101 protein-coding genes and 1 riboswitch (1 of these 102 running past the window's edge) are annotated in these 115,343 nt (G+C 55.5%); of the genes, 27 read left to right on the top strand and 74 right to left on the bottom strand.

Annotated elements, in window-relative coordinates; translation table 11 throughout:
* The 6 genes from pyk to AC0YNU_RS22725 form a co-directional block, all read right to left on the bottom strand.
* Positions 1 to 791: the 5' end (the start) of a pyruvate kinase gene (pyk, locus tag AC0YNU_RS22750; RefSeq protein WP_475760919.1), read on the bottom strand. 964 nt of this gene lie to the left of the window's left edge; 791 of the gene's 1,755 nt are visible here — the first part of the coding sequence; its start codon is at positions 789 to 791; its stop codon lies off the left edge, out of view.
* Between the two features lie 44 nt (positions 792 to 835).
* The gene (locus tag AC0YNU_RS22745; RefSeq protein WP_475760916.1) at positions 836 to 1,843 is read right to left on the bottom strand and encodes an acetyl-CoA carboxylase carboxyltransferase subunit alpha; all 1,008 of its coding nucleotides are present in this window, start codon (positions 1,841 to 1,843) and stop codon (positions 836 to 838) included.
* Positions 1,833 to 2,705, bottom strand: coding sequence for an acetyl-CoA carboxylase, carboxyltransferase subunit beta (accD, locus tag AC0YNU_RS22740; RefSeq protein ID WP_475760914.1), 873 nt, complete (start codon positions 2,703 to 2,705; stop codon positions 1,833 to 1,835). The genes AC0YNU_RS22745 and accD overlap by 11 nt, the downstream gene beginning before the upstream one ends.
* Before the next feature lie 147 nt (positions 2,706 to 2,852).
* Positions 2,853 to 3,047, bottom strand: a complete 195-nt coding sequence (locus tag AC0YNU_RS22735) for a glutamate decarboxylase (RefSeq protein ID WP_161697733.1) — start codon at positions 3,045 to 3,047, stop codon at positions 2,853 to 2,855.
* Between the two features lie 178 nt (positions 3,048 to 3,225).
* The gene (locus tag AC0YNU_RS22730; protein WP_475760911.1) at positions 3,226 to 3,723 is read right to left on the bottom strand and encodes a phosphatidylglycerophosphatase A family protein; all 498 of its coding nucleotides are present in this window, start codon (positions 3,721 to 3,723) and stop codon (positions 3,226 to 3,228) included.
* Between the two features lie 204 nt (positions 3,724 to 3,927).
* A complete protein-coding gene (locus AC0YNU_RS22725) occupies positions 3,928 to 7,854 on the bottom strand; it encodes a DNA polymerase III subunit alpha (protein WP_475760910.1) in 3,927 nt (1,308 codons plus the stop codon).
* A gap of 222 nt (positions 7,855 to 8,076) precedes the next feature.
* Here AC0YNU_RS22725 and AC0YNU_RS22720 point away from each other — a divergent pair, with 222 nt between their 5' ends.
* The 3 genes from AC0YNU_RS22720 to AC0YNU_RS22710 all read left to right on the top strand — a co-directional run bounded on the left by AC0YNU_RS22720 (position 8,077) and on the right by AC0YNU_RS22710 (position 9,339).
* On the top strand, positions 8,077 to 8,403 hold the full coding sequence (locus AC0YNU_RS22720) for a YtrH family sporulation protein (protein WP_475760908.1): 327 nt from the start codon (positions 8,077 to 8,079) through the stop codon (positions 8,401 to 8,403).
* Between the two features lie 3 nt (positions 8,404 to 8,406).
* Entirely contained in the window at positions 8,407 to 8,934 is a 528-nt protein-coding gene (locus AC0YNU_RS22715; RefSeq protein ID WP_475760906.1) for a sporulation membrane protein YtrI, read from the top strand.
* Positions 8,935 to 9,042: 108 nt separating this feature from the next.
* Positions 9,043 to 9,339, top strand: a complete 297-nt coding sequence (locus tag AC0YNU_RS22710) for a YtpI family protein (protein WP_475760904.1) — start codon at positions 9,043 to 9,045, stop codon at positions 9,337 to 9,339.
* A gap of 220 nt (positions 9,340 to 9,559) precedes the next feature.
* Here the strand turns inward: AC0YNU_RS22710 and AC0YNU_RS22705 are convergent, their stop codons facing one another.
* Entirely contained in the window at positions 9,560 to 10,855 is a 1,296-nt protein-coding gene (locus AC0YNU_RS22705) for a DRTGG domain-containing protein (protein WP_475761038.1), read from the bottom strand.
* A 284-nt stretch (positions 10,856 to 11,139) separates the two neighbouring features.
* Here AC0YNU_RS22705 and AC0YNU_RS22700 point away from each other — a divergent pair, with 284 nt between their 5' ends.
* The 6 genes from AC0YNU_RS22700 to AC0YNU_RS22675 all read left to right on the top strand — a co-directional run bounded on the left by AC0YNU_RS22700 (position 11,140) and on the right by AC0YNU_RS22675 (position 18,238).
* Positions 11,140 to 12,507: a YheC/YheD family endospore coat-associated protein gene (locus AC0YNU_RS22700; protein WP_475760902.1), complete on the top strand. Its 1,368-nt coding sequence runs from the start codon at positions 11,140 to 11,142 to the stop codon at positions 12,505 to 12,507.
* Positions 12,508 to 12,527: 20 nt separating this feature from the next.
* Complete coding sequence (locus tag AC0YNU_RS22695; protein WP_475760900.1) at positions 12,528 to 13,724, top strand: YheC/YheD family endospore coat-associated protein; 1,197 nt, start codon at positions 12,528 to 12,530, stop codon at positions 13,722 to 13,724.
* Complete coding sequence (locus AC0YNU_RS22690) at positions 13,721 to 15,097, top strand: YheC/YheD family endospore coat-associated protein (protein WP_475760898.1); 1,377 nt, start codon at positions 13,721 to 13,723, stop codon at positions 15,095 to 15,097. Before AC0YNU_RS22695 ends, AC0YNU_RS22690 begins: the two co-directional genes overlap by 4 nt.
* Positions 15,097 to 16,248 carry a YheC/YheD family endospore coat-associated protein gene (locus tag AC0YNU_RS22685; protein WP_475760896.1) on the top strand — a complete coding sequence of 384 codons (1,152 nt, stop codon included), beginning with the start codon at positions 15,097 to 15,099 and terminating at the stop codon, positions 16,246 to 16,248. The genes AC0YNU_RS22690 and AC0YNU_RS22685 overlap by 1 nt, the downstream gene beginning before the upstream one ends.
* 11 nt (positions 16,249 to 16,259) lie before the next feature.
* Positions 16,260 to 16,715, top strand: coding sequence for a GNAT family N-acetyltransferase (locus AC0YNU_RS22680; RefSeq protein WP_475760894.1), 456 nt, complete (start codon positions 16,260 to 16,262; stop codon positions 16,713 to 16,715).
* 299 nt (positions 16,716 to 17,014) lie between these two features.
* Positions 17,015 to 18,238, top strand: a complete 1,224-nt coding sequence (locus AC0YNU_RS22675; RefSeq protein WP_475760892.1) for a YheC/YheD family endospore coat-associated protein — start codon at positions 17,015 to 17,017, stop codon at positions 18,236 to 18,238.
* A gap of 71 nt (positions 18,239 to 18,309) precedes the next feature.
* Here the strand turns inward: AC0YNU_RS22675 and AC0YNU_RS22670 are convergent, their stop codons facing one another.
* From AC0YNU_RS22670 to moaA, 12 genes are all read right to left on the bottom strand, one after another.
* Positions 18,310 to 18,996, bottom strand: a complete 687-nt coding sequence (locus tag AC0YNU_RS22670; protein WP_475760890.1) for an HAD family hydrolase — start codon at positions 18,994 to 18,996, stop codon at positions 18,310 to 18,312.
* 146 nt (positions 18,997 to 19,142) lie between these two features.
* Entirely contained in the window at positions 19,143 to 20,261 is a 1,119-nt protein-coding gene (locus tag AC0YNU_RS22665) for a phosphodiester glycosidase family protein (protein ID WP_475761037.1), read from the bottom strand.
* Between the two features lie 273 nt (positions 20,262 to 20,534).
* Positions 20,535 to 21,104, bottom strand: coding sequence for a manganese catalase family protein (locus AC0YNU_RS22660; RefSeq protein WP_475760888.1), 570 nt, complete (start codon positions 21,102 to 21,104; stop codon positions 20,535 to 20,537).
* Positions 21,105 to 21,131: 27 nt separating this feature from the next.
* Positions 21,132 to 21,431 (bottom strand): spore coat protein CotJB, encoded by a 300-nt coding sequence (locus tag AC0YNU_RS22655; RefSeq protein ID WP_475760886.1) that lies wholly within the window; start codon positions 21,429 to 21,431, stop codon positions 21,132 to 21,134.
* Positions 21,388 to 21,624 carry a spore coat associated protein CotJA gene (locus AC0YNU_RS22650; protein WP_475760884.1) on the bottom strand — a complete coding sequence of 79 codons (237 nt, stop codon included), beginning with the start codon at positions 21,622 to 21,624 and terminating at the stop codon, positions 21,388 to 21,390. The genes AC0YNU_RS22655 and AC0YNU_RS22650 overlap by 44 nt, the downstream gene beginning before the upstream one ends.
* Before the next feature lie 225 nt (positions 21,625 to 21,849).
* On the bottom strand, positions 21,850 to 23,196 hold the full coding sequence (locus AC0YNU_RS22645; protein ID WP_475760882.1) for a hemolysin family protein: 1,347 nt from the start codon (positions 23,194 to 23,196) through the stop codon (positions 21,850 to 21,852).
* Between the two features lie 62 nt (positions 23,197 to 23,258).
* On the bottom strand, positions 23,259 to 24,374 hold the full coding sequence (gene yfkAB, locus AC0YNU_RS22640; RefSeq protein ID WP_475760880.1) for a radical SAM/CxCxxxxC motif protein YfkAB: 1,116 nt from the start codon (positions 24,372 to 24,374) through the stop codon (positions 23,259 to 23,261).
* A 211-nt stretch (positions 24,375 to 24,585) separates the two neighbouring features.
* A complete protein-coding gene (locus AC0YNU_RS22635; protein ID WP_475760878.1) occupies positions 24,586 to 25,701 on the bottom strand; it encodes an HD-GYP domain-containing protein in 1,116 nt (371 codons plus the stop codon).
* A gap of 127 nt (positions 25,702 to 25,828) precedes the next feature.
* On the bottom strand, positions 25,829 to 26,677 hold the full coding sequence (locus AC0YNU_RS22630; protein WP_475760876.1) for an undecaprenyl-diphosphate phosphatase: 849 nt from the start codon (positions 26,675 to 26,677) through the stop codon (positions 25,829 to 25,831).
* Positions 26,678 to 26,767: 90 nt separating this feature from the next.
* The gene (locus AC0YNU_RS22625) at positions 26,768 to 28,213 is read right to left on the bottom strand and encodes a bifunctional metallophosphatase/5'-nucleotidase (RefSeq protein WP_475760874.1); all 1,446 of its coding nucleotides are present in this window, start codon (positions 28,211 to 28,213) and stop codon (positions 26,768 to 26,770) included.
* 23 nt (positions 28,214 to 28,236) lie between these two features.
* Positions 28,237 to 28,707: a hypothetical protein gene (locus AC0YNU_RS22620; protein ID WP_475760872.1), complete on the bottom strand. Its 471-nt coding sequence runs from the start codon at positions 28,705 to 28,707 to the stop codon at positions 28,237 to 28,239.
* Positions 28,708 to 28,736: 29 nt separating this feature from the next.
* Positions 28,737 to 29,738: a GTP 3',8-cyclase MoaA gene (gene moaA / locus AC0YNU_RS22615; protein ID WP_475760870.1), complete on the bottom strand. Its 1,002-nt coding sequence runs from the start codon at positions 29,736 to 29,738 to the stop codon at positions 28,737 to 28,739.
* Positions 29,739 to 29,849: 111 nt separating this feature from the next.
* On the opposite strand from moaA, the gene AC0YNU_RS22610 reads away from it, so the two are divergent.
* Both AC0YNU_RS22610 and AC0YNU_RS22605 read left to right on the top strand, forming a co-directional pair.
* A complete protein-coding gene (locus AC0YNU_RS22610) occupies positions 29,850 to 30,587 on the top strand; it encodes a molybdenum cofactor biosynthesis protein (RefSeq protein WP_475760868.1) in 738 nt (245 codons plus the stop codon).
* A gap of 154 nt (positions 30,588 to 30,741) precedes the next feature.
* Positions 30,742 to 31,800, top strand: a complete 1,059-nt coding sequence (locus AC0YNU_RS22605) for an HD-GYP domain-containing protein (RefSeq protein WP_475760866.1) — start codon at positions 30,742 to 30,744, stop codon at positions 31,798 to 31,800.
* Between the two features lie 115 nt (positions 31,801 to 31,915).
* On the opposite strand, the gene sufB is transcribed toward AC0YNU_RS22605, so the two are convergent.
* The 6 genes from sufB to AC0YNU_RS22575 form a co-directional block, all read right to left on the bottom strand.
* A complete protein-coding gene (gene sufB / locus AC0YNU_RS22600; RefSeq protein WP_475760864.1) occupies positions 31,916 to 33,313 on the bottom strand; it encodes a Fe-S cluster assembly protein SufB in 1,398 nt (465 codons plus the stop codon).
* A 137-nt stretch (positions 33,314 to 33,450) separates the two neighbouring features.
* Positions 33,451 to 33,876, bottom strand: a complete 426-nt coding sequence (sufU, locus tag AC0YNU_RS22595; protein ID WP_475760862.1) for a Fe-S cluster assembly sulfur transfer protein SufU — start codon at positions 33,874 to 33,876, stop codon at positions 33,451 to 33,453.
* On the bottom strand, positions 33,863 to 35,089 hold the full coding sequence (locus AC0YNU_RS22590; protein WP_475760860.1) for a cysteine desulfurase: 1,227 nt from the start codon (positions 35,087 to 35,089) through the stop codon (positions 33,863 to 33,865). Before AC0YNU_RS22590 ends, sufU begins: the two co-directional genes overlap by 14 nt.
* Entirely contained in the window at positions 35,086 to 36,393 is a 1,308-nt protein-coding gene (sufD, locus tag AC0YNU_RS22585) for a Fe-S cluster assembly protein SufD (protein WP_475760858.1), read from the bottom strand. The genes AC0YNU_RS22590 and sufD overlap by 4 nt, the downstream gene beginning before the upstream one ends.
* A 20-nt stretch (positions 36,394 to 36,413) precedes the next feature.
* Positions 36,414 to 37,193 (bottom strand): Fe-S cluster assembly ATPase SufC, encoded by a 780-nt coding sequence (sufC, locus tag AC0YNU_RS22580; RefSeq protein ID WP_475760857.1) that lies wholly within the window; start codon positions 37,191 to 37,193, stop codon positions 36,414 to 36,416.
* A 168-nt stretch (positions 37,194 to 37,361) separates the two neighbouring features.
* Positions 37,362 to 37,949: a DUF1802 family protein gene (locus AC0YNU_RS22575; protein ID WP_475760855.1), complete on the bottom strand. Its 588-nt coding sequence runs from the start codon at positions 37,947 to 37,949 to the stop codon at positions 37,362 to 37,364.
* Between the two features lie 157 nt (positions 37,950 to 38,106).
* On the opposite strand from AC0YNU_RS22575, the gene mtnK reads away from it, so the two are divergent.
* Both mtnK and mtnA read left to right on the top strand, forming a co-directional pair.
* A complete protein-coding gene (gene mtnK / locus AC0YNU_RS22570) occupies positions 38,107 to 39,327 on the top strand; it encodes an S-methyl-5-thioribose kinase (protein ID WP_475760853.1) in 1,221 nt (406 codons plus the stop codon).
* Positions 39,328 to 39,346: 19 nt separating this feature from the next.
* Entirely contained in the window at positions 39,347 to 40,423 is a 1,077-nt protein-coding gene (mtnA, locus tag AC0YNU_RS22565) for an S-methyl-5-thioribose-1-phosphate isomerase (protein ID WP_475760851.1), read from the top strand.
* A 79-nt stretch (positions 40,424 to 40,502) separates the two neighbouring features.
* Here mtnA and AC0YNU_RS22560 read toward each other — a convergent pair whose 3' ends face one another.
* Positions 40,503 to 40,808, bottom strand: a complete 306-nt coding sequence (locus AC0YNU_RS22560; RefSeq protein ID WP_475760849.1) for a YunC family protein — start codon at positions 40,806 to 40,808, stop codon at positions 40,503 to 40,505.
* Between the two features lie 194 nt (positions 40,809 to 41,002).
* Between AC0YNU_RS22560 and AC0YNU_RS22555 the strand changes: the two genes are divergently transcribed.
* Positions 41,003 to 41,464: a hypothetical protein gene (locus AC0YNU_RS22555; RefSeq protein ID WP_475760847.1), complete on the top strand. Its 462-nt coding sequence runs from the start codon at positions 41,003 to 41,005 to the stop codon at positions 41,462 to 41,464.
* 116 nt (positions 41,465 to 41,580) lie between these two features.
* Here the strand turns inward: AC0YNU_RS22555 and AC0YNU_RS22550 are convergent, their stop codons facing one another.
* Positions 41,581 to 41,976 carry a DUF423 domain-containing protein gene (locus AC0YNU_RS22550; protein ID WP_475760845.1) on the bottom strand — a complete coding sequence of 132 codons (396 nt, stop codon included), beginning with the start codon at positions 41,974 to 41,976 and terminating at the stop codon, positions 41,581 to 41,583.
* Between the two features lie 80 nt (positions 41,977 to 42,056).
* Here AC0YNU_RS22550 and AC0YNU_RS22545 point away from each other — a divergent pair, with 80 nt between their 5' ends.
* A complete protein-coding gene (locus tag AC0YNU_RS22545) occupies positions 42,057 to 42,515 on the top strand; it encodes a hypothetical protein (RefSeq protein ID WP_475760843.1) in 459 nt (152 codons plus the stop codon).
* Positions 42,516 to 42,740: 225 nt separating this feature from the next.
* On the opposite strand, the gene AC0YNU_RS22540 is transcribed toward AC0YNU_RS22545, so the two are convergent.
* Together AC0YNU_RS22540 and AC0YNU_RS22535 are read right to left on the bottom strand one after the other, a co-directional pair.
* Positions 42,741 to 45,479, bottom strand: a complete 2,739-nt coding sequence (locus tag AC0YNU_RS22540) for a glycoside hydrolase family 38 N-terminal domain-containing protein (protein WP_475760841.1) — start codon at positions 45,477 to 45,479, stop codon at positions 42,741 to 42,743.
* 186 nt (positions 45,480 to 45,665) lie between these two features.
* A complete protein-coding gene (locus AC0YNU_RS22535; RefSeq protein WP_475760839.1) occupies positions 45,666 to 46,817 on the bottom strand; it encodes a LacI family DNA-binding transcriptional regulator in 1,152 nt (383 codons plus the stop codon).
* 212 nt (positions 46,818 to 47,029) lie between these two features.
* On the opposite strand from AC0YNU_RS22535, the gene yhbH reads away from it, so the two are divergent.
* Positions 47,030 to 48,190 carry a sporulation protein YhbH gene (yhbH, locus tag AC0YNU_RS22530; RefSeq protein WP_475760838.1) on the top strand — a complete coding sequence of 387 codons (1,161 nt, stop codon included), beginning with the start codon at positions 47,030 to 47,032 and terminating at the stop codon, positions 48,188 to 48,190.
* A gap of 189 nt (positions 48,191 to 48,379) precedes the next feature.
* Here the strand turns inward: yhbH and AC0YNU_RS22525 are convergent, their stop codons facing one another.
* Positions 48,380 to 49,615, bottom strand: coding sequence for an MFS transporter (locus AC0YNU_RS22525; RefSeq protein WP_475760836.1), 1,236 nt, complete (start codon positions 49,613 to 49,615; stop codon positions 48,380 to 48,382).
* Between the two features lie 173 nt (positions 49,616 to 49,788).
* On the opposite strand from AC0YNU_RS22525, the gene AC0YNU_RS22520 reads away from it, so the two are divergent.
* A complete protein-coding gene (locus AC0YNU_RS22520; RefSeq protein WP_475760834.1) occupies positions 49,789 to 51,645 on the top strand; it encodes an LTA synthase family protein in 1,857 nt (618 codons plus the stop codon).
* Positions 51,646 to 51,718: 73 nt separating this feature from the next.
* On the opposite strand, the gene AC0YNU_RS22515 is transcribed toward AC0YNU_RS22520, so the two are convergent.
* Positions 51,719 to 52,978: an ATP-binding protein gene (locus tag AC0YNU_RS22515; protein WP_475760831.1), complete on the bottom strand. Its 1,260-nt coding sequence runs from the start codon at positions 52,976 to 52,978 to the stop codon at positions 51,719 to 51,721.
* 220 nt (positions 52,979 to 53,198) lie between these two features.
* Here AC0YNU_RS22515 and AC0YNU_RS22510 point away from each other — a divergent pair, with 220 nt between their 5' ends.
* On the top strand, positions 53,199 to 54,647 hold the full coding sequence (locus tag AC0YNU_RS22510; protein WP_475760829.1) for a SpoVR family protein: 1,449 nt from the start codon (positions 53,199 to 53,201) through the stop codon (positions 54,645 to 54,647).
* A 169-nt stretch (positions 54,648 to 54,816) separates the two neighbouring features.
* Here AC0YNU_RS22510 and AC0YNU_RS22505 read toward each other — a convergent pair whose 3' ends face one another.
* The 13 genes from AC0YNU_RS22505 to AC0YNU_RS22445 form a co-directional block, all read right to left on the bottom strand.
* Positions 54,817 to 55,698: a transglutaminase family protein gene (locus tag AC0YNU_RS22505; RefSeq protein WP_475760827.1), complete on the bottom strand. Its 882-nt coding sequence runs from the start codon at positions 55,696 to 55,698 to the stop codon at positions 54,817 to 54,819.
* Positions 55,695 to 56,696 (bottom strand): alpha-E domain-containing protein, encoded by a 1,002-nt coding sequence (locus AC0YNU_RS22500; protein ID WP_475760825.1) that lies wholly within the window; start codon positions 56,694 to 56,696, stop codon positions 55,695 to 55,697. Before AC0YNU_RS22500 ends, AC0YNU_RS22505 begins: the two co-directional genes overlap by 4 nt.
* Before the next feature lie 24 nt (positions 56,697 to 56,720).
* Positions 56,721 to 58,181, bottom strand: a complete 1,461-nt coding sequence (locus AC0YNU_RS22495) for a circularly permuted type 2 ATP-grasp protein (protein WP_475760823.1) — start codon at positions 58,179 to 58,181, stop codon at positions 56,721 to 56,723.
* Between the two features lie 251 nt (positions 58,182 to 58,432).
* Positions 58,433 to 58,810, bottom strand: coding sequence for a LytTR family transcriptional regulator DNA-binding domain-containing protein (locus tag AC0YNU_RS22490; protein WP_475760821.1), 378 nt, complete (start codon positions 58,808 to 58,810; stop codon positions 58,433 to 58,435).
* Positions 58,811 to 58,939: 129 nt separating this feature from the next.
* Positions 58,940 to 61,690 carry a fibronectin type III domain-containing protein gene (locus AC0YNU_RS22485; protein WP_475760819.1) on the bottom strand — a complete coding sequence of 917 codons (2,751 nt, stop codon included), beginning with the start codon at positions 61,688 to 61,690 and terminating at the stop codon, positions 58,940 to 58,942.
* 129 nt (positions 61,691 to 61,819) lie between these two features.
* Positions 61,820 to 63,598, bottom strand: a complete 1,779-nt coding sequence (locus AC0YNU_RS22480; protein WP_475760817.1) for a glycoside hydrolase family 2 protein — start codon at positions 63,596 to 63,598, stop codon at positions 61,820 to 61,822.
* A gap of 34 nt (positions 63,599 to 63,632) precedes the next feature.
* The gene (locus tag AC0YNU_RS22475; RefSeq protein ID WP_475760814.1) at positions 63,633 to 65,330 is read right to left on the bottom strand and encodes a beta-galactosidase; all 1,698 of its coding nucleotides are present in this window, start codon (positions 65,328 to 65,330) and stop codon (positions 63,633 to 63,635) included.
* A 37-nt stretch (positions 65,331 to 65,367) separates the two neighbouring features.
* Positions 65,368 to 66,252: a carbohydrate ABC transporter permease gene (locus AC0YNU_RS22470; RefSeq protein WP_475760812.1), complete on the bottom strand. Its 885-nt coding sequence runs from the start codon at positions 66,250 to 66,252 to the stop codon at positions 65,368 to 65,370.
* A gap of 20 nt (positions 66,253 to 66,272) precedes the next feature.
* On the bottom strand, positions 66,273 to 67,169 hold the full coding sequence (locus AC0YNU_RS22465) for an ABC transporter permease (protein ID WP_475760810.1): 897 nt from the start codon (positions 67,167 to 67,169) through the stop codon (positions 66,273 to 66,275).
* Positions 67,170 to 67,232: 63 nt separating this feature from the next.
* Entirely contained in the window at positions 67,233 to 68,978 is a 1,746-nt protein-coding gene (locus tag AC0YNU_RS22460; RefSeq protein ID WP_475760808.1) for an extracellular solute-binding protein, read from the bottom strand.
* Positions 68,979 to 69,107: 129 nt separating this feature from the next.
* Positions 69,108 to 70,874 (bottom strand): sensor histidine kinase, encoded by a 1,767-nt coding sequence (locus tag AC0YNU_RS22455; RefSeq protein ID WP_475760806.1) that lies wholly within the window; start codon positions 70,872 to 70,874, stop codon positions 69,108 to 69,110.
* A gap of 2 nt (positions 70,875 to 70,876) precedes the next feature.
* Positions 70,877 to 72,517 carry a response regulator transcription factor gene (locus tag AC0YNU_RS22450; RefSeq protein ID WP_475760804.1) on the bottom strand — a complete coding sequence of 547 codons (1,641 nt, stop codon included), beginning with the start codon at positions 72,515 to 72,517 and terminating at the stop codon, positions 70,877 to 70,879.
* 296 nt (positions 72,518 to 72,813) lie between these two features.
* Positions 72,814 to 74,712 carry a PrkA family serine protein kinase gene (locus AC0YNU_RS22445; RefSeq protein WP_475760802.1) on the bottom strand — a complete coding sequence of 633 codons (1,899 nt, stop codon included), beginning with the start codon at positions 74,710 to 74,712 and terminating at the stop codon, positions 72,814 to 72,816.
* Between the two features lie 452 nt (positions 74,713 to 75,164).
* Between AC0YNU_RS22445 and AC0YNU_RS22440 the strand changes: the two genes are divergently transcribed.
* Positions 75,165 to 75,929, top strand: coding sequence for a DUF2161 family putative PD-(D/E)XK-type phosphodiesterase (locus AC0YNU_RS22440; RefSeq protein ID WP_475760800.1), 765 nt, complete (start codon positions 75,165 to 75,167; stop codon positions 75,927 to 75,929).
* Positions 75,930 to 75,932: 3 nt separating this feature from the next.
* Positions 75,933 to 76,253 (top strand): Rieske (2Fe-2S) protein, encoded by a 321-nt coding sequence (locus AC0YNU_RS22435; RefSeq protein WP_475760798.1) that lies wholly within the window; start codon positions 75,933 to 75,935, stop codon positions 76,251 to 76,253.
* A 106-nt stretch (positions 76,254 to 76,359) separates the two neighbouring features.
* On the opposite strand, the gene AC0YNU_RS22430 is transcribed toward AC0YNU_RS22435, so the two are convergent.
* The 3 genes from AC0YNU_RS22430 to trmL form a co-directional block, all read right to left on the bottom strand.
* Positions 76,360 to 77,604 (bottom strand): aminotransferase-like domain-containing protein, encoded by a 1,245-nt coding sequence (locus tag AC0YNU_RS22430; RefSeq protein ID WP_475760796.1) that lies wholly within the window; start codon positions 77,602 to 77,604, stop codon positions 76,360 to 76,362.
* A gap of 430 nt (positions 77,605 to 78,034) precedes the next feature.
* The gene (locus AC0YNU_RS22425; RefSeq protein ID WP_475760794.1) at positions 78,035 to 78,283 is read right to left on the bottom strand and encodes an AbrB/MazE/SpoVT family DNA-binding domain-containing protein; all 249 of its coding nucleotides are present in this window, start codon (positions 78,281 to 78,283) and stop codon (positions 78,035 to 78,037) included.
* A 146-nt stretch (positions 78,284 to 78,429) separates the two neighbouring features.
* Positions 78,430 to 78,894, bottom strand: coding sequence for a tRNA (uridine(34)/cytosine(34)/5-carboxymethylaminomethyluridine(34)-2'-O)-methyltransferase TrmL (gene trmL / locus AC0YNU_RS22420; protein WP_475760792.1), 465 nt, complete (start codon positions 78,892 to 78,894; stop codon positions 78,430 to 78,432).
* Between the two features lie 113 nt (positions 78,895 to 79,007).
* On the opposite strand from trmL, the gene AC0YNU_RS22415 reads away from it, so the two are divergent.
* Complete coding sequence (locus tag AC0YNU_RS22415) at positions 79,008 to 79,730, top strand: response regulator transcription factor (RefSeq protein WP_475760790.1); 723 nt, start codon at positions 79,008 to 79,010, stop codon at positions 79,728 to 79,730.
* A 426-nt stretch (positions 79,731 to 80,156) separates the two neighbouring features.
* Here the strand turns inward: AC0YNU_RS22415 and serC are convergent, their stop codons facing one another.
* From serC to liaF, 12 genes are all read right to left on the bottom strand, one after another.
* Entirely contained in the window at positions 80,157 to 81,245 is a 1,089-nt protein-coding gene (serC, locus tag AC0YNU_RS22410; RefSeq protein ID WP_475761036.1) for a 3-phosphoserine/phosphohydroxythreonine transaminase, read from the bottom strand.
* A gap of 207 nt (positions 81,246 to 81,452) precedes the next feature.
* Entirely contained in the window at positions 81,453 to 82,877 is a 1,425-nt protein-coding gene (gene glnA / locus AC0YNU_RS22405; RefSeq protein WP_475760788.1) for a type I glutamate--ammonia ligase, read from the bottom strand.
* A gap of 271 nt (positions 82,878 to 83,148) precedes the next feature.
* Positions 83,149 to 84,210, bottom strand: a complete 1,062-nt coding sequence (gene aroF, locus AC0YNU_RS22400) for a 3-deoxy-7-phosphoheptulonate synthase (RefSeq protein ID WP_475760786.1) — start codon at positions 84,208 to 84,210, stop codon at positions 83,149 to 83,151.
* Positions 84,211 to 84,360: 150 nt separating this feature from the next.
* Complete coding sequence (locus AC0YNU_RS22395) at positions 84,361 to 84,867, bottom strand: DUF2062 domain-containing protein (RefSeq protein ID WP_475760784.1); 507 nt, start codon at positions 84,865 to 84,867, stop codon at positions 84,361 to 84,363.
* A 19-nt stretch (positions 84,868 to 84,886) separates the two neighbouring features.
* Positions 84,887 to 85,837, bottom strand: a complete 951-nt coding sequence (locus AC0YNU_RS22390) for a 4-hydroxy-3-methylbut-2-enyl diphosphate reductase (protein ID WP_475760782.1) — start codon at positions 85,835 to 85,837, stop codon at positions 84,887 to 84,889.
* 68 nt (positions 85,838 to 85,905) lie between these two features.
* Complete coding sequence (locus AC0YNU_RS22385) at positions 85,906 to 87,396, bottom strand: sensor histidine kinase (RefSeq protein ID WP_475760780.1); 1,491 nt, start codon at positions 87,394 to 87,396, stop codon at positions 85,906 to 85,908.
* 4 nt (positions 87,397 to 87,400) lie between these two features.
* Positions 87,401 to 88,093 carry a response regulator transcription factor gene (locus tag AC0YNU_RS22380; protein WP_161697869.1) on the bottom strand — a complete coding sequence of 231 codons (693 nt, stop codon included), beginning with the start codon at positions 88,091 to 88,093 and terminating at the stop codon, positions 87,401 to 87,403.
* Positions 88,094 to 88,269: 176 nt separating this feature from the next.
* Positions 88,270 to 89,898 (bottom strand): S1C family serine protease, encoded by a 1,629-nt coding sequence (locus AC0YNU_RS22375; protein ID WP_475760778.1) that lies wholly within the window; start codon positions 89,896 to 89,898, stop codon positions 88,270 to 88,272.
* Positions 89,899 to 90,079: 181 nt separating this feature from the next.
* Positions 90,080 to 90,493, bottom strand: a complete 414-nt coding sequence (locus AC0YNU_RS22370) for a YugN family protein (protein WP_475760776.1) — start codon at positions 90,491 to 90,493, stop codon at positions 90,080 to 90,082.
* Positions 90,494 to 90,551: 58 nt separating this feature from the next.
* Positions 90,552 to 91,217 (bottom strand): response regulator, encoded by a 666-nt coding sequence (locus tag AC0YNU_RS22365; protein ID WP_475760774.1) that lies wholly within the window; start codon positions 91,215 to 91,217, stop codon positions 90,552 to 90,554.
* Positions 91,204 to 92,250, bottom strand: a complete 1,047-nt coding sequence (locus AC0YNU_RS22360) for a sensor histidine kinase (RefSeq protein ID WP_475760772.1) — start codon at positions 92,248 to 92,250, stop codon at positions 91,204 to 91,206. The genes AC0YNU_RS22365 and AC0YNU_RS22360 overlap by 14 nt, the downstream gene beginning before the upstream one ends.
* A gap of 7 nt (positions 92,251 to 92,257) precedes the next feature.
* The gene (liaF, locus tag AC0YNU_RS22355; protein ID WP_475761035.1) at positions 92,258 to 93,400 is read right to left on the bottom strand and encodes a cell wall-active antibiotics response protein LiaF; all 1,143 of its coding nucleotides are present in this window, start codon (positions 93,398 to 93,400) and stop codon (positions 92,258 to 92,260) included.
* Positions 93,401 to 93,758: 358 nt separating this feature from the next.
* Between liaF and AC0YNU_RS22350 the strand changes: the two genes are divergently transcribed.
* Positions 93,759 to 95,054: an ammonium transporter gene (locus AC0YNU_RS22350; RefSeq protein ID WP_475760770.1), complete on the top strand. Its 1,296-nt coding sequence runs from the start codon at positions 93,759 to 93,761 to the stop codon at positions 95,052 to 95,054.
* 162 nt (positions 95,055 to 95,216) lie between these two features.
* Here AC0YNU_RS22350 and AC0YNU_RS22345 read toward each other — a convergent pair whose 3' ends face one another.
* The 10 genes from AC0YNU_RS22345 to metA all read right to left on the bottom strand — a co-directional run bounded on the left by AC0YNU_RS22345 (position 95,217) and on the right by metA (position 105,691).
* A complete protein-coding gene (locus tag AC0YNU_RS22345) occupies positions 95,217 to 95,594 on the bottom strand; it encodes a hypothetical protein (protein WP_475760768.1) in 378 nt (125 codons plus the stop codon).
* Between the two features lie 289 nt (positions 95,595 to 95,883).
* Positions 95,884 to 96,012, bottom strand: a complete 129-nt coding sequence (locus tag AC0YNU_RS22340) for a hypothetical protein (protein WP_475760766.1) — start codon at positions 96,010 to 96,012, stop codon at positions 95,884 to 95,886.
* Positions 96,013 to 96,097: 85 nt separating this feature from the next.
* Positions 96,098 to 96,625 carry an RNA polymerase sigma factor gene (locus AC0YNU_RS22335; protein ID WP_475760763.1) on the bottom strand — a complete coding sequence of 176 codons (528 nt, stop codon included), beginning with the start codon at positions 96,623 to 96,625 and terminating at the stop codon, positions 96,098 to 96,100.
* A gap of 113 nt (positions 96,626 to 96,738) precedes the next feature.
* Positions 96,739 to 97,329 carry a 3D domain-containing protein gene (locus tag AC0YNU_RS22330; RefSeq protein ID WP_475760761.1) on the bottom strand — a complete coding sequence of 197 codons (591 nt, stop codon included), beginning with the start codon at positions 97,327 to 97,329 and terminating at the stop codon, positions 96,739 to 96,741.
* 88 nt (positions 97,330 to 97,417) lie between these two features.
* Positions 97,418 to 99,355, bottom strand: coding sequence for a threonine--tRNA ligase (thrS, locus tag AC0YNU_RS22325; RefSeq protein WP_475760760.1), 1,938 nt, complete (start codon positions 99,353 to 99,355; stop codon positions 97,418 to 97,420).
* 399 nt (positions 99,356 to 99,754) lie between these two features.
* Positions 99,755 to 100,741, bottom strand: coding sequence for a putative sporulation protein YtxC (locus tag AC0YNU_RS22320; RefSeq protein WP_475760759.1), 987 nt, complete (start codon positions 100,739 to 100,741; stop codon positions 99,755 to 99,757).
* A gap of 335 nt (positions 100,742 to 101,076) precedes the next feature.
* Positions 101,077 to 102,210 (bottom strand): cyclic dehypoxanthinyl futalosine synthase, encoded by a 1,134-nt coding sequence (gene mqnC / locus AC0YNU_RS22315; protein WP_475760757.1) that lies wholly within the window; start codon positions 102,208 to 102,210, stop codon positions 101,077 to 101,079.
* A 170-nt stretch (positions 102,211 to 102,380) separates the two neighbouring features.
* A complete protein-coding gene (locus AC0YNU_RS22310) occupies positions 102,381 to 103,553 on the bottom strand; it encodes an aminotransferase class I/II-fold pyridoxal phosphate-dependent enzyme (RefSeq protein ID WP_475760755.1) in 1,173 nt (390 codons plus the stop codon).
* Between the two features lie 5 nt (positions 103,554 to 103,558).
* The gene (locus tag AC0YNU_RS22305; protein WP_475760753.1) at positions 103,559 to 104,719 is read right to left on the bottom strand and encodes a PLP-dependent transferase; all 1,161 of its coding nucleotides are present in this window, start codon (positions 104,717 to 104,719) and stop codon (positions 103,559 to 103,561) included.
* 54 nt (positions 104,720 to 104,773) lie between these two features.
* The gene (gene metA / locus AC0YNU_RS22300) at positions 104,774 to 105,691 is read right to left on the bottom strand and encodes a homoserine O-acetyltransferase MetA (protein ID WP_475760751.1); all 918 of its coding nucleotides are present in this window, start codon (positions 105,689 to 105,691) and stop codon (positions 104,774 to 104,776) included.
* Positions 105,692 to 105,884: 193 nt separating this feature from the next.
* Positions 105,885 to 105,992, bottom strand: a riboswitch (SAM riboswitch).
* Positions 105,993 to 106,493: 501 nt separating this feature from the next.
* On the opposite strand from metA, the gene corA reads away from it, so the two are divergent.
* Positions 106,494 to 107,429, top strand: coding sequence for a magnesium/cobalt transporter CorA (corA, locus tag AC0YNU_RS22295; protein WP_475760749.1), 936 nt, complete (start codon positions 106,494 to 106,496; stop codon positions 107,427 to 107,429).
* Between the two features lie 110 nt (positions 107,430 to 107,539).
* On the opposite strand, the gene AC0YNU_RS22290 is transcribed toward corA, so the two are convergent.
* Both AC0YNU_RS22290 and AC0YNU_RS22285 read right to left on the bottom strand, forming a co-directional pair.
* On the bottom strand, positions 107,540 to 108,193 hold the full coding sequence (locus AC0YNU_RS22290) for a metal-dependent hydrolase (RefSeq protein WP_475760747.1): 654 nt from the start codon (positions 108,191 to 108,193) through the stop codon (positions 107,540 to 107,542).
* A 73-nt stretch (positions 108,194 to 108,266) separates the two neighbouring features.
* Positions 108,267 to 109,532: an MFS transporter gene (locus AC0YNU_RS22285; RefSeq protein WP_475760745.1), complete on the bottom strand. Its 1,266-nt coding sequence runs from the start codon at positions 109,530 to 109,532 to the stop codon at positions 108,267 to 108,269.
* A gap of 191 nt (positions 109,533 to 109,723) precedes the next feature.
* Between AC0YNU_RS22285 and AC0YNU_RS22280 the strand changes: the two genes are divergently transcribed.
* The 3 genes from AC0YNU_RS22280 (at position 109,724) to AC0YNU_RS22270 (ending at position 112,589) form a co-directional block, all read left to right on the top strand.
* Positions 109,724 to 110,626, top strand: a complete 903-nt coding sequence (locus AC0YNU_RS22280; protein WP_475760743.1) for a LysR family transcriptional regulator — start codon at positions 109,724 to 109,726, stop codon at positions 110,624 to 110,626.
* A 14-nt stretch (positions 110,627 to 110,640) separates the two neighbouring features.
* Positions 110,641 to 111,450 (top strand): histidinol-phosphatase, encoded by an 810-nt coding sequence (locus AC0YNU_RS22275; RefSeq protein WP_475760741.1) that lies wholly within the window; start codon positions 110,641 to 110,643, stop codon positions 111,448 to 111,450.
* Positions 111,451 to 111,677: 227 nt separating this feature from the next.
* Positions 111,678 to 112,589 (top strand): EamA family transporter, encoded by a 912-nt coding sequence (locus tag AC0YNU_RS22270; protein WP_475760739.1) that lies wholly within the window; start codon positions 111,678 to 111,680, stop codon positions 112,587 to 112,589.
* Here AC0YNU_RS22270 and AC0YNU_RS22265 read toward each other — a convergent pair.
* Complete coding sequence (locus tag AC0YNU_RS22265) at positions 112,554 to 113,420, bottom strand: DUF695 domain-containing protein (RefSeq protein ID WP_475760737.1); 867 nt, start codon at positions 113,418 to 113,420, stop codon at positions 112,554 to 112,556. The genes AC0YNU_RS22270 and AC0YNU_RS22265 overlap by 36 nt on opposite strands.
* Positions 113,421 to 113,664: 244 nt before the next feature.
* Between AC0YNU_RS22265 and AC0YNU_RS22260 the strand changes: the two genes are divergently transcribed.
* The gene (locus tag AC0YNU_RS22260; RefSeq protein ID WP_475760735.1) at positions 113,665 to 113,973 is read left to right on the top strand and encodes a winged helix-turn-helix transcriptional regulator; all 309 of its coding nucleotides are present in this window, start codon (positions 113,665 to 113,667) and stop codon (positions 113,971 to 113,973) included.
* A gap of 107 nt (positions 113,974 to 114,080) precedes the next feature.
* On the opposite strand, the gene AC0YNU_RS22255 is transcribed toward AC0YNU_RS22260, so the two are convergent.
* Together AC0YNU_RS22255 and AC0YNU_RS22250 are read right to left on the bottom strand one after the other, a co-directional pair.
* The gene (locus tag AC0YNU_RS22255; RefSeq protein ID WP_475760733.1) at positions 114,081 to 114,968 is read right to left on the bottom strand and encodes an NAD-dependent epimerase/dehydratase family protein; all 888 of its coding nucleotides are present in this window, start codon (positions 114,966 to 114,968) and stop codon (positions 114,081 to 114,083) included.
* 175 nt (positions 114,969 to 115,143) lie between these two features.
* The coding region (locus tag AC0YNU_RS22250; RefSeq protein WP_475760731.1) for a hypothetical protein at positions 115,144 to 115,343 on the bottom strand (200 nt) is incomplete at its 5' end.

Below are 115,343 nucleotides of genomic sequence, written 5' to 3'. Positions count from 1 at the left end.
TTCTGAATCATTTGTTTCTGAACGAGCGGAACCTCTTCGGCCGGAATTTCAACGCCGAGATCGCCCCGGGCTACCATCAGGCCGTCGGACACTTCAAGGATTTCGTCGAGGTTATCCACGCCTTGTTGGTTCTCGATTTTGGAAATGATTTGAATATGGCTGGCATTATGCTTCTCCAGCAATTCGCGGATTTCAAGGACGTCCGTCGCTTTGCGCACGAAGGAAGCCGCGATGAAATCAACGCCCTGCTCGATGCCGAACACGATATCGCCGGCGTCTTTCTCAGTGATTCCCGGCAGCGAAATATGTACGCCCGGAACGTTAACGCCTTTCTTGCTCTTGATCGGTCCGCTGTTCACGATGCGGCATTTGATCTCCGTGCCGTGGACTTCCTCGACCGTCAACCCGATCAGGCCGTCATCGATCAAAATCGTCGAACCGATCTCGACATCGGCCGGCAAATTGGAATACGTTACCGGAATACGATCGCGGTCTCCCAAAATTTCTTCCGTCGTGAGCGTGATCGTCTCGCCTTGGTTCAGCTCGATCGGCTCTTCCTTCAGCTTGCCGAGACGAATCTCGGGTCCTTTGGTATCGAGCAGAATCGCGACGTTCTTGCCGAGCTCTCTGTTTGCTTGGCGGATGTTCTTGATCCGGTTGCCGTGCTCTTCGAAATCGCCGTGCGAGAAGTTCAGACGGGCAACGTTCATTCCCGCGTTAATGAGCTTCTTCGTGTTTTCCAGCGATTCGCTGGAAGGGCCGATCGTACATACAATCTTAGTTTTGCGCATGAGTAATATCCATCCTCCGTTAATGCGTTGCGTATAGTTTTGGGTTAAACTTGTGCGGACTCGGCTTCGATGACCGGTACTGCCGGCGATGCCGGCTCCGGCGAACGATAGGCGCCGACTTTGCGGAATTTATTGTAGCGATCCGTGATGAGCTCTTCCGGCGACATGCGGGACAATTCGACCAAATGGCGCCATACCGCTTCTTTGATCGTTTCGGCCTGAGCCGCAAGATCGCGGTGGGCGCCGCCTTGCGGCTCCGCGACGATCTCTTCGATGATTCCGAACCCGAGCAAATCGCCGGCCGTGATCTTCATGACTGAAGCCGCCTCGTCGGCGCGGCCAGCGTCCTTCCATAGGATGGACGCCGCGCCGTTAGGCGAAATCGCGGAATAGATGGCGTTCTCCAGCATCAGCACGCGGTTGCCTACGCCGAGCGCAAGCGCGCCGCCGCTGCCTCCTTCGCCAATGACCACGCAGATGATCGGCACGCCAAAAGTAGCCATCTCGCGCAGATTGCGGGCGATCGCCTCGGATTGCCCGCGCTCTTCCGCGGTATTGCCGGGATAGGCGCCCTTCGTGTCGATGAACGTCACGATCGGACGGCCGAATTTATTCGCCTGCTGCATGAGTCTCAGTGCTTTGCGGAAGCCTTCCGGATGCGGACTGCCGAAGAAGCGGGCAATGTTGTCCTTCGTATCCTTGCCGCGCTGATGGCCGATAACCGTAACCGGTACGCCGTTCAGCTTCGCTAAGCCCCCGACAATCGCCAGATCATCCGCGAACAGGCGATCTCCGTGCAGCTCGATGAAATCGGTGAATATCGTTCCAATGAAATCCAAAGACGTCGGCCGGCCATGATGGCGCGCCGTGTGCATCTTTTGGGCAGGCGTCAGTTCGTTGTAAAGCTCTTCCTGCAGCGTTTTGCAGCGTTCCTCGAGGCGGGAAATTTCGTCGCTGAAGTCGATGCCGGATTCTTGGCCGAATTTTTTCAGTTCTTCAATCTTCTTTTGCAGCTCGTTCAGCGGCTTCTCAAACGGAAGTTCATCCGCCATTGATCATTTCCCCCTTCGCGGAATGCATATCAAGCAATTTGGTCAGCAGCGGCTTCATTTCTTTGCGGTGCACGACTTTATCCAGTTGTCCATGCTGCAGATTGAATTCCGCCGTTTGGAAATTGTCCGGCAGCTTCTGGCGGATCGTCTGCTCGATGACGACGCGGCCGGCGAAGCCGACAAGCGCGCCGGGCTCGGCCAAATTGAAGTCGCCAAGCATCGCGAAGCTCGCGGAAACGCCGCCCGTGGTCGGATCGGTAATGACGGAAATATAAAGCCCGCCGTCACCTTGGAATTTCCCAAGCGCGGCGCTTGTCTTGGCCATCTGCATCAGGCTGAGAATGCTCTCCTGCATGCGGGCGCCGCTCGACGTGGAGAAAATGATCATCGGCAGGCGTTTCGCATGGGCTTGTTCGATCGCGCGCGTAATTTTCTCGCCGACGACGGAGCCCATGCTTCCGGCGAAGAAATCGAAGCTCATGAAAGCGGCGACGACCGGCATTCCGCCGATCGTCCCTTCACCGGTCACGACCGCATCGGTCAGGCCGGAGCTCTTCTTCTGGGCTTCCACCTTGCTAGCGTACCCCGGAAATCCGAGCGGATCCTCGGAAGACAGATCGGCATCGAATTCCGTCAGACGACCTTCGTCAAGCGTGATCGCGATCCGTTCCCAGGCGCTGAGACGGAAATGATGGCCGCAGCTTGGGCAGACCTTCAAATTTTTCTCGATTTCCTTGGAGAACTGAATGTTGCCGCACTTCGGGCACTTGGACATCAAGCCTTCCGGTATTTCCGGCTTCGTACGAGGCTGACCCGAAGGAATCGTGGCGTATTTTTTTTTATGGAATAAGTCCTTGAACACGAGTGACACCTCTTTGGGGGCGCAATAGTTTTTGGAAATACAGGTTGCGCTGTTGGAACGCAATCGTTTTTTGGAAATGCACGTTGCGCTGTTTGAAACGCAATCGTTTTGAGAATTACAGGCTGCGCTTGGAAACGCAGCTCTGAGCTAACGCTGCGAGTTTAAAATGCCGTTCAACACTTCCTGCACTTCATCCAGTTCGCCAGAAGGGACCAATATTTCGTATTGCTGCTTCGAAACATTAATCGGTCGAATCTTGACAAGAAACCCCTCCTGGGTCAGCCGGTTTTTAATGCTCTCCGCAATTTTTGCCGTAGGCGCGATATAGATAACCGTCCACATGAAGGAACCTCCTGAGCATTGGTAAAAGGATCATCTGAATGCACATGGGGATCCATGGCCGCCATATAAACTCTCGTTATCTAGGCATATGATGTCATCATGATACCATAGGTTCGGATTCCATCGCAACGCCGCACGGCTGGAAGCTATGCCTTGTTGTGGGCGGACCGCTCGATTTTCACAGCGATTGGTCGGCGATGTCATACCGATTGGCCTTGGGATCCTGATGCGCGATGCGCGCGGATGCTGCTGCCGCCAACCCCGCCACGAGGTCGTCCAAAAACACATGGACATGCTTGCCTTTCTCGTTCAGCTTGCGAATAATGCCCGGCTTGACCTTGTCGAGATAACCGAAGCTCGTAAGGCCGATCATCCCGTACACGTTCGTAATGCCAAGCGCCAGCGTCTCGTCGACGCCGTAAAGCGATTCGTCCGCTTCCATTATGGCTTGCAGCGGCTCAGGGAGCAGCTTGCGTTCGGCAAGTTCATCCAGCGCGATGCCGGTGAACAACACGTACTGCACCTCGCGTTTGCCGAGTACTTGATACACGCTCTCTTCGCATTCTTGGTAAGTCAGGTCCGGATTATAAGGGCGCTGCAGCGAAAAAACGATATCCGCGACATCGCTCACCTCGACACCGCGTCTGTTCAGCCATTTTTCCATATTGGACGACATTGCTTATCCCCCCGCATCGGCTTGTACGAAGCGGACCGCGGCAGACGGGTTAACGTCCCGTTCCAGCCGGCAGTCTTGAGCTCCGCAAGCTTCGAATATGCGAAGCCGTCAGTCATGTTTAGCTCCGTGTCTCCTAAATGTATGCGGAGATCGGAAAACATGTGCATGTCGGCCCAGGAATGTCGCCCAATGCGAAATGAGTTGTTATTTGACGATCGCCGAGCCTTTGCCGAAGATCGTCTCGATGTCCTGCAGCAGACGCTGCGAAGGCTTGACTCGGAACGCTTCGCTGAGCACGACCGTCCTGCCTTCCCCCTCGTAGAACAACACGGTCTCGAGCGCGCCTGCGCTGCCCGTCAACAGCGCCTTCAGCTTCTCCATCGCCGCGGAATCCTCGCGGCCGGCGACGATCTTGACGTAGAGCCGCTGGATGCGCTTAGCAGCGGCGGCTGGCGACCGCACCGGGCCGCTGCTGCCAGCGGTTGGCGCGGCTGCAGGTGCAGCCGAAGCGCCGGCGCCAGGCTGCAGCGCGGCGGCCAAAGGCTGTTGGCGGCCAGCGCGGCCGTCGCTTGGCGCGGCGGGCCGGCTAGGCGCTGCTGCCGGCTTATCGGAATACCGGCCGGCATTCGAGCTGCTGGACGGGGCCGAGCTTCCGGGCACCGCCGAGCTGCTGGATGCGGCAGTGGCCGGTGTCGTCCGGTTTGCTGACTCGCCGCCGATGGACTCCGTCCTGCCGCCGGCAGCCGTTGCGCTTGCTCCCGCGTTTGTTCCTGCGCTTGCAGGGGCAGCGCTTCCGCTTGTAGCCGCAGCCGCAGCGTTAGTCCCTTGCGCGGCCCCTTGAAGAGATGCACGGTCCCGCGCGGCCCGGCTTTGACCGAACCGCAGCAGGCGCTGCACCTGCACTGCCAGATCCTTCGGAGCGACGCCTTCGGCCGTACCCCGGCCCAGCGGCACGACATCCTCCAGAAGCAGCTTATAATCCTCGTCCTGCTGCTGCAGCTTCGCCAGCGCGAGCACGATATTGCCCGGCTCCAGCGCTTCCTCGTGACGCTTCCATATCGTAGGGAACGCCACCGCTTCGACGCGCATGATGCGGTCCTCGATTTCCAGGAAGGCCATCGCCTGCCCTTTGCGCGTCATCAGCGGCTTCCGCGATACGACCATCGCGGCCGTGAGCACATAGGCCCCGTCCTGTCCTTCCGTCAAATCGACGAGGCGGTCGACCGGCAAGCCGTCCAGCGCCTCGTCGTAATCGTCAAGCGGATGGCCGGACAAGTACATGCCAAGCAGCTCCCGCTCCAGTCCCAGCAGCTGCCCGATCGTAAAGGGCTGAACCTCGGGCAGCTCCACGTCCCAGTTCTGCACCTCATCGAATCCGAACAGCTCGATTTGCAGCTCCTCGCGCTCCTTGCGCCATTTCAGCGCGGCCTCGACCGTCTCGTCCAGCACGGCGATCAGCTGCGCCCGATGCGCGCCGAGCGAATCGCATGCGCCGGCCTGGATCAGCGATTCAAGCACGCGCTTGTTGGCGACGCGAAGATCCACGCGGCGGCACAGGTCGAGCAGACTGTCGAACGGACGCTCGGCCCGCTCTTTCAACAAGGAATCGATTGCCTGCGTACCGACGTTCTTGATCGATGCGAGGCCGAAACGGATGGCTCCGCCGACCGGCGTGAAAGTCACGCTGCTCTCGTTCACATCCGGCGCGAGCACCTCGATGCCCATGCGACGGCACTCGTCGACGTATTCGGCCGTCTTGCGCTGGTTGCCGGTCACGGAGGCAAGCATGGACGCCATGAACGGAACGGGATGGTTCGCTTTCAGCCATGCCGTCTGGAACGCCAGCACGCCGTACGCCGCCGCATGCGCGCGCGGGAATCCGTAGTCGGCGAAACGGACGATCATATCGTATACGGCATTGGCATCTTGCTCGCTGTAGCCCTCCGATAGGCTGCCGCTGACGAAATGCGCGCGCTGCTCATCCAACACTTCGCGCTTCTTCTTCGACACGGCGCGGCGAAGCAAATCCGCCTCGCCGAGCGAAAAGCCCGCCATCGCGGACGCAATCTGCATGATTTGCTCCTGGTATACAATAATCCCGTAGGTATCCGCAAGAATCGGCTCAAGCGACGGATGCGGATATTCGACCTTTACATGACCGTGCTTGCCGGCGATATATTTGGGAATAAACTCCATCGGACCCGGTCGATAAAGCGCCAAAACCGAGACGATATCCTCGAATTTCGTCGGCTTCAGCTCGCGGAGTACCCGCCGGCAGCCGGACGACTCCAGCTGGAAGATGCCCGTAGTCTCGCCGCGCGTCAGCATGGCGTACGTCTCGGGATCATCGTCGGGAATGAAACGAAAATCGACCGTGATCCCCTGCTGCTGCTTCACCCAGCCAAGCGCACGCTCCAGGATCGACAGCGTGCGCAGACCGAGAAAGTCCATTTTGAGCAGACCGACGGCTTCCAGGTTCTCCATCGAATATTGCGTCAAGGCGGTCTTATCCGTGCCTGCCTGAAGCGGCACGTAATTCGTCAGCGGCTCGCCGGAGATGACGACGCCTGCGGCATGCGTCGAGGCATGGCGGGGCATCCCCTCCACTTTCAACGCCATGCGCAGCAGATCTGCCGTCTTCGGCTGCCGCTCCGATGCTTCGCGAAGCTCGGAGCTGACGCGAAGCGCCTCCTCGAGCGAGATGCCGAGCTGGTTCGGGATCAGCTTGGCCGCGCGGTCCACCTCTCCGAAAGGCACCGCCATTGCCCGGCCGACGTCGCGAACGGCTGCTTTGGCCGCCATCGTACCGAACGTGATGATCTGGGCCACATGCTCCTCGCCATATTTGGCCGACACGTAAGCGATGACTTCATCGCGCCGCTCGTCGTTGAAGTCGATATCGATATCGGGCATCGATATCCGTTCGGGATTCAGAAAGCGTTCGAACAACAGCTTGTATTTAAGCGGGTCCACGTCCGTAATGCGCAGCGTGTAAGCGACCAGGCTGCCTGCCGAGGAGCCCCGGCCCGGCCCGGTACGGATACCCTGCTCGTGGGCGAATCGGATAAAATCCCACACGATCAGAAAATAATCGCTGAAGCCCATGTTATCGATGACCTTCAGCTCATACAGCAGCCGGTCCATCGCAATTTGCTTCACGGAAGCATCGGTCGTCCAAGCCGGATCGCCTGCATAACGGGCCTCCAGGCCGTCCCTGCACAGCGCCTCCAGGTAAGCGGACGAGGTCGTGCCAGCCGGAATCGGATGGAACGCGGGCAGCAGCGCCCGCCCGAACGTCAGCTCGAGCGAGCATTTGTCGGCGATCTCGACGCTCCGCTCCACCGCATCCGCCGCTTGGCGAAACTGAAGGAACATCTCGTCGGCGGTTTTCAAGTACATTTGATCCGTCAGCATTTGCATCCGGTCGTCGTCTTCAACAGTCGTGCCCGTCCCGATGCAAATCAATACATCCTGCACGGCCGCGTCGGAAGGCTGCAAATAATGCACATCGTTCGTCGCCACCGTCTGGATGCCGGTCTGCTCCGCGAGCGCAAGCGTCGCCTGCAGCACCTTCTTCTGCTCCAGCATGCCATGGTCTTGCAGCTCCAGGTAGAAATCCTCGCCGAAGATCGACCGGTAACGTTCGGCCGATCGGAGCGCTTCATCTGTCTTGTCATGAAGCAGATGCTGCGCGATTTCGCTGCCGAGACAGGAGCTGAGACAGATCAGCCCCTCGGCATGCGCCCGCATCACCTCGAAATCGATCCGCGGTTTATAGTGGAACCCCTCCAAATGCCCGATGGAGCTTAATTTCATCAAATTGCGGTAACCCGTCTCGTTCTTCGCGAGCAGGATGAGATGGTAGATGGGATTGTCTTTGCGCGTGCCCTTGTCGAAGCGGGAGCCCGTCGTCAAATAAACTTCGCAGCCGATGATCGGCTTAATTCCCTTCGCCCGGCACGCCTTATAAAACGGAACGGCGCCATACATGACGCCGTGGTCCGTCAGCGCCAGCGCCTTCATCCCTTGCGCGGCTGCGGCTTCGACCAAATCCTTGATCCGGGCAGCCCCGTCCAAGAGGCTGAATTCGCTATGAACGTGTAAATGTACAAATTCGCGTCCGCCGTTCATCGCCATTCCTTCTTTCTATCGTAAACGAGCATCATTTTCTATCATTTTATCATATTGATGCCCTGCCCGCCCATACAATGGACTAGGGCTGGTCGTCCCGCTAACGCGGCACTGCTCGCCCATGCATCCCGGGCTGGTCGTCCCGCTAACGCGGTACTGCTCGCCCATGCATCCCGGGAGGACGAGCTTCGTCCCCACTCAGATTGAAGGGAGCTCAGCATAATGGACTCTTTCTTCTCGAAAGCCACGGTCGATTTCTTCATCGCCTTCGGCGTCGTCTTCGGAGGTTCGATGCTTGCGGGCATAGGCTCCGTCCTCGCCATGACAGCACCCGCGGACGCCATGATGGACACCGCGTCCCGCTTGAAAATATGGGCGCTCGTCGCGGCGGTAGGCGGCACGATCGATCCCATGCGGGTCATCGAAAGCAACATGATCGAGGGCCATCTATCGCCCGTCGCGCTGCAGATCGGTTATATTCTTTGCGCGTTTCTCGGGGCGCACATGGGAACGGAACTGATCCGCTGGCTGTGCAGAGGGGCGGTCTAGCGAATGCGGGTGCCGCCCTTCGAGCGATTTACGAGATTGATGCAGGCCGCCGCTTTCGTCGTGCTCGGAACCATCATCGGCGCGATGGCGTACCATGCCGTCTTTTTCATGAATTTCAACGCCTTGCGCGATTCGAATACGGAGTTGGAAGGCAAGCTGAGCGAATACGAGGACCGGATCGAGAAGCTGAACCAGTTCAAGAACCAGCACACGGTCGTGAAGAGCATATCGACCATTCTGATGGACGGGAAGGAAGACGAATCCGACGTGGAGCTGGACGAGAAGTCGAAGCTTGCGCTCAAAGACGCGCTACGGGATGACCTATCCGTCTTTTTGGGGACGAGCATCTACAAGATCAATACGAACGCGGAGCTGGCCAGACTGCTCCTCAAAAATAAAAACTATCTCGTCGGGGGCAATAAAGAGGTTACCGTCCAAATTCGAACGGTGCTAGTCGTGGATAATGTGCTGCAGGTATGGTTCGTCGCCAGGAAATACGAGCGGCCGATCGGTTTAGGAATAACCAAATAAGAAATGCCGGAGCATTCGGCGAGGACTTATTTTCGCTCGCCGCCCCTTTCGTGGTACAATAAGGCAGTTATTTAAAGCCTGTCACCATAAAGGAGCTGCACGCACGTCATGGAAAACGCCTTACACTGGGCCATCGTCATCCTCATCTGCGTCACGTCGCTGATGTCGGTCAATTACAGCTTCAAAGCCCGCCGCACCTCGGATGTGCGTCAGCGCGGCATGCTGAGCGCACGCCTTAACATGAGCATGGGCGTCATGCTTGTCTTCATCGCGCTGTTCATGATGCTCGCCTTCAGCGGTTCGACGGTCAAGGTCGTCATCAGCTGCTTGATCATCGTCATCGGCTTGTTCAATTTGTTTGCGGGGATTCGCAACAATAGCGTTTATCGGTCTATGAAGGGTTAATTGGCTTTCGTGTTCGCATAGCGAAAGCTCATATTTGCTAAAAAATTCAAAGTCTTGGCGAAAAGTGGCCGAAGAGGCAGTGTGGAGTCGGAAAAGCGTCAGCGGTCGCCTTTGTAGTCTGATTTCCACCTCTACTCACTTATATAATCAAAGAAATCCGAACTACAACAGCGATTGGAGACCCACACTGACCGCAGGCAACTCTTTTTCCGCCACGCTTTTAATAAGGGTCAATGAGCTGCGCTGTAAGGAGCGCCTTAGCCGCCACGCCGCCTGGATCCTTGAGCTCGATCTCGAGCTTGGCGCTCTTGCGGCTCATTTCCAGCAACGTCGGCTGAATGACGACTTCGCTCTCCAGCTGGATCGGCCTGACGAAATACGTGGTCATGCTCTCGATGACGTAATCCCGCTTCCCCAGCTCCCGTATGAATCCCCTCGCCGCCTGCGTCATCAGCGTAACGAGAACCCCCTCCGAAATCGTGCCGAACGTCCCGGACATTTGCGGCGTGATGCGTCCCGCGTATTGAAAGCTCTCGCCGCTCTCCAATGCCTTCTTCTCAAAGCCCGCGCTGATCAATTCGTCGAACGTTTCGCCGGATTCCTTTTGCTTGCCCGCGTACCGCATCGCTTCGAGCGCCTCGCTCCGGCTGATGGCCGCCAGCAGCTTGCGGTTCTTGTCCACGATCGGCAGCAGGTCGATCCCTTCGGCCGCCATCGTATGCGCCGCGGAAGCGATCGGAATATTGGGCGCGGCCGTAATGGGACTGCGCGTCATCAGCTTCTCGACCGGTTGATGCTCGTCCGCGCCTTCCGCATCCTTCGCCGTCATCATCCCGACGACGCGGCCGCGCTCGTCCAATACGGGAAACCGCGTGCCGCCCACGCGGCTGGCCAAGTGCACGTAATCGCCCTTCGTTTCGCCGAGACGCATCGTTTCCACCGGACGGCTGTACGTCACGATATCCTCGACGAGCATGATTTTCTGCCGGATGAGCCGATCGAACATGGCCCGGTTGATCATTGACGCGACCGTGAACGTATCATGCTTGGAGGAAATGATCGGAAGCCCCAGCTCGTCTGCCAGCCGCTTGATGTCGTCGTTCGTGCCGAAGCCCCCGGTAATCAGGACGCCTGCGCCCTGCTCCAGCGCGCAGCGGTGCGCCCCTTGCCGGTTACCGACGATGAGGAGGCTCCCCGCGTCGATATAGCGGACCATGGCCTCCAGCTCCATCGCGCCGATGACGAACTTATGGAGCGTCTTCTCCAAGCCCGCGGCGCCGCCGTACAGCTCTCCCTGCACGATGTCGGCCACTTCCCCGAACGTCAGCCGGTCCATCGTTTCGCGGCTCCTTCGCTGAATCCGGACGGTCCCGATCCGTTCCTTCGTGCTCACGAGGCCGGTCGATTCGGCTTCCTTGATCGCTTTGTACGCCGTCCCTTCGCTTACCTCCAGCTCGTCCGCCATCGTGCGGACGGACAGCTTCGTGCCAATCTCGAGCTGGCGAATATAGTCCATCAGCCGTTCATGCTTCGTTTGCGCTTCGGGCGCTTTGCCTGCGGACCCCACGTCGGTCACTCCTTGTTTTATTGAGTTTATTCCTTGTCTACTTCCATTTTAGCAGATCGCGCGTACCAGCCGCACGGTTCTTTGGGCGCCGGAAGCGTTATTTTATCTCGAATCTGATGCTGTCCGCTAATCACCAAGGGATAGATGTCCTCATATGATGAACTAATTCGTGTCAAATCCCTATGGACCCTGGCCCACCCGTCATCATCTCCGGCATGGAAGGAGATCCGTCGATGCTGAAAACGAAAGTCGCCGTACAGGTAATCAGTCCTGGCATGCTGCCGGATGATGCCATCATGCTCGGCGACGCTTATCTGAGACAATGGAAGATCCCGCAAGGTCAGCCGGTGACGCTTAAATTCGGGGCAATGCGCCAATACGTCAAGGTCGTGCCGGTCGAACGCTTCGACGGCATGCGAATCGGTCAAAGCCTCGCCCTCAAAATGGGGCTGCTGGCAAGCACCACGCTCCGCATCCGATACCGGCCCGAAGAGGCCGTGCTTTCGCTCGGACCATTGATCGGCGTATTGATCAGCCGTGACGACCCGGATCACCGCGACAGGCCGTTCGGCTCCATCACGCTGTTCTGCAAAGAACTGGTGGATGCCTGCGCCGCGCAGGGAGCCCATGTCTATTTCTTCACGCCTCATCATCTGAAAGGCAATTTCAACACCGTGGAAGGCTGGGTCTACGAGGATGGCTGGCGCAAAACGTTCCTGCCGTCGCCGGACGTCGTCAACAACCGGCTGACCTCGCGCAAGCTGGAAAACCGTCCGAACGTGCAGGAGTTTATCCGCGAGGTCAAAATCCGTCACAGAAGCTCGGTCTTCAACGAAAAATTTCTCGATAAGCCGGAAGTGTTCGATGCGCTGGCGAAAGACCCGTCACTGGTCAGATATTTGCCGGAATCGCATGTGCTCCGCAGCTTTCCCATGCTCAAGACGATGTGCAGCCGATACCCGTCCGTCTTCCTGAAGCCGGTACGAGGCAGTCTTGGAAAAGGCATCATCCGCATCACCAAGCAGGATGGCGATGCGTATTCTGCACAATACGCCACCGTAGGCGGCACGCGCAGACACTATTTCAGCAGTCTGCTCAAACTCTATGGCTCGATTTCCGGCAAGATGAAAACCGTCCGGTATCAGATCCAGCAAGGCCTTACGTTGATCGACATTCTCGGCAGGCCGGTCGATTTTCGGGCGCTCGTGCAGAAGAACGAGACCGGCAAATGGGTATTGACGTCCATCGTCGCCCGCACGGCGGGCAGTCATCATTTCGTATCCAACCTCGCCAGAGGCGGCACGCTCAGCACCGTCCGCGAAGCGGTTGGACGCTCCAACCTGACCGGCGCGAGCAGTCATGACGCGCCCGGCAAGCTGCAGCGGGCCGCGCTCGACATCGCCCATGGCGTCGATGCATTCATTCCGGCGCATTTCGGAGAGCTCGGCATCGATCTGGCGCTCGATACGAACGGCCGCGTCTGGCTACTGGAAGTAAATTCCAAACCTTCGAAGAACGATAACACGCCTTTGCAGGATCAGAAAATCCGTCCCTCCGTCCGCAATATGATTCGCTATGCACGGCATTTGGCCGAATTTTAACGCTAAAGGAGGAAACGGAGATGGCTGAGCCAGCAAGATCCGGCATCCTCGGCATTCTGATCAGCGAGCGGCAGTTCGAAGGTTCCGGCGACGGCAAGAGCGATGGCTCTTCCCTCGTCATGCCGGAGGATGATTTTTGCCGTCGTCTTTGCGCGTATGGGCATACGATCGGCATGCTCGTATTTTTGTTTTGCGCTTCGCACGCCGCAGCCGCCGACTCGCATCGGATGCGCGGTTATCGGCTCACGGACGGACAGTGGCAGGAAGCCTTCTTCCCGCTGCCCGACGTGGTGTACGACCGCGCGCTGCCGATATCGAGCGCGCAGGCCAGCCGTTTTCGGGAAGCGTTAATCACGCTCAAGGGCCGCAAGCCTTATGTGCTGCTGAACGGCTCGCTCCCCGGCAAGCTCGACGTCTATCGCGCCATGCAGCTCGATGACGCGCTTCTGCAGGAACTGCCGGATACGCATCTCCTCGAAGACGCGCACCAGCTCGCACGGCTGCTTGAACGCTATCCGGAAGGTTTATTCCTGAAGCCGTCTGCCGGATCGCACGGCAAAGGCGCGCTTCGGCTCCTCCCGCTCCGGGATGGCGATGGCTGGCAGGTCGACGGCAGAGACCGTCTGAACCGGCTGCTCGCCCTCCGCTTCAATGACTGGAACGCCCTGTCCGGCTGGCTCGAACGTTTTACCTCCGCTGCACCTTATCTCGTTCAGCCCTGCTTGAAGCTGACTGACGAGGAAGACCGTTCGTTCGACGTGCGTGCGCTCATTCAGAAGGATGAACGCGGCCGCTGGATCTTCACCGGAGCGGCGGTTCGCCGCGGAAATCCGGGCAGCGTCACGGCCAACTTGCATGGCGGGGGCACCGCTCTGAAGGCGGAAGACGTCTTGCGTATCCGCTTCGGAGATGCAGTCGCAGCCCGGCTATTGGACCGAATCCGCAGCGTCAGCGAGCGGTCCGCCGTTTGCCTGGAGCAGCATTTCGGCCGCTTGGCCGAACTCGGCCTCGATTTCGGACTCGAGCCTCATGGCCGGCTATGGCTGCTGGAGGCAAACGCCAAACCGGGACGGCAATCCTTCGATCGCGACGATGCGGCCGCTGAGACGGCCATCCGCCGCCCGCTCGATTATGCGAAGCTGCTGGCCGCCGGCCAGCGACCTGTTTTTCCGTCCACCCGAATTCAAAGGAGATACATCCAGGAGGTTCATCCATGAGTTTGACATCTTGTCATGTACACTTCTCACCAACGAGCGAACGCATCGTCTACCTGTCGGGCTCACTCCTTCGATCCCTTAAGCTTTCCGGCAAAAAGACGATCAATCTCAAGTTTGGGCATGAATCCGTCACCGCTGCCGTGAAGACCATTAACCGGCAGGGCAACCATCTCTATCTCACCGCCGGCATCCGCCAAACGATCAAGGTGCCTAAAGCAGGCAGCATTTCGTTCGTGCAGGGAGGAGAGAACGAAGTCCAGCTCGGTCCGTTGATCGGCGTCCTCACGGACGGAAACCGCAAAAGCGACTCCCCTTTCGGCTCCCGATCCGGCTATATCCGCCAGCTGATCCGCATGGGAGACAGCAAAGCCTATGTGTTCGCCTTTACGCCAAGGGACGTGAACTGGACGAAGGAAACGGTCAACGGCTACTTCCTCAACAGCACCGGCAGCTGGTATCGCAAAGTCGTGCCGCTTCCCGACGTCGTCTATAACCGGCTGCCCAGCCGCTATGCGGAAACGACGGCTTCCATCATGTCGATGCGCGAGCGCTTCGTCCGCAAGGGCGTTCCGTTCTTCAACTGGAGCTTCTTCAACAAATCCGACGTGTATAAGCTGCTCGATCGCGATGTGGAAGCGCTGGAGCATCTGCCCGAATCGGTCAACAATCCGCGCTCCGAGAAAATCAAAGAGATGCTGGAAAAGCATCAATTCATCTATTACAAACCAACGGCCGGAAGCCTCGGGATCGGCATCTACCGGCTAACTTACCATCCGAAGCGCGGTTACTTCGCAAGATACCGCCGCGGCAACACCAATGTGCTGCTTCGGTTCACGAGCTTCAACAGCTTGATGCGCATGCTGGAGTCGCGCCACGGCAGCGGTCTCGGGCGTTATGTGAGCCAGCAGGGCGTACGCCTGATCGAGATCGACGGATGTCCGATCGACTTCCGCTTCCACATGCACAAGAACGGCAACAACGAATGGATACCTGTCGGAATCGGAGCGAAGAAGGCCGGCCGCGGCAGCGTCACGACCCATATCAAGAACGGCGGGCAGCTGCTGACGCCGGAGCAGGCGCTCGGCCGCGCATTCGGCGACAAGGCCGACGAGATGCTGGTCAAAGCCAAGGCGGTATCCGTCAAGCTCTCGCAGGCGATCGAACGGAACTTCCCGCATACGCTCGGCGAGCTCGGTCTCGATATCGGCATCGACAAGGACGGCGAGATCTGGATGTTCGAAGCCAATGCCAAGCCGGGCCGCTCTATATTCAGCCATCCTTCCCTGAGATCGCAGGGCCGCGACTCCATGACGCATATTTTGGATCACTGCCTATTCTTGAGCAAGTTCAAGGATCAGGGAGGTAGTGATTAATGGGGTTTGTCATCCATGAAGATACGGCGGAAGCCGAAGTTCATGCCAATTCCAGAATCAAGCAGCCCGTCCTCGCTATCCTGACCATCGAGGACGATCTGCAGCTCTTTCGCGGCAACCGCCAGAATTTCGCCGACCTGATCGCCGCCGGCAAGGACAACGGCTTTATCGTCTATGTCGTGACGGCCAATCACTTGAAATTGAACCGCAAGACGATCAGCGGCTTCACCTACGATCCCGATTCGGACACTTGGATGCTGCAGAAGTTTCCGTTCCCCCATCTCATCTATAACCGCATCCCCCTTCGCGAGGATGAACTCCAGCCCGAGGTCAAACGGAAAATCGCCGCCTGCCTCCGGCATCCCGACGTGCAGATCTTCAACCCGAAGTTCTTCAACAAATGGAGCCTGTTCAAGTGGCTGCGCCAGTCGCGGACCACGAAGCCTTACATTCCCGCCACGAGCCGCATGCAGTCGGTCTCCGGGCTAGGACGCATGATGCTGCAGCACCGGTACCTCTATCTGAAGCCGGTCAGCGGCAAAGCGGGCAAAGGCATCATGACGATTCAGCTGCAGCCGGAGAAGCCGCTTCCCTATCGACTGAAGATCCAGGGCAACAAAGGCAGCACCACCTACAACTGCGGCTCGATCGGCAAGCTGTGGACCCGAATCAAGAAAGAGAGCACCGGCGAACGGTATATCGCGCAGCAAGGCATTCATCTTGCCGCTTACAATGACCGGTCCTTCGACCTGCGCGCGCTGATTCAGAAGAATCAGCGCGGCCAATGGGACATATCCGGCATCGGCGCGCGGCTGGCCGGCTCCATGAGCATCACGACGCATGTTCCGCGCGGCGGGAGCATCGAAGATCCGGAGAAACTGCTTGTCGGCGTATTTGGCCAAGACGAAGCTAATAAACTTCTTACAAAGGCCCGCAACACCGCGCTCGTCATTGCGCGGCAGATCGAACGCGGCTCAAGGCGCAGCCTTGCCGAGATGTCGATGGACCTCGGGATCGACCAAGCGGGGAACATCTGGTTCTTCGAGGCCAACGCCAAGCCGATGAAATTCGACGAGCCGGACATCCGCAAGCGCTCGCTGGACAGGATTTTTCAATACAGCAGCTATTTGTTGCGAACCAAGGACAAATAGCGGGGGAGGGAATGCTCATGCAGGTAAAGCTGCTATCGCCGTCGCAATGGTCATCCGCCAAGGAGAAAATCACCCGTTTTCTGTATCGATACGGCGATAGCCGCATTACCCACGCCGGTCTGGCCGCACTCAATGAGCTGATTCCCGCGCGGCTTGCGGCAAGCAGCCGCGGTGCCTCGACATCGACCGCCGTGGCGGTCGGCGTTCAAGACGGGAAGCTTGTGGCGGTCGCGTTCGCGGAAGACGGCGGCGAGCGCGCCTGCTTCGTCGTCGTCGCCCCGGAATACCGCGGCCAAGGTGTCGGCAGCCTGCTGCTGAGAGCCCTGCACCGCCAGATGGGCCGGCTGACCTGCAGCGTCGCCTCCGATAATCCTACCAGCATGAACATGTGCTTCCGGGCGGGCATGAAGGCGGTCAGCCTGCATACCGGCCCGACCGGCAAGCCGACTCTTCGATTCGAACACTAGAGCTCATGCTTACGAAGCGAGTTTTGCTGATCTTGCCGGAATCCCGGCTGCGAGATGCTCGCAAAACTTTAAAGCATATGCTTACGAAGCGAGTTTTGCTGATCTTGCCGGAATCTCGGCTGCGAGATGCTCGCAAAACTTTAAAGCATATGCTTACGAAGCGAGTTTTGCTGATCTTGCCGGAATCCCGGCTGCGAGATGCTCGCAAAACTTAAAGCATATGCTTACGAAGCGAGTTTTGCTGATCTTGCCGGAATCTCGGCTGCGAGATGCTCGCAAAACTTTTAGGAGGAGACGCTATGGGTCAGCCGGTGCTGGGCATTTTGACCTTGTACCTCAACGACCGCGGCTTGATGGAAGAGAAGCCGATCTACGAACGGATGACGGCAGCCGGCAAAAACCTCGGCCTGGAGGTCTTCGTCTTCACCCCGGCCGACGTCAATTACACGGATAACCGCATCCACGCGCATATGTACGATCCGAATTCGAAAACCTGGAGCCGAAGGTGGCGCTCCTTTCCGCATATGATCTATGACCGCTGCCGGATCCAGCGCAGCCACCGGTTCGTGCAATTGAGTCATTTCCGCAAGAAATACGGGCATTTGACGTTCCTGAACCGGGTGCTGCGCAACAAGTGGACGGTCTACAAAACGCTGCAGCGGGAAGAGAAATTTCGTCCGCATCTTCCGCACACGCGGCTATATGAAGCTCAGGGCGACTTGAGCGACTTGATTCGCAAATACCCGCTCGTCTACTTGAAACCGATCAACGGTACAGGCGGTCGCGGCATTCTCCGCATCGAGAAAGAGCAGAGCGGCAGCTACCTCATCCAAGGCCGCGACCAGTCCAGAAAGATCGTGAGTCCGCAGCGGGTCGGACTTGCGGGCATTCACGGCCGACTGGCCAAATGGAATTTGCGGGAAAACCGTTATCTGGTCCAGCAGGGCATCCAGCTCAAGCTGTCCAACGGCCGCGTGCACGATTACCGGATGCTCGTGCAGAAGAACGGCAGCGGCGAATGGGAAGTCACGGGCTGCGCCGGGCGGATCGGGGCTAGCGGCAGCATCACCTCCAACCTGCACGGCGGCGGCCAGGCGGTCAAAATGAAAACGCTGCTGAACGATTGGATCAAGAATGAAGACACCACAACCGACGTCAAACGAAAAGCCGAGGAGCTCGGCGTCGATATTGCCGCTTACTTGGAACGCTCCTACGGCCGCTTATGCGAGCTGGCGCTGGACTTGGCCATCGATCGCAAGGGCCAGATTTGGCTGCTGGAGGTCAATCCCAAGCCTTCCCGGGAAGTATTCATTCAAGCCGGGGAACGCGACACGTACCGTCTGGCTATTATCAGGCCGCTGGAATACGCCGTATGGTTGCATGAACAGAAAGTGCAGCGGAAGGATAAGGCGAAGACGGCGGCGGAACTCAATATCAGAGAACCCGAGCTGAACGAGCTTAAGGCGAAGGAATTCGATACGAAGGAGCCTGGATCGAGGTACCGCTTCGGTAAAGGCGATTGAACGGCACAACCCCGGCTTGCGCCATCCATGCGCTGACCGGGGTTGTGTTTTTCAATCAAAGGAATGTGCGATTAGGACGGTTGCGGCACCAGCTCAAGCAGCTGGCGGAAATCGTCGATCAGCGCGTCGGCGCCGTTCAATTCCTCTTGACGCCCATAAACCGCATACGCGCAGCCGACGACCTGCAATCCGTTGCCCTTCCCGGCTTCCACGTCGGATGAGCGATCCCCCACCATCCATGCGGAGGTGACGCCATGGTCCTTCAACAGCCGATCAACGAGATGCACCTTGGAAGCCGTGCCGTACTCGCCTGCGCTGTACAAGCCGTCGAACAGCGGCGCTATGCCTCTGTAACGGGCAACCTCCTTCACGTAACGTTCCAGGCCGTTGCTCGCCACGAACAGCTTGAAGCCTTGTTCTTTCAGTTCCCGAAGCGTCTCCGCGACGTGGGGATACAGCTCGCCTTCGCCGCTCTCCAGTCCTTCCAGCTCGTATTGAAGCATCAGCTCGTCCGCGCGGCGCTGGGCCGCCTCCGAGCCGTCCGGCATTACGCTGCGCCATATATCGGCGAGCAGCATGCCGAGACAGCTGAGCAGCTTCTCGACCGGGGGAGTCGGGTTCGTATAGAGCCCCTCTTCGCGGAGGGTTTGGAAGATCCGCTCATGCACGCCTTTGAGCAGCGTGTCCGTCTCGAACAACGTACCGTCCATATCAAAAATCAACGCTTCCGGACGCGGAAGCGGTTCATTCATGCGCATTAGGCAGGACTCCTTTTCTCGATGCGGCATATGCCGTTCGAAGCTTTTCGAACGGAAGCCAATCGGCGTTATGCCCTTAATCATACTGGAAAAGAAGTCCATGGCGCAAGGCGAACGGCGGCCTGCCGCTCCATCCCGCGCGTCGTTTACCACTTGCCGGCATCGATGTCGCCCGGCTTCAGACCTTCCCACACATTCCGGATCTCCGCCAGCTCCGGATGCTCGAAGACGAGAAAAGCTGTCGGCAGATAGCGGCCATCGCCGCTGCTCGTCGACGGCTTGTTCAGCACCTCGCCGTCCTTGACGAGCACCGTCGAGGAGCCTCCGTCCAGATTAGCGGCGATGACTGCGCCATGTTCCAGCATGATCTGCTGGACGTCGTACAGATTCGCGCCGATGCTGTGTCCAGGCTGCCTGCCGTCGATGACGACGAACAGAATCGCTCCGTCCTCCCGCTGCCCCATCGCGGTGCGCGGGGCAATGCCCCACCCGTCAGCGGCGTTCTTGATCAGTCCTTTGCCGTTGACGATGATGCGCGGCTGAAAGGTGACCGCCTCTCGAACATCCATGCGCTGCAGCTCATCCAGCGTATAACGGCCGGCGACCATCTTGCCCGCGCCGTCGATGCCGACAACCTGCGTCGATTTCGATTTGCCCAGATCGCTATAGAACAGCTTGCCGCCGGACATGACGATGCCGATGGGCTGGAAACCGTTTCCTTCCCAATTCGGATCGGCGAAGCCTCCTCCATTCACGCCCGCAACCGCCCCGGTCCGACGGACCATGCTTGGCACCCGCTCTCCCCTTCCCTGCTTCTCGGGTACTGCGATTCGAATCTTGGTCGGATCATTGACCGTCATGATATATCCGCTGTAACCATGCCCGGAGATCGGCTCGATCTCGACGAGGGGCTTGGCCTGCACGGTCTGAACGACCGGCGATTCGCTTCCCTGCGCCGGTGCCGCCGGTGTCGCCGCTGCCGCAGGACGGATCTCATGCGTATCCCGTTCCTCGCCCATGGCGTCGAATTGCCGTTGGTACGCTTGCACGCGCGTGTCGAGCGCATGCTGCCCGATCAAATATTTGGCCCAGACCCGATGCTGGGTTGTTATGAGGGTATCCGCCATCAAATACCGGAAATTGTTGCCCGAAGGCGTCACGAACAGCCATCCAGCGCCAATGGCACCGAGCAGCAAAAAGAAAGCGAAAGAGGCAGCAATAAAGCGCAGCCATCTTCGTTTACGCCTGACCGATTGTTTCGGCATTGCTTTTCTTGATAGCGGACTCCCGGACGATTCGCCCGCAAGCTCAGCGGAAACCTTCGTACGCACACCTTCGCCCTCCCATCGGTTCTCTCCGAATCCCATACCGGATACCTAGTAAACGCGAAGCGGTTTCCAAAAGTTTCAACATGCTCCCGCATACGACAAAACTAGTGCGCATTCGCTAACAACCGGCATTTCAAATCCGCCATGAACGCCAAAAAGCCGGATCCGTGGCCGGTCCGGCTGAACCCTTCCGTATTCAAGACGGCTACATCAAAATACTTTCTTCGTATCGCGGTCGGCCTTAATCATTTCCACCGCTTCCTTGAACCGCATCGCATGCACGATTTCGCGCTCGCGCAGAAACTTCAAGCTGTCCTGCAGGTCGACATCGTCCGTCATGTCGATGATCCACTGATAGGTCGCGCGCGCCTTCTCCTCCGCGGCGATATCCTCGTAGAGATCGGCAAGCGGATCTCCCTTTGCCTGAATGTATGCCGCCGTCCAGGGAACCCCTGAAGCGTTTTGGTAGAACAGCGCATTGTCGTGGATGACATAATTATCGCCAAGACCCGCTTCCTCCATCTGCCGCGGCGTCGCATCCTTCGTCAACTTATAAATCATCGTTGCGATCATTTCCAGATGCGCGAACTCCTCGGTACCGATGTCCGTCAGCAGGCCGATTACCTTGTCCGGTATGCTGTAGCGTTGATTTAAGTATCGCAGCGCCGCGGACAGCTCGCCGTCCGCTCCGCCGTACTGCTCCACCAAATACCTGGCTACCCGCGGGTCGCATTTGCTGACGCGGACCGGATACTGGAGCTTCTTCTCATAAATCCACACGTACCTTCCACCTCCTTCGGCTGTTCGTTACACCTGCCATGGCCATGGGCTTTCCACCCACTGCCAAGGGAACTTGGAATAGCTGTGTCCGAACTGCATGAGCGGCCCGTACTGCATCTCGAACTGATGCGCGCTTTGCTGGCGCTGCTGGGCCAACTGATTGAATTGTTGGAGCGCCTGCAGGTCGTTCGGATGCGTATCGAGATACAGCGTCAGCTCAACCAGTGCAAAATCAAGCTGCTGCAGCTCGAGCAGCTGCTTATAATACTGTGCGTCCAGCTTGTTATTCACCGGTCTCAGACCCCCTTGTCGTGCATTTCGATTCATAGGGTCCATATAGTGCCGGCCATAGCGTTCCGAACTTGAGCGCATCTGCCAGCGAGAACTGCGGCAGGTTCATCGGCTGATAAGGAATAAACTCGTTCGGCGGAACATAATAGGTTTTGACGTATTTGGGCGGACAAGGATCAAACGGTCCTACGAAGGGATACCAGTCTCGTGTCGGTTTAACGGCGTTCAACTTCTCTTCGCCTCCTCCTGCGCAATGCTGCCTGCTTTCCTGTTATCACTTCTATACCTATGTCGCCGGCCTGGCGATTTTGCTTGGACATCAATTATTTCATTGCTTCGCAGCGGGATGATTTCCCGGGGAATAGCTTTTCGATTCAGAGTCGTTGCATGCAAAAGGAGCCTCCGTCATATAGACGAAGGCTCCTCAGGCCGCTGGCGCAGCTCCAAACGGATCTTATTCACCTAAGCCGGCTTGCTCCTCCGGCTCCGTTGTATTGCTGTTGCGGAAAATAAAGACGCGCAGCACGCGCAGCGGCTCGCTCTCCGCTACCTCGAAGACGTAGCCGTCGAACTCAACCCTCTTGCCCCGTACGGGATTGCCTTCGAGCTTCGTAAACAACCAGCCGCCGATCGTGTCGACGTCGTCGTCCTCGATGTCCAGGTCGAACATATCGTTAATTTCTTCGATGAGCATACGTCCTTCCACCGAAGTGACGTCGCCTTTGACGATAATATCAGGCTGTTCATTGTCGAACTCGTCGTGAATCTCGCCAACGATCTGTTCGAGAATCAACTCCGTCGTCAGCATGCCGGCCGTGCCGCCGTATTCGTCCACCACGATCGCCAGCTGCGAATGCTTGCGCTGCATCAACTGCAGCACGTGGCTGACCTCCATCGACTCCGGTACATTCAGAATCGGACGGAGAAACTTGTTCATGCTTTGTTCCTCATCCGGATCGGAGGTCAGCAGGTCCGTAATGTGCACGAATCCGATCAGCTGATCCTTGTCCTCGACGCAGACGGGATATCGCGTATGCCGGGTCGCATAAACGATTTTCATATTTTCCTCAAACGACAGATTCGCATACAAGCAATCCATATCGGTCCGCGGAAGCATGACCTCCCTCGCCAGCCTGTCGGAAAATTCGAATATGTTATCGAATAACTTCATTTCATCTTTATTGATAATGCCGCTTTTCGCGCTTTGGTCCATCAGGATCCGGATCTCTTCTTCCGTGTGTGCCGAATCGTGCTCGCTGGCCGGCTTCACGCCGAAGATCCGGAGCAGTCCGTTCGCGGAGCCGTTCAACATCCAGATCGCGGGCAGGAAAATACGGTAGAAGTACAACAGCGGCATGGACGCCCAAAGCGAGGTAGCCTCGGATTTCTGAATCGCAAGCGACTTCGGAGCCAGCTCCCCGAGCACGATGTGCAGAAACGTAATGACCAGGAAGCCGATGACGACGGAGACGGTGTGCATGACTGCGCCGTCGCTTAAACCGAGCAGATGGAACAGCGGTTCCACGATCAGCTCGGAGACGGCCGGTTCCCCCACCCAGCCAAGACCGAGCGATGCGAGCGTAATGCCCAATTGGGTCGCGGACAAATACGCATCCAGCCGATCGTTGACCTTGATTGCATACTTGGCTCGTTTATGTCCCTCATTGGCAAGCTGCGTCAAGCGTGACTGCCTGACTTTCACGAGCGAAAATTCGGCGGCTACAAAAAAACCGTTTAAGATGACTAAAATGAAGACGACGCAAAGATTCCAAAAAATCTTCCCGAATTCAAAGTCCTGCAAAGGAAATTCCCGCTCCTCTCATCGGCATTCCAGCCGCTTTCTCTCTGTGGTGAAGCTGTTCTTTATAGGACCGCTTGGCGCGACGCAAAATCGACGTCGCGGTAATACATATCCTTCACGAGCAAATTCGGGCCGCAGCATGAGGCAGCCGGGCAGTGGCAGTCCACGCTCTTGGCAAGCGGATGGGAGAGCCAGCGATCGAAGAGATCGTCCAGGCGGCTGCTCCGGATATTGCCGAAAGCCGGCACGTCGGAGAAGTCGGTCACGAACACGTCGCCCGTGAATAAATTCACGTTCAACCGGTTGCGGCCGTCGGGATCGTTGCGGACCGTAACGAACGGTTCGCGGCCCAGTCGTCTCAGCAGTTCCCTATCCGCGGCATCCTCGCTGCAGCCGTAGAACGGCAAGGTACCGAACAGCATCCATAGGGAGGGATCTCTGTGATCCAGCAGGTCCGTTATCGCGGAGCGCATCTGCGCAGGCGTAATGACCGGCAGATCGGAAGCGAACGCGCTCGGATACATCGGATGCACTTCATGGCGCTTACAGCCCATTTCGACGATAAGCCGATGGATTTCAGGCATTTTGTCGTACGTCCGGTAATTGATCATCGATTCCGCCGACACGAACAAACCGCCTTCGCTCAATCGTCTCGCGTTATCCAGCATTCGTTCATACATGCGTGCGGCGACTGCCTTCGGGACCGGATGACCGCTCTTGGCGAAGCCGATTTCATGAAAATCATCCGCGGACGTGTAATTGAATGAAATATGCATGACATCCAAATAAGGCGCGATGGCTTCATAGCGATTGTAATCCAACGTAATATTCGAATTGATTTGAGAAAATATACCCCGGCTGCGCGCATATTGAAGCAGCGGGATCATATATTCCTTCACCGAACGCTCGGAGAAGGTCGGCTCGCCGCCGGTGATGCTGATCGTCTGCAAGTGCTCGACTTCATCCAGCTTGCGCAGCATCATATCGAGCGGCAGCTTCTCCGGCTCTGTTAACACGAGCGTATCGCCGACTGCACAATGCTCGCAGCGCATGTTGCATAGATTGGACAGCGTCATCTCCACGCTCGTCAGCCGATGGCGTCCATGGCGGCGCAGCGAGAAGATCGGATCCCAAGGATCGTTTGCGGGGGTAAATCGTGACGGTAATGCGTTCAACATGTATTCAACACCTGACTTTTCATGATTACGTGACGTACTTCGTAGCTTTTATCCTATTGTAATGTCCACAGGCAATTGTTGCAAACGATTAGGCCTAATGCAGCCTATCGGACAGATCAATAACGAACAGACAAAAGGAGCCGTCTCGGCTCCTTCGGATGGTTGTATGAGATCGTACGGATGGATGAGTTCGTACACTGAATGCTGCACGCTACGAGCCAGCGGCTTCAGCAAACGTTTCACTGTCGTTCACGCTGACGATCATCACCGTAAGCTGCTTGGATAAATCCACCTCGTACGGCGCTTTAAGCGCTTCTCCGTCCCGGTTGTTCAGCACGCGCACGACCGGCCGGTGCGGGCAGGACGAATTGATGTCCACGACAACCCCGCTTTCGCCGGTTTGCAGCCGTACGGTGATGCCGAGCGGATAAATCGCTACTTTATCCCGGAACAGCTGCAGCATCCGTTGGTCATATAAAGTCCCCGTTCCGGCGTAGAGCGACTCCACAGCTTCATGCGGCAGCATAGGACTGCGATACACGCGCGTCGTCGTCATCGCGTCGTAGGAATCGACGATGCCGATCAGCTTGGCATACTCGTGAATGTCATCGCCCTTGATTCCGCGCGGATAACCGCTGCCGTCCAGCCGTTCGTGATGCTGATAGGCGCAGTGCGCGGCCAGAAGCGGAATGTTCGGCTCGTCCTTCAGCAAGTAATAGCCCCGCTCCGTGTGGCGCTTCATTTCTTCGTACTCGTCACCGGAAAGCTTCCCGTTCTTCTTCAGGACATGAACGTCGATTTGCGTCTTGCCGACATCATGCAGCAAAGCGCCGAGCCCGAGCGTCATCAGCTCGTCCCGGGAATAGCCGTTGGCAATGCCGAGCACGGTCGTATAGACGGAAACGTTCAGTGAATGATGAAACAAATAATTGTCGACGACGCCCATGTTCATGAGCATGACCATGGCATCCTTCTGTTCCGTCAAGTCATCGATGACCATCCCCATGACTTGGCGGAAGGACTTGCCGATATAGGGATACGTAACCCCTTGTTTGCGGTTAGGCCGATTCATCAGATCCCGGAAATTGCTTCGGATCTCGGAGAGCGCGCGATGCCTCGTCTCTTCGCTGATCAGGTCCGGTACGATCACGTCCGCCGTCCGGGGGTCCTGGATATATACATAATGGATGCCGCATTCATAGAGGCGGGTAATGAGCTTATGGTTCAGTTCAACGTCCGCTCCGAGCAATACGAGGCCATCTTCGGAATAGATTTTCTTGGCGAGCCTCATGCCGGGCTGGCACATTTGAACGGGCAATAATCGCATGCGATCGACTCCTGCATTGCTTCTATTTTCCTGTGGAGGCTACCAGATTCTGCAACCTCGTAATGTTAATGTAAGGGATTTTCAGGAAAAGAGCAAGAATAGATTCGTCAAATGTCGACAAAATTTTCTAACGCATGACAAATATCCAGAACGCCGCCGCCAAAATGAATCGATAAATAGCGAAATGTGTCAGTTTAACCTTTTGGATAAACCGTAGGAACAAGACAATAACGAGCCAGGCTACGACAAACGAAACGAGGAAGCCGACGATAAAGAATCCGAGGTTGTCTCCCGTGATGTATTTGTAGCTGTCCAGCATTTCGTAGCCGGATGCCACAACCATGATGGGGATCGCCATCAGGAAGGAGAAGTCGGCTGCCGCTTTATAGCTGGTACCCGTCAACATGCCGCCGGCGATCGTCGAACCCGAACGCGAGAAGCCCGGCCACAGCGACAAGCACTGCAGCAAGCCGATCGTAAAAGCTTGGCGATACGTGATCTCGTCCATCGTCTCCGCCTTGACGCGAATGCGGCCCGAATTGGAAAGCTTCTCTGCTACGATCATGTAAATCCCGCCGACAACGAGCGAGAACAGCACGGGCGTCTGATTGAAGCCCTCGCCTTTAATGACGTCCTTCAGCGCATAAGCGAGCAGCATAGCCGGCACGATGCCGAGCGCCACGTGGATCAAATTGAGCTTCTTGCGTGCGGCAGTGCGGCCAGCCCCGATCGCTCCGAGCGACTTCGGCTTGCGCGATATGCCGAACAGATCCGCGATCCGCTCGCGGTAGACCAGCGCCATGGCCAGGATTGCTCCCAGCTGGATCATGATTTCGAACGTGACGATGGCTTGGTCATCCGACGCGATGCCGAGCAGCTTATTCGTCAGAATCATATGCCCGGAAGATGAAACGGGCAAAAACTCGGTCAAGCCTTCCACAATACCTAAAATAATCGAATGAATAATGTCTCCCATCGGAACCTCCTGCAATAAACTAGCTTATTTCGTCAACTATAGCGCTTATTACGATAGACGCTGCATTCCCTTAGAACCTAACAGGAGCGCTTACGTATCCGCTGACCATCGCCGGCGGAAGCTGTAAGCTACCGCATCGGGGCTGCGCAGTTCCCGTTCCAATACGTCACGGATAAATTCCGGCAGAAAATACGCGATATCCGTGCCGTTCTTGATTTTCTCATAGCCGGCGCCGAACGTAAACATGTCGATTGTCCCAACCTCGTAGGATCGGTCATCCTCCAGCTCCTGCCCGTTCACCAAGACGGACACGAGGCGTCCATAAGGAGGCCGCTCCCGGTCGAATCGGATTTCAAGCCCGTCCACCGCCAGCGTGCCCAATACGAAACCGCGGAAGCCGAAGCCTCGGATCGGCTTCTCGATGAATTCGGGCAGCAGCGACTCTTCAAGGCTGTGCCTGATATCTCTGCCGGAAAGATTGATTCGGCAAGGATTAATCGGCGACGGACATAAGGCATGCAGATCGCCCGCCGTCACTTCTCCTGCTGCAAGCCCGCCGAGCAGCTGCCCCGCATTGACGATTCCGATTTCCGCGCCCGTCCAGCGGCGAAGGCCGGCAGCCAGCAGATTGCCAAACGGCGATTCGTGCTCGTTCACCGCAGGCAGCGGTTCATCCAAGACTGCAATGACGCGGCCCATCCGCTCCTTGCCTGCCTCCAGAGCGTCCCGGATGACGCTGCCGGCTTCCTCCTCTTCCGAGTACGCAGCCATCGGAATGACCGCAGCTTGAATCACGGGCCGCATGGCCTCCGCGTCGAAGCGAATATCCACGCGGCCGATATACTCGCCGAACTTCCCCGTCGCGCATATATGCGTGCTGCCGATAACTTCCGGCTCCTCCAGCAAATGATGCGTATGTCCGCCGAGGATGAGGTCGATTCCGGCAACGGATTCCGCCATTTGCCGATCAAGCTTCAAACCCAAATGCGACATCACGACGATCACATCTACCTCCGGACGAAGCCGCGCCGTCTGTTCCGCAACCGCTTCAAGCGGATTGAGGACATTCCAGCCGAGGAGCGTGTAGAATTCCTCGAACGCCGCCGTCACGCCTACGATTCCGAATCGGATGCCTGCTTTCTCGATCGTCACGGCCGGCAGCATCCACGAAGGGCGCTTGCCGTCCTCGGAACGGAACAAATTCGCGCATACCGTCTTGAACTGCGCCCGCTCGGCGTAGGCCGTATCCAGCTGTTCAGGCGTAAAAGTCAAGCCTTCGTTATTGCCCAGCGTCACGGCTTCATAACCTGCCGCATTCATCAAATCGATATTTACCAAACCGTCGCTGGCTTCCGTCTCCACCCGCATACGGTCCATATGGTCGCCAATATCCAAGGTCAGTACATGACGATCTCCATAAATGCCGCGAGCATCCTTGATATAGGCCGCTATCTTGGCCGCCTGCTCCAGCCGGCTGTGAATGTCGTTGCTGTGAAGCAGCACGACATGGGGCGCATCGTTTGCCGTATCTCTCATGCCTGCCTCCCGCTTACAGGGATTTAGCGCTTAGTCCGCATCTCATCCGCTGTGAAAGTCTGCTTGAACCCGTATGCTACTTCTCTGCGCTTGTCTTCATCCTGCAAGAAACGCCAGACGACGACGCTCTTCACGTTCAAGCATTCGCTTGATCCGTTCGGAACGTAGAGCCGGGCAGGTCCGCCCTTCGTCAGAGGTGACCCCTCCAAGGCGAACAGTACTGCCGCGTCCTTCAGCTGCTCCCACGGGATCAGCGCTTCGAACGAATCTGCCGCCTCGACCTTCAAGTGCGTCGGAAACGGTTCTTCCGCGTTGATTCCACGCTGCTCTCTCCACTTCGCGAACCACTCGACTAGATCGAATGCCTCGCCTCTGCCGCCTTCGATGCGTTCAGACAGCGGAAAAACACGACCCGCCAGGCGGGCCATGTCCTCCGGCGTCGAGACGCTCGGCTGGCGGTCGGTATCGTATACGGTAATCGTATGCTGCGCCATCGCCGTTTCCACTCCATTCGTTCCGTTCGTTAACCGCCGATCTGAGACATGCGGCGCGCCGTCGGCTCATGCGTCAAGGCCTCGTCCGCCAGCTTCGCTGCCATCTCATGATTGCGCGGCTTCATGTCAAGCGCTCGCAGGAACAGCTGCTCCAGCGCTTCCGGGCTGCCGAGCGCCGACTTCACGTTTAACTCGTCTACCCAATACAAGCAAGGCTGCAAATTACCGTCAGCCGTCAACCGAAGCCGATTGCATCTGGAGCAGAACTGATCGCTGATCGGATGAATGAGCCCGAACGTCCCTGCCCCGCCTTTGATCCTGAAATCCTCCGACGGGCCGTTGCCGAGCACGTTCGTCATCGGCTCCACTTCCAGCTTGTTCTGCTTCGCGATTTCCAATACGCGCGACAGCGGCAGATAGTGGTTCCTCCAATTGTCGTCGGCATGACCGATCGGCATGTATTCGATGAAGCGGACATGCAGCGGCCGTCTGACCGCCATCTCCAGAAAAGCAGTAATTTCGTCTTCGTTGATGCCTTTCAGCAGCACGCAGTTTAATTTAATCGGCGTGAACCCTGCTTCGGCCGCCGCTTCGATACCCTGCAGCACGCGCTGCAGATCTCCTCGCCGGGCAATGAAGCGAAATCTTGCCGGGTCCAGCGTGTCCAAGCTGATATTGACGCGTCTTAGTCCGGCCGCCCGAAGCGCTTCGGCTTGGTCCGCCAGCAAAACGCCGTTCGTCGTTAACGATATGTCCCGAATGCCCGGAATAGAAGCAAGCTCTTGCACCAGATCGGGCAACCCGGGCCTCACAAGCGGCTCGCCGCCGGTAATCCGAAGCTTGGCGATGCCAAGGCCCGCGCCGGCGCGCACGACTTGGACGATTTGGTCGTAGCTTAACAAATTTTCGGCCGGCTCGAATTTGACGCCTTCCTCCGGCATGCAATACAGACAGCGCAAATTGCACCGGTCGGTAACGGAAATGCGCAGGTAGTCGTGTACGCGTCCGAAACGATCCGTTAATGCTGACATGGCCCGCACTCCTTTACGTCTCTTCCGTTAATGCCTCTAGCATAACATTTTTAGACCCATTATGGTATGCTAAGGGGACCATTAACATATGAAGGCGAGAGGTTTTTTGACATGACTGTGAAGTGGACTATCCAGCTGTTTGCCGGCCTTTCCGACCGGCTCGGCACGCCTGCCGTCAAGCTTGAGCTGCCGCAGGCAGACCTTACCGTGCGCGAGCTCAAACAAGAGCTGGCGCTGCTCTACCCGGCGCATGCGCAGCTGATCGCGATCTCTTTTATGGCTTGCAATCAAGCTTATGCCTCCGACGACGTGCCGCTGCATGCCGATGACGAGCTGGCCTTGCTTCCGCCTGTGTCAGGCGGTGAGGAGGCCGATTCCGACGACGGAGCTGCTGACGCGCATGCCGCGGACCGATATCGGGTGACGGAGGAGCCGCTATCCGTGGAAGCCATCACCGCGCAGGTCATCGTTCCCGAGAACGGAGCGGCGCTCACCTTTACGGGCACGACGCGGGAATGGACGCATGGACAGCGAACCGTCCGCCTGGAGTACGAGGCGTATGTACCGATGGCGGTCAAAACGCTTCGCCAGATCGGCGACGAAATCGCCGAACGCTGGCCCGGAACGGCATGTGCCATTTGGCATAGAATCGGCGTCGTGGACATTGCCGAGATCAGCGTCGTCATCGCCGTATCCTCCCCCCATCGCGAAGGCTGCTACGACGCAAGCCGGTACGCCATCGAGCGGCTGAAACAGATCGTACCGATTTGGAAACGCGAAATATGGGAAGACGGCTCTGAATGGAAAGGCCATCAGCAAGGCCCATGGAACCCGACTGCGCCCCAGTAATAAAGAATCATCGATGTTGGCTTAAATTGCAGGCCTGCGATGCCGATAAGGTATATAGAACTATTCGCTGAATAGGCTCCTATAGCTATTCTTCGCATTGATCGCCAACATCGACTTGGTTCCTGTCGAATTTCTAGCCGCTTAGAGGTGGAATATGCGTATTCATGTGACGGAGCTTAAAGAAGGGGACACATTAAGCAACGATACATTCAACTCCTATGGACTTCACGTGCTTTCCAAAGGGACGAACTTATTTGCACGGGAAATCTCGCAGCTCTTCCAGCACCAAATCGATTATGTCGACATCGAGCTTAAGCCGAAGGAACCGACGGCGATCCGCACGCTGGAATCCAGCTTGAGTCCGAAATGGCTCCCGACGGTAGAACCGATTTATCAGGATGCGGTGAACGGGTGCGAACAGTTGTTTATGGAAGCGTTTCAGAAGGGAGCCGTCGACGAAGCCGACGTCGTCCAGACGTTCCAACCTTTGGTCGACAACTTCAGAATGGAACGCGACGTCGTCTCCATGCTGCTGCTTCTGAACACCAAGGACGACTATACCTATCAACATTCCGTGCAAGTCGGCATGCTCTCCTATTATTTGGCTTCCTGGCTCGATTACAGCGAGGAAGAATCGATCAAAATCGGGCAAGCCGGGTTTCTCCACGACATCGGCAATTGCCAAATCCAAGACGGCCTTCTGAACAAGCCGGACAAGCTGTCTTCGGACGAATATGAGACGATCAAGCAGCATACGCTCCTCGGACACCGCATCATTACCGATTCGATCGGCGAGGAATCGCTGGCGGCGGCCGTCGCGCTCGATCATCACGAACGGAACGACGGCAGCGGTTATCCGAACGGCAAGTCCGGCCCGGATATTCATCCTGCGGCCAAGATCGTAGCCGTCGCCGACGTATACAGCGCGATGATCTCCACCCGTGTCTACCAGGATAAGCGCGATTTGTTGTTCGTGCTGAAGGAGCTGTACCGGATGAGCTTCACGGAGCTGGATCCGGAGACGACCCATACGTTCATCCGGCATATGATTCCGAACTTCATCGGCAAACAAGTGGAGCTCGATACGGGCAAGACGGGCACGATCATCATGACGAATTCAACGGAATTTTTCAGACCGCTGATCCGAACCGAAGACGGGTTCATCGATTTGGCCGTCGATCGGAGCCTTGAAATCACGCATGTCTACTTGTAACGTGCCCTACTGAGCGCTCTTCATCGCTTCAAACAAAGAAAACTCCGGAACATCGCTTCGCTAGAAGCCTGTTCCGGAGTTTTTTGGTTGTGTGTCGGGCTGGCGCGGCAAATGATTAGCCGATCGAGCCTTCCATTTCGAATTTGATCAGACGGTTCATCTCGACCGCGTATTCCATCGGCAGTTCCTTCGTGAACGGCTCGATGAAGCCCATGACGATCATCTGCGTCGCTTCCGCTTCCGTCAGGCCGCGGCTCATCAGGTAGAACAGCTGATCCTCGGACACTTTGGAAACCGTCGCTTCATGCTCGAGCGTGATGTTGTCGTTCATGATTTCGTTGTACGGAATCGTGTCCGACGTCGATTGGTTATCGAGAATGAGCGTATCGCATTTGATGTTCGCTTTGGAGCCTTCGGAGTTCCGGCCGAACGAAGCCAGGCCGCGGTACGTAACTTTGCCGCCATGCTTGCTGATCGACTTGGAGACGATCGTCGACGTCGTGTCCGGCGCAAGATGCGTCATTTTGGCGCCCGCGTCTTGGTGCTGGCCTTTGCCCGCTACCGCGATGGATAGGACCATACCTTTCGCGCCGCGGCCTTTCAGCACGACGGCAGGGTATTTCATCGTCAGTTTGGAGCCGATGTTGCCGTCGACCCATTCCATGGTCGCATTCTCTTCCGCAACCGCACGTTTGGTAACGAGGTTGTAGATGTTCGGCGCCCAGTTTTGGATCGTCGTGTAACGGCAGCGCGCGTTCTTCAGCACGAGGATTTCCACGACTGCGCTGTGCAGCGAGTTCGTGCTGTAGATCGGCGCCGTGCAGCCCTCGACGTAGTGAACGAAGCTGTCTTCGTCGGCTACGATAAGCGTTCGTTCGAATTGACCCATGTTCTCGGAGTTGATCCGGAAGTACGCCTGCAGCGGAATTTCGCATTTGACGCCTTTCGGAACGTAGATGAAGCTGCCGCCGGACCAAACCGCGCTGTTCAGCGCAGCGAACTTGTTGTCTGCGGGAGGAATGATCGTACCGAAGTACTGTCTGAAGAGCTCTGGATATTCGCGAAGCGCGGTGTCGGTATCCGTGAAGATAACGCCTTGCTTCTCCAGGTCTTCCTGCATGCTGTGGTAGACGACCTCGGATTCGTACTGCGCGGATACGCCGGCCAGGAACTTCTGTTCCGCTTCCGGAATGCCGAGCTTATCGAACGTTTCCTTGATCTCCGTAGGAACCTCTTCCCACGTTTTGCCTTGCTTCTCGGAAGGACGGACGTAATATTGGATATCGTCGAAATCCAAATCGTCCATGTTGCCGCCCCATTTAGGCATCGGCATTTTGTTGAATTGCTCCAGTGCTTTCAGACGGAATTCAAGCATCCATTCCGGTTCACCTTTAATTTCCGAGATCGTCCGGACGACTTCCGGCGTCAATCCTTTACCGGATTGGAAAATCGCCTTATGCTCGTCGCGGAAGCCATACTTGTAGTCTTCCAAATCAGGCATTTGCTTCGCCATCGTTATTGCCTCCTTCTTCTTGCTTTGATTGCTGATGTTATCATGCTTCAATCATTGCTCTTGAATCGTCGCTCTTGATTCGATGCTCTTGATTCGATGCTATGGTTTCGCGCCAGGCTCATGATCCTAGGCGGTCATTATTGCTGCTGATGCTCGATGCCTTTGCGCAGCGCGTTCCAGCCGAGCGTCGCGCATTTGATGCGCGCCGGGAATTTCGTCACGCCGGACAGCGCTTCGATATCCTCCAGCTCATCGAACTCCGAGACTTCGCCTTTGATAAAGGAAGAGAATTTCGCTGCCAATGCCAGTGCTTCATCCGTCGTCTTGCCTTGAACGGCTTCCGTCATCATGGAAGCCGAGGACATGCTGATGGAGCAGCCTTCCCCGGTGAACTTGGCCTGCTTCACGATCCCGTCCTCCACTTGCAGCTGCAGCGTAATACGGTCGCCGCAAGTGGGATTGTTCAGGTTAATCGTGAGCGCGTCTTCGTCCAGCGTGCCGCGGTTACGCGGATTCTTGTAATGATCCATAATGACTCTGCGGTATAAATCATCCAATTCCATAACCGAAGAACTCCTTTGTTTGCTGGAGGCCGTCAATCAGACGATCAACGTCCTCTTCGGTATTGTATAGATAAAAGCTTGCTCTAGCCGTCGAAGAAACATTCAGATACCGCATCAGCGGCTGGCAGCAATGATGGCCAGCGCGAACGGCAATCCCTTTCGTATCCAGCACCGTCGCGACGTCATGCGGATGAACGTCATTCAGCGTAAACGTCACGAGTCCGGCCCGGTTATTGACCGGTCCGAAGAGCGTGATGCCTTCGATCGTGCCGAGCCGGTCATAGGCGTAAGCCGCGAGCTGATGCTCATGCTTCTCGATTTCGTCCAGCCCGATTTCATTCAGGAAATCGATTGCCGCGCCAAGTCCGACGGCGCCTGCGATGATCGGCGTGCCGCCCTCGAACTTCCAAGGCAGCTCCTTCCACGTCGAATCGTAGAGATCCACGTGATCGATCATTTCGCCGCCGAATTCGATGGGTTCCATCGCTTCGAGCAGCGCTTTCTTGCCGTACAAGGCGCCGATTCCCGTAGGAGCGCACATCTTATGGCCGGAGAACGCATAGAAGTCGCAATCCAAATCGCGCACGTCGACTTTCATGTGCGGCGTGCTTTGCGCGCCGTCGACAACCATCTTGGCGCCGTGCTTATGCGCAATCGCCGTGATTTCCTTGATGGGGTTGACGACGCCAAGCACGTTCGACACGTACATCACCGACACGATCTTCGTGCGGTCCGTAATGGTCGCTTCCACGTCCTCGAGCCGGATGGAACCGTCCTTCTGAAGCGGAATATATTTAAGCGTAGCGCCTGTCGCCTTCGCGACCTGCTGCCAAGGAATGAGATTGGAGTGATGCTCCATTTGCGTGATGACGATTTCGTCGCCCTCGCCGCAGTTGGCGCGCGCATAACTCGAAGCGACCAAATTGAGAGCGGTCGTCGTGCCGCGCGTGAAAATGATTTCCTGCGGGCTGGCCGCGTTCAGAAACTTCGCGGTTTTCTCACGGGCGCCTTCATAGGCATCCGTGGCGCGCGAGCCGAGGGTATGAACCCCGCGGTGCACGTTCGCATTGTCATGCTCGTAATAGCGGGCGACCGCATCAATGACGGAACGCGGCTTCTGGGAAGTAGCCGCGCTGTCGAGATAAACGAGCGGATGCCCGTTTATCGTTTGATGCAGGATCGGAAATTGCTCTCTGATCGCTTGCACATTCATCCTTCAAGCTTCCTTTCCAGCAGACGCTGGAGCTGTTCCCGGACCGGTTCGATCGGAATTTCCGACACGACAGGGGCCAGGAATCCATAAATAATTAATCGCTCCGCATCCTTTTTCGCAATGCCGCGGGACATCAGGTAATAGATTTGCTCAGGGTTCACTTGGCCGACGCTCGCCGCGTGGCCTGCTTTAACGTCGTCTTCGTCGATCAACAGGATCGGGTTAGCGTCGCCGCGCGCCTTCGGGCTCAGCATCAGCACTTTCTCCGTCTGTTGGCCGTTCGACTTGGTGGCGCCCTTCTCGATCTTCGTGATTCCGTTGATGATCGCCGTCGCTCCGTCCTTCATGACCGCACGGGTAACCATATCGCTCTCCGTGTTGCGTCCGAAGTGGACGGCGCCGGTCGTCAGGCTCATCTGCTGCGTTTTGGAACCGATGCTGATGACCTTCGCGTCCGACGTGGAGCCGTTGCCTTTCAGCAGCGACTGCGTATCCGACAGCGTGTGGCCGTCATGCAGGTCGCCGATAATCCATTCGATACGGCCGTCGTTCTCGACCACGGCGCGGCGAATCGTCAGGTCAATCAGGTTGTCGTGCATATTATGAACCGTCGCGTAGCGAACATGCGCGCCCGGTTTTACGATAACTTCGACCATCGATTGCTTCGTAACCGGCTGCGCGGAGTCTCCATACGTACTTACCACGTTGTCCACGTAAGTGACGCTGCTGTGGCTGTCGGCTACGACGAGGACGCGCGGCGCGAAAGTCGCGTCCGCATCGTCGGTGTAGAACAGCGCCTGCAGCGGCAATTCGACCTCGACGTTCTTCGGCACGTACAGGAACACGCCGCCATTCCAAATCGCCGATTGAAGCGCCGTCAGCTTGTTCTCATCCTGCGGAATCGCTTGGAACAGGTATTGCTGCACCAAATCGCCATGCTCGCGGGCTGCGGTTTCCAGATCGGTAAAAATAACGCCCTTCGCTGCCAATTCGGGGGAAAGCTGATGCAGCACGCGCTCCGAATTGCGCTGTACGACCAGACCCGCCGGAGATTGACCTGCAAGTCCGCGCAATGCTTCCGGCAGCTCGTCTGCCGAAGCGATCGCGGCTTGCGCTTTGTGACTGCCGACAGCCGTCAAGTTCCAACGGCTGATGCGGATTTTCTCGGGCGTCGGCCATTCCAGCGTTTCCGCCAACTCGGCGCCCTTTGTTCTTACTCCTTCAAGCCATGCCGGCTCGCCTTTGCTTTGAGACAAGGCACTAACGGTCTGGCGGTTAACCGGAGTTGTTAATTGTGTGCTCATTTCAATTGCTCCTCCTCCGATTAAACCTGTCCGACCGTTTCGTCCATGATGCCGAGTTCTTCTTTAACCCAGTCATAGCCTTCGTTCTCAAGGCGTTCCGCCAGCTCGGGTCCGCCAGATTTGACGATACGGCCCTGCATCATGACGTGTACGAAATCCGGTGTAATATAGTTCAGCAAGCGCTGATAGTGAGTAATGATCAAGAAACCGCGGTCCTCGGAACGCATTGCGTTAACGCCGTTCGAGACGATGCGGAGAGCATCGATGTCCAGACCGGAGTCGATTTCGTCGAGAACGACGATTTTCGGATCCAACATCATCATTTGCAAAATTTCATTCCGCTTCTTCTCGCCGCCTGAGAAGCCTTCGTTCAAGTAACGGTGCGCGAACTCCGTATTCATCTCGAGTTCTTTCATCTTGCCTTCCATTTGGCGGATGAACTTGATGAGGGAGATCTCTTTGCCTTCCTCGCGGCGGGCGTTGATCGCGCTGCGCAAGAAGTCGGAATTCGTAACGCCCGTAATTTCGCTAGGGTATTGCATAGCGAGGAACAGACCGGCGCGAGCGCGTTCGTCCACGCCCATTTCCAGAAGCGCTTCGCCGTTAAGCTCGACTTCGCCTTCCGTTACTTCATATTTTGGATGACCCATGAGCGCCGATGCCAGCGTGCTTTTGCCCGTACCGTTCGGTCCCATGATGGCATGAACTTCTCCGCCCTTGATCTCAAGGTTGATGCCTTTCAAAATCTCTTTGCCTTCAATAGCCGCCTTTAAGCCATTGATTTTGAAATGTGTTGCCATGATATACTGCTCCCTCCAAATGTTCCGTTGTTTCAATATTTTAAATTTGAAACAATTCCTCTTTAGTAATTACTCTAAATTGATTCTCACTGATTCTCAATTATATATTAGTATAACTTTTGGCAGAAAGCAATCGGCCTCAGTCCCCGCGCCAGCTCCCGACACGTCCTACTTGGCCGTGGCACGCCGGATTTCGGCGGCTTGCCGCACGAATGTTTGGTCGTCGAGCACGGGGTATGCGGCGACGTCCGCGGGCAAAAATTCCAGATTGACCCAAGACTTGCAGCCCGTGTATGCATCCTGCATCGGCAGCGATACGCAGCGCTCCAATTTATACACGCGAAGCAGCAGCAGATGAAGCGGCTGCTTTCTTTTCCATTTTAAGCGATCTTCGGTAAATGTATCCGTCCAGATGTGGAAATCCGCCAGCTGATCCACCGTTTCCTGATCGTAGATTTCGATATCGTCCACCGCTTCGGCATACGACGTGATTTCCACGGTCGGCGATCCCGGCGTCCACGACTCCAGTACCGTTTTGAGATCGTCCCGATACGCTTCCTTCAACAGCTCCGGCTTCTGATGCTCAAAGGCCGGAAGCAGGAAGAAACGCGGGGATTTCAGCTGAAAATCGCGCGTCTCCTCCGCGATTCCGCCTTTGCGCAGCACCATGATCTGTTTGCCTTCGGTCAGCGCTTTTACGGCGACGGCCCATTCCTTCAGCGCGATTTTTTGTTCCATTTTGATCTCGCTGCCCATGCTCGTTTCCCCCTCGCTTGTTTGTATTTAGAATAATTATAACAAATAGAGGTATTCCAACGCGAAATTTTTTTCGCTATACTATACTTATTTGGGGTCAAAACGTACGTACGGCGGGCCCTTCCAACCATTACAACGATTCGGAGGTGGACTATTCATGTCTGCTTATCATCCCTTAAATGAAACAGAAGCTATCGAGATCGCCCGCAAGCTGGAGGGCGTATTCCAACCAGGCGCGCAGCTGGCATGCCGCGAAATCGGTGACGGCAACCTGAATTTGGTCTTCCATATCGCCGATCCGGCAACCCAAAGCAGCATCATCATGAAGCAGGCGCTTCCTTACGCAAAGGTTGTCGGCGAGTCATGGCCACTGACGCTCGACCGCGCGCGCATCGAGAGCGAGGCGCTGATCCTTGAGGGCAGTCTTGCGCCAGGGCTCGTTCCCACGGTTTACCTGTATGATCAGGATCTGGCGCTGACGATCATGGAAGATTTGAGCGATCACGTCATCATGCGTCAAGGCTTGATGAACGGCACGCGCTACCCGCTGTTCGCCGGCCATATCTCCACGTTCCTCGCGCAGACGCTGTTCTTCACGAGCGATCTCGGCCGCAACCAGCAGGAGAAGAAGCTGCTGGCACGCAGCTTCACCAACCCGGAGCTGTGCAAAATCACCGAGGATCTCATCTTCGACGATCCTTACCGCGACGCGGACACGAACAGCTTCGACGAGAGCATCCGCGACGAAGCGCAGGCGCTGTGGAACGATGGCGAGCTGCACCTCGAGGTCGCCCTGCTCCGCGAGAAGTTCCTCACGCACGGGCAGGCATTGCTGCACGGCGATCTGCATACAGGCAGCATCTTCATTACGCCGGAATCGACGAAGGTCATCGATCCGGAGTTCGCCTATTTCGGTCCGATGGGCTTCGATATCGGCGCCGTACTAGGGAATCTGCTGCTGAACTATGCGGCACGCGAAGGCTTGGACAAGTCCGATGCCGAACGCGAGGATTACCGCGCTTACTTGCTGAATTCCGTTACGGACATCTGGTCGCAATTCGAAGCGAAATTCCTGGCGTTGTGGAACGAGAACGGCGTTGACCGTTTGGCGAATACCGCGCCTGGGTACAAAGAAAATTATATGCAGCGCCTGCTGCAGGACGCGATTGGCTTCGCCGGCTGCAAAATGGTCCGCCGCGTCGTCGGGCTGGCGCATGTCGCGGATATCGACAAGCTGGAAGACGCGGCTGCTCGCGAACGTGCGCAGCGTCTTGCGCTCCGTATCGGTAAATCGCTTATTAAGCTGAACCGCCGCGCTGTCTCGATCGATCAATTGGCCGATGCCGTGCAATCGGCTTCGGCAGCGGCTAAGGCCTAAGGAAAGGAATACAACCTTCATGGAAACTACTGAATCTACAGAATATCAAGGCTTGCAATCCGTCATTTGGTCCGGCGTACAACTCGATCTGCTCGACCAGCGACTGCTGCCCGAAGAAATCGTCTATCTGCCGCTCGTATCCGCTCAAGACGTATGGGAGGCCATTCGTCACCTTAAAGTTCGCGGCGCGCCGGCGATCGGGATTGCCGCAGCATATGGCGTCGTGCTGGGAAGCCGGAACGCGGAGGGGGACTTGTCCGCATGGCTCCAGGTTGTCCGCGAGACGGCTGCCCATCTTGCGACATCGCGGCCGACGGCCGTCAATCTGTTCTGGGCTCTCGATCGGATGACCGCACGCGCAGAAGCGATCGCGGCTTCCGGCACGGACTCGGACTTGGCCGCGTGCAAAGAAGCGCTGCTGCAGGAAGCGATCGCGATTCAAAGCGAAGACGAGGAAACGAACCGCCTGATCGGCGAGCATGCCCTCACGCTCTTCCAGGACGGCATGGGCGTGCTGACGCACTGCAACGCCGGCGGACTGGCAACGGCCAAATACGGAACGGCGCTCGCGCCGTTCTATCTCGCCTTGGAGCAGGGCATCCAGCTCCGCGTGTTCGCGGACGAGACGCGTCCCGTCCTTCAAGGCGCGCGCCTGACCGCCTTCGAGCTGCAGCAGGCTGGCGTCGACGTGACGCTCATCTGCGATAACATGGCCGGCATGGTCATGAGCAAAGGCTGGATCGACGCCGTCATCGTCGGAACGGACCGCGTGGCGGCCAACGGCGACGTCGCGAACAAGATCGGCACCTACAGCGTCGCCGTTCTCGCCAAGGCGCACGGCATTCCGTTCTACGTCGCTTGTCCGTTGTCGACGATCGATCTGAACACGCCTTCCGGCTCCGAAATTCCGATTGAGGAACGCCCGGCGGAAGAAATCACGGAAGGCTTCGGCAAACGCACGGCGCCGTCCGGCATCAAGGTGTACAACCCTGCGTTCGACGTGACGCCGAACGAATACGTGACCGCGATCATTACGGAGAAGGGCATTATCCGCCAGCCGTTCGACGTGAACCTGAAGGCGCTGTTCGATAACTAACAGCCATGCAAATAAGGCAGCCCGGCATAGAATTCATGTGCCGGGCTGCCTTTATATACATGGACCTTCCTTCTATCATCTATACCATCAAGAGCAGGGCGTCCGCCCCCTTCATTCCGACCGTAATGCCAAGCGTTTCCGCCGTTGCCGTGACCGATTCGAGAGGCGCTGCCATCAATTCCTCCAACGTCTTGACGCCAACCGCGCGTCCGGCGATAATGCCCCGATCCTTCAACCTGTCGTTCAGAAGCGCGACATCCAACGCTCCGCACATGATATATCCTTTGTCCGTCGCAACAGCCAGCAATGTCGTCTTCGGCAGCAGCACTTCAACGCCGAGCGCCGTACTGCCGTCCGCAAGCGGAATGGGTACCATTCGCATCATCCGAGCCACCTCCTCCCGCGACCACTGCTCCAGCATCTCTCCCTTAGGAAATTGCTTCTTCACTATATGCGGAGTCACGCCCCGGAGTGTTGGCGCATTCGACCAGTTTCCGTGGCAATCCCGCTCTTGGGACTACATAAATCATGGTGTAGATGGTATGATGGGGATACATAAGAACTAAATGGAGTCTACCGATGAAACCTTCCAACACGCGCACCAACCCGCCTGCCGCTTTTTTGTTTAACGTCGATCTACTTGTAGAAAGCGAATCCGACGCCAAGGCGCTGGAGCGGCTTCTTCACCTGATCAATAACGCCGGCTTCGCCGACTACCGGATCAAATCCGGCGTCCAGCTGGGACGAATGATTGAATCGCTGGAGAAACAGTATCCGTCCGAAGCCGTCCCGATCGAGCTGCCATCCGGTCGGCCGCCGGCCGACGCTGCCTTCGCGCCTTCCATCTTGGATCGAATCAAGGATTGCATCGCGACCAAATCGCTAATTCGAATCATGGTCAACAAAGGCTTCGGCGTTAGACTGAACATTCCGTGCCGCATCCTTCATTTGGACGAGTCCACGCAAATTTTGACCGTCTACCATGTGGATGAGAAGCAGGTCTATGCGTTCAGCTTGAATGAAATTGATGATTTCGTATAGCAAAAGAGCCCTCCTGCTTGCCGGTAATTTCGGCGCGGAGCGGCTCATTTTTTTGCGATCATTATGCGATTAATATGTAACGGGGTTATGCAGCCCCGAAGCCAGCTAGCCGTTTCCTACTCGGAGCTGCTTTTGGCTTTCCAAATGGAATGCGCAGCGAGCCCCCAAGCGATAATAAAGGCCAGTCCGCCGAACGGCGTAATGATGCCGAGCATATCCACGCCTGACAAGCTGAGCGCATACAGACTGCCCGAGAATAGGAAAATGCCCAGATGCATCAGACGCGCAGCCCAGCGGAGCTTGTTGTTGTTTTTTCCGATCCGATCCGCAGCCAGCGCGAGCAGCAGCAGTCCGATCGCGTGGTACATATGATAGCGAACGCCCGTTTCGAACACGTTCAACATGTCATCGGTTAATTTGTCTTTCAAGCCATGGGCGGCGAAAGCCCCCAGCACGACGGCAAGCAAAGCGTGAATCGCGCCGTAAGCCCCGTATTTATTGAACATTTTCATTTTCACTTTCATCCTTTCCAATGACTGTAAAATAAGTTAAAATGTACGAAAACGAAACGACTGCATAGAGGAGGATCTCCGTGAGCGAACAAGAACCGCCTGAAAGCGCATACCCGCAGTACGACTTTTCTCCCGTGTCGAATCCCGAGGGGGAGCCGCACAAGACCCAATCCAAGCTGGGCATCGCCTCGTTTATAATCGGGCTCGTCAGCCTTGTCGTCGTCATCGTTGCCGTCTTCGTATCGACATCCTTCATTATGGACCACATCACGCTTGACGGCAACTCCGAGACGCTGCGTTCGGATCTCGAAAATCAATTGAATGACGCCAACGATGTCATGCCGATCATCATTGCCGGTCTGATGATGCTGATCGCCTTCGGATCGAGCGTCGTGGGGTTGATTCTCGGCATCGTGGGCGCCTGCTCCAAGAACAAGAAAAAGACGTTCCCCGTCATTGGTATCATCCTGAATGCGCTGCTGCCGGTCGGTCTCGTCTGCTTGTTCGTGCTGGGCATTGCCTTAAGCGGATCGACCTAAGCATGCGCCGCTCGGCGAATGCGCTCGCCGAACGACGCGCATTGAATACGTGCATGAAATAAACACAAGAGGACCGCAGCGGAATGGCTGCGGTCCTCTTATTCGTTGCGGCTTGTTCGTTGCCTCTTATTCGTTGAGTTCGTTGTGGATTTTGCGTTGCACGTAATCGTTGCATCTGATCGTTGCACGTGATCGTTTCAAGCGGATGAAGCGACGCGGCGGCGGTTAGCCGCGAAATTTCACCATCACCGTCTGAATCGCTTTGGCGCCGAGCTTCAAGCTGAATTCGTCTTCTCCGGGTTGCAGGCCGTCAAAGTCTGCTAAAGGCTGCTCATCCAGCGTTACCGCGGACGAAGAGGCAAGCGGCCGGTCAAAGGCGATGACGGCCGAAGCCTCCTCTTCGCCGAGGTTCAGCAGTCGGATGACGAAGGCGTCCGTCTCGCGCTGCGCCCGAAGAAGCGCCGTCACGCGAATATTATCCCCATCCACCTTGACGAACGCATGCTCGGCCGGCAAGTCACGGGCGCGGATCTGCAGGTTCTCATATCGGATCTCATCCCTGCGAACGGACACGGTCCGTAATCCCGCGGCAAACTGCTCGCGCTCGCCCCATAGCTTCGGAAGCGGCTGACCGGCCGCGAACGGACGAATCGCATATTCGAAGTCCAGCTGGCGCAGAAGCTGTCCGCCGTCCTGCGGACCATCGACGAACACCTCTTTCCCCGTGCTGCGGAACAGCGTCAGCGCGGCTGTTCTCGCGGTATCCGGCTTTATAGTCAGCTCATACAATCCTTTCGTGTACAACGCAATGCCCGCCTCTTCATCCTCCAGCGCGACGAAGCCGTTGTAAGGCTCGTTGCCTCTGTTCAATTCCGAATACGCCGCATAATCCGGCTGCGCGATCTCCCGCTTTACTACGTCGTAAGGCGTACTCGCGTAATAATGCCCGGTTTGCCGCCCTGTCGGCAGCAGCAGCTTCAGCCGATGATCGCGCGCCGTATTGTGCACGCTCGTGCGGCAGCGCAGCACGGGATCGTTCAATCGCAGCTCGATGTCGGTCACGATCCGAAGCGCAGTCTTCTCCCTCTTCCGGCGCAGCTCATCCGGCGCGATCGCTTCCGGCACCAGGAAGGCGAGCTCCACGCGGGCGACGCTGACGAACGGCCCGTCGGTTACGGTCGATATTTCCGCCCGGCATCCGCTCGAGTAGAACGTCTCGTTGACGAGCGGCGCGATATGGTTCCAGCCTTCTCCGATATCCGCTTCATCCTCGAACGCCAACAATTGATCAAAGCGCGCGCCTGTCGCCCGATCGGTCACTTGAATGGTGCCGTTCTCGCGAACATGCAGAATAAGAAGGCCGTTGTCCCAGGTCGTCTCGTCCTGCTTCATCGTGCCGGTCACCCGCTTCGGCTGCACATGCTCCTTACGCCCATACTCCCCGCTTCCGAGCGGCGGCACCGTCTTGAATTGCAGCGCGTATGCACGATAGCCGAACGAAGGAATGCTGCCTTGAAAAGCAAACCTCACCCGCTCCACCGTCTCCGCCCCCGGAATGTCCCGGTAACGGTGAATCCGCTTGGCGATATTCGGCTTGCGATCGATAAGCTGTATATCCAGCGGCTGTCCGTCCGCATCCCGAAGCTCCAGGAACATGCCATGCTCGGGCCGCCGAAGCTCCGCTTCCACGATGACGACGCCGTCTACCGCTTCTTGAACGGCATTATAGACGACGAGAACATCGCTGCCGTCCATCGGCGCGGGATCAATGTGGTTGGCGAAATAGAGAGCCTGCTCATGCATCATCCGCTCCGCGATGAGACGGCTTTGATCGAATCGGTAGATCATATCCTGATGCACTTGGCTGATCGAGCAGCCGCAGATGGAATCGTGAGGATGATTTTGCATCAGATAGGTCCAAGCCCGATCCAGGAACGCGTGCGGATAAGACCGGCCTTCGAGCGAAGCGAAGACAGCCCAAGGCTCCGCCCATTTCTCCAGCAGCACCTCGCACTGCTGGTTCAATTGTTTCAGATGAATGCGCGACGAGAGTACATTGACGAGCACCATATTGTTCAGCCCGCTGTAACCGGGCGACTTCTGTTCGCCGCGGTGCAGACGCAGCTCGCCTGTCTTCCCTCGAAGCGCTTCCAAATATTGCTCCAGCGTCGCATGCACGAATTCCACGCCTTCCAGCTCGGAAGCGCCGTTCAACAGCTGCAGCAGCTCGGGCAGACGCGGCTCGATCTCGATGTGGTCTACGCCGTCAAGTCCTAACATAATATCCGTCGTCGCCCGCTCGTTCTTGTACGCCAGCATGTCCTGCGCCCGGCGAATGATCTCCTCGTCTTCATAGTGGAAGTTCCGGTCGGCAAACGGCCAGCGGATAAAGAAATAAAAGTCGCCGTAGGCGCGGTCCTCGTCAAGCTTCAGGCCGAGCACCGCACTGCCGTCCGCGCCCTCCCAGCGAATCTCCGCAGGGTCGCCGTTGCCGTGGAAACCGCGGAACAGGAGCGCATTATCGATGCCGAAGCCGCGGAGCAGCTGGGGCAGCTGGCTGTTGTGGCCGAAGATGTCGGGAACGTAGCCCGCTTTGACCGGTTCGGCGCCCAGGCTGCGCGAATCCCGGAAACCGCGCTGCAGGTTCCGAACCAGCGACTCCCCGCTGACCAGGAACTCATCCGGCATCACGTACCACGGCCCGACCGCGATGCGGCCCTCCCGGATGAAGCCCAGCAGCTGCTCCCGGCGCTCCGGCCGGATGTCCAAGTAATCGTCGACGACGATCGTCTGGCCGTCCATCAAGAAATAACGATAATCGGGATTGCCTGCCAGCGTGTCCAGCAGCTCGTCGAGCATGTAGACAAGCCGCGTTCGGAAGCTTTGAAAATCCTGATACCATTCCCGATCCCAGTGCGTATGCGACACGACGTACACCTTGCTGATCCGTTTCGACTCCGACATAGGCGCCTCCCGCTATGACAAATATTTGTAATATATGATATGTCGATATAGTATAACAATGCCAATCAGGCGTCAATGAAAAAAACAGAACCGCGATCTCGGGTTCTGTTCCTCTAGGCTTTCTATCGTTCAGCTAACGTTGTCACTGAATAATGCCAGATTCCGTCTTGCTTAGCCAGGCCTCGCTTATGCTCTTGGAGGCGCCGTCGATTCGCGGGCGACGATGTCCGGAACGAGCATGATTTTGCGGTACGGCGGGTCTCCGCTTTCGTTCATCAACTCCAGGATGTGCTCCCCGGCCAACCGTCCGACTTCTTCTTCATGCTGGTCGATATAGGTAAAGAAATCGAATTCGCGGCTTGGCGATAAATTATCGAACGCCACGATCGACAGATCCTCCGGAACGCGGAGCCCCAGCTGCTTGACGATGCGGTACAAGTGGAGCGCGACCGGACCGTTCAGCGCAATATAGGCGGTCGCCAATCCGGCTTCGACGCAGCCGCGAAGCGGATCGTCCGCACCGGCTTCTCCGTCCAGCACGGCATGCCCGGCATCTACCTTTAGCGCAAAATCCGTCAGCATAAGCGCGGGATTGATTTTCTCCCCAAGCTCCTTCATGGCGAGCAGGTAGCCGGACACGCGCTGTTCGATCGTCGTCGTCGACAGCGGCATGCCGGAGCAGATCGCAATTTCCCGATGACCGAGCGCATGGAGATGATTGACCGCCAGCCTCGCGGCTTCCACCCCGTCCGATCCGATAAAATGGGTCTCAATGCCCGTCAAATAGCGATCAATAATCAGAAACGGGAACTTCTCCAGCTTCAGCCGCAAGATTTCGTCGTTATGCGTCTTGGAATCGAGCGGGAAAATAATAAGCCCCTTCGCTCCCATCCTCAGCAGCTCCCGTATGGCCGCAGCCTCGCGTTCCTTCGAGCCTTCGGACAGCATGACGACGAGATGACAATTGGATTGCCGCAGCGCCTTGGCTATTCCGCTCTGCAGCCGCAGCATGAAGTAGTCGCTTAAGCTCGGCGTAATGAGGCCGATCAGTTTAAGCCCTTCCTCCTGATGCGGTGCCGTCCCTTCTTGAATGCCGCGCGTCCCTTCAATAAGAGCCGTCCCGCTCACATAGCTGCCCTTCCCTTGGATCCGGTGCAGCCACCCTTCCTTCGCCAGTCCCGTCAATGCGTTGGAAACGGTAATCCGACTCACGCCAAACTTCGCCATCAGGTCCTTCTCGGTCGGAATCTGATCGCCGATCTTCCAGCCTCCCCGGCTGATTTCATGCTTGATGTAATCCTGAATCACTTGGTAAATCGGTATCCGCTGCTCCTGCATCCTTGATTTCGATCCTCTCGTCTTTCGTCCTTTTCTAGCACTATGTTACGTATTATAACAAATATAGCCTTTCAGACAACCGTCATCCGTCGACAAGCCCACGATCGGGACAGCCGTCACAGGCTCGCGAAGTCATTTTGCCTCTCATATCGGACGCCGCGCTGAATACAATGAATAATAACAAGCTTATTCGGCTGGGGAGGTGTCTACGCATGGCAAATCTTAACGAACCGCTGTTTACCGTATCGCGTGAAGACTGGTCGCTCCATCGGAAAGGACATCAGGATCAGGCCAGACACCAACAGAAGGTCCGCGAGGCGATCAAGCAAAATCTGCCGGACTTGGTCTCTGAAGAAAATATTATCATGTCGGACGGCAAGCAAGTCATCAAAGTGCCCATCCGCAGTCTCGACGAATTCCGGTTCGTCTACAATTTCAACAAAAACAAGCATGTCGGTCAAGGCGACGGCGACAGCCAGGTCGGCGACGTGCTCGGCGTCGATCCCGCTTCCGCGCAGAAGGGCGGCAAAGGCGAGAATGCGGGCGATCAGCCCGGCGATGATATCGTGGAAGCCGAAATCAGTCTGGCGGAGCTCGAGACGATGCTGTTCGAGGAGCTGGAGCTGCCTTTCTTGAAGCAGAAGGACCGCGATCAGCTGGAAACGAAGGAAATCCGCTTCAACGACATTCGCAAGAAAGGCATCATGTCCAATATCGACAAGAAGCGAACCATTCTCGAGAACCTGAGGCGCAACGCGACGAGCGGCGCGCCTGGCATTCACGGCATTTCGCCGGATGACCTGCGCTACAAGACATGGGAAGAGATTATCAAGCCGCAGTCCAATGCGGTGATTCTCGCCATGATGGATACGAGCGGAAGTATGGGCAGCTTCGAGAAATACGTGGCCCGCAGCTTCTTCTTCTGGATGACGCGCTTCCTCCGGCATCAATACGAGCATGTGGAAATCGTCTTCATCGCGCATCATACCGAGGCGAAGGAAGTGACGGAGGAAGAATTTTTCACCCGCGGCGAAAGCGGCGGCACGATCTGCTCCTCCGCCTACATTAAAGCGATCGATATCATCGATAATCGCTACCCGCCGTCCATGTACAATATTTATCCGTTCCATTTCTCCGACGGCGATAATCTGACGAGCGATAACGAGCGCTGCGTGAAGCTGATCGGCGAGCTGCTCAAGCGGGCCAATCTGTTCGGCTACGGCGAGGTCAACCAGTACAATCGCTCCAGCACGCTGATGTCGGCCTACAAGCATATCAATTTGCCCAACTTCATGCACTATGTCATCAAGGAGAAAGGCGAAGTCTATAACGCGCTCAAGTCGTTCTTCCGCAAAAGAGAGCTTGCCGTTTAAGGTCTGATGTTGCCTTAGCATGCTACTCTCTTGTATTGTTGCATCTCTTACACTCTCTTATGCTCTCTTACACTCTCTTGCACTCTTCTTCACTCCCTGCCCTCCCTTGGACCTCCATATCATCGAAATGGCGCCGCAGGATAATCCTGCGGCGCCATTTATATATACGTTCCTTCGTTCTCCATCTGCCTACGAGGCATCCGCCCGGCTGTGCGTGCGAAGCGTTCCGCGGTTGTAGGCCAAAAATGTCGCCAAGCCGATCAGCCCGCAGATACCCGCGGCGACGAGCAGATACGGCAACGGCACGGTACCCGACAACGCCGTTCCGAGCAGCGGCCCGATGGTCCCCCGGATGCCGAAGAGCATGAAATGCAGGCCGACGACGACGGCTTCTCGACCCGGAGCGAGCCTGAACATATAAGTCAGAAACCCGATGTCCCAAATTGCGTCGCCTATCCCCTGGATGCCGCTGCCGATCAGCACGGCGGCATAATTGCCGAGCAGCGCGTAGCAGAGCGGGACGATCCCGAAGGCGGCAAGCCCGAAGGCAATCGTGTGTTTGGCCGACAATCTGTCGATGATTCGTCCGGTTATATAATAGCTGGACAAGAGTCCCAGGAAGTACACCGCCCTGGCCAGTCCGATCTGGGTATTGGACAGCTCGAGCCGTTCCACCTGCATGATGCTGTACAGCGGCCCTGCCAGCAAATTGGCGAAGCCCGTGAACGAAGTCGCCAGGAAGAAGACCGCGAGTTCCTTGTTATGCTTGACGAGCAGCAGCTGGGCGCGGAAATCGAATCGCTTGCCGCCAGGCTTGGATGGCGCCGCCTTCCGCGCCTTCATGCGGGCGAAGACCAGGATGGACAGTACGCCCGTAACGGAGGCGAAGACGAGCGGCAGCCTCGGCCCCGAGGCATCGATCCAGCGGCCGGCGAGAAAAGCCATCGGAATCATCAGCGCGCCCATGAGCACGCGCGTCATCCCCATCAGCCTGCCGCGGTTCTCCGGCGGATACATGCGGATGACAAGCGCGGCATAGCCGGGCGATTGAATGCCCATCAGCATCTGAAAGCCTAAAGCCGTGAGAACGTAGACGAGCGGAGCGCCGAAGAAAGCAGGAAGCAGGATAAGCAGCCTGCCGAGCAAGTTCGGTACGACGACGAACGGCTTCGGATCCGAACGTTCGATGAAGGCCGCCCATAACGGGGAGAACAGCAGCCCGACGGCAGGCGCCGCCGATATGATGCCGACCTCCAAATGGGAAGCACCTTGTTGAATCGCCATCGGCAAGTAAAATTGACCGAACATGACGTTAAAGAAGCTGAACAGAATCGCCGCCGCGACGTCGATCCGAAAATTAAACCACGCGCGATGGCCGAGCTTCAGCTCGATGGCATTCCATTTGGTCTTGAATTCGCTTGGCATAAGCGTTGATCCACTCCGTCGGAAATATATAAGCTTGGCCTAGTATAGCATGCATCGCGAGCGAGCAGGCGGATTTTATCCGTATTTCGGCTTTTGACAAACCAGCGCCGGCGAGAGCATAATAAACGTTGTGAGATTTGCAGCTAGCGTCTGTCGAAAGGAAGGTTATTTACATGCCTGCATGGTCATTCAAGCGGCTGATTCATATGAGGCCGTTTCTTTTTTTCACCCTGATTTTAATTATGAAAGGCATGCTCGCCTACTTTGTCATTTTCGACGGCGGTCCGTCCTGGACGCTGCTCGTGACTGAAATCCCGTTCTGCTGGCTGTTGTTCTGCCTGATCGAATGGTTCGCGACGAAACGCAAGCTCGTGTATTACGTGACGGTCAACCTCCTCGTCACCGCCATCTTCTTCGCGGTGATTATGTATTACAAATATTTCGGCATCATCGTTACGTATCATGCGCTCGAGCAGGTGAATCAGGTTACGGCCGTGAAGAGCAGCGTATTCTCGCTCCTCGATCCGTATTATTTGTTCATTTTTCTCGATATTATCGTCTTCTTCGTTCTTTTGTTCCGCCGCAAGCGGGCCTTGGATTGGAAAAGGATGAGCCAGCTGCCGCTTAACCGCGCGATCGTAACCGCCGTATTCATCGTTTCGCTTGCGCTGTGCCTGTTCAATATTTTGCCGAATCGGGCAAGCATGAACGAAATCGTGAAAGCCGAAGACATGGGCATTCTCAACTATGAGCTGTACACGATCTTCTCCGATCCGAAGCAGCCCACGCTGCCGATGAGCGAAATTACGCAGGCCGCGATCGACCAGGAAAAAGGCATTCAAGAGCCGGCTTCGCCGAAGTATTGGCAAGCGTCGCAAGGCAAGAACCTGATCATCGTTCAGATGGAAGCGTTCCAAAACTTCCTGGTCGGACTTACGATCGACGGACAGGAAATCACGCCGAACATGAACAAGCTCGCCAAGGAGCATATTTACTTCTCGAACTTCTACCAGCAGGTTGGACAAGGCAACACCTCCGATGCGGAGTTTGTCGTCAATACGTCCTTCTACACGCCGCCGACCGGCGCGGCATCCGTCGTTTACACCGACCGCGCGCTGCCGAGCCTGCCGAAGCTACTGCAGGCGAACGGATACCAGACCGCCACCTTCCATACAAACTTCGTGGAGTTCTGGAACCGAAGCGAATTGTATAAGGCGATCGGCTTCCAAAAGTATTACGATCAAAACTGGTTCGGCAAAGACGATACCGTATTCTTCGGCCCGTCCGACGAGGTATTGTATCAAAAAACAGCCGAAAAGCTGGACGAGATGCAGAAATCCGGACCTTTCTATTCGCAGCTGATTACGATGTCTTCGCATCATCCGTTTACGATTCCGGAGCGCAAATACAAAATCAAGCTTCCTGCACGGTATGACGGCACTTTCGTAGGCGACTACATCCGTGCGCAGAACTACGCGGATTACGCGCTCGGCCTATTCATCGACGATCTGAAGAAGCGCGGCATCTGGGACAACAGCGTATTCGTCATTTATGGCGATCATCTCGGCCTTCCGATCTACTCGCTGAACAGCGACGAGAAGAAGCTGATGAAGGAAATCTACGGCCGCGATTACGCGAATACGGACATGATCAACATCCCGCTCGTTATTTCGGCGCCAGGCGTCACGAAGCCAATGGAGTTGAAGCAAACGGGAGGACAATCCGATATCATGCCGACCGTTGCCAACCTGCTTGGCATTTCGCTTCAGGATCATATTCATTTCGGACAAGATCTGCTCAATCAAACGTCCAATATCTTGCCGGAACGTTATTACCTGCCCACCGGTTCGCTTCTGACGGATCACGACATGTTCATTCCAGGCACGAGCTTCAAGGATGGCACGAATCATCCGCTGCATGGCGATGAACAGGCTGCCGTACCGACTACGGAAGACCAGTACAACCGGGCGCTTAAGCTGCTGCAGCTGTCCGACAGCTATGTATCCCAGCTGCCGCCGGTAAAACCATAATTGCCTTGCAACCGCAACACCCCCGCCGAATTCGATTCGGCGGGGGTGTTTTTGTTAAGGGATTTCAATCGGATTAATTGGCTTGCTGGCTAATCGCATTGCTGAGACGGTACCTGATCTCGCATACCGTACCTTGTCCTCGCTTGCTGCTGAACGCAATCTGTCCGCCCATCACGCTGATCAGACTGACGACCACCATTAAGCCGAGGCCCGTCCCCTTCTCCTTGGTCGTAAAAAACGGCGTTCCGATCCGCTTCAGCTGCAGCTTGCTCATGCCTACTCCCGTATCCGCGATCGCGATGCATACCTGATGCTGCTCGACCCTCGTCGCGATGGACAGCTTCCCTCCGCCAGGCATCGCTTCTATCGCGTTCTTCAATAGATTCAGCAGGCATTGCTGGAATTTCTTCGGCTCGCCAAGAATGATGAGCGGGCAATCATCGTGATGCTTCATCTCGATTAAAACGTTGGACATATCGGCCAACGGAGCAATCCATGGCGTCAGCGCTTCGATCTCCGTCTTCACGTCGATCGGCCTCGCCTCTTCGACCGCCGGCTTGGCGTAATTCAAATAATCGGTAATGATCGATGTCGCATGCTCGACGCCTTCGATCGCATGTTTGCGGTAACGCTCCAGCGTCTCCGTGCTCAGGCTCTGCTTCCCCATCATTTGAAGAAACCCGCTCGTCATCGTCAGCGGATTGCGAACCTCATGCGAGATGGAAGCTGCGAGCTGTCCGAGCATCTGATATTTCTCCGCGTTATAGAGTTCCTCCATCAGCCGGCCTTGATTTTTGACCCGGTAGTGAGAATAGAGAACGACCGCAGTCGACGGTAGAGTACCGGCAAGAATACCGGCTGCCATCCCGGCATCCATCGCGGAACCGCGAATCGCCGATACGGAGAGGTACACGGCCGCGTGGACGGCAACCATCGACAGCGCCGCTGCCAAGATGAAGCCGAACGAGGTCCGGCGATAATAGCGGTCATGGAAAAACAGCCCCAGCAGCAAAAGTACCGTATTGCTAGACGCGTTGGCCATCCAATCCGTGCCGACGAACGCGATGCCGCAGCAAACGAAGGCCAGCCAGGTTACGATACCCACGAGCGCGCCTTCGAACACGGCGGCGAGCACGATTCCGATCGGCATCAGGTGCAGCGCGTACACGCGGACATCGATGGTTTCGAAGCCCAAGTAAATGGAAGAAAACACGATCAGTATCACGATGTAGAGCAGTTTTCTTCGGAACTCGCTTGCGAGCGCTTTCGGCGTGACGATCATAAACATCAGGCAGGCAACTAATATATATAGCAATTCATGAAATTCGTGCATGAAAACACTCAACATACCTGCGATTTTCGACTCCCTGAGTGAAAAAGAAAATGACTTTTTCCGCAAATTGGTTTTTTTTACCTCACAACTATACCATAGCCTTTCATGCCCTGACCAAACAATTTTAGCCGGTTAGAAGAGGCCTCGTGGACATATCGTTCCGCCCCTTCCCATACATATAGCTATGGAAATCAATTCGCATTGCGAGGGGGAAGCGAGCTTGCGGCAGGACGAGATCAAATCGCTCGAACGAGCTATAGATGAAATAACGGAAATCGCACAAGGATTCGGTCTTGATTTCTATCCGATGCGGTACGAGATTTGTCCGGCGGATATTATTTATACCTTCGGTGCTTACGGCATGCCGACGCGGTTCAGTCATTGGAGCTTCGGCAAGACGTTCAATAAAATGAAAATGCAGTATGATTTCGGTCTCAGCAAAATCTATGAGCTCGTCATCAATTCGAACCCTTGCTATGCCTTTCTCCTCGACGGAAATTCGCTGATCCAGAACAAGCTGATCGTCGCGCATGTCCTTGCCCACTGCGATTTCTTCAAGAATAATTCCCGCTTCAGCATGACCAACCGCAACATGGTGGAGAGCATGTCCGCCACGGCAGAACGCGTCAGCCGGTACGAGATGGAACACGGAACCGATGCCGTAGAGAAATTCATCGACGCCGTGCTTGCCATTCAGGAGCATGTCGATTCGACGCTCATTCGGCCGTATAAGCTGGACAAAGCCCACTACATCGAGCTGCTGAATCAACAAAACCAAACCGCGAAACCGCCTAAACAGTCGCAATACGATGACCTGTGGGGCCTCGACGAGCAAGTGCGCCAGGAAGCGGAGGCCGCCTCCGCGAAAGCGAACGCGGATACCAAGAAGTTCCCGCCGAAGCCGGAAAAGGACCTCATTTGGTTCATTGAGGAATATTCCCCTAATCTCCAGGATTGGCAGCGCGATATCATGTCCATGCTGCGGGACGAAATGCTCTACTTCTGGCCGCAGATCGAGACGAAAATCATGAACGAAGGCTGGGCTTCCTACTGGCATCAGCGTATCATTCGGGAGCTGGATCTCACGAGCGAAGAAACGATCGAATTCGCCCACCTGAATTCATCCGTCGTACAGCCATCCCGAAATTCGCTCAATCCGTACTACCTGGGGCTGAAAATCTTCGAGGATATCGAGAAGCGCTGGGACAATCCGACCAAGGAAGAGCAGGACCGATTCGGCCGCAAGCCCGGACTCGGCCGCGATAAGATGTTCGAAGTGCGGGAGTTCGATTCCGATATCTCGTTCCTGCGCAATTACTTAACGAAGAAGCTCGTCGCCGACCTGGACCTGTACGTCTTCGAGAAGAAAGGCGCCGAATGGAAAATTACCGAGAAAGCGTGGGAATCGGTCCGCGATCAGCTGGTCGTCTCGCGCGTAAACGGCGGCTTCCCCACCCTCGTCGTCGCCGATGGCGACTTCAACCGCGTCGGGGAACTGTTCCTCTTCCACAAATACGAAGGCGTGGAGCTGGATTTGAAATACGTGGAGAAAACGCTCCCCCACGTCGTTCAGCTTTGGGGCAAGACCGTGCATTTGGAAACGATCGTCGAGGACAAACGGATCGTGTTCAGCTGCGACGGGAAGAAGACGAGCCGGAAATTCATTTAAAAGGTGTATGCATAACGTCGCCCGCCTGAGACGCTGAGCTTAGGCGGGTTTTGCGGCGTTCGCGGAACGCAAAACAAAGACGCCCGCTCCGGCGCCTCATGCACCGTTGCGGCCGTCCATCCTCTCTCGAGTCCCGGGCTTGGACGATTCTCGGTCAAATCCATGCCATTCAATCGACCCGTCTCACATCCACCGTTACTTCCAGATCGGCATCGCCAGTCCCCATATAAACGCCTTTAACGGGCACGATATCTTTATAATCCCTGCCATGGCCCAATTTAACGTAACGCTCGCCAACCAACGCGTCGTTCGTCGGATCGAAGCCGCACCAGCCCATGCTCGGCACGTAAGCCTCCACCCACGCATGCGAGGCTTGTTCGAAGTCCGCGCTGCCGCCTTGCAGATCGCCGACAAAATGATAGCCGCTCACGTAACGCGCCGGTACGCCCTTCGACCGGCAGGATGCGATCATCAGATGCGCGAAATCCTGACATACCCCTCGCCGCCGATGCAGCATATCGCTCGCGATCGTGTGTACGTTCGTCGCCGCCGTATCGTAGACGAACTCGCTGCGAATCTTGTTCGACAACGCGAGCAGCCAGCTGTATACGCCGAGATGTTCCTCGCCGGCTTCGTTCTGAATCGTCGCCTCGGCGAACGCCGCCAGTTCGGGCGTAATGCCCGTGTAATCGGTCGGCAGCAAGTACTCCGCGAACCGGTTGGACGCCTTCTCGCTTGTCAGCCAATCCCATGCTTCCTTCGGCGGCGCCGCGTCTTTCCCTCTCGGAGGTCTGAGCGCCTCCCGCGTGACAACCGTCATCTGGGAGCGGATCGTCAGCTTCCGATGCAGATGATTGACCGAGAACACATGCACCTTATTGCCGAAATAATCGTCATAGCTGAACAAGGACGCATTGGGCTCCACCGCGATGGAGTGCTGGTAACACGACTGCTGTTCATTCGTGAAAGGCGTCAGACGAAGCTCATTGACACTGTCCGATACCGCAGTCTCGTAGGCGTATTGCGTCGTATGCGAAATATGCAGCTTCATGCGCTGACCTCCCCGAAGCGAAAAAAGGTTTGGGCAAACGAGCCCCCAAGCTGACCTGCCGCGGAGAGCAGACGTCCGGTAACGATGCCTTCTTGATCCAGCTGCAGGTCTTCCCGCTCCAAGCAGGCAAGCTCTGCCTTCAGCTTCACGACTTGGCGAATGATCCGGTCATGCGCGGAGCGCAGCTGCTTCTCCTGAAGCTGAATGCCCCGCAGATGCTCATCCAAGGCATGCAGCGAGAAATGAACGGAACGCGGGAACACCTCGTTCAGCACCAGGAACTCGATAATGGCCTCCGCCGAAACCCCGTCCGCGTAATATCGGCGGAAAGCCTGATAGCCGCTGACGGAGCGCAGTACCGCCTGCAGATACGGGTACAAACCGTAGAAATCCTCCGTCTCCGGCGCAGCCGACGACTTCGCGGTTACGGCAGACTGAATAATCCGCAGCGTGTTCTCGGTTCGTTCCAGGAAACGGCCGCATTCGATGAAATGCCATTCGTTCTCGCGCGGCATGATGGACTGCGTGACACCGTGAAACATCGCCGTCCATTCCTTGATCCGTCCGAAAAACTGATGCGGAGATTCCTTGGTCAAGTCGCCGGCCTGCTTCTCCCGCAGCCACAAATAAAAGCCATTCGTCACGTCCCACAGCTCGCTCGGCAGCTTCTCCCGCAGCGTCCGGACGTTATCGCGGGCATGATTGACACAGGTCACGAGCGAATTGGCATTGTCGCGATCCAGCGTGATGTAATGAACGACATCCTGTTCGATATAATCGCCGTACTGCTGTTCATAGGCGTCACGGCTGCCCAGCGCATCGACGATCCTTCCCCATTTGCATAAAGCCCGAGGCATGTTGTCTTCGTCGCTGCGCGGAAACGCGATCGTATCCTCCGCCAGCAGGTGAAAGTGTACATCGATCAGCCGCGCGTGGTTCTCCGCGCGCTCCATATACCGGCCGATCCAAAACAAAGCTTCCGCATTACGGTTCAGCATCGTTCATCCCTCCGTTCATCTTCCTTAACGACTGAGCACCCATGTATCCTTAACGCCGCCGCCCTGCGAAGAATTGACGACGAGCGAGCCTTCCTGAAGCGCGACGCGGGTCAATCCGCCCGGAATGACATGCATCTGCGAATCGCCCATCAGGACGAATACGCGCAAATCGATATGCCGCGGCTGCATGGCACCGCCAAGCATAACCGGCGCCCGTGACAACTTCATCGTCGTTTGCGCGATATAGCGGCCCGGATCGCGCTGGATCGCATCCGCGAAGGCGTGGATTTCCTTCTGCGTCGCCGCCGGACCGATAAGCATGCCGTAGCCTCCGGAGAGGGATGTTTCCTTGACGACCAGCTGGTCCAAATGCGCTAACGCATATTCCCTGTCTTCCTTGCGCGAGAGTATATAGGTCGGAACATTATGCAAGATCGGCTCTTCGTTCAAATAATAACGAATCATTTCCGGCACGTACGCATAAATTGCTTTATCGTCGGCGACGCCGGTTCCGGGCGCATTGGCAATCGCGATATTGCCCGCCCGATAAGCATTCATCAGCCCCGGTACGCCGAGCAGCGAATCCCCCTGGAACGCCAGCGGATCCAAATAATCGTCGTCCAAACGCCGGTAAATCACATCGACTTGACGCAATCCGCTCAATTCTCGCAAATAAATTTTATGATCCTTATAGACGAGATCTCGTCCTTCTACAAGATGGATACCCATTTGCTGGGCAAGAAAAGCATGCTCGAAATACGCGGAGTTGTAGGCGCCAGGCGTCAACAATACGATGAGCGGATTGCGTTTCCCGGAAGGAGCCAGACTGCGCAGCGAGCGAAGGAAAACATTCAAGCTGCGTTCGATATCCGATACGGCGCTGGACAGGTAAAGTTCGGAGAACAGCTCGCTCATCAAGCTTCTCCCTTTATATAAGTAGGAAAACCCGGACGGCGTTCGCAGATTGTCCTCCAGGACGAAGTAACGGCCTTCCTCATCTCTAATTAAATCTATGCCCGACGCCGTCATATAGACGTTCTGCGGCACATGGAGCCCTGCCATCTCGGGACGGAAATATTTATTACCGATAATCATCGCCCGCGGGATGATACCGTCTTGTACGATCGCTTGCTCATGGTAGATATCGCGAAGAAACGCATTCAACGCTTTCACGCGCTGCTTCATGCCTCGCTCGACGGTGTCCCATTCGTGTCTGGGGATGATGCGGGGAATGTAATCAAAAGGGATCGTGCGTTCCAGCGGCTCGCTCTGATTTTGGGAATACAGCGTAAAGGTGATTCCTTCCTCCAGCATCCGCTGTTGAATCGCGGCGTGCCGCGCAGCCAGTTCCGACGGTTTCATGCGGGCGAATGTTCGGTGGACCCCTTCGTAATGCGACCTTACGGCCAGATCCATATCAAACATTTCATCGTAAAACGACTGTGAATCGTAAGAGTGGAATTGTGATTGCATCGCCATCGACATGATTACCGCCTCCAAAACCATCAGTTGTCAATTTCGTGTCAGTTTTCAACAAAATTCTACATGAAACCCAGGTATTTTTTGGATGTTCTCTACCTAAATCATACTCAATCTCGCTTCTTACGTCAACTTTAATGACATGTAAAGGACAAGTAAATTAAGGAATTTGCAAATCTATGGTTTGCGGCACGAATTTTACCGTTTTGAACAAGCGGATATCCCTGCCTTGATGCGCTCTCCTATCCTATGCGGAATCAAGCAGCGGAATACACCGAACTCTGGCAGATGCTTTCGCGCATCGTCATATGTTTCACTTTATCCACGTTCGCGCCCGAAACCGTGGCGTAGAGCCCTTCGCCTCCCCCGTCCTCAGGCAGGTCGAAATACACTTTGCGCCGCACGGGATCATAGCCTTTGACGGCATCCAAATTAACGACGGCATTGCGGTCAAGCCGATCGAAGCCAAAGGCGGCAAAATGTCGTACGAGCTGTTCCATCGTATGCGGAAACCGGTACGCCGCTCCGTTCGCGGCGGTGAACGACGGACCCTCAGCCGTTGGCGCAATCAGGCAAATCTCTTCGATGTTCACCCATACGGACTCTCCGTCCTCATTCAAGAGAAAAAGCTGCATCTTCAACACTCCTTCAACGTTATACGAACTTATGTTCCCATTATATCATATTGCTCGTTCATGCTCACCAGCAGCAAAAAGCCGCGACAGCTATCTGCCGCGGCTTTCTCGTTCCAAGGGACGACGAGGTTAGGAAATATGATTGACGAGCACGAAGAGCGGACGTTCGCTTACGTTTACCGTCACTTTATTGGAAGCGATCGAAAGACTCGAAGCAACGCCGTCGGTGTCTCCGTTCGCCATCGTGACCTGCGAAGACGCGTTGGCCGTTCCATCCAGACTTAATTGATAACCGCTCACGGTCGTGTTGTTGGCCGTCGGGCTCCAGACGACGTAAGCGCCGTTATTGCCCGTAGCGCTTTTGAATTTAAAGATTTTCACATTGCTGTTTCCGGACGTTTGCTCGCCCACGTAGCGCATGCCCGTCAGCTGGTTCTTCAACGTATAGACGTAATACCAGGAGATTTTAGGCGTCTGTCCCGTGGCCTGGCTGGTGACAAGCCCGCTGCTCGCGTATTGCGTCGCATCGCTCGCATCAACGTCTCTCAGCATATACATGGCCGCTTTATCGACGCCCGCCGCTGCCGCCGCCAGATAGGAACGCACCAGCCAGTTCGCCTGCGTCTCGTACTCGGAAGTCGCTCCGATGCTCGGCGCATGAACGGGAGAGCCTTGATTCGTATCATAGCCGAATTCCGAGATCCATACTTCCTTGCCCTGCATGTAACGGTTGCGGTAGTCCGTCAGTTCGGTCAGCCTGCCCTGCAGGTTATCCGCTTCCGGGCTGATGCCCGCGCTGCCGTTCGAGGAATAATGGTGAATATTGAGGGCATCGAACGGCACGCTGCCGCCGCGTTTGAAATCCGCCCAGAACTTGATCGCTTTGATCGTATCCAGCGTAGGGTTCGCCAATCCGCCCATTGCCATTTTGGCATTCGGGTCCGCATTCTTGATTCCTACGGTCGTGCCCATCGTGCCTTGATGGCCGTCATAGTCGGCACTCGCCATTGCGGCGTATTCGTAGGCGTTAAAATACGGCGCCCGTCCGGACCACCATCCATCCTGCTCGTTCCAATCCTCGTAATATTTCACCGTGTTCAGCCCTGTGCTGCGAGGCTGACCCGAAGCCAGCTTCAGCTTGTTGTCCGCGACGGCCGTGCTGCCGTATCGGGCTGCCAGCTGATACATATGGTCGGCATGCTCGACATAGGAAGACGGCAGCAGCGGGTCTCTTCCCGAGCCGTTCTTGATCGGCTTGTCGCATTGGCCGAGCGTAAGCCAGCTGGCGCTGCAGGTAAGCACCGGAGATGCCGTAATGCCGGCCGCCTTCAAGCCGCCGTAATAACTGTCGAAATTCCAGCCGCCTCCGCCGCCCCAGCTCGGAGCGAATTTATTCTGGTTGTTCGGATAGCCCGGATAACCCGTGGCGATCGTACCGAATGGCCATAGATCGCCTTCATCCCACTGCCAATTGTGATATTCCCGCACAAATCCCGCTACCTTCATCTTATCGAGCGGATCATCGATGAACGCATTAATGCCGATTAATTGATCCATCGTCGGCAGCGTCTGGGCGACCGGCGAAGGAGGCGCGGCCGGCGTGCCTAGCGCCGTGCCGTACGCGACGATTTCCGGCAGCGACGCGCCTGGATCGACGATGATCTGAATGTACCGCGTCGTCACCGAAAGCGCATGCGCGTTCCACCCATTATACGTCGTCATCGGGTCGGTGAATTGCAGATTCCAGCTGAACGGCGTCCCGGTGGACACTTTGACGTTGCCCGTGCCGGTCGAGTCATAGATGTAGAAATTGGAGAGCGCATAATTCGTGCCGAGATCGATGACCGCGCTGCCGGGCTGGTACAGCGAGTTGAAGCCGAGGTCCCAGCCATGCGTCGGAGAACCGCCGCTGCCGTTCTTGGGATCGCCGGCAATCGTTTGTTCGTCGGTAAGCGCCGACGGATCTCCGTAGCCGGATTCATTCAAGTACATGGAAGGCGTGATGGCGATTTTGCCGGAAGTCCCGGTCGCCGCCGTCGTCGCTGCGCTCGCCACGTTGGACAGCGCCGATACGTTCGGCACCTCGTCGGACGTTTTCAAAGCAAAATAGTAGGTGGTGCTTGGCGAAAGCCCGCTCACGGTGAACGATCGGCTCGTTCCAGCCGCGGCAGCAGCCGGTTCGCCGGTTGCTTGCGTCGCGCTTGCCCAGTTCGCCGATGTAATCGCCGACGTGCCGTAACGCACGTCATAGCTTGCCGGCGTTCCCGTCGAACCGTCATCGCCCGCTCCCGTCCATGTCAGCTGCACGGACGAAGAAGTGGCCGATCCCGCCGACAAATTCGTCGTTGCTCCGGGGGCCGTCGTATCGCTGCCGACGGCCGGCGTTCCGTAAAGCACAATCTCATCCACATCGCCGCCGCTGACCAGATTGACGCGCACGTACCTCGTCGTCACCGATACCGGATGCGCGTTCCACGTCATGTATCCGACAAGGGGATCCGTGAACAATGCCGTCCAGCTGCCCGGGCCGCCGGCCGACACGTTAAAGTTGCCCGTACTATAGCTGTCGTACAAATAGACGCTGGATAAATTGTAATTCTGTCCAAGATCAATGTACGCGTACAGCGGATAATTCGAAGGCGACCATCCGCCGAACCAGGGCGTGGTCGGGCTGCCGCCGCTCCCGTTGGCCGGGTCGCCGGCCGCGGACTGCTCGTCGACGAGCAGCGCCGGATTACCGTTAGCGCTTTCATTAACGACCATCGAAGCGCTAACCGTAATTTTCGTTTCCGCTGCATAAGCCTTTTGACTAGGTGCGAGGATGACCAAGCAGGCAACAATTAGGCAAACAGACAGAAACGACGATAAAGCCTTCATCATCAAATCTCCTCCTCATATGTTCGAGTTTGATTCAATGCCTATTATACGCCCCCCTAAAGTAGACAATTATGTCCTTTATTGGATTTCCCTTATCCTTTGATGCCTTCTTTCCAGCTGCTTTGCCGTCACTCAGTCAGGAAGCTCGCCGCCGAACAACCTCGCCATCGCATCATACGACTCTTTGGTTTGACGGTCGATCGTCACCAAGCCGAACGGCCCGTACGGAGCGCCCCATTTCAAGCCCCCGTCCGAGTCGTAGAAATCGCGTCGATGATAATAATCCGCCCAACTCCAGACGATACCGCCCTGAATGCCCGAATTGACGATCGCCTGCCAGACGCTCTCCAAATAAGCGGCCTGGTACGTTTCCGAGAATCGTTCGTTCCCTTTCAGACCCCGAATGCCATGCGTTCCGAATTCGGACATCACGATCGCCTTGCCAGGGTAGTCGACTGCCGTCTGACGCAAATGCTCTTCCGTAGGAATTCGCACCACTTCGTCGAATTCGTCGATCTCATAAGCCAGCTTGCGATGGAAGAACACCCCGTAATACAAGTTCACGCAGACCAGATCGGCTTCGTCGAAAGCAAGATGGCCGCCCCAGCCCGTTGTCGCGAAGGTCACGAGCCGAGTCGTATCCAGCTCCCTCGTCCTGCGGATCAGTCTGCGCATCGCGGCGATGCCGACTTCGGTATTCGTGCCGGACTCGTTGCACATGCTCCACGCGATCACGCAAGGATGATTGCCGTCCCGCCTGATCATTTCCTCGAGCGCGGCCTCGGCTTTGTCGACGACTTCGGGAATATAAGGCCTGTTATCCCACTCGGACAGCCACCAATTCAGCGGAACCTCGGAGATATGCAGCAGTCCGAGCTCGTCCATGATGTCCAGATGAACCGGATGCTGCGGGTAATGCACGCGAATCAAGTTCGCGCCCATTTGCTTGATCCGAATCAGATCCTCGCGGATGAGATCGTGGGGGACGCTCGGCCCATAGCCCGCATATTCGTCATAGCGATTCACCCCTTTGATCAACAGCGGCTTGCCGTTCAGCAGAATCGTTTTCCCTTCCGCGACGATCGTACGGATACCGAAACGTTCCTTGTGCCGATCCTTGACTTGCCCGTGCTCTTCCAGGGTCAGTTGAAGCTCGTAGAGATAGGGAGCATCCAGCTCCCACAGCTGCGGCCGGTCAATCTCGAAGGCGAAGGGAAGAAATGTGACCGCGCCTGAATCAGCCGCAGAACACTGAATCGCAAGCTGTTGTTCAAGCAGTTGATCGTACTGTTCATCAGCCCCATAACACTGAATTCTGAGCTCGCCTGAGAACGGTTGTCCGGCCGTGTTCGCGATTTCCATATGTCCGGTCACGATCGCTTGCCCCGTCGAAGAGACGGCCGTTCGAATCCGGCTGCCCGCAAGATACGTCCGCGAGGTCGTCTCCACGACAACCGGCTGAAGAAGGCCGCCGTATTGCACCCATTCCACGACTCTTCCGCCGGGCAGCCATTCCTCGCGATGGCGATTATCCACTTTAATCACGAGCTCGTTCTCGCCGTCTGCGGCAAGATACGGAGACGCGTTGAATTCAAACGGCAAATACGGCCCGATATGTTCGCCTAAATACAGCCCGTTCAACCACACGCGCGCATGTCCGCTGACGCTCCCGAACTTCACCCGCCGCAATTTATTACTATCCGCAGCATCCGTCGTAAAGCGCGCCGCATACCAACCGGTGCCTTCATAACCCCGGAAGGCTTCGTGATACAAATCCCATGGCTTCGGCGCTTCAACCGCCATCCAGCCCGACTTGTCATAGTCCGGTCTGTACCACGCCAATTGTTCGCCTCTGTCATTCTGATCGATCTGAAATCCCCACTGTTTCAATTCCATTGATCCGCGCTGCACAAGATCCCCTCCGCTTCGAAATAGAAAAACGCGGCTATGCCTTAAGCACAGCCGCCATCGTTTCCAGCCATTCTTCATGAGATGCATCTCTCGGTACGACCCAGGTTCCGCCTGCTCCGTATTCATGCGCAATGAGTATATCCTCACGAGCATCGATGGCGTCCACGATAAAATTGTTCGGCTGCCATGCCAACAGCTCGCGGAATAATCGCGGCACCTCGGCGAGATATACATTATGAAGATTTTTGCGGAAGAGATCCGCCGTCACGACGAGCTTGCCTCCTGCTTGCACATAAGCAATTAGCCGCTCCTCCAGCGCTGCGTCATAAATCGCGTGCAGCGGAATGACAACGATTTCGTGCTCCCCGATTCGATCCGCCGAATACAGCACATCGATCAGTCCGGCCTGCGCTTCGTACATGCTGCGATACACCGTTTTGACGACGTAGTCGGGATAGTGAAGCCGATCGCCGACGGATAATTGATAGCACCATGAGCTGTCGAAATGATAATACAGCGCTAGCTTAGCCGCAGCATGGCCGGTATCTCCCGAGACAGAAGGAGTCGTAGAAGGAATAGAAGGAACAGAAGGAACAGAAGGAATAGAAGCTCCTGCAGCCCTGGTATCGTGCCGATTCGGAACTTGCCGCTTCGTATATTGCTGTACCACACCGTAATTGCGAGCAGGCTCGCCCGTAATCGTTACCAGCTCGCCTCGGCCCTTGGCCTGTTCCTGGCCCCAAGGGAACGGCTTCATTTTGAACAAGAAGAATCGGCTGCAGCCTCGCTGACTCACGAGCTCCAGCTTCCGATCCAATTCCGGCGAACTGGCGCCGAACTCCATAATCCAGAACGGCCGCGCAAGCGCGCCGCGCGTGGCATCGCAGTAGAAGGCAATTTCATAAGCATCGCCGCTGTAAATATCGACGCCGGCAACGTCCAGCTCCGCGAACAGCTCCGCCCAATTCACGTTGTCGCCCCAGCTGAACATGAACGCATTGGTCGTAATCGGGCGATCGCCGGTATGCATCCGCAGGATACGAGTTTGCGCGCGAGCGAAATCCACGATTCCCTTGGAAGAGAAGCGCGCGAATTCGAGCTCCAGGCTCGGATGATGCCACATCATGAGATCCGACTGAATCGGCGCCGGCAGCGGAATCTGATCGAAGCGATCATAACGCTGGGACCAAAACATCGTCCCCCAGCTCGTATTCAATGCCTCGATCGTTCCATGCCGGTGTTCCAAATAACGATGGAACGCTTGTTTCGCGCAAGGACCGAAGTCGTATTTGACTTCCCCGCCATACTCGTTATCGAGCTGCCAAGCCAGCACATTGGGGTGTGACCCGTACCGTTCCGCCATTTTCTCCACGATGCGGTAGGAATACTCCAAGTAACGCGGAGAATGGTACGAACGATGCTGGCGGGCGCCGAAGGTCACGGCCTGCCCGTTCTTATGAACCGGCAGCACCTCCGGATACCGCTCCGTCAGCCAGATCGGCGGGCAAGCCGTCGGCGTGCAGAGCACGACCCCGATTCCGTATTCGGCCGCGAGCGCGATGGAATCGTCCAGCCATTTCCAATCATACTGTCCCTCGGAAGGCTCCATCGCCGACCAAGCAAACTCCGCGATGCGGATCATCGTAATCCCCGCATCCGCCAGCAGCCGATAATCGACGGCCCATTGCCGCGGCTCGCAATGCTCCGGATAATAAGCGATTCCTACGTTCATCGTCCCATCTCCTTAATTGAAGGAATGAATGCTAACGTTATTCTTTGACGCTTCCCATGACGATGCCGCCCATGAAGTAACGCTGAATAAAAGGATAGACGAGCAGGATCGGCAGCGTGCCCAGGAAAATTTGCGCGGCCTTCACCGTGCGGTCCGACACTTCGGCGAGCAGCGTCAGATTCGCCACGGACAGCCGCGTGAAATCTTTGTTGACGATAACCGTCTGCATGTAGCTTTGCAGCGGGTATTTCTGAGGGGAATTCATATAGATCAATCCGGAAAACCATTCATTCCAATGGAACACGACCGTGAACAGCGTCACCGTGGCGAGTACCGGCAGCGACACCGGCACCACGATCCGCATCAAGGTTTTCCAATGGTTCGCGCCATCCATGAAGGAAGCTTCCAGCAGTTCCTTCGGCAGGCCGCGGAAGAAGTTGAGGATCAGCACGACGTTGAACACGTTGACCGCGCTTGGAATGACGAGCCCCCAGATCGAATCGAGCAGGCCGGTCTTCATGACGATCATATAGGTCGGTATAAGACCGCCGCCGAACAGCATCGTGAGCACGAACAGCCACACGTAAACCGTCCGAAAACGGAAATCTTTCGTTTCCTTGGACAAGGAATAGGCGGCCAGCACGCCCAAGAGCATATTGATCGGAACGCCGAGCAATAGACGCTGCAGCGTGACCCCTAGCGACTTCAGAAACGCCGGTTGGCTAATAACGAAGGAGTAGGACTTCATGTTGAAGCCTACCGGCCAAAGTCCGACCTGTCCGGCCGTAGCCGCGCTGCTGGAGCTGAACGAAACGGCGAGAATATGAACGATCGGGAAAAAGCAAAGCACCGAAACGAGCACGAGAACCGCATAATTGCCGATTTCGAACAGCCGGCGGCTTGAACTTTTATAACGAACCATGCTGTACCCCTCCCAGGCGGCTAGAATATGCGGTAATTGGCGAAGCGGTAGGCCAAGACATAGGAACCTGCCATGAATATGAGCGAAACGACTGACTTTAACAGACCGACGGCGGTTGCGACGCTATATTGATAATCGATCAGGCCAAGGCGATACACGAGCGTATCGAGAATGTCGCCGGATTGGTAGACGACCGGGCTGTACAGGTTGAACACCTGGTCGAATCCCGCGTTGAGCACGTTCCCCAGGCTGAGCGTAGCCATCAAAATGATAACGGGCAGCAAGCCCGGAAGCGTGATATGCCACGTTTGGCGCATACGGTTCGCTCCATCCATCACCGAGGCCTCGTACAAGGCAGGGTTGATCGACGTTAGCGCGGCGAGATATACGATCGTGCTGAAACCGAATTCCTTCCAAATGTCCGTCGAGACCAGAATGAACGGGAACCAGTGATTGTTGGAGACGAAGAAGATCGGCTTGCCGCCGAACCAAGAGATCAATTGATTGACAAGCCCCGTGGATGGCGATAACAGATCGACGACGATGCCGCCAAGAATAACCCAAGACAGGAAGTGAGGAAGATAGACAAGCGTTTGAACGGACCGTTTGAAGGCATGGATGCGAACCTCGTTGAGCAGCAGCGCCACGGCGATCGGCACGATCAGGCCGGCAATGATTTTCATCGCGGAAATATAGACGGTATTGCCGACGACCTGCCAGATGTTCGGCAAGTGCAGCAAATAGTCGAAATTATCCCAGCCTACCCATTTGGACTTGAAGAACCCCATGGCCGGCACGTATTTCTGGAACGCAATGACGATGCCAAGCATCGGCCCGTAGCTGTAAATAAGCACGATGACCAGCGCTGGCCAAACCATGAGATGGAGCGGCAGCTCTTTCTTCATCAACTTCAACATGGCGTTTCGGACTCCTTCCCTTCATTGAAAATAAAAAGGGGAGGGAGTCCCTCCCCTTGAAGACTATTTGCTTTTGGCGGCATACCATTCGTTGACTTCTTCCGTGATTTTGTCGCCGCCGAGCTGCTTCCAGTTCTCGACGAACTTATCGAAATCATCCGCGGGCGCCGCGCCCATGATGATCTTCGTGAAGGCTTCGATTTCCTGCTGTTTCAGGAACGCGCCTTTCTCGATCATCGTAGGCGTCGGCGATCCATAGAACTCGTTGGACAGGATAAGATTGTTGGCGTTGTAGTTCTTCAGTACTTCGTAAGCGCCGTTCTCGCCGAAGATCGGATTCAAGTACCAGCCGGTCAGATTCGTTCCTGCCGTCGCTTCCTTCATTTGCGTGTAGTAGCCAAGGAATTCGTCGTTCAGCTTGGACGTATCGCCGGTTTTCAGCGCTTCCGTCACGAGCTCGTGCGCATTCACGTTCGTATCCATCGTGAACGTTTGAATCGTTGCCGAACCGAACACTTGAATTTTCTTGCCGTTCTCCGTGATGGTATGGAATTTATCGGACTCCGCATGCTCGCCGTAAATTTTATCGTAGTAGTAGTTCAGCATTTTCACGACGGCTTCTTTATGGTCGTAGCCCTTCTTGACGACGTAATACATGCTTGGCACCGGCGTTTCAACGTATGATTTGGCCGGCTGATCATCCGCGGATACCAATGGATACGGCATCCATTCTGACTTGTTATCCGCCTTCTTCAAGTCGTTAAGCGGCCAAGAGGCGTTCCAGAACTGACCGAACATCAGACCGACTTTGCCTGAAGTTACCGTCTCTGCGACCTTGTTGCCGTCCTTGACCGGGAATTCCGGATCGATCAAGCCTTGCTTGAACATTTGGTTCAAGGCGATCAAGCCATTCTTGACTTGCGGCTGAATTCCGCTGTACACCAGCTTGCCGGTCGCTTCGTCCTTCTGCCACATGCTAACATTCACATTGAACGGATAAGCATGATACGCGCTGAAGAATCCTTGCACGCCGGCGAAGCCGTCATAAATATTTTTGTCCAGCGCCATGCCGAACGTATCTTTCTTGCCGTTGCCGTCCGGATCGTCGTTCGTGAACGCGGTGGCGATTTTCAAAACATCGTCCATCGTCTTCGGCGGGGACAGCTTCAGCTTGTCCAACCAATCCGTCCGCACCCAGATCATCGGCGCGCCGTCGGTGCCGCCGCCTTGCGTCGTATCCGGAAGCGCCATCAGTTTGCCTTTGTACGATGCAGCATCCAAGATAATGCCGCCATTGTAATTCATGATGTTCTTCACGCCCTCGGAGGCGTATTGATCGTACACGTCCGTCAAATCCTCGACTTGACCGGATTCGATCAACATCTGCATCTCGCGCGCCGTCACGTGCATGACATCCGGCAAGTTGCCGGAAGCGATCGTCACGCTCATCTTCTGGTCGCGTACCTCTGGCGTGTTCGCCGCTACCCACAGGTTTTTGACGTTGATGCCGAGGTCGCTCGCATACGCTCTCGACCATATGTTGTTATCGATGCTGTCGCCTGCCGGATATTCCGGCTTCTCGCCTTCGAATGCCACCGTCGTCAGTTCGATCGGCGGATCATACTTGGCCATCGGATCTGCCGGCGGAGCATCGGCATTCGCCGCTGCCGCATTATTTCCCGCTGCCGGCGTCTGTTCGGCCGCATTTCCTTGATTGTTGTTCTTGTCTGAGCAAGCAGATGTAATCACCATCATGCCAACCAGGGCAGTCAGAAGCACTGATCCTGTTTTCTTTGTTCTAGTCAACACGTTTTCCCCCTGTCGAATGAATTGCTCTTGCACATCTCTTATTATGGGGAACAGGGCCGCCAAGAAATAGATTCACAATTGCACATTCGTTGACTTCTGATGACTTCTTGTCTTTTCGTGTCGAACCGGCTAGCCGGCGCTGCGGCTAATATGGACCGTGACCTGAAGTCCGCCAAGCTCGCTGCGCCTCAGTTCGATCCCGCTTCCGTTCCCGTAAAACAACTGGATGCGCCGATGGACGTTGATCAGTCCGGTCGTCTCCAGCGCATCGCCCCGATAACGCAGCTTGTCCCGCAGCTCTTCGATTACCTCGTCCGACAGCTCTTGGCCGTTATCCTCCACGATGATCTGGTGGAAGAGCTCCGTCGACTTCAACGTGACGTTGATCTTGCCTGCGCTCAACATATTTTCGAGGCCGTGATTATACGCGTTTTCGAGAATCGGCTGAAGGAACAATTGCGGCACTTTCAGTTCGGCCATTTCAGCCGGAAGCTCGGTGAACGAAACCGCAATCCGTTCCGAGAATCGGATCCCCTGAATATCCGTATAGGCTCTGGAATGCTGAAGCTCCATCTCGATGGACACCGATTCGGCGCCGGTACGGGTAATGTACTGAAAATAGTTGCCCAAATACTCGCAGAACAATATGACCTTGTCGATATCATGAATCTTGGCAAGCCGGTACAGCGTGAAATACGTATTGTACAGAAAATGGGGATTTATCTGCGACTGCAGCTGCTTCAACTCCGAGCTTTGCGAGCGGATCCGCTGTTCGTACACCTGATGAATCAACACGTTCAGCTGGTCTACCATGGAGTTGAACTGGGTGTACAGATAAGAGAACTCATCGGCTCTGCGGGTGACCGGCATTTTCTCCAGCACGCCGTTCTCGACCTTGCGAAGCGAACGTACGAGCTGGCTCATCGGGCGATGGATCTGACGATAGATCCAAGCGGAGAAGAAGAGAATGACGAATACCGAGAGAATCGAGATGATCCAGAACCAGTTTCCGTACACGGACAGCTGGCCAAGCACCTCTTCTTCCGGAACGTAGACGGCCAGCGTTATGTCCGAACCCGGGACATACTGGTGGACAACGATGTAATCGGTCTTGTTATATCGGTAAGGGTATACCCCCGAAAGCGTCTGATCGCTATGCTTCGCGCGCAAGGAAGCTTGAATCGCATCAACCAGCCGATCGTCCTGCTCGTTCGTCACGGACCAGCGCTGTTCGTCGTTCCATAATACATAGCCGCTATTGCCGTATTTCGTAAATTGCGCCAGCTCCTGCTTCAGCGTATCCACGCCGACCTCGATGCTCAGCGCATACGAGGGGTCTAAGTCATAGAGGGCAAGCGAAGGATACGGCAGCACGATTAACAATCTTCCCTGCCACTCCACGAGCTTGGACGGGCTGCTTCTTGCCGCTTTCATGACCATGTCGTATTCCTCGGCGGGCAAGGTCGATACTTTGCCGAGCGTCGAGATATCGCGGTCAAGGATCGGGATGTATGCGCTCACATTTCGGATCAGCGTGCTGGAGTCTTGTATCATCCCCAGCTTCTCCTCGATATACAGCATGCGCTGCGACATCTCATAAGGCTTGATGAGCGTGCCTCCGAAGCTGATGCTCATCAAATCCTTGTCCGAAATAAACTCCTGCTGATGCTTGCTCATCGAAGCCAGCTCGCCCGTGAACGTCTCCATGAAATTTTGAACGCCGAACTCCAGCTGCTTGGACAGCTCGCCCTTGACGCTCTTCATCCCCTTCTGGTTCATGACGAGACTCATCGTGCAGACCGGAACGATGACAAGCAAAAAGACAAATACGATTTTCGTATAAATGGACAGCTTCAACCGCCGCTCCTGTTTCAATGGCGCCCCTCCGTTCAACATGCTTATCGCTCCCGGTATTCGATTGGCGTCATTTTCGCGACCCGTTTGAAGAATCGCGTGAAATACGCAGGCGATTCAAAGCCGATTTCCTGCGCGATTTCGTTCACTTTCAAATTCGTCCCCCGCAGCAGCTCCTTCGCCTTCTCCATGCGGACATGGATGACGTAGTCCGTAAGCGTAATGCCGGACAGCTTCTTGTACAGGCGGGACAAATAGTACGGGTTCAAATATACGATCTCCGCCATCCGGGTCAGCGATAAATCCTCGGCAATATGCGCATGGACGTAGGTTTCGATCGTCTGGATGACATCCCGGTACGGCGAGAATTCGGATTGGTTGCGCAGCAGGAAATAATGCTCGGCGATCTGCAGGAAGTAATCCGCCACGCCCTTCCAGTTCGCAAACGATTTCAATTCCACGCATTTGCCAAGATCGATCCGGCGTCCGATGGCATGCGTCAATCCCGAACGGTTCATGCAGGTCATGAACATGGAGGACAAGGCCAGCAATATCTCCTGTACCGTGAATGTATGGCGGTCGTTCCAATCCGGAAGCTGGTCCAGGAACGCAGCCATATGCTGCCGGAACGCTTCTTCGGATCCGCTCTCGAGATAAGACTCCAGTTTTTTGAGATCCGGTCCGAAATACTGGCTTCTGCTTGGGCCGTCCTCGTCGTCTTCTTGTTCGGCGGACGATGAAGACGCGCCGAATTCGCGCAGCATCATCTCCCTGCCCATCCCGATCCCATAGCTGATCTGCCATTTCATGCGGTAATAGGCTTCGGGGAGCTTGTTCCAATCTGTCTCCTTCGAACCGATCAGGAACGAGACGCCCAGCTTCAACAGTTGATCCGACTGCTTCTGCGTCATCTCCAAGCTCCCGTATACGAAACGTTCCATGCTTTCGTTGTCCGCGGGATCGCGGGATTGCATCAGCCACACCCACTGATCGCTTTCGTATTTGACCTGCACGACATGCAGCCGCGCGCGCAAATATTCCTCCGCGATATTGTTGATCGCGAAGAGCAGCAATTCCTTGTCCGCCAGCGACATTCCCGCATGCCAATGATCGACCTTGCCCGTGACGAGCAGCACCGGCTGTCCCTGCCGCAGCGGGATTTGCATTTCCGCCAGTTGCTCGTCCCGGATCTCCCCCGCAGACCGCGCGCCTTCCAGCCATTCCGTCAAGAACGCTTTGCGCAGCATGGGCAGCGCGAGACTCATGCTGTCCTTCGCCTTCACGATCAATTCGTTGAACTGCCACTCTTCCTTCAGCGCCAGGCACGCCTTCTCCACGGCTTGCACGATCTTGGCATCGCCCTCGGTCTTGAGGACATATTCGATGCTGCCCGAACGAACGGCTTCCTGGATATATTTGAACTCGTTGTATCCTGTCAGCATAATCACCTTGCAATGCGCCCATATCGATTTGGCCTGTCTCAGCACTTCAAGCCCGGATATGCCGGGCATATGAATATCCGTGAGCAGGATATCGATCTGCGTCGTATGGAGCCGCTTGATCGCCTCATCGCCGGAATAGGCACGATATAATTCCAATTCCATGGCTTCGGCATACTCGCTGAACATTTCATAAAGCCCGTCCACGATGATCGCCTCATCGTCGGTAATCAACAACCGGTACATCCTCTCATCCTCCCAATACGGTTCACGCCATTAAATATTCCTTATCTTAAACCAGTTGCATCGCAATAGCCAGCACAACAAAAAAACGCCGCATGCGAATAATCGCATGCGGCGTTCAAGGTTTGACGGGTTAATTGTAGTGGAAATGACCGGAGGTCGTTATGGAGTCGGAGAAGTGTAAACGTTCGCCTTTGTAGTCTGAATTCTACCTCTACTCACTTACATAATCAAGAATTCAGAACTACAACAGCGATCGGAGACCCATAACGACCGCAGGTCACTTTTTCACTCAACCGTTAACGATTCAACAAGCTGCCGACATAACGCAGAAGTTCATTCGCGCAGACCGGGCAGTAGCCATGCTCGTCGATCAGGCGTTTGGATACCTCGTTGATCCGTTTCAATTGCTTCTCGTCCGGCGTTTTGGTGGATGTCGTGATTTTGACGATATCCTTCAAATCCGTGAAGAGCTTCTTCTCGATGGCTTCGCGCAGCCGTTCGTGGCTGTAGTAATCGAATTTCTTGCCTTTGCGCGAGTAGGACGAGATCCGGATCAGGATTTCTTCCCGGAACGCCTTCTTCGCATTCTCGGACACGCCGATCTGCTCCTCGATGGAACGCATGAGGCGCTCATCCGGATCCATCTCTTCGCCCGTGAGCGGATCCTTGATTTTGGCCCAGTTGCAGTAGGATTCTATGTTGTCGAGGTAGTTCTCGAACAGCGTCCTTGCCGACTCTTCGAAGGAGTAGACGAACGCCTTCTGGATTTCCTTCTTCGCCAAGCCGTCGTATTCTTTTCTCGCGACGGAGATGAAGTTTAAGTATCGTTCGCGTTCTTCCTTGGTAATGGAAGGATGCTGATCCAGGCCGTCCTTCAGCGCGCGCAGCACGTCGAGCGCATTGATGCACTGCAGGTCCTGCTTGATTAAAGCGCTGGATATCCGGTTGATGACGTAACGCGGATCGATTCCCGACATGCCCTCTTCAATGTACTCGCTTTGCATTTCCTTCAGGTCGGCTTCCTTGTAGCCTTCCACTTCTTCGCCGTCGTACATGCGCATTTTCTTCACGAGATCCATGCCCTGCTTCTTCGTTTCCTTGAGCCGGGTCAGGATGGAGAAGATGGCAGCCGAGCGCAACGAATGCGGCGCGATGTGGATATGCTTCATATCGCTTTGGCCGATCAGTTTATTGTAGATTTTCTCTTCCTCGGATACCTTCAGGTTATACGGAATCGGCATGACGATCATCCGGGACTGGAGCGCTTCGTTCTTCTTATTGGCGATGAACGATTTGTACTCGGTCTCGTTCGTATGCGCAATGATGAGCTCATCCGCCGATATGAGCGCGAAGCGGCCCGCCTTGAAATTGCCTTCCTGCGTCAGCGAGAGCAAGTTCCATAAGAATTTCTCATCGCATTTCAGCATTTCCTGGAACTCCATCAGACCCCGGTTCGCCTTGTTAAGCTCGCCGTCGAAGCGGTAAGCCCGCGGATCGGATTCGGAGCCGAACTCCGTGATGGTCGAGAAGTCGATGCTGCCCGTAAGATCGGCGATATCCTGCGACTTCGGATCGGAAGGGCTGAACGTCCCGATACCGACGCGGTTCTCCTCCGATACGAGCACCCGTTCCACCTGTACGTTTTCGATCTCGCCGCCGAATTCGGTCTTCAGCCGCATTTGGCAGGAAGGACAGAGATTGCCTTCGATGCGGACGCCAAGCTCGCGTTCCGCCTCCGCCCGGAGTTCATTCGGAATCAGATGCAGCGGCTCTTCATGCATCGGGCAGCCTTTAATGGCATAGACTGAACCTTTGTGCGTACGCGAAAACTGTTCCAGTCCTCGTTTGAGCATGGTCACGATCGTGGACTTCCCGCCGCTGACGGGACCCATAAGCAGCAAAATCCGTTTTCTCACATCAAGCCGGCGGGCCGATGAGTGAAAATATTCCTCTACCAGTTTCTCAACGGCACGATCCAAGCCGAATATTTCTTGTTCGAAAAACTTGTATTTCTTGGTACCGCCGCTTTCCTCTACCACCCCAAACGACTCAATCATGTCATAGACACGAGCATGCGCAGTCATGGCTGGAGTTGGATCCTGTTTCAGCAGTTCGATGTACTCCTTGAAAGAGCCCTGCCAAGCCAGCTTCTCGCTTTCCGCCTTGTACTCCGAAATCCGTTTCAAAATATCCATGCCGTACCTCCTCTCGTCCATCCCGGTGTTCCTAGCTGCCTCTGCCATGCGGGTCGTGGGGGGCATTCGAACGTTTCCCACCTTCTAAAGCTGCCCGGCATTTTTTATTGAAGTAATACAATCCTATGCGCTTTCGTAAAGGAAGTTGCCCAATAATTTAAACAAGTTTTCAACAAAAAACGCCTTATAAATGAGGTTCTTTTACAAAATCGAAACGCGCTTCGCGGAGGCGAACAGGCATTACACTGTCGCCGGATCCCTTGGAAAGCCAGCAGCGCCAACGCTTTTCCACCTTCGCAACCGTGATGTCGAATAGGAAGAAAAATCGACTTCTTCCATGCTTGCCGCCTGAAGAAATGTATGACACCGCATGTCATTCCCGAATATAGCTGAGGGCCGGGCCCGAATATGTTATAATCGCCAAAGAATCTCCGTTGAAGGGAGGGCGGGAATTGGCCGTCCAACACGAGACCGAGCTGTACAAGCCGATCAAAACCTACTTCCAAGCGCAGGGCTATGAGGTAAAGAGCGAAATCATGCACTGCGATTTGGTCGCGATTCATCCCGATACGGGAGATACCCTTCTGGTTGAAATGAAGAAAACGTTCAACCTCGCCCTGCTCCTGCAAGGCATTGAACGACTTCGGCTGAATGGCAGCGTCATACTGGCCGTCGAGCGCAACCGGAAGAAAGCCGGCGCCCATAATCAACGCTTCGGGGACTTGACCGAGCTGTGCCGCATGCTGGGCCTCGGCCTTATGACGGTCACCTTCTACAAAACGAAGCCGCCGGTGCTGGAGATGCTCTGCCAGCCTGGAGATCCGCCGGTCCGCGGACAGCGGCGCGCCCGGCAGGCGAGACTGCTGAATGAATTCCGCGAGCGAAGCGGCGACTACAATACGGGAGGCAGTACCGGCCGTAAACTCGTTACCGCTTACCGGGAAAAAGCGTTGCGCATCGCTTGGGCGCTCGTCGAGCACGGCAGCTTGTCGCCGCGCGAAGCCGCGGTCCTCACGGAAATCCCGCGGGCCGCGCATTTTATGCAGAAGGATTACTACGGCTGGTTCCAACGCGTAGCCAGGGGCTTGTATAGCGTAAAGCCCGAGGGCGCGAAGGCCGTGGAGCAGCACGCGGACATTTTAAACGTCTGGCACCAGACACGAGCGGCCGTACGGACCGCCGCAGAAGCCGAACTCATCTATAAAGGAGATCATTAGACTATGAGCGAACAACATCCCGTCAAAATCATCGGCATCGTAAACGATTTCGCAGCTTTCCCGGCACCGGTCAACGTGGACAATAATCCGTTTTTTATCGTAGAAGCGCCGCGTAAAGGCGACGAACCGCAGCAGTACAATTTAATATCGGCGATTTGCCCGCACGCGGGAGGCATGGTCCGTCCTCATCTGAACGAGCTGATTTGTCCGCTGCATTATTGGTGCTTCGATCTCGCGACAGGCGAATCGACGAACATTCCAGGCGAGCAGCTGGAATGCGCGCCGCTCGAAATCCGCGACGGACAGTTCGCGCTCAAAGTTTAATCGTCTGCACGGCTTGCCTTTCGCAGGACGACATAGAACGAATGCAAGGCAAAGAAGACCGGAACCCGTTGAATCGGTTTCGGTCTTCTTGTCGTTGCTGGCAGGTTCAGAATGAGGAACGGGCGAGAAACTCGCGCACCGCTTCGGCGAACCGTTCAATGCCGGCTTCCAATTGTTCATCCGGCAGATTCGAATACGTAAGGCGAACACGGTTGCGCTGCGGATCGTTTGCGTAGAACGAAGCGCCCGTAGCGAACGTGACCTGTTTGGCCGCAGCGCTCCGAAGCAAGGCTTCCGCATCCAGACCATCGGGCAGTTCCAGCCATAGAAACATGCCGCCCTTCGGTTCCTTCCACGTGACGCCGCTTAGGTTATGACTCCGAAGCAGTGCTTGCATGCGATGCATCCGGTCGAAATAGGACATCCTAACGGTGCGTACCTGTTCATCCAGGTCGCACTTACGCAATAACTCCTCCAGGGTCCGAAGTGTCCGGATTGACTGAAAAGCTGCCCGCCCTCCGGGATCATTGCGTCCGAGAGATGGGTCCGCTGCAGCCCTTTCAGCTGAAAGACCGCGACCGCCGAAGATCCAGTCGGCACGAAACGCCGGTCCGAGCAAAGCGGAGAACGAACCCGTATACAGAACGCCACCCTCCTCGGGCTGCGTATTCAATTGGAATAATGAGGATGGCGGACAATCCGAGTGAGGCGGAAACAGCAGTTCGCCATAGCGATTGTCCTCCCATATCGTCACGTCCAGGCGCCGGCTTAACGCAAGCAGGGCGATACGCCGTTCCTCGCTCCACAGCCTGGAATCGGGGTCTCCGAGGCTCGGCATGACATAGATGAGTTTCGGCCGATGCTTCTGCATAAGGCGTTCGGCTTCAGGAATCAGAAGGCCATCCTGATCGCCTGGTACCGGTACGACATGGAGACCATGCGCGCGAAATGCGTTCATCACGGCAGGATGCGTCGGATTATCGACGAGAACAGTATCTCCGGGTTCTAAGAGCGACTGCGCAATAAGTTGGACAGTCTGCTGTGTCTCAGTCGTTAGCCGTATGTCAGATGGATCCGTCCGGACCCCGCGGAGTGCCATGAAGGCGCATAACCGTTCTCGAAGTGACAAGAGCGCATCGGACGTTACCGGCACGGATGAGTCGTCGTCGCCATCGGCCTCGCGGTCGAATTCAGCCTTTTGCGCATCCATGACCATTTCGCGCGGAAGACAATCATCCGCCGGCACATCCCCTGCGAACGAGATGATCGCGTCCTGATCGGCTTGCTTCAATAAATCCGCCAATGAAGCGGTTCCCGGTCCCTCCGCTCGGCGCGTATTTCGACTTTTCATCCTCCGTCCCTCCTCAAATGCCTATTGTCACATGTTACGCAGCAACAGGCTCAGGCGGAACGGGAAGCCGTAAAGTTCATGATCGCGTCACCTTACCATGTGCGATTTCGATTTGAAGTATGCCATCCGACCATACGCCGTAACAACTTGTTCACAACTTTCGACGTTTTCTTTTCGGGTCTCGTTGGGTATAATGAGGGGAGTGCTTGCCAAGATTCGTGCCGAACGACCGGCAACCTAGGGGGTAAGAGGAATGACAATTAACTTTCTGATCGTCCTTATCGTCTTCGCATTGTTCTTGATCGCAATGATGACGGCGTCCTACAATGAGGACCAAACCAAAGGCTTGTAAGAAACCGAATGAAAAAGAAGCTTTCAGCCGCTGTTATCCACAGCTGCCGAAAGCTTCTTTTATTTGTCCCTCTCGCGATTACTGCCTCAGCTGGGCCATTTCAGACATGCACTTGCCGCACAAGTAGCGTTCTTTGAATCCCCGAACGTCCTCCAACACCCCGCAAAATACACAGCGCGGACGATAGCGCTCCAAAATAATATGATCGCCCTGCACTAAGATTTCGACAGGATCTCCTTCGTTCATTTGATATCTCTTCCGAAGGGATTTGGGCAGCACAATGCGCCCGAGTTGGTCCACTTTCCGAACAACGCCAGCCGGTTTCACAATCACACATCTCCTGTAGTCGCAATTTGTAAGCTATCACGTGATGACAGTTTTGCATCCTACTTAGGGTTCGATAGTCATGTATTAATTCCTGCATTTTTTTATATTTGCTTAATATTGTGCAAGAATTATGGAATACTTTGCCTTTATTCCAAGCCCGGGAAGCCTATTTGGCGAAATGCCTCGAATATGACGATCGCAGCCGAGTTCGACAAATTCAGCGATCTGACCTTATCGGTCATCGGAATGCGGATGCAGGTGTCCGGATAGATATCCAGAATGGACTGGGGCAGCCCCTTCGTTTCTTTGCCGAAGACGAAGAAATCGCCGTCCCGGTAGGTCTGTTCGGAATAAACCTTGGAGTTGCGCGTACTGGCGCAAAAGAAGCGGCCGTCCGGAAACTCCGCCTGCAGCTCCTCGAAAGAATCGTGATGGCGCACATCCACGGCGTACCAGTAATCCAGACCGGCGCGTTTGAGCGTTTTATCGTCCGTTCGGAACCCGAGCGGATGGACCAAATGCAAAATAGTTCCGGTAGCGGCGCAGGTACGCGCGATATTGCCGGTGTTGGCGGGAATTTCCGGTTCGACGAGCACGATATGAAATGCCATATTTTTTGTTAACTCCTCTTCATTTTTTACACAGCATTTACGCTTGTTTAATCTATTGTGAAAACTTGGCCTTCATAATAGAGGTATCATTGCAAGAAAAGGAGATCATAACGATGAAGAAAAAAATATTAATCGTCGATGACGAGCCATCCATCTCCATGCTGCTGGAATTTAATTTGAAGCTTGCAGGCTACGAAGTCCGCTGCGTCCAAGATGGGGAGGCCGTATTCGACCTCTTGAAGCCGTTTCGTCCCGATCTCATCGTTCTTGATCTTATGCTTCCCAAGATGGACGGCATCCAAGTGTGCCGGGAGCTCCGTAAGCAAAACAATGCCGTACCCATCATCATGCTGACTGCCCTGCAGGACATAACGGACAAAATTGCCGGACTCGACAACGGCGCCGACGACTATATGACCAAACCGTTTTCTCCACAGGAGCTGCTGTCCCGTATTCAAGCGATCTTCCGCAGAACCCAGTCGCTACCGGGTGCCCAGGAAACGATCGTCCACGAAATCGGGCGGATGTCCGTCTTGGCCGAACAACGCGAAGTCCAAGTGGACGGCAAAGCGGTCGAGCTGACGCCGAAGGAATTCGAGCTGCTGCTCTTCTTATGCCGCCACCGAGGCAAAGTGCTCAGCCGCCAGCAGCTGCTGCATGGCGTGTGGGACTATCATTTCCTCGGCGACACGCGCATCGTCGACGTTCATATCAGTCACCTTCGCGATAAGATCGAGAAAAACGCACGTACGCCGGAATATATCATGACCGTCCGCAACGTGGGCTACAAGCTGTCCGGCCCAGGCGTCAGCGCAGCGGACTCGTCGCTGGCTTAAAGAGCTTTGTCTACCCATGGCCTTGTACCATGCGTTGCTTAGGACCTTAGCTCTTATTTAAAGCCTTCATTCTCGCTTGGTTCGTCTTTCATCTCCAACTCCAAGACTTCGCTCTAGCATTTCAATCAGAAGACCGCCGTCCATTGAGGACCGGCGGTCTTTGTTTGTTTCCCCCAAATTTGTCGTACCGCGGCAGCAAAAGTGACCGAAGGTTGGTTGGAGTCGGAAAAGCGAAGCGTATGCTTCCGAAGCTGGTGAATGCTGCATTCCCTGTCCTCCGACAGTGAACGCAAACCAATCACCTTAAGCGGTCGCCTTTGTAGTCGGGAATTCACCTATTCATCTTAGCAAATTCAAAATTCCCGACTACAACAGCGATTGGAGACCCCACCGACCGCAGGTCACTCCTCCTCTGCGAGTTACCTTCTACCCGTTACGCTTCATAAAGTCACCCATGAAATCAGCCAGCGCCTTGCAGCTCTCGAGCGGCACGGCATTATACGTAGATGCGCGCAAACCCCCCACGCTCCGATGGCCCTTCAGACCTACGAAACCTTGCTGCTCGGATTCCTTGGCGAATTGCTTCTCCAGCTCTTCCGTACCGAGACGGAACGTGATGTTCATCGACGAGCGGCTGCCGACATCGGCGAAACCGCGGTAGAAACCGCCGCTTTGGTCGATCGCGTCGTAGATCAGCTTCGTTTTGTCGCGATTGAACTGTTCCATGGCTGCAACGCCTCCGCGTGCTTTCACCCACTGGAGCATGAGGCCGACCAGGTAGACGGAGAAGGACGGCGGCGTATTATAAAGCGAGTTATTCTTCACATGCGTGTCATAACGAAGCATGGTCGGAATCGTCTTCGGACTTTCCGCGACCAAATCCTCGCGTACGATGACGATCGTCACGCCCGAAGGTCCCAGGTTTTTCTGAGCGCCGGCATAAATCATGCCGAATTTGCTTACATCAACCGGACGGCTGAGGATATCGCTCGACATGTCGCCGATCAGCGTAACGTCGCCCGTGTCGGGATATACCGCATATTGCGTGCCTTCGATCGTTTCATTGGACGTAATATGCAGGTAGGCGGTATCGGCCGGCAATTGAATGTCGCCAAGTGCCGGAATACGGTTGAATTTGTCGGCTTCCGAAGTCGCGGCGATTGCCGTCGAACCGAACAGCTTCGCTTCCTTATACGCCTTCTCTGCCCAGCTGCCCGTATGCACGAACGCGGCCGTCTTGCCAGGCGTCAGCAGATTCATCGGAATCATGGCAAACTGCGTGCTGGCTCCGCCTTGCAGGAACAATATTTTATAATTGCTCGGAATACCGAATAATTCACGAAGCAGAGATTGAGCCCCGTCGTTTACTCCCTCAAAAACGCTGCTGCGGTGGGACATTTCCATGATGGACATCCCGGTTCCCGCATAGTCGATAAATTCCTGTTGTGCTTGCTGCAGCACTTCCAGCGGCAGAGCCGCCGGTCCGGCATTAAAGTTATACGCGCGATTCGTCACTGACACTCACTCCACTCTTCAATTTGCTTATGTAGTATGATAGCAATTTTGCGGCTTGGCATCAAGTCATAAAGTCGAACAAAAATGAAAGTTTAATACATAATATTCGGATTTAGGCGATAAAAACGCTTTCCACTACGAAAATGTCCAAATGAAAAGCGAGCTCTCGCAGAGAGCTCGCTTGAAGGTTGATTAAATAAGTGCGGATTAGCAGTCGAAGTAGAGGCTGTACTCGTGCGGATGAACACGGATCGATACAGCTTTGGCTTCTGCGCGTTTCAGGGATACGAAGTTGTCGATGAAGTCTTGCGTGAATACGCCGCCTTCAGTCAAGAACTCGGAATCAGCTTCCAACGCGTCAAGCGCTTCGTCCAGGGAGCCTGGTACGGAACGGATTTCTTTCTTGTCTTCGTCGGACAGATCGTAGATGTTTTTGTCGAAAGGACCGTAGCCAAGAGCCACTGGATCCAGTTGACGTTTGATACCGTCCAAGCCAGCAAGCAGCATTGCTGCGAAGGCCAGGTAAGGGTTAGCCGTGGAGTCCGGTGTACGGAACTCAATACGGCAGCCTTTAGGCGTTACGGCAGCAACCGGAATACGGATCGCTGCGGAACGGTTACCTTTCGAGAATACGAGGTTAACCGGTGCTTCATAGCCTGGTACCAGACGTTTGAAGGAGTTCGTCGAAGGGTTCGTGATTGCGATCAACGCTGGAGCGTGATGCAGGATACCTCCGATGTAGTGCAGAGCCAATTGGCTCAGGTTTGCATAAGCGCCTTTCTCGTAGAACAGCGGGGAATCGCCGTTGAAGATCGAGCTATGCACGTGCATGCCGCTGCCGTTATCGCCGAAAAGCGGTTTAGGCATGAAAGTTGCAACTTTACCCCATTGGCGGGCAACGTTGTTGATGATGTATTTATATTTCAGCAGGTTATCGGCAGTTTTAGTCAGCGTGTCGAAACGGAAGTTGATTTCCGCTTGACCGGCTGTTGCCACTTCATGGTGATGACGCTCGACGCGTAGGCCGGATTCTTGCATCAAACGAACCATTTCGCTGCGGATGTCTTGTTGAGCATCGACTGGAGCTACCGGTACATAGCCGCCTTTTACGCCGATTTTGTAGCCAAGGTTGCCGCCTTCTTCTTTGCGGCCCGTGTTCCAGGCAGCTTCGTCCGAATCAACGGAGTAGTAAGAAGTGTTCATTTTGCTTTCGAAGCGAACGTCGTCGAAAATGAAGAATTCCGACTCAGGCGCGAAGAAAGCCGCCGTGCCAACGCCTGTCGTTTGCAGGTATTCCTCGGCTTTTTGAGCGATGCTGCGCGGATCGCGCTCGTAGCGTTCGCCGTCCGGCGTGTGGATGTTGCACATAATGTTCAATGTCGGGTGATCCGTGAAAGGATCCACGAAGCTGGATTCTGTGTCCGGCATCATAACCATGTCGGATTCTTCGATGCCGCGGAAGCCCGCGATCGAGGAACCGTCAAAAGCTACGCCGTTTACAAACGTATCGGCATCCACTTCCGTAGCAGGAAGCGTGATGTGGTGCGCGTGGCCGGAAAGATCCACGAAGCGGAAATCGACAAACATGATGTTGTTTTCTTTAATTGTGTTCAAAACATTTTGAACTGACATTAGGTATTTCCTCCATTTCCGAACATTTGCGATGTGTAGGACAATAATTGTTCAACTTCTGCACTGAAACTATGTCGTTATTATAGAATTAAGGGTCAAATCTCGTCAATAGCTATGTAAGGTATTTTTTGACCGCTTTGTTAGCTAACTTCACATAATTTTCATTTTCAAAAAAGTCTTGGAATTCTGGCAAATGAAAAAGCCGAAGGACGCTGATTCAGCGTCGGCTTCGGCTTCGTAAATGCGATAACGGCGCCGCATGGCGGCTTCTTCATTTCACCCAGGTCGTGAAGTATTCCGCGGATTCTTTCGGCGTATCGAACCGTTTCCCCACGAGATTACCGAGCTGCTCCAGCTCTTTCAACAGCTTCGCGAATTGGTCCGGGAAGAGAGATTGAACGCCGTCTCCCGTCATTGAATTGTCGGGATCGGTATGCATCTCGATAATGAGTCCATTCGCCCCCGCTGCAACCGATGCCTTGGACATCGGCTCTACCAGCTCGCGCCGGCCCGTGCCGTGGCTCGGATCCGAGATTACCGGCAAATGGCTGAGCCCTTGAAGGACGGGAATGGCTGCGAGATCGAGCGTATTGCGCGTGTAAGATTCGAATGTTCGGATTCCGCGCTCGCAAAGCATAACGTTCGGATTTCCGCCCGCCAGAATATATTCCGCCGCATTGAGGAATTCGTCGTACGTTGCGCTGAAGCCCCGCTTCAGCAATACCGGCGTTTTCACCGTACCGAGCTTGCGAAGCAAGTCGAAATTTTGCATATTGCGCGTGCCGACTTGTAGAATGTCGGCGTATTCGCAGCAGACATCCACGTATTCCGGCGTCATGACTTCCGTAATCGTAAGCAGGCCGTGTTTCTTGCCCGCTTCCGCCATCATGGCCAATCCTTCTACGCCGACGCCTTGGAAGCTGTAAGGGCCCGTGCGCGGTTTGAAAGCCCCGCCCCGGAGCACCTGTCCGCCGGCTGCCTTGACCAATCTTGCGATCTCATCGATTTGCTCCGGCGTTTCGACGGCGCACGGTCCGCCCATAATCGTGAGATTGTCGCCGCCGATTCGGACGCCTTTAATTTCAATGATCGTATCGTCGGGATGAAAGTCGCGGCTCGCGAGCTTGTAGGACTTCGAAATTTTGATTACGTTCTCCACGCCTTTCATTTGGCGCAGATGCTCAGCGAGCGTCGGCTCCGCCTTGCCGATGATACCGATTACCGTACGATCCGTTCCGCGCGAGACATGCGCCTGCACGCCCGCTCTCTCAATATGCTGGACGATCTCCAAGATACGCTCTTCCGGCTCGTTGTTTTTCGTTATGACGATCATTGAAATAACTCCCTCTCTATCACGCTTAGACGCGTGTTCGCTTTTAAGCTTCGACGCTTTGTGGCTTTTATGCTTTTAATCGCTAAAGTAAATATAAATGAAAAAACCGGTTCCGTCAAGAACCGGTTTTCGCTGTTTTTACGTCTATTATTATGACAGCGGCTTTGCTTCCAAAGCCAATCGACGCTGCTTACGCTTCTCTTTGCGTTTATCCGCCATATATTTGATGAGGAATCGCACTGGGAAATAGAATAACGCACCCAGCAAGAGACCGTCGATAACTCCGCCGACGATTAGCTTCAAATTCACGAGCAGCGCATGATTCAGCCAGTGCGGGAGAAACGGGATATCTACCTTCATATGATTCGGCAGCACCGCGCCGCCCACCATGCTGTTCACGAAGGCAACCGGAATGAAAATGACTTTCCCGAACACGAAGCCGACCAAGGCGCCGGCCAGGCTCGCCCCCATCCAATAAATAAGAGGGAATATAAGGAAGAACGCTAACCCGTACGTAGGGAGCGTGAACATTTCCACGAAGATGCCAATTGAAAATCCAAGGGCCACGATGGCCGGACCGCCTGGGGCCCGCATCAACTGCGTATATTTATATTTTAGCCAACGTTTAATCGAGCGCTGTTTTCTCGGTGAGGACATTGGGCTGCGCTCCTTTCACTTACTGAACCGATTTCACGCGAATAACCGGAAGCAATTTATCCATCTTGACCGTGCGGTGTATCTCCCAAGTCTCTGGTTTGTCGTTATCATACTGCTCCAAGTAAGCAATGACTTCCTTCGTCAGCGGCGTCGGCGTCGATGCGCCCGAGGTGACAGCCACCCGATTCTTGCCGATCAGCCACTCGCGGTCGATCTCGGAGACGTCCGAAACCCGGTAGGCGGGTACGCCGGCAATTTCTTCCGACACTTGCGCCAAACGGTTGGAATTGTTGCTTCGCGGATCGCCGACGACGATGCACAGCTCCGCTTGACCCGCCTGCTCGGCGACCGCTTCCTGTCTGACTTGCGTAGCCAGGCAAATTTCATTGTGGATTTCCGCCGCCGGAAAGACCTCAAGAAGCCTGCTGATCAGATGACGGATATCCCACTGGGACATCGTTGTCTGATTCGTAATAATGATGCGATCGGATTGAAGAGCCAACGCATCGATATCCGAATCGCGTTCAATCAGGTGAACGTGATCGGGCGCGATGCCGATCGCCCCTTCAGGCTCCGGATGGCCTTTCTTGCCGATATAGATGACCTCGTAGCCGTCCGCGGTCCGCTCGCGAATGAGATCATGCGTCTTCGTCACGTCCGGGCATGTCGCATCGACAACCGTGAGCCCGCGTTCCTTCGCGCGCTTCCGGACTTCCGGAGAGACGCCGTGAGCCGTGAAAATAACGGTTCCGGCCGTAATCTGCTCCAAAATTTCCAAGCGGTTCTCGCCGTCAAGCGTAATGACGCCTTCCTGCTTGAACGCTTCCGTCACATGACTATTATGGACGATCATGCCCAAAATATAGATCGGCCTCGGTAAATCCAAATTGCGGGCCGTTTGCAAAGCTAGAACCATGGCATCCACGACACCGTAGCAATAACCGCGCGGAGATATTTTTACAATTTCCATCGAAAATGCTCACCTGCTTTCCTGCTTACCCATTCCATATGACAGGGCCAAAATGCCCAGTTCTACTATTATACTTCATTCGCACTGCCGAGGAAAGCAATCGGAAGCCATACGGTAAATGTCGTTCCTTCGCCTTCGCGCGTCGATACTTCGACAGAGCCGCCGTGCTCGTCGATGATCCATTTGGCGATCGACAGCCCGAGTCCGGTGCCGCTCGTCTCTCCTCTGGATTCGTCCGCACGATAGAAGCGCTCGAATATATGCGGCACTTCCTTGTTGTTCATGCCGATTCCCGTATCCTTAATGATGATGCCGGCTTGATCCTGCGAACGGACCGCCCGCATCTCGACATAACCGCTCGGCGTATACTTGAATGCATTCTCAACGAAAATGAACAGCAGCTGACGCAAAAAATCAGCGTGCGCATTTACTTGTACGTTCTCGATGGCAGTTAGGTTCCCGATTTTCCAATCTGCATTTCTTGGAAGCAGCTGCGCCCTGCGCGCTACGTCCTCGACAAGCGGAAGAAGCGGCTGCGTCGTCTTCTCCATCTCATAGCCGGCATCCGCGCGGGCAAGCGCCAACAGATCGTTCACGAGGTTCGACATGCGCTTGGCCTCGCCTGCGATATCGTGCATCGCTTCGCGCGTCATCGTCATCCGGCTGCGGTCGCTTTCGGACGTATCGCCGCCGGAGTCGACCAAGCCGCCGGAACTACCGACTCCCGCCTCAAGCATAGGCGGCCACATCCGCTCCAGCAGCTCGATATTGCCTCGAATCGTCGTGAGCGGCGTTCGCAGCTCGTGGGAAGCATCGGACACGAACCTTCGCTGGGCTTTGTACGCATCGTCCAATTCGTTGTAGGTCGTCTCGATGCGGCCGAGCATGCCGTTCAGCGTGTCCGTCAGTCGGCCGATTTCATCATTCGGGCCGCTGATCGGAATGCGCATGCTGAGATCGGATTCATTCTGGATGCTCTTGGCGGCCCGGATTACGTTCTCGATCGGCCGCAATGATTTGCGCGCCAAGAAAAGTCCGATCGTAAAGGCAATGACGATGACGCCGAAGGATGCGAAGATCAGGATCGTCCGCAGATTCTTCATGTAATTATCGATCGGACTCGTAAACACGGCAATTTGAAGCAGACCTACAATCTGGTTGTTTTGCTTCAGCCGCAGGGGCTGCTGATAGGCCAAAAATTTATATTGGTCCAGCTTCAGCGTGACATAGCCCTGGGTTATATTTTCGTTCGGATCCGGAACCGCGAATTGCTTGTTCGCTCTGCGCAGGTTGTCGGACTTTGCGACTTCCCCGTTCGTGTAGTTCTTCACTTGAATGTACACGTTGCTTTCAAACTGATTATCGAAATCGAGATTAAGTCCATTGAAATTGTTCGCGTAGGAATAAATCTTCATTTGCCCGAGTTGATTTTGGATTTCCGTCTTGACGTCCCGGTATGAATTGTAGTTGACGAACAGATAAATGGAGAGGCTGAAAATGCAAAGCGTCACGGTCAGCAGCGCGGAATACCACAGGGTCAGTCGAAGCCGGATCGACATCGGGTCAGCCCCCTTCGCCCCGGAGCACGTAGCCCGTTCCGCGCACGGTTTGAATGAGCCGCGAGCCTGAGCCGTCCTCCGTCTTCTGGCGGAGCATCGCGATGTACACCTCGAGCACGTTAGACTCGCCGCTGTAATCGAAGCCCCAGATTTTGTCCATGATGGAATCGCGCGTCAGCACGCGGCGCGGATTCTGCATCAGCAGCTGCAGCAGATCGAACTCCTTGGCCGTCAGGTCGATTCGGCGTCCGCTGCGGATCGCCTCCCTGGAATCCAGATCAAGCGTCAAATCCTCGAATTGCAGACGGCTCGAGCTTTCCTCCAGCTTATCCGGCTTACGGCGAAGCAGCGCCCTGACGCGGGCAAGCAGCTCTTCGAGCGCGAACGGCTTCACCAAATAATCGTCGGCGCCGAGATCGAGCCCGCGGACGCGGTCCTGAATATCGTCTTTCGCGGTGAGCATCAGGATCGGCACGGAGCTGCCGCCCTCGCGTACGCGCCGGCACACTTCCCAGCCGTCCACCTGCGGCATCATCACGTCCAGGATCAGCAGATTCGGATCGCTGGCCAGCATTTGCTTCAAGCCTTCGATGCCGTTATTCGCGGTCGTTACCTCATAGCCTTCGAAGGCGAGGCTGCGCCTGAGCAAGGAGGTAATTTTCTCGTCGTCATCCACTACTAATATATGCGGTCTCATGGCTTACCCCCATCGTCGAATGTCTCCTATTGCAAAAAAACTGCCTTCATTATAGCGCAAATCATTTCCGGCACGAAACACGCATGCGTTCAAAACTCCAAATAAAGGGGCGCAAGTTCAGCCGTCAAGCTGCCCTGCGCCCCATGGGAGCGAATATCATTCGTTCGTTTTGAGCGTTATTGCTGCTGCGTCGCAAAATCGTTCTTGTTACCGATCGTCACTTTCAAATCCATTTTCTGTCCGTTGCGGATAATGTTCAGCGTGGAGACATCGCCGACTTTCTTCTTCTGAATGGCGGCGATCAGGTCCTCGCGGTTATATTTCTTGCCGTCGATTCCCAAGATGACATCGTATTGTCTCAGATCCGCCATGTAGGCCGGCGATTTGTACATGATATCCGATACGACCGAGCCGTCCGTGCTGTTCAGGCCGAGCTCTTTGGCAAGCGGTTCGGTAATCTCGGCCAATGTTGCCCCGATAAACGGAACCGGCGCTTTCGGAATCTCTTTGTTCGATTTCAAATTTTCAAGCACTTCGGTAATCGTGCTGGTCGGAATCGCGAATCCGATGCCCTGTGCCTGCGAGCTGACGGCCGTATTGATGCCGACGACTTCCCCGTTCAGGTTCAGCAGCGGGCCGCCGGAATTACCCGGGTTAATGGAAGCGTCCGTTTGCAGCAGATGCTGATATTGGCGCGTGCCTTCGGAATCCGGAATCGTGATCGGACGTTCCTTGGCGCTCAGCACGCCGACGGTGACCGTGTGATCGAAGCCGTACGGATTGCCGATTGCCACAACCCAGTCCCCGATATTGATTTTGTCCGAGCTGCCGATCGGAAGCGTCGGGAATGCCTTCGTGTTCTCGACTTTCAATACTGCCAGATCGAGATTATAGTCGGAGCCGAGCTTCTTCGCGATGAACGGCTTGCTGTAGCCTTGAACGGTAACCTGAATTTCGTCCGCATCCGCCACGACGTGCTGGTTCGTCAAAATGTAGCCGGTTGAATCGAAGAAGAATCCCGTACCGATGCCTTCAGGCGTCAAATCGCCGCTGCCTTGGCTGCCGTTGTCCTGTCCGTTCCCTTGGCCCTGGCCTTGCCCGCCGTTCCCTTGGCCTTGGTCGCCGGAGCCGTCGTCGCCGAAGAATTGGCTGAAGAAGTCATCCATGCTTCCTTGCTGGTTGTTGGACTGCTGCTTCGTGAACGTCTCGATCTTCACGACCGCCGGGCTTGCTTTCTCGAACAGCTGCGCGATATTGTTCGGTCGGACCACGTCGGCCGCCGTCGAGACGCTTCCGTTATCCCCGGCGCTGCCTACCGCCGGATCCGCGGTATTGGACTGCTGCACGAGCGTCTGTTCCGACGTGAACCAATTCTCCCGATCGGATACGTACATCAGCGATCCGACAGCGAGCACGCCAACCAGGAAGGAGGCGAACATCGCCTTGAACGGCGAACGGCGCTTTTCTTTGGCCTGCCAGCCGCTGCGGGCCGATTGCGAGGGAGCAAAGGATCGCAGCTGCGTTGGCGGCGTGACTTCTACCGAACTATGCTGCGCGCTTTCCGGAGCTTCTTGCTGCCGTGATTCGGATGCGGCGCGCGGGCCGTAACCGTCCGGATCGGCTGCCTCTTCGGAGCCTGGCTTGAAAGGACCGTAAGAGTAGTAGTATGACGATTTGCCTGACTCGGCGTCTTCCGGCTTCGCGTCATGTGCTTTATGGGTGGAATCGCCGCTCTCGCCGCCGTCCTCGTTATCCTTAGGCTTGAAGAAATCGTCGAAATCGTTTTTTTTGTTTTGGTCGTCCATCGTTTAACTCCTCCTTGAATTTCCCATGATAAGCTGCTTTCGTTTGGTTCGTTGCTGTTCTATAGTTCTATCTTGCACAATCTACCTTAAATCAAACTTAAAATTGTTATAATGCCAAATAAAAAAAACCGGGTTGCCGTATAAATCAGCATTACCCGGTATTGCGGCCCTTCTATCAACTCTAGTGAAGCAAGCGACCCTCTACTTCGGCGAGCACTTCCTTCGCCTTGCTCACCCATTTGCCGTCGACTTCGGCATCGGGATCCAGCGGCTCCTGAAATTGATTCATCAAGCCGCCCAGCGTGGTCACTTGCGCCTCGCTGTCCAGCCCTTCATTGTACACATGATTCAGAACGAAAGGCTGGCCCAGCTTGATCTTGGCGTCCAAGTCCTGCGTCTCGCTGTCGATCGCGCCGTTAATGACCGCGAACGGCATTCGGAGCCAGACCATTTGCGCCTCATCCAGGCTGCGGTCGAAATAGCCATGCTCGTAGTCCCAGCTGCCGCCAAGCGCGAATTGGTGCTCCTCCAGCAGGCTCTTCACTTCGGTAAATTCCTTCTCGCTGGATTCCAGCTTCGATTCAAGGGGGATCATAACGGGCATTCTCCTCTTGGCCTTAGTATAGCGTTAAGGTACCCTGCCCCGTTGACATTTATCCCGTCTTTACCCACCCTTTGCGATGCGCGTAAACGGCCAGCTGCGTACGATCCTCCAGCTCGCATTTCATCAGCAGGTTGCTGACATGCGTCTTCACGGTCTTGATGCTGATATGGAGCTCCTCGGCGATTTCTTTGTTCGCCATGCCTTCGGCGATGAGCAGCAGCACTTCCTTCTCGCGGTCCGTCAAGCCTTCGTCCGCTCCTTGCGTGCTCCGCTGCCGCAAGCCGCGCGTCAGCGCTTGCGACACGTCATGCGTCATGACCGGCATTCCCTTGGCCGCGCCATTCAGCGCATAGATCAATTCCTCCGCGGAAACGGTCTTCAGCACGTAGCTGACCGCACCGGCTTCGACGGCGGCGACGACCTTCTCGTCCTCCAGAAAGCTCGTCAGCATGACGATTTTCAGCTGCGCGAATTCCTTCATCATGATTCTCGTCGCTTCCACGCCGTCCATGACCGGCATCATGAGATCCATTAATACCAGCTGGGGAGGTCCCCCTGCGATACCCGCGCGAAGCATGTCGATCGCTTCCTGTCCGTTCCCCGCTTCGGCGATGACCTCGAATTTGGGATCCAGCATCAGATACGTACGAAGTCCGGCCCGCACCATATCATGGTCATCGACAATCATTATCTTCCATTGATCATTCGCGCTCATCGTATCGCTCGGCTCCTTTTTTGTTCACGTAATTCGGCAGCGTGACTCTGACTCTCGTTCCGCTCCCCGGCTTGCTGATAATGGACGCGTCGCCGCCCAGCTTGCCTGCCCGCTCGCGCATCGTCGAGAGGCCGTAAGAACCGCGCTTCACTTGATCCGCCCGGAAGCCCGCTCCGTCGTCCTGCAGCGTCATGACGATTTGACGTTCGGTTTCCGCCACGGTCAGCAGCGCCGTCTGAGCGCCGGCATGTTTGACGATATTGGCCATCGCTTCTTGGACGATCAGAAATAATTGATGCTCCTTCGCGTCGGAAAGCTTCTCCTTCACGCGCCACTCAAGCACCCCTTGCAGGCCATTCTGCCGGCAGTAGTCCGGAAACCATTTGTCGAGCGCCTCCTGCAGCGACCTGCCTTCGAGCTCCATGGGACGAAGCTGCGCAATGAAGCCCCGCATTTGCTTCTGCGCCATGGAGGATATGGAGATGAGCTGATCCATGACGTCGCCCGCGCGGTCCGGATTGATCTCCAGCAGCTTCGGGAGCGAAGAAGCGGACATATGAATGGCAAATAATTGCTGGCTGACCGTATCGTGCAAATCGCGCGCCAGCCGCCTCCGTTCCTCGAGCACGGCCGCTTCATTGGAAGCCGCCTCGCGCATGACCTGCTCTTCGCCGGAGCGCTGGATCCACTGCGTACGCTCGTCGAGCGATTCCAGCATATCGTTAAACTCCCGGAACGCCGGCGTGAACGTCCCCTCTTCCGGCAGCCGCGTGCCGTAATTCCCGTGAGCGGCCTGCTTCAGCCCGATGACCATCATGTCGATCTGACGCTGAATCCGTTTGGCAGCCCAATACCCGAAACCCGCGCTGACGATCAAGAAGATGGCGATCACGCCGATCCACCAGTCGTTCTGCAGCTTCTCCTTGGTCAGCATCTCGCAGCCCAGCTCCCAGATGAGCACCGAGACGACGGAGGAAGCGACGAAGAGAAGGATCATATCCCATTTGCTGTTTCGAAACAAACGAACCATCATGCGCGGATCAACCTACTTTCGTGACCCGCACATCGCCGATAAACGTACTCACGTGCAGCCGTATTTTTTTGTCCGTATCTTGGAATAACGGCGTTTCGACATCGATGTTCTTGAAGATGCCGCCTTCCTTCTGTTCCAGCACCGCCACGTCGCCGACGAAAGCGCTCGTCACGACGTGAACGCCGATCTCGTAATCGTTCGGCAGGTACACCTTCACGTCGCCGATGAAAGAGGAGATGTTGATGACCGTTTCGCCGACCGGAATTTGCGCTTTCGTCAGATCAAGCACCGTATCCCCGATAAAGTGGGAAATGTTCATCGGCTTGAGCTCCCAATAATCGTGGCCGAGATAGATATCCCCGATAAAGCCGGAACGCGTTTGAACGTTCGGATCGTGGTTCCACCACTCCACGCGGTCCTTGCGGTGAATATGTCTCTGAATATGGCGCTCATAGTGACGGGAGTTTCTTTGCTCGATGCGCTCGCGAATCTTAGCCGCGCGCAAGGCATGCTTCTCCCAGTGGTCTATCCGCCTATGATGCAAACGCTGCGCAATCCGCTCCATCGGATCGCCTCTGCCATCCCGCGGAGGCTGCTCGTAAGGACCCGCTGCCGGTCCCTGCTCCTTGTTCGGCCTCGACATGGACGGATCTTGTTCTTCCGGGCCGTAGACCGCATCCGTCCGTTCGGCCTGCTGCCGAATTTCCTCTTCCGTCCGGGGCCTTGTCGGATCCGGATGGAGCGGAGGCGCGGGCGGCACGAGATCGTCCGCGGACGGACCGTAGGTATAGGCCTTCCATTCATCCTTCAGCTTCTCTTCGTTGATTTTCCGCGATTTGGGTTTAAATATCATGGAGAGCCCGAAGATAATGAGGACAAGCGGAGCGGCGAATTTCATCACGTCGCCCATCGACCAAATCAACAAGTCCAAGTTGCGGCCGAGGAACAAAAATCCGAGCACGATCAGCACGCCGGAGCCGAATGCGCTGCCTCGGCCGTATACCATCCGCTGCAGCAGGCCCTGCACGCCCATAAACATAAGAATGACCGGCCAATAGACGGAGAAAATCTCGCCGATATCGAAATCGGCATAACCGCCTTGCCTTAACATGAGCCCGACTCCGACGACAATGATGAGAAGGCCCCACATTAATCGATTAATAAAATTACCGTTCATTGACGACACCAGCTTCCGAAGAATTATGCAAGGTTTGTACCCCAAGTATAACAGGAGGCGCAGAGGGCACAAAAGGGTCTGTCGATTGACCCGGCCTACGTCTTGAGGCTGAGTTTATAGTTGCGGTTTGACCGTCATATTGAAGCATGAATGGTACCGTAATGGATCGCGGTTTCCATGCTGATCCTAACTGCAGGGGAGCGCTTCCAATTCGGTGTCACATCTTGTCACTTCATTCGTTGACATAACTAACACAGCGCTTATATAATGGGTTTCGGACTAGGTTCGGGATACAAAACCTAACATGAAAAATAGACAGGGGATGGAAATAATGGATGTAGCAGCTCTCTCCGTCGGGTTGAATACCATTTGGGTCGTTTTGACGGCCGCAATGATTCTCCTGATGGAAGGCGGCTTTGCACTGCTTGAGGCTGGTTTCGTCAGACAGAAGAACGCGGTCAGCATCATTATGAAGGTTTTCGTAGACATCACGTTCGGCGCACTCGTCTTCTACTTTCTCGGCTTCGGACTTATGTACGGCAAAGATGCCGGCGGCTTGATCGGCACATCCGGCTTCTTGCTGCGGGGAGACTTATCCCACATTCAATTGAATATATCGAACGAGACGTACTGGCTGTTCCAATGCGCTTTCGTCATCGCCGTCATATCCATCGTATCCGGGGCAGTCGCGGAGCGCATCCACTTCAGAGCGTATATCCTGTATGCCATCGCGATGACCGGCCTAATCTACCCGGTCGCTGGCCACTGGGTATGGGGCGTCGGCGGATGGTTGGGCAAGCTGGGCATGATCGACTTCGCGGGTTCCGCCGTCATCCACGCATTAGGCGGATTCGCCGCGCTGGCAGCCGCGATTTTCATCGGGCCGCGGATCGGGAAATTCACTCCGGATGGCAAAAGCAACATCGTCCCTCCTTCGAATCTCCCGCTCGCTTCCGTCGGCGCGTTCATTCTCTGGTTCGGCTGGTTCGGCTTCAACTCCGGCAGCACCTTGAATGCTACGAGCGGTTCAATCGGACATATCGCGGTCACGACCATGCTGTCAGCGGCAGCAGGCGGTGCCGGGTGCATCCTGTTCACGATGTTTCGCTACAAGAAAGCCGACCCTCCGATGGTTATCAACGGCTCCTTGGCCGGACTCGTCGGCATTACGGCCGGCTGCTCGTTCGTTCCGGACGGGGCAGCCATGCTGATCGGCGCTGTCTGCGGAATCGTAATGGTATTGGTCACGGAACTGCTCGAGAGCAAAGGAATCGACGATCCGGTCGGCGCCTTCGCGGTGCATGGCGCCAGCGGTTCGCTAGGCACGCTGGCAGTCGGCCTGTTCGCGAAGCCGGAATTGGTCAAAGGCGTCGGCATGGAGTATTCCGGCCTGTTCTACGGCGGCGGCTTCCAACTGCTCGGCGTGCAGGCGCTAGGCCTCGTCATCGTAAGCGTCTGGGGCTTTGCGCTGACATGGCTCGTGCTCCTGCTGATCAAATGCATCATGCCCGTCCGCGTCTCCAAAGACGAGGAATTGATCGGACTCGACGTCGGCATACACGGCGTACCCGCTTACAACCAGGATCATGATTTCTTGGATGTCGAGCAATTGAAACCGCGTCAATAATCCGGCTTTTCTAATGCCTCCATTGTAAAACAGGGACTCCCACCTGTTAGCGGTGGAGGCTTTCTCATCCTAATGGACGCAAAAAAACCGCCCTCATGGAAGGCGGCCGGATTGCTCACTCTATTGTTGTTTTTATTGTTGTTTTATTGTTCATTTTAATTGTTAATTTAGTTCGTCTTCCATCTCACTGGACACGGTGATGATTTCCGACGGATCGGATGTATTCAATATCGCGCGCGCCTGCTCGATTTCAAGTCGAAGCAGACGTACCTTTTCCATCGGCCGCTTGACGTAATGTATGTATTCGACGGCCACATGATGCGCAGGCTTCTTGCCTGACAGGAGGCGCCGAAGCGTCGACATGGATTGATAAGTACGTTCTTCCTGCAAACGGCGTCTCTCGTAGCGCTCCACCATTTGTTCGATTTCCGCGATCTCTTGTTCTCTCTTGGCGATATAGGTGCTTAGGAAGGGAATGACTTCCGCAGCCTTGCGATGTTTCAAACGAGAAGGCGGGATGTATGAAATAGGATCCGTCATAATAATGCCTCTCTCCTCGCATGCATGTCATGTATAGTTACAAGAACTATCTTACATGATCATCTTTCGTTTGAAAACCATTTTTTAATTGAAAGAAGTGGCAAATATTTGACGATGATGTCAGATCCTATAACACGAGGGCCATTTTGGCTTTGAATCCTTCCAGCATGCCGCCTCATTCCGCAGATGAGCAAATGATCCATCCAAGCCGACCAGTCCGATCAAGCCGATGACAAAATAAAAGAGGGACCGCTTCAGGGTCCCTCTTCTAAGCCGCTGGCGGCTATCGTTATTTTTCCGCTTTTTGCGAAGCGGCTTTCGTCGATGCGTTTGCTGCGTTTGATGCGTTCTCCGATGCAAACTCAGCGTTGTATTTGGATTTCTGTGCGGTAAATTTATTGTTTTTGTTTTTCGCCATTGCTGCTCACCTCCCGTACGTCACTTAGTATGGCAGGTCGGCAAGGCGTTTATGTAAGCAGAAAGAAGGGAAACGATACGTTTTCTTAATTGGACATCCACTGCCGCAGCCGGTGTTTGGTACGGTGAATCCGCGCTTTGATCGTACCTATGGGCACCTGCCACGCCGTGGCGATTTCCTGATCCCTGTACCCATAATAGAACTTGTACAGGAGCAGTGCGCGCGTTCGGGAATCGAGCGATTCCAGCAGCTCTCGAATCTCCAGCATGATCCGCTGCTCGTCCCGGCGGCAATACAGCTCTTCCGCTCCGGGATCGCGATCGCCGAGCGGATAGGTCCTGCTCGACTGCTTATTGATGGTCCTCGCCGTATTAGCCGTTATCACCTTGGCCCAAGCATCCAGCTTATCGCGTTCCCGAAGCGTCTCATGCTTCGTCAAAATGCGCACCCATGCTTCTTGTACCGCATCTTGCGCATCGGATTGATTGCGCACGTTCGACATCGCCACTGCGATCATCTCGTTGTAAAGCTGCAGCAGCTTGTCCTCCATCAGGTCGAATTTTGGCGATGCTACACCGTTCGTTTGGTCTATCGGACCCTGATCGCCATTCATTAATAACCGCCCCCAGTTACTAAATGATAACGTTTACATTTATTGTAGCACAGCAATTCCGTAAAAAAAAGAGAAGGTTCAACAAGGATCGTCAAACCTTCTCGTAGGCCTTCCTAGGACTCCAGCAGGGATAGCGGCAATGTCTTCTCCGCGGTGACGGCCTCGTTCAGCTTGGTCACCCTGGCCTCGGTTAATTTACCGTTGCCCCGTTTCAACACGTATACCGTCACCTTGCGTTTGCCCCATTGCTTGAATACCTGTTTCCTCGTTTCGAAATAGAGGTCGATCTTCCTGCCTTTAATCGCCGAGCCCGTATCCGCTACAATACCGTAGCCGTAGCCCGGTATATACAGCACCGTCCCGATCGGAAACACCTTCGGATCCGCCGCGATCGTCGAGACGAAGCTACGGCGCACCTTGACGCCGGAATAGGTGATCCCGTATAGCGGATGCCCTGGCCGCTTGCCGGTGGACTCGACGCCCGCCGTATAACCGGTTGCGGTAACTTGCATATGATGAAGGTTTTTTGTCGATTCGGATGACATCGCCGAGATCACGAACTCTTCCTGCTTCCCGGCATCGGGATGCTTCTTGTCAACGGAGCTGGTCGCCCTGCATTCGTCGGGCAATAACTGGCCGAACAACAGCAGCGCTGCTACGCATGACAATAATAGGCGATGAAGCGATAAAAAGCTTGTCGTCATTAGGGTTTGTAAGCCTCCTTAACACGAAGGATACCCTATGACGACAAGCTTTATGCGGCGCGGTAATGCGCCCTATCCTTAACTATCGTTAGATTTGCTTCGTTGCGATTTCGTTCTGCAGCAGCGCGATCAATTCCGCCACCGGCTTCGAACCAAGGTCTCCTTCGCCGCGCTTGCGCACGGATACGGATTCCGACTGCGCTTCGTTCTCGCCGACGACGAGCATGTAAGGCGCTTTCTCCAGCTGCGCTTCCCGGATTTTATAGCCGAGCTTCTCGTTGCGCAGATCGGATTCGACGCGAATGCCAGCCAATTGCAGCTTCTCTTCAAGCTCGCGCGCATAGCCCTCGTATGCGGTCGATACCGGAATGATCTTCGCTTGAATCGGCGAGAGCCAGAGCGGCAGCGCGCCAGCGAAGTTCTCGAGCAGGAATGCGGTCATACGCTCCATCGTGCTGATAATACCGCGGTGAATAACGACCGGGCGGTGTTTCTTGCCGTCGTCGCCGACGTACTCCAGCTCGAAGCGCTCCGGCAGCAGGAAATCCAGCTGTGCCGTGGATAGCGTTTCTTCCTTGCCAAGCGCCGTCTTGATCTGGACATCCAGCTTCGGCCCGTAGAACGCGGCTTCGCCTTCCGCCTCGAAGAACGGCAGGCCCAGCTCCTCGACAACCTCGCGCAGCATGCGCTGCGACATTTCCCACATCTCGTCGTTTTGGAAGTACTTCTCCGTATCCTGCGGATCGCGGTACGACAGACGGAAACGGTAATCCTTGATGCCGAAGTCCTCGTAGACCTGACGAATCAGGCTGATGACGCGGCCGAACTCTTCCTTGATTTGATCCGGGCGGGCAAAGATATGCGCATCGTTGAGCGTCATCGCACGCACGCGGTGCAGGCCTGTCAGAGCTCCAGACATCTCGTAGCGGTGCATCGTGCCGAGCTCGGCGACGCGGACCGGCAGATCGCGGTACGAGCGCATCTCGCTCTTGAACACCATCATATGGTGCGGGCAGTTCATTGGACGGAGCACAAGTTCCTCGTTATCCATGACCATTTTAGGGAACATGTCCTCGCTGTAATGCTCCCAATGGCCGCTCGTCTTGTACAGCTCCACGTTCGCCAGTACCGGCGTATACACGTGCTGATAGCCCAAGCGCTCTTCGAGATCGACAATGTAACGTTCCATCGTTCTGCGCACGCGCGCGCCGTTCGGCAGCCAGATCGGCAAGCCTTGACCCACTTCGCGGGAGAACGTGAACATTTTCAACTCGCGTCCGAGCTTGCGGTGATCGCGCTTCTTCGCTTCCTCCAGGAAGTGCAGATGCTCGTCGAGCTGCGCTTTCTTCGGAAACGCCGTTCCGTAAATGCGCTGCAGCATTTTGTTCTTCGAATCGCCGCGCCAGTAAGCGCCGGCAATGCTCAGCAGCTTGAACGCCTTGATACGGCCGGTGGACGGCAGATGCGGTCCGCGGCAAAGGTCGAAGAACTCGCCTTGGTCGTAAATGGTAAGCTGCACGTCCTGCGGCAAGTCGCGAATCAGCTCGAGCTTAAGCGGATCGTTGATTTCCGTGAAGATCGCGATCGCTTCGTCGCGGCCTACGACGCGGCGGCGGATCGGCAGGTCTTCCTTGACGATGCGCTCCATTTCCTTCTCGATTTTCTCGAGATCCTCGGCCGTCAGCGTCTCGTCCATATCGATGTCGTAATAGAAGCCGTCCTCGATGACCGGACCGATGCCGAGCTTCACGTTGCGCTCGGGGTACAGCCGTTTGATCGCCTGCGCCATCAAATGCGCCGTGCTGTGACGGTACACCTCGAGGCCATCGGCGGAATCCAGCGTAACGATCTCAAGCAGAGCATCCGCTTCGATCGGCGTATAGAGGTCGACGACTTTCCCGTCCACCTTTCCTGCGATTGCGTTCTTCCGCAGACCCGTGCTAATGGAACCCGCTACGTCTTCGATCGTCGTGCCTTGCTCGTATTCCCGGACTGCGCCGTCCGGCAGCTTCACTTGAATGCTCATGATCTTCGTTCCTCCTGAACGGAAAAGTTATTTGCTGCGGACTTGCGCGCCCAAATAAAAAAGCACGCATCCCGCGAAGGGACGAGTGCTTGTAAATGACCCGTGGTTCCACCCTAGTTCAATCGGCGGGCCGTACAGCGCCAAGCCGATCCTTGTAGACGTTCGGTAACGGAAACGATCCGGTGCAGCTTACCGCCAAGTCCATGCCTGGTTTCAACTTCACAGCTACGAAGGGGTATATCAGCGCTGCAGCGCGAGGAAATTTCAGCCGGGTTCCCTCTCTCTGGACCGTGCGGGGCGATGATACATGTCTTCGTCAATGCCTTTGAATACCTTCAATTATAAGCGCTGACGGAAGGCCGGTCAAGCCTGATTCCCTAAGGCAGCGTCCGTATCCGCTTACGGGATGACATTTCGGATGCGCATCTCGCCCGCCGGCTCGGCCAGCGCTTCATTCGATTCCTCGAAATGAAGACTGCATTGGCTGCACGTGCAGCATAATCGAACCCGCTGCTCGAAGATCGTTTCCAGCGTCCGCATGACCGGCAGCTCCGGCTGCCTCGTATGGATGACGATCTGCTGCGGCGAGACGGTGATCAGCGTGCTGACGATCATATCCTCCATATTCATCTCGGATTCCAGCATTTCCGCGACGATCCGGTCGGCTGGCACCGTATCCAGCAGTTGAAATTGCTGATCGTAGAGAACGAACTCGCTTCCGCCTACATGCAGGACATGAACGATCGGCAGCTTGACTTCCTGCATCCGCACGAAATATTTCAGCAGCGAGATGAACTCCTGATACTGTTTATCCATCACGTATTCGTCGACCGCATACGCTACGACGTCTTTGAGCTCCTGCCAGTAAGCGGCCAGGCGGAACGATACGAAGCCGTCCAGGTGCAGGCGGGTATTGCCCGAGAGAAACTGCTCCAATTCGTCCGCCACTTTGCCAAGGCGCCGCTCCATGTCCGAATGCCGCATTTCTGCGGCATTCTCTTCTTCCTGCTGCGCGGAAGCGCCCGTGCCATACAATATATTGTGGCAGTAGCTCGACAACGCTTCGATCTCCGCAGCATCCTCGTAATGAAACTGTTTGCGGATAATGGCCTTCAGCAGCATCGGCTCCAGTTCGCCCAGAATGTAACGCGCGCAGGCTGCCGCAGCTTGGCGGTATATAGGCGGACCGTCCTGTGCCAGTTGAAACTTAGGCAAATCCGCCTTGCAGAGAATCGTCATGCCTGCGTAATCGGGACGCAGAAAGGCGGCTGCGTTCTCCGTGTCGGCGGCGCTATGTACATCGACGATTGCTTCGCTTAAATAACGATGAAGGCGGTCGATCGCTTCGTGAGAAGCTGAGTGCAGAGAAACGGTGAACAGTTCCATAGGCTCACTCCTAAAAGTTTTTGCGGAACGCTGGAGAGCGAATATTTGAAAAACAGTTGAGTTTGTACGGGTTTGGACGGACGAGCTTCCATGTAAACGTGCTTGAGAGCTTCCTTAACAGTATATGGTTCGGGGAAAGCAGATATACGATGTATGCTCTGCCTGCACTGGCTGTGGGTTGGGATGGAAGGCGATATCTGGTACGCCGGCGAACGATTGGTTGCAGAACCGGAAACCGCTGCGGCATTCAGCACGAGAACGACAAAAAAGCCTCCCCTCCGGGCGGATCAGATTCACCGGAGAGGAAGCTTCGTCCCCAAACCTTAAAGCAAGGTTTAGTTTTGCATAATAAAATCGTTCTGTGCTTCTTCGGATTCTGCGTACACTTTCAAAATGTCGTACTTCGTGTTCCGCTGCGCCGGAATCTTGCCCGCTTCGCGAATGATCCGCAGCGTCGAGCCGATGTTGACCTTATGCGTCGTACCGGCTGCGGAAACGACATTCTCCTCGATCATCGTGCTGCCGAAGTCGTTGCAGCCGTAGGAGAGCGTCAGCTTGCCGATCTCCGGCCCCATCGTTACCCACGAAGATTGGAAATTATCGATATTGTCGAGCGTGATCCGGCTGATCGCCAGCGTCTTCAAGTACTCTTCCGGCGTCGCTTTCTCCCGTTTCATGTTCGTGTTCTCCGGCTGGAACGTCCATGGAATGAACGCCAGGAAGCCTTTGGAGTCGTAGCCGTTCGCGATGCAATCGTCCTGCGCTTCGCGGACGCGTAGCAGGTGAAGCGCGCGCTCCTCCATCTCTTCGCCGAAGCCGATAACCATCGTCGCGGTCGCGTTCATGCCGATCTTATGCCCGGTGCGCATGACGTCCATCCAATCCGTCCACGAGCCCTTCAGGCGGCTGATCTTCCGTCTGGTGCGGTCGTCGAGAATTTCGCCGCCGCCGCCCGGAAGCGAATCGAGCCCCGCGGCGTTCAGCTCGCGGAGCACCTGCTCCAGCGACAAGCCGGACAAGGTGACCATCTTCTGAATTTCCGCCGGCGAGAAGGAATGCATCGTGATGTCGGGGAAATGCTGTTTGATTTTGCGCAGCAGGTCCAAATAATAGTTGAACGGCAAATCGGGATTAACCCCGCCCTGCATCAGGATTTCCGTTCCGCCTACGTCGATCGTTTCCTGGATCTTCTGCAGAATCGTTTCGTCAGACAGGACGTAGCCTTCCTTCGATCCCGGAGCGCGGTAGAACGCGCAGAAGCGGCAATACACGTCGCATACGTTGGTGTAGTTGATGTTCCGCCCCACGACGAACGTCGTGATCGGGTCCGGATGCTTCCGGATCATCAGCTGATTGGCGACATGACCCATTTTCTCAATTTCGTCGGATTCGAACAGCGTTACGCACTCTTCCAGTCCGATTCGTTCTCCCTGCAATGCTTTATCTAAAATGCGATCGATGTTATGCAATGCGAAAGACCTCCTTCTCTCCACATTTCCGTGTCCAAACAGGTTCAACTTATACTACCACAAACGAAATCGACCGTCATTCGGCATCCGGGCAAGCATGCCCCCGCCATGACGAAGAAAAACGCGGCTAGTCCCGCAGGACTGCCGCGCATTGCTCTATTTGCGCCGAATTAACCTTTGAGCGCTTGGTCGAGATCGGCGATCAGGTCGCCGATATCCTCAAGTCCGACCGAATAACGCAGCAAACCGTCGGAAATGCCGCGTTCATGCCGCACCTCGCGCGGCATCGCCGCATGGGACATCATAGCCGGATAAGACAAAATGCTCTCAACGGCGCCAAGACTTACCGCGACAAGCGGCAGCTTCACGCGGCTGAGTACTTCCTTCGCCCGTTCGCCGTCGCCGACGTCGAACGAGACGACCGCGCCATAGCCCTTGGACTGCTTCTCGTGAACCTCCCGGCGAGGATGGCTCGCAAGGCCCGGATAATAGACGCGCCCTACGGCAGGATGGCTGTCCAGCCATTCCGCCAGCTGGCGGGCGCTGCGCTCGCTATGCTCCATGCGCGCCTGCAGCGTCTTCATGCCGCGGATGAGCAGCCACGATTCCTGGCTGCCGAGGACGGTGCCAAGACCGTTCTGCAGCTGCTTCAGGCGGCGGGCCAGGCTGTCGTTCGCCGCGACGGCCAGTCCAGCCAGAACGTCGCTGTGTCCGCCGAGAAACTTCGTCGCGCTGTGCAGGACGATATCCACGCCAAGCTCGATCGGACGCTGATGATACGGCGTCATGAAGGTGTTGTCGAGCAGCGTAATGAGGTCATGGGATTTGGCCCACGCCGCTATTTCGCCGATATCGGTAATCTTCAGCGTCGGATTGGACGGCGTTTCCATGAAGACCGCCTTCGTATTGGAACGAAGGGCTCCCTTCACGGCGTCGAAATCCGTCATGTCCACGAACGTCGACTCGATGCCGAGACGGTTCAGGACAGTCGTCAGCAGACGGTAAGTGCCGCCGTATACGTCCTCCGTAACGATGACATGGTCACCGGTGGAGAACAGCAGGAACGATGTCGAGATCGCAGCCATGCCGGAGGCAAATGCGAAGCCTCTGACGCCGCCTTCAAGCAGTGCAATGTAATCCTCGAGCGCTTGGCGCGTCGGATTGCCGGAACGGCTGTAATCATGCACCGGCGGATTGTGAATATCATGGTGATGGAACGTCGAAGCCTGATAGATCGGCACGCTGGATGCGCCGGTATGCTCGTCGATCTCGGAGCCGAAATGGATCAGCTTCGTCGCGAATTGCGTATCCGGTTTCTTGTTATCGGAATGTTGTTCGGACATGTCGTTTACGCCTCCCCGATTTCGCTTTTGGCCGCTTCGAATGCTTGCGCCAGGTCCGCGATTAGGTCATCTTGGTGTTCGATGCCGACGGAGAAACGCAGCAGGCGGTCGTCGACGCCGATTTGCTGGCGAATCGCGAGCGGGATGTCGGCATGCGTCTGCACGGCCGGGTACGTCATCAGCGATTCCACGCCGCCGAGGCTTTCGGCGAACGCGATCAGCTTAATATGACGCAGGATTGGCTCCACGTAAGCCGCGTTCTTCAAGCGGAACGAAAAAATGCCGGTGTTGCCGGAGGATTGGCGGCTTTGCACCTCATGGCCGGGATGATGAGGAAGAGCCGGGTAATACACCTCTTCCACGGCATCATGCGCAAGCAGCCAGTTGGCGACTGTGGTCGCATTGGATTGGTGGCGCTCCATGCGCAGGGCCAGCGTCTTCATGCCGCGCATCAGCAGCCAGGAATCCTGCGGTCCCAGCACGGCGCCGAGCGAATTGTGCAGGAAAGCCATCTGCTCGGAGAGCTCCTTGCCCTTCGTTACGATCAAGCCGGCAAGCACGTCGTTGTGGCCGCCGAGGTATTTGGTCGCGCTGTGCACGATAATGTCCGCGCCAAGCTCGATCGGACGCTGGAAGAACGGCGTCAGCAGCGTATTGTCCACGATGGACAGCAAGCCTTTGGATTTGGCCCACCCGCAGACGCGCTCCAAATCCGTGATCATCATCAGCGGGTTCGTCGGCGTTTCAATGAGAATCGCTTTCGTTGCCGGCGTACAGAGCGTGTTCAGCGCATCGATGTCGTTCGTGTCCACGTAGGACGCCGTCACGCCGAAGCGGCTCATGATCCGCTCCAGGAGGCGGTATGTACCGCCATACAGGTCCAGCGACACGAGAAGATGATCGCCTTGCCCGAACAGGGAGAATACGGTCGTCAGCGCAGCCATGCCGCTGCTGCAAGCAAAGCCGGCGTCACCGGACTCCAGCGCCGCTGCTGCTTCCTCCAGCACCTGGCGAGTCGGGCTCTTGGTACGGGCGTAATCGAATCCCGTGCTTTCGCCAAGGCGCGGATGGCGGAATGCGGTCGATTGATAAACGGGGAAACTGACGGCTCCGGTGACGGGCTCTTTAATGGATCCAATTTGCGCTAAACGGCTTTCGATTTTCATGTGCTGAAGTCTCCCTCTCCTATTAAAATGGCAATTGCCGGCATAGCTTCAATCTTAAATGCCTGCTCCCAGGTCATACGGGGTTTGCTGGTACACGTAGTAGTTCAACCAGTTCGAGAATAACAGGTTCGCATGCGCGCGCCAAGTGGATCTCGGCTGTCTCGACGGATCGTCGTTCGGATAATAGTTCTTCGGAATAGCGATGTCCATGCCTTTGGCCACATCGCGGTCGTATTCCGCTTTCAGCGAAGACGGATCGTATTCGGAATGGCCCGTCACGAAAATTTGCCGTCCGTTGCGGCTAGCGGCGATGTATACGCCCGCATCCGGCGACGAGGACAGAATGTCCAGATCGTTCACCGCTTCGACGTCTTCGCGGCGGACTTCCGTATGGCGCGACTGCGGCACGAAGAACTGCTCGTCGAAGCCTCTCATCAGGGGCACTTCGCGCTTATCGACCTCATGCGGGAAGACGCCGAACATTTTGTCGGCCAGGTCGTACTTCGGAATGCCGTAGTGATGGTACAGGCCGGCCTGCGCGCCCCAACAGATATGGAACGTCGAAGTCACTTTGCGGGCGGACCAGTCCATGATGTCCTTCAGCTCTTCCCAATAGTTCACTTCCTCGAAATCAAGCGTCTCTACGGGTGCGCCAGTGATGATCATACCGTCGTAGTATTCGTGCTTGATGTCGTCGAACGTTTTATAGAAGGACTCCAAATGCTGCGCGGACGTGTTCTTGGACAGATGCGTCTTCGGATGAAGCAGCACGACTTCCACTTGCAGCGGCGTGTTGCCGATCAGTCTCAGCAGTTGAGTCTCGGTCACTTCTTTGGTCGGCATTAAATTGAGAATCGCGATCCGCAGCGGGCGGATGTCTTGATGATAGGCGACGCTTTCGTCCATGACGAAGATGTTCTCTTCGGTGAGAATGTCTTTGGCAGGCAATTGATCAGGTACTTTAATCGGCATGTCTACTCACTCCAGTCTTGTCTGTTTTTCGAATATAAGAAATGGTCAGTTATCGCGATGCATTTCTTATATTTCTAAGGGAAGAAACTTACCGCGCCGCATCAGGACGGCGACAGCCGCTTCTTCTTGTGAGGAGCGCAATGAAAAGAGCCCCACTCTGGCAGAGAGGGGCATAACTGTATCGTTCATGCGCCTCTCATCTCTCAGAAACTTAACGTTTCCGCAAGAATTAGCACCGTGCGTCTTCACGCCGGTTGCCGGGCTTCATCGGGCTAGTCCCTCCGCCTGCTCTTGATAAGAAAGCTTGCTTATTTGGTTGTAAATCAGGTTATGGGAATACTTTAAATCATTCCTCCGTTCCCGTCAAGACGCCCCTGCTCCAAGGGTCTAAAATCGCGTCACCGCGGGCTCTCGGGCGCATATGCTATACCACGCGGACACCCGCTGCTTTTGTGCTTGTATGGAAAGTCATTGTGGGAGTATACTAGACAAGGATTATGCATACTAACGCATTTATTTGAACTTATAAAGGGGTGTTTACGACTATGGAAGGCGACCCGAGGCCTGCGGACAACCGCATGGACCATGCGTGTATCCGCATTGGAAATGCGTGTTTCCGCATCGATTACCGGTATGTTGGAACGTCAGTTTGTCCGCCTGCGCTTACCCGACCTTATTCGTACGCCCGCCCCGCGATTACGCGGCCATTCGGCGAATAAGTCCCGATGAGCGTATTCGCACATGCTTCCTTCCTCATGCCGGCATCCGGGAAATACAGCTAGGCAAGAGAGGAGGAGCGCGGATGAAAATCCGTCACGTGACGCAAGGCATTTTCAAAACGATCGAGGACATCTCCACGGCAACCGTTCCGCCTGCCGAAGGCTTTTATTGGATTGATGCGGACGTCGATGATCTGAACATCTTGCAGCCGTTATTCTCGCTTCACGAGCTGGCAGTCGAAGACTGTCTGAGCGAAGAAGAGCAGCGGCCGAAGATCGAAATTCACGAAGGCCATTATTTTCTCGTCATAAACAGCATTCGATTCGATGATGAAGAAATTTTCCTGCGTGCCCTGAACATTTTTCTGGGACGCCATTATATCATTACCGTTACGAAACAGAAGATCAACGAGCTGCGTACGCTGAAGCCCATCCTGCTTCAGGAGCAGGTCAGCAGGCCGGATCACTTCCTCTACCACTTGGTCGATATCGTCGTGGACAATTACTTCCTCGTCGGCGACCGGATCGAGGTGCGCATCGAGAGCCTCGAGGAAGCGATTCTCATGCATACGAAGAAATCGCATCTGAACGAGATCATCGGTCTGCGAAGCGAAATTCTGTGGCTGAAGAAAGTGCTCGGGCCGCAGAAGGAATTGATCGCGACGCTTAATAAGAAGGACTTGAAGCTGATCGACGATCAACTCCAGAAGTACTTCAGCGATATCTACGAGAATGCCGTCAAAATCTCCGAGACATTCGATACGTACCGAGATCTGATGGGCAACTTGCGAGAGGCATACCAGTCCAGCCTGGCCAACCGAGCGAATGAAATCATGCGCGTGTTCACGGCCTTGACGACGATCTTCATGCCTCTGACCTTCATTACCGGCATCTACGGAATGAACTTCGATTACATCCCCGGCCTTCATATGCACGGCGGTTCCTATGTTCTGCTCACGTTCATGCTGCTGTTGGGATTCGGCATGTTCTTCATCTTCCGCAAGAAAGAATGGCTCTGAGATCGACATGCGCATAAGCCCCGTTGGGACCAACGGGGCTTTTCGCTATGACTCGGTATGGCCGCTTTTACGCAGCGGTTCACGTGTATGGCAGCGGATAATAGCTCCTGTCAGAGCTTGCCGATCGGCAGCTTGAACGTCTTCTTCGTCAGGGGATACAGCCATTTGACGCCGCTTGGCGTCAGCGTATCCGCGATGAGATGCGACAGATAACCCCATAACGCGACTTGCGCGATGCCGTCCACCTCGATCTGCTGCTCCAGTCCCCATCCGATCGCCCACCAAGCTCCAGCCGCCCAAATCGTATGGCTCAACCCCCGATGGTTCAACCACGGCACCCAAGCTACGAATACGCCCAAGCCGATCAACCAATTCATCCCGCCGGTGACCCCGCCGTAAAGCAGGGCCGCGCCGATCGCGCTAACCAGCGCATTGCGGATCATCCCGTTTCCGAGCACGAGGCCGAGCAGTAAAATCGCGACCGCGGCGATAGTCCATTCCGGATGCAGCACGCCTTGCATCGCATACTGCACGCCGACTGCGGCAGTAAGCGCGGCACCGCCCCACAACAGCAGTGCATGAATCGTTCTTGCTGTGCGGTTGAGCTTGCCGCTCAGCATGTTCGTACCGTCCAGATCGGCGCTGAGCGACGAGAATGCCGCCACCGCCACGTATAGGGCCGCATGCTTCGCCGTAAACGGATGGCTTGCGGCCGCCGCCGCGCCGATAGCCAGACCGATCGTCAGATGCGTCGTTCCTTTCATTATCCCATAACCCCTCTCTTGTGACTGAACCTGATGAGTGTCTTCCGTACGTGTTAAACCCTTTGCCTTTGACTTACGCTTCGGCCGCGAGCGCCTCTTCCCGTCCTTTGTCCACGTCCACATAAACCAGAATCGCAATGCCGATGATAAAGAAAGCGAGCAGTGCCAGGATGCCATACCGGCTGGAGCCCGTAATCGTGCCGACGACCGAGAAGACGAACGGCCCCGAGACGGAGGCGAACTTGCTCGATAAGCTGAGGAATCCGAAAAACTCCGCCGTCCGCGAAGGAGGCACGAGCGCGGCATAGAGCGATCTCGCCGTTGCCTGGCTTCCTCCCTGCACGAGCCCGACCATGGCGGCCAGTATGTAGAAGTGAACCGCGCTCGTCATGAAGAAGCCCAAGATGACGATCAGCATGTAGACAAGCAGCGAACTATAGATCGATTTCTTAACGCCGATTCGCGAGGCAAACTTAATGAACAGCAGCGTGCTGGGGTAGCCGACGAACTGCGTAATCAGCAGCGCGGCGATAAGATCATTCGTCTCGATCCCGATCCCTTTGCCGTAGATCGTGGCCATGATAATGACCGTGTTGATGCCGTCGTTGAAGAACCAGAAGGCAGCCATATATTTCAGCAGCTCCGGATACCGTTTCAACGTGCCGATCGTCTCTCTCACCCGCCGTATTCCGTTCTTCACAGCAGTTCCGAAGCCGGACGTCTCGCGCGCGGTTTCTTTGACATTTCGCATAATCGGCAGCGAGAAGAGAATCCACCATAAGCCGACCATGACGAAGACGGTCTGCGAAGCCGAGGTTTTCGACGGGAACCCGAGCGTATCGTAAAACATGATCATAACAAGATTAACCAGCAGCAGCAAGCCGCCGCCCAGATAGCCCATGGCATAACCTTTGTTGCTGACCTCGTTCATCGTATCCGGCGTGGAGACGCTTGGCAGCAGCGCATCATAGAACGTATTGGACGCGGCATAACCGATCGTGCCGATGACGACAAGGAAAGACGCGAACAACCAATCGCCCTCGCCGATAAACGCCATGCCGATCGAGGCTGCCGCGCCAACGATCATGAATGCCGAGAGAAACCGAACCTTCGAGCCCGCATAATCCGCAATCGCGCCAAGAATCGGGCAAAGCACGGCCACGAATATCATCGCGATCGTCTGCGTGTAGCCCCAATACGTCTCCGCGGTATTTCCTTTCAGCCCGGCGCCGGCGACATCCGCGTAGAAAATCGGCATGACGGCAGCCATAATGGTCGTAACAAATGCGGAGTTAGCCCAGTCGTACATGATCCAGCTTCTGACGGCCTTCGGGTTCATGCGATTCGCTCCTTTATGGCTTTAGGCTCATGAGTCTCACACAACCATTCGACAATTGCAGAATGAATCCTGCTGAACAATTTATGGCGCGGCGTCCCGCGACAGCGAGCTGATGCTTTGCGTTCGCCGGAATTTCATTTATAATAAGAAAGGATTGTGATAAAAATCTTTAATAGACTTGGAGGGATTCCGTGAACATTAACCAGCTTGAAACGCTGTTGACGATCTCTCGGACAATGAGTTTCCGCAAAGCCGGCGAGCTGCTGAATTTGACGCAGCCCGCTGTATCCGCTCAAATCAAAAGCCTTGAGGACGAGTTCAAGACGGTGCTAATCGATCGGAATCAGCCTGTAACGCTGACCGACCGCGGACAAGTGTTCCTTGACCACGCCGAGCGGATTCTTGCCATCGTAGAAGAATTGAAGCAGAAGCTGTCCGATCTCAGCCAAACGCCGCAGGGACATATCGTTCTCGGCACCACCTCCTCCATCGCCATACAGATTTTGCCGCGCGTGCTGTCTTATTTTCAAAATCAATTTCCGCTAATCAAAACAACCATTCACTCCATGCCCTCGTCCGGCGTCATGGCCAGCGTCGAGAACGGCAGCGTCGATATCGGCATCACGTATTTGAACGAACGGAACCCGAACGTCGAAACGTCGATCCTGTATTACGACACGTACGAGCTCGTCGTCGCGCCGGAGCATCCCATGAGCCATCTGAAGCATACGACGGTCGAATCGTTGAAGGACATACCGATGATTATGCTTTCGCCCGATACGTTAGGACGCCGGTTTTTGGATCAAATTTTCCGGAGGTTCAACCTGCAGCCCAATATCGTCATGGAGCTGTCGAGCAGCGAGGAAGTGAAACGCATGGTAGAAATCAACCTCGGCGCTGCCGTCGTTTCCAAGCTGTCCATCGCCAATGAAGTTCGCCTCGGCACGTTGAAGCGCATCAAAGTGAGCGAACTCGACATGAGCCATCCCGTCGGTCTCGTCTACAAGTCGGGACGGTATATCAATTCCGCGATGAACCAGTTTCTGAGCGATTTGAAAGGCATGCCTGAGGATCACTTCATTAGCAGTGAATAGGAGGAATAGCCTGTATGAAATTCGACCTGCATACGCATCATTTCCGCTGCGGACACGCAGATGACAATATCGAGGATTACATTCGTGCCGCGATCAAGGCTGATCTTAGCGTCATCGGCATTTCGGATCATTCCCCTTTCTTTGCGAGCGAGGAGGATCGTCCGAATCCCGGCATTGCGATGGCGAAGAGCGAATTCGTCCATTATATCGACGAGGTACAGCGGCTGAAGGCGAAGTACGAGGACCGAATCGATGTCCTGCTCGGCGTCGAATCGGACTTCTTCCCGGAGCATGCGGCGGTATATCGGGACGTCTATGCCCAATATCCCTTTGATTACATCATTGGTTCGGTGCATCAGTCGCGCGGCGTCAGCATTTTCAACCGTAATCGCTGGAAAGGCCTGTCGGAAGCCAAAAAGCAGGACGAGAAGCGCCATTATTACAAGCTGATCGGACAATCCGCACAGAGCGGCATGTTCCAGGTGCTCGGTCATATCGATGCCATGAAAGGCTACTATCCCGCATTCTCGGCTATTGAGGCGGATGAAGCAATCGACGAAGCGCTTAAGCTCATCGCGGACAGCAGCGTCTCCATCGAGATCAATACGTCGGGTTCCACGAAGGACGTTGGCGGCTGGTATCCGTCGGATGCGATCTTGGAACGCGCTTGCCATTACGGCGTTGCGGTTACGTTCGGCTCCGATGCGCATAAACCGAGCCGGGTCGGAGAAGATTGGGATCGCGTAGCGAAGCGTTTGAAGGAAATCGGTTATGAACAGTGGGTGTATTACAAAAACAAGCAGCCTGTAACCGTGCCGCTCTAAATGCAGCCGCACAATGGCCGGACAAAAGCGAATATGGCGCTGCGGCTAATTATAAACGCGCATGCGGTAAAAAAAAGCGGACCTGCACCATGCAGGTCCGTTAAAAGTATATAATCAAAAGGGGGTCTTGGTCAGTATCTTACCCCACGAATGTAATCGGACGGTAACAGGAACATTGCAGTTGTGTGACAAATTCAAACCGTGCCCGGCAGGAAGGTGACGACAACATGTGGTTTGCGGCAGCCGTCAGCAGCGCATTGCTCTTCGGGCTTGCGGGCTGGTGGATGAAAGTGTCCCAGATGCAGGGCGGTTCATCCCTTTATTTGTTTTTGGGTTTATATTTCTCGGGGGCAGCGGGCTTCGCCGTAAATGGCGCGATCGACGGCACGCTCGGAACGGCGTGGACCGACCCTCGGATATGGGCAGCGGGACTGCTCATCGGCGCCGGTTCCGCGCTTGGCAACGCGCTGTTCATGAAGGCCCTGGCGTACGGTCCGGCCAGCCTGACTTCGCCGCTGACGAACATGAATATTATCCTGGTCATTTCGCTCGGCACCTTCGTCTACGATGAACCGCTGACCGCGGCCGAGCTTGCCGGCGTGCTGCTGCTCCTTATCGCGGTCGTGCTCATCTCCATCAAAAGAAGCGGCGCCAGAACGCCGCTGCAGCCCAAATGGCATCTATACGTCAGTCTCAGCATCCTGCTGTTCGCGGTGCGCAACGGCGGCTTGAAGGTGACGGATGCCATCGGCTTGAACGGTACGCCGGTCTTATTCGCCGCCTACCTGCTTTCTTTCATCGGTTTTGCCTGGATGACCATACGTGAACGAACGCGGGTACGGTCCCTGGGCAAATTGCAGTCGATGGCCGGTGAGCGAGAGACCTTGGCCCGCATGCAGAGCGCCCCGTCGGTCGGACTGAAATGGGGACTCGTCGCTGGGCTCTTCTCCTATGCAGGCTTGCAGCTGTATGCCGCAGCGCTGCAAATGGGACAAGCGAACATTGCGGGACCGATCTTTGCCGCGAACAGTCTTGTCGTCGCGGCCGGCTCCATCATCTTCTACAGAGAACGACTGCAAGCGCTGCAGTGGACGGCTTTCGCGTTAATGTTTGCCGGCTTGATTCTGGTTCGATTGTGATTGTCCGCAAGCGAACATTCGGCGCAGCGCCGAGTAAGCGATATCCTTTCGGCGCCTGACATAGCGGCGAAACCGGTTCGCGGTCGACAGCCTCATCGTCGAGCCCCATCCGTCATATCGTCCGTCTACGCCGTCAAGCAGCCGGTGGAGATCCCGAACGCGCGCGTTGACCGTATCGAGCCGCACGTCCTCGTACTTGCTGATGACGAGCGGGTAAGGGTAATCATCCTCCGGTTTGCTTTCCTTATCCTTCTCGATAACGTAACCTTCACGCTGCAGGAGGTCCTCCATTTCGAGCCTGTCCTCATCGTCCCGAAACAGCAGCCAGTGATAGACGTTTCTCGGCTCCCCGATCTTGTCGCCCTTATGGATCAGCGCATAGATCATTTGGGCATTGTGGACGTAAAGCTCTTCGAGCGCAGTCGGCAGCAGGAACCGATAAAACTCCCACTCCGGATCGGGTTTTACGTACGACTGTGCCCGATGCGTCCAATTCTCGTCCAGCCATTTGCGGAATACCGCCCCATCCAACTGGCCTTCCTTCAGAAAATAATAAAACTCCAAGCGCGTCGCCGCATTGATGCGGCCGATATAAATTGCGTCCGCCATGTCGCTCAGCCAATGCTCCAGCTTCGATTCCAGCTCTTCGAGCTGAACGATGACCTGCCGGTTGTTGCGGCTTTGCGCGCGGACGGGATACAGGTTCACCGTCACAGATAACAGCTCCGGGTAATCCGGCAGCGGCGCCGAAGCTTTATAACCGATATTTACGAGAACGCGCATATGATCATTGCCTGTGCGCCGTTCATAAAAACCCCAATTGTCTGTCATTATGCACCTCAGTAACCGATGGTTGTCTCATTATTATAACAGTCCGTCATCTACTGCGTACTAGAAAATATTTCGGCATTAGGAACGAAGTTCAAGAAGGTGTGACAATTTATTCCTCTTACGCAGGACTTACTTTACTATAGTTGATAGAAAATAAAAAGTATTCTCTTCGGCAAGCCGAATATCCATTCCCTTTACAAATCGTCCTGTGTTACAATAGAGGAAGCGAAAGAGGGGTGATAACGTGGATTATTCCAAAATGTGCCCAAAGTACGAATGCGCAACTGAGTTGCTTGGGAAAAAGTGGACCGGATTGATCATACGCGTCCTGCTCGGCGGACCGAAACGGTTCAAAGAGATCAAGGAACAGATTCCGGAAATGAGCGATAAAATGCTGACGGACCGCATGAAGGAACTTGAGCATTGCGAGATCATTAAACGTAGTGTCTATCCGGAGATGCCCGTCCGGATCGAATATGAATTAACCCAGAAAGGGCAAGGTCTTGAGCCCGTTATCCAATCCATTCAAGATTGGGGCGAACATTGGTGCTAAGCAGCCTGGCTGCTTAAGCTTTCATAGCAAGGAAAGGGCTGTTCCCGGACGGGAACAGCCCTTTTGCCGTCATTGCAGCGCTAATCGCGACTGAGGATGGCGCTTCGCTAGCTGCGTGCGGATTCCTCGGATAGCCGGTCGATGAGCTGAGGCAGCCAATTGTCCAGCTCCCGGAAGACGAAACCTTCCGCAGCTGACTTCGCCGTACTCATCTGCCAATCGTCCGGGACGCCGAACGGCGACATATGCTCCGCTTCGGTCTCCGGCACGACGTTCGCTTCCTTGCCCGTCGCTTGCTCGATCAGCTTCACGATTCCGCCTGGAGAGATGTCCCCGTCAGAGCAAGCGTTGTACGAACCCTCTGCAGGCGAACGACCGAGCCAGTCCAGAAATTCGGCCGCTTCGTCGGCAAGTATGAACGACAGCTTCGCTTCCGGGGCGGGGATGCCGATCGGCTGCCCCCGCAAAACATGCTCAACGTGAAAATGCAGTCGACGCGTATAATCGTCCGTGCCGAGCACGATCGGGAATCGCGCCGCCGCAACGGGGAACGGAGCCTTTTGCAAGAAGACCGCTTCCACCAAACGCTTGCCCTCGCCGTAAGCGATATCCGCCGGATAGAGGTTCGGAAGCACGTACCCGTGCGCATCGAACATCGCCTCCGTTTTGCGCGGACCGCCGAACGGGTAAACGCTGAGCGTGGAAGTCACGACGTATTTGCCCACGCGACCCGCGAACAGTTTCACCGCCTCCTCCGCCTCTTGCGGCAAGTAACAAATATTATCGTATACGACGTCGTACGCCGACTGCCCCAGTGCCTGCGCGAACGTCGCCGCGTCCTTCCGGTCGGCTTGAATATGCCGCACGCGATCGCCGAACGGATTCGGCAGCCCGCCTCTCGTCAAGATCGTCACGTCATCCCCGGCGGCGATCAATCGTTCAACCAGCTTCTTGCCGAAGAATCTCGTTCCTCCGAGTACTAATACTTTGCGCATGTTTGCACTCCTCCTTCGTACTTGCGCACTCGTTGTTCGTCCTTGCGCATTCGCATATCCTATCGTATAGAATTGCGGTCACATAGTAAAGCAAAGCCCGGCTTTGGTGCCGCAGCACCAAAGCGGACACGATAAAGCTGTTCCCAAGGCGTTCGGGAACAGCTTTTCGATCTCTTCAACCTGCCGCGCAGGTTTTGCGAGTGGGTGCGACTTTGGTGCGAAGCACCACGGGAGCGCCCATCGCAAAACCGAAGCCTGACTTTGGTGCGCAGCACCACGCAAGCGCAAACGAAAAAGCTGTTCCCAAAGTATTAGGGAACAGCTTTTCGATCTCTTCAACCTGCCGCGCAGGTTTTGCGAATGGGAGCGACTTTG

This window comes from Paenibacillus sp. J31P316, from assembly GCF_056269105.1.
This window is presented reverse-complemented; position numbering and strand designations above follow the sequence as displayed.

Bases quoted from the DNA above. Each gene is read 5' to 3' on its own strand.
- AC0YNU_RS22430 (WP_475760796.1), bottom strand. From the start codon at position 77,604: ATGAAAAGTCGAAATACGCGCCGAGCGGAGGGACCGGGAACCGCTTCA.
- AC0YNU_RS22690 (WP_475760898.1), top strand. From the start codon at position 13,721: ATGAGTTTGACATCTTGTCATGTACACTTCTCACCAACGAGCGAACGC.
- AC0YNU_RS22320 (WP_475760759.1), bottom strand. From the start codon at position 100,741: ATGGAACTGTTCACCGTTTCTCTGCACTCAGCTTCTCACGAAGCGATC.
- AC0YNU_RS22465 (WP_475760810.1), bottom strand. From the start codon at position 67,169: ATGTTGAAGTTGATGAAGAAAGAGCTGCCGCTCCATCTCATGGTTTGG.
- sufC (WP_475760857.1), bottom strand. From the start codon at position 37,193: ATGGCAACACATTTCAAAATCAATGGCTTAAAGGCGGCTATTGAAGGC.
- AC0YNU_RS22265 (WP_475760737.1), bottom strand. From the start codon at position 113,420: ATGACAGACAATTGGGGTTTTTATGAACGGCGCACAGGCAATGATCAT.
- AC0YNU_RS22505 (WP_475760827.1), bottom strand. From the start codon at position 55,698: ATGAAGCTGCATATTTCGCATACGACGCAATACGCCTACGAGACTGCG.
- AC0YNU_RS22360 (WP_475760772.1), bottom strand. From the start codon at position 92,250: ATGATGGTTCGTTTGTTTCGAAACAGCAAATGGGATATGATCCTTCTC.
- AC0YNU_RS22370 (WP_475760776.1), bottom strand. From the start codon at position 90,493: ATGATCCCCCTTGAATCGAAGCTGGAATCCAGCGAGAAGGAATTTACC.
- trmL (WP_475760792.1), bottom strand. From the start codon at position 78,894: ATGGCATTTCATATCGTGCTCGTCGAACCGGAAATTCCCGCCAACACC.
- AC0YNU_RS22745 (WP_475760916.1), bottom strand. From the start codon at position 1,843: ATGGCGGATGAACTTCCGTTTGAGAAGCCGCTGAACGAGCTGCAAAAG.
- AC0YNU_RS22540 (WP_475760841.1), bottom strand. From the start codon at position 45,479: ATGTCGGAGTCGAAACGGATCAGCAAGGTGTACGTCGTGTCGCATACG.
- AC0YNU_RS22380 (WP_161697869.1), bottom strand. From the start codon at position 88,093: ATGAGACCGCATATATTAGTAGTGGATGACGACGAGAAAATTACCTCC.
- AC0YNU_RS22590 (WP_475760860.1), bottom strand. From the start codon at position 35,089: ATGAATGTGCAAGCGATCAGAGAGCAATTTCCGATCCTGCATCAAACG.
- AC0YNU_RS22345 (WP_475760768.1), bottom strand. From the start codon at position 95,594: ATGACGGATCCTATTTCATACATCCCGCCTTCTCGTTTGAAACATCGC.
- AC0YNU_RS22560 (WP_475760849.1), bottom strand. From the start codon at position 40,808: ATGATGCGAATGGTACCCATTCCGCTTGCGGACGGCAGTACGGCGCTC.
- AC0YNU_RS22340 (WP_475760766.1), bottom strand. From the start codon at position 96,012: ATGGCGAAAAACAAAAACAATAAATTTACCGCACAGAAATCCAAATAC.
- corA (WP_475760749.1), top strand. From the start codon at position 106,494: ATGAAAATCCGTCACGTGACGCAAGGCATTTTCAAAACGATCGAGGAC.
- AC0YNU_RS22390 (WP_475760782.1), bottom strand. From the start codon at position 85,837: ATGGAAATTGTAAAAATATCTCCGCGCGGTTATTGCTACGGTGTCGTG.
- AC0YNU_RS22290 (WP_475760747.1), bottom strand. From the start codon at position 108,193: ATGAAAGGAACGACGCATCTGACGATCGGTCTGGCTATCGGCGCGGCG.
- AC0YNU_RS22720 (WP_475760908.1), top strand. From the start codon at position 8,077: ATGGACTCTTTCTTCTCGAAAGCCACGGTCGATTTCTTCATCGCCTTC.
- AC0YNU_RS22735 (WP_161697733.1), bottom strand. From the start codon at position 3,047: ATGTGGACGGTTATCTATATCGCGCCTACGGCAAAAATTGCGGAGAGC.
- AC0YNU_RS22695 (WP_475760900.1), top strand. From the start codon at position 12,528: ATGGCTGAGCCAGCAAGATCCGGCATCCTCGGCATTCTGATCAGCGAG.
- AC0YNU_RS22620 (WP_475760872.1), bottom strand. From the start codon at position 28,707: ATGGCGCAGCATACGATTACCGTATACGATACCGACCGCCAGCCGAGC.
- AC0YNU_RS22685 (WP_475760896.1), top strand. From the start codon at position 15,097: ATGGGGTTTGTCATCCATGAAGATACGGCGGAAGCCGAAGTTCATGCC.
- AC0YNU_RS22435 (WP_475760798.1), top strand. From the start codon at position 75,933: ATGAGCGAACAACATCCCGTCAAAATCATCGGCATCGTAAACGATTTC.
- mtnK (WP_475760853.1), top strand. From the start codon at position 38,107: ATGTCTGCTTATCATCCCTTAAATGAAACAGAAGCTATCGAGATCGCC.
- yhbH (WP_475760838.1), top strand. From the start codon at position 47,030: ATGGCAAATCTTAACGAACCGCTGTTTACCGTATCGCGTGAAGACTGG.
- sufD (WP_475760858.1), bottom strand. From the start codon at position 36,393: ATGAGCACACAATTAACAACTCCGGTTAACCGCCAGACCGTTAGTGCC.
- AC0YNU_RS22470 (WP_475760812.1), bottom strand. From the start codon at position 66,252: ATGGTTCGTTATAAAAGTTCAAGCCGCCGGCTGTTCGAAATCGGCAAT.
- AC0YNU_RS22610 (WP_475760868.1), top strand. From the start codon at position 29,850: ATGACTGTGAAGTGGACTATCCAGCTGTTTGCCGGCCTTTCCGACCGG.
- AC0YNU_RS22445 (WP_475760802.1), bottom strand. From the start codon at position 74,712: ATGGATATTTTGAAACGGATTTCGGAGTACAAGGCGGAAAGCGAGAAG.
- AC0YNU_RS22255 (WP_475760733.1), bottom strand. From the start codon at position 114,968: ATGCGCAAAGTATTAGTACTCGGAGGAACGAGATTCTTCGGCAAGAAG.
- AC0YNU_RS22500 (WP_475760825.1), bottom strand. From the start codon at position 56,696: ATGCTGAACCGTAATGCGGAAGCTTTGTTTTGGATCGGCCGGTATATG.
- AC0YNU_RS22475 (WP_475760814.1), bottom strand. From the start codon at position 65,330: ATGAACGTAGGAATCGCTTATTATCCGGAGCATTGCGAGCCGCGGCAA.
- moaA (WP_475760870.1), bottom strand. From the start codon at position 29,738: ATGTCAGCATTAACGGATCGTTTCGGACGCGTACACGACTACCTGCGC.
- AC0YNU_RS22270 (WP_475760739.1), top strand. From the start codon at position 111,678: ATGTGGTTTGCGGCAGCCGTCAGCAGCGCATTGCTCTTCGGGCTTGCG.
- metA (WP_475760751.1), bottom strand. From the start codon at position 105,691: ATGCCGATTAAAGTACCTGATCAATTGCCTGCCAAAGACATTCTCACC.
- AC0YNU_RS22275 (WP_475760741.1), top strand. From the start codon at position 110,641: ATGAAATTCGACCTGCATACGCATCATTTCCGCTGCGGACACGCAGAT.
- thrS (WP_475760760.1), bottom strand. From the start codon at position 99,355: ATGAGCATTCAAGTGAAGCTGCCGGACGGCGCAGTCCGGGAATACGAG.
- AC0YNU_RS22515 (WP_475760831.1), bottom strand. From the start codon at position 52,978: ATGCACGAATTTCATGAATTGCTATATATATTAGTTGCCTGCCTGATG.
- AC0YNU_RS22375 (WP_475760778.1), bottom strand. From the start codon at position 89,898: ATGGACGACCAAAACAAAAAAAACGATTTCGACGATTTCTTCAAGCCT.
- AC0YNU_RS22365 (WP_475760774.1), bottom strand. From the start codon at position 91,217: ATGAGCGCGAATGATCAATGGAAGATAATGATTGTCGATGACCATGAT.
- AC0YNU_RS22575 (WP_475760855.1), bottom strand. From the start codon at position 37,949: ATGGGCAGCGAGATCAAAATGGAACAAAAAATCGCGCTGAAGGAATGG.
- glnA (WP_475760788.1), bottom strand. From the start codon at position 82,877: ATGTCAGTTCAAAATGTTTTGAACACAATTAAAGAAAACAACATCATG.
- AC0YNU_RS22490 (WP_475760821.1), bottom strand. From the start codon at position 58,810: ATGCAGCTTTTTCTCTTGAATGAGGACGGAGAGTCCGTATGGGTGAAC.
- AC0YNU_RS22710 (WP_475760904.1), top strand. From the start codon at position 9,043: ATGGAAAACGCCTTACACTGGGCCATCGTCATCCTCATCTGCGTCACG.
- liaF (WP_475761035.1), bottom strand. From the start codon at position 93,400: ATGTGGGGCCTTCTCATCATTGTCGTCGGAGTCGGGCTCATGTTAAGG.
- AC0YNU_RS22285 (WP_475760745.1), bottom strand. From the start codon at position 109,532: ATGAACCCGAAGGCCGTCAGAAGCTGGATCATGTACGACTGGGCTAAC.
- yfkAB (WP_475760880.1), bottom strand. From the start codon at position 24,374: ATGTTGAACGCATTACCGTCACGATTTACCCCCGCAAACGATCCTTGG.
- AC0YNU_RS22535 (WP_475760839.1), bottom strand. From the start codon at position 46,817: ATGCAGGAGCAGCGGATACCGATTTACCAAGTGATTCAGGATTACATC.
- AC0YNU_RS22605 (WP_475760866.1), top strand. From the start codon at position 30,742: ATGCGTATTCATGTGACGGAGCTTAAAGAAGGGGACACATTAAGCAAC.
- AC0YNU_RS22625 (WP_475760874.1), bottom strand. From the start codon at position 28,213: ATGAGAGATACGGCAAACGATGCGCCCCATGTCGTGCTGCTTCACAGC.
- AC0YNU_RS22635 (WP_475760878.1), bottom strand. From the start codon at position 25,701: ATGCGATTATTGCCCGTTCAAATGTGCCAGCCCGGCATGAGGCTCGCC.
- AC0YNU_RS22495 (WP_475760823.1), bottom strand. From the start codon at position 58,181: ATGTCGATGGCGATGCAATCACAATTCCACTCTTACGATTCACAGTCG.
- AC0YNU_RS22525 (WP_475760836.1), bottom strand. From the start codon at position 49,615: ATGCCAAGCGAATTCAAGACCAAATGGAATGCCATCGAGCTGAAGCTC.
- AC0YNU_RS22705 (WP_475761038.1), bottom strand. From the start codon at position 10,855: ATGGACTATATTCGCCAGCTCGAGATTGGCACGAAGCTGTCCGTCCGC.
- AC0YNU_RS22455 (WP_475760806.1), bottom strand. From the start codon at position 70,874: ATGTTGAACGGAGGGGCGCCATTGAAACAGGAGCGGCGGTTGAAGCTG.
- AC0YNU_RS22675 (WP_475760892.1), top strand. From the start codon at position 17,015: ATGGGTCAGCCGGTGCTGGGCATTTTGACCTTGTACCTCAACGACCGC.
- AC0YNU_RS22555 (WP_475760847.1), top strand. From the start codon at position 41,003: ATGAAACCTTCCAACACGCGCACCAACCCGCCTGCCGCTTTTTTGTTT.
- AC0YNU_RS22395 (WP_475760784.1), bottom strand. From the start codon at position 84,867: ATGTCCTCACCGAGAAAACAGCGCTCGATTAAACGTTGGCTAAAATAT.
- AC0YNU_RS22330 (WP_475760761.1), bottom strand. From the start codon at position 97,329: ATGACGACAAGCTTTTTATCGCTTCATCGCCTATTATTGTCATGCGTA.
- AC0YNU_RS22335 (WP_475760763.1), bottom strand. From the start codon at position 96,625: ATGAATGGCGATCAGGGTCCGATAGACCAAACGAACGGTGTAGCATCG.
- AC0YNU_RS22665 (WP_475761037.1), bottom strand. From the start codon at position 20,261: ATGCCGAAACAATCGGTCAGGCGTAAACGAAGATGGCTGCGCTTTATT.
- AC0YNU_RS22670 (WP_475760890.1), bottom strand. From the start codon at position 18,996: ATGCGCATGAATGAACCGCTTCCGCGTCCGGAAGCGTTGATTTTTGAT.
- AC0YNU_RS22350 (WP_475760770.1), top strand. From the start codon at position 93,759: ATGGATGTAGCAGCTCTCTCCGTCGGGTTGAATACCATTTGGGTCGTT.
- AC0YNU_RS22730 (WP_475760911.1), bottom strand. From the start codon at position 3,723: ATGTCGTCCAATATGGAAAAATGGCTGAACAGACGCGGTGTCGAGGTG.
- mtnA (WP_475760851.1), top strand. From the start codon at position 39,347: ATGGAAACTACTGAATCTACAGAATATCAAGGCTTGCAATCCGTCATT.
- AC0YNU_RS22725 (WP_475760910.1), bottom strand. From the start codon at position 7,854: ATGAACGGCGGACGCGAATTTGTACATTTACACGTTCATAGCGAATTC.
- AC0YNU_RS22630 (WP_475760876.1), bottom strand. From the start codon at position 26,677: ATGGGAGACATTATTCATTCGATTATTTTAGGTATTGTGGAAGGCTTG.
- sufU (WP_475760862.1), bottom strand. From the start codon at position 33,876: ATGGAATTGGATGATTTATACCGCAGAGTCATTATGGATCATTACAAG.
- AC0YNU_RS22450 (WP_475760804.1), bottom strand. From the start codon at position 72,517: ATGTACCGGTTGTTGATTACCGACGATGAGGCGATCATCGTGGACGGG.
- AC0YNU_RS22655 (WP_475760886.1), bottom strand. From the start codon at position 21,431: ATGAATCGAAATGCACGACAAGGGGGTCTGAGACCGGTGAATAACAAG.
- aroF (WP_475760786.1), bottom strand. From the start codon at position 84,210: ATGATCGTCATAACGAAAAACAACGAGCCGGAAGAGCGTATCTTGGAG.
- AC0YNU_RS22305 (WP_475760753.1), bottom strand. From the start codon at position 104,719: ATGAAAATCGAAAGCCGTTTAGCGCAAATTGGATCCATTAAAGAGCCC.
- AC0YNU_RS22715 (WP_475760906.1), top strand. From the start codon at position 8,407: ATGCGGGTGCCGCCCTTCGAGCGATTTACGAGATTGATGCAGGCCGCC.
- AC0YNU_RS22415 (WP_475760790.1), top strand. From the start codon at position 79,008: ATGAAGAAAAAAATATTAATCGTCGATGACGAGCCATCCATCTCCATG.
- AC0YNU_RS22550 (WP_475760845.1), bottom strand. From the start codon at position 41,976: ATGAAAATGTTCAATAAATACGGGGCTTACGGCGCGATTCACGCTTTG.
- AC0YNU_RS22680 (WP_475760894.1), top strand. From the start codon at position 16,260: ATGCTCATGCAGGTAAAGCTGCTATCGCCGTCGCAATGGTCATCCGCC.
- sufB (WP_475760864.1), bottom strand. From the start codon at position 33,313: ATGGCGAAGCAAATGCCTGATTTGGAAGACTACAAGTATGGCTTCCGC.
- AC0YNU_RS22520 (WP_475760834.1), top strand. From the start codon at position 49,789: ATGCCTGCATGGTCATTCAAGCGGCTGATTCATATGAGGCCGTTTCTT.
- AC0YNU_RS22700 (WP_475760902.1), top strand. From the start codon at position 11,140: ATGCTGAAAACGAAAGTCGCCGTACAGGTAATCAGTCCTGGCATGCTG.
- AC0YNU_RS22385 (WP_475760780.1), bottom strand. From the start codon at position 87,396: ATGTCGATCCGGCTTCGACTGACCCTGTGGTATTCCGCGCTGCTGACC.
- AC0YNU_RS22310 (WP_475760755.1), bottom strand. From the start codon at position 103,553: ATGTCCGAACAACATTCCGATAACAAGAAACCGGATACGCAATTCGCG.
- AC0YNU_RS22485 (WP_475760819.1), bottom strand. From the start codon at position 61,690: ATGATGAAGGCTTTATCGTCGTTTCTGTCTGTTTGCCTAATTGTTGCC.